This is a genomic window from Pseudomonas oleovorans subsp. oleovorans (assembly GCF_002197815.1).
GTDB classification, from domain to species: Bacteria; Pseudomonadota; Gammaproteobacteria; order Pseudomonadales; family Pseudomonadaceae; genus Aquipseudomonas; species Aquipseudomonas oleovorans.
The window spans coordinates 57672-168136 of record NZ_NIUB01000004.1; the positions used below are offsets into that span (position 1 = coordinate 57672).

At 63.6% G+C, this 110465-nt stretch carries 110 protein-coding genes, 6 pseudogenes, 1 CRISPR repeat array and 2 riboswitches (2 of these 119 cut by a window edge); of the genes and pseudogenes, 59 read left to right on the top strand and 57 right to left on the bottom strand.

The window, feature by feature from the left end:
* The 4 genes from PSOLE_RS03135 to PSOLE_RS03150 all read right to left on the bottom strand — a co-directional run.
* Positions 1-2393, bottom strand: partial view of a LuxR C-terminal-related transcriptional regulator gene (locus tag PSOLE_RS03135; protein ID WP_074855263.1) — the 5' portion only. It extends 349 nt beyond the left edge of the window; the window shows 2393 of its 2742 coding nt (coding positions 1-2393); its start codon is at positions 2391-2393; its stop codon lies off the left edge, out of view.
* A gap of 319 nt (positions 2394-2712) precedes the next feature.
* On the bottom strand, positions 2713-4080 hold the full coding sequence (locus tag PSOLE_RS03140) for a DUF1329 domain-containing protein (RefSeq protein WP_074855336.1): 1368 nt from the start codon (positions 4078-4080) through the stop codon (positions 2713-2715).
* A 32-nt stretch (positions 4081-4112) separates the two neighbouring features.
* Positions 4113-6092 (bottom strand): DUF1302 domain-containing protein, encoded by a 1980-nt coding sequence (locus PSOLE_RS03145; RefSeq protein ID WP_074855264.1) that lies wholly within the window; start codon positions 6090-6092, stop codon positions 4113-4115.
* 217 nt (positions 6093-6309) lie between these two features.
* Positions 6310-7992: a fatty acid--CoA ligase gene (locus PSOLE_RS03150; protein ID WP_074855265.1), complete on the bottom strand. Its 1683-nt coding sequence runs from the start codon at positions 7990-7992 to the stop codon at positions 6310-6312.
* Between the two features lie 190 nt (positions 7993-8182).
* Here PSOLE_RS03150 and PSOLE_RS03155 point away from each other — a divergent pair, with 190 nt between their 5' ends.
* A complete protein-coding gene (locus PSOLE_RS03155) occupies positions 8183-9358 on the top strand; it encodes a thiolase family protein (RefSeq protein WP_074855266.1) in 1176 nt (391 codons plus the stop codon).
* Between the two features lie 67 nt (positions 9359-9425).
* Here the strand turns inward: PSOLE_RS03155 and PSOLE_RS03160 are convergent, their stop codons facing one another.
* Positions 9426-10055 carry a LysE family translocator gene (locus PSOLE_RS03160; protein ID WP_021489368.1) on the bottom strand — a complete coding sequence of 210 codons (630 nt, stop codon included), beginning with the start codon at positions 10053-10055 and terminating at the stop codon, positions 9426-9428.
* A gap of 79 nt (positions 10056-10134) precedes the next feature.
* Between PSOLE_RS03160 and PSOLE_RS03165 the strand changes: the two genes are divergently transcribed.
* From PSOLE_RS03165 to PSOLE_RS03180, 4 genes are all read left to right on the top strand, one after another.
* A complete protein-coding gene (locus PSOLE_RS03165; protein ID WP_021489369.1) occupies positions 10135-11100 on the top strand; it encodes a 2-hydroxyacid dehydrogenase in 966 nt (321 codons plus the stop codon).
* A gap of 117 nt (positions 11101-11217) precedes the next feature.
* On the top strand, positions 11218-12213 hold the full coding sequence (locus tag PSOLE_RS03170) for a class I SAM-dependent methyltransferase (protein WP_074855267.1): 996 nt from the start codon (positions 11218-11220) through the stop codon (positions 12211-12213).
* A 37-nt stretch (positions 12214-12250) separates the two neighbouring features.
* Positions 12251-12371, top strand: a riboswitch (yybP-ykoY riboswitch).
* Between the two features lie 94 nt (positions 12372-12465).
* On the top strand, positions 12466-13047 hold the full coding sequence (locus tag PSOLE_RS03175) for a TMEM165/GDT1 family protein (RefSeq protein WP_088339292.1): 582 nt from the start codon (positions 12466-12468) through the stop codon (positions 13045-13047).
* 111 nt (positions 13048-13158) lie between these two features.
* Positions 13159-13602 carry a ketosteroid isomerase-related protein gene (locus PSOLE_RS03180; protein ID WP_074855268.1) on the top strand — a complete coding sequence of 148 codons (444 nt, stop codon included), beginning with the start codon at positions 13159-13161 and terminating at the stop codon, positions 13600-13602.
* 53 nt (positions 13603-13655) lie between these two features.
* On the opposite strand, the gene PSOLE_RS03185 is transcribed toward PSOLE_RS03180, so the two are convergent.
* Positions 13656-14477 carry a M48 family metallopeptidase gene (locus tag PSOLE_RS03185; RefSeq protein ID WP_074855269.1) on the bottom strand — a complete coding sequence of 274 codons (822 nt, stop codon included), beginning with the start codon at positions 14475-14477 and terminating at the stop codon, positions 13656-13658.
* A 194-nt stretch (positions 14478-14671) separates the two neighbouring features.
* Here PSOLE_RS03185 and PSOLE_RS03190 point away from each other — a divergent pair, with 194 nt between their 5' ends.
* Positions 14672-16798 carry a methyl-accepting chemotaxis protein gene (locus tag PSOLE_RS03190; RefSeq protein ID WP_074855270.1) on the top strand — a complete coding sequence of 709 codons (2127 nt, stop codon included), beginning with the start codon at positions 14672-14674 and terminating at the stop codon, positions 16796-16798.
* A 65-nt stretch (positions 16799-16863) separates the two neighbouring features.
* On the opposite strand, the gene PSOLE_RS03195 is transcribed toward PSOLE_RS03190, so the two are convergent.
* From PSOLE_RS03195 to PSOLE_RS03205, 3 genes are read right to left on the bottom strand one after another with little or no spacing between them, the layout of a single operon-like run.
* A complete protein-coding gene (locus tag PSOLE_RS03195) occupies positions 16864-17481 on the bottom strand; it encodes an SOS response-associated peptidase (RefSeq protein WP_074855271.1) in 618 nt (205 codons plus the stop codon).
* Positions 17482-17508: 27 nt separating this feature from the next.
* Positions 17509-17769 (bottom strand): putative signal transducing protein, encoded by a 261-nt coding sequence (locus PSOLE_RS03200; protein ID WP_004424519.1) that lies wholly within the window; start codon positions 17767-17769, stop codon positions 17509-17511.
* Complete coding sequence (locus PSOLE_RS03205) at positions 17769-17951, bottom strand: CPXCG motif-containing cysteine-rich protein (protein WP_074855272.1); 183 nt, start codon at positions 17949-17951, stop codon at positions 17769-17771. Before PSOLE_RS03205 ends, PSOLE_RS03200 begins: the two co-directional genes overlap by 1 nt.
* A gap of 98 nt (positions 17952-18049) precedes the next feature.
* Between PSOLE_RS03205 and PSOLE_RS03210 the strand changes: the two genes are divergently transcribed.
* Positions 18050-19213 (top strand): 1-acyl-sn-glycerol-3-phosphate acyltransferase, encoded by a 1164-nt coding sequence (locus tag PSOLE_RS03210; protein WP_074855273.1) that lies wholly within the window; start codon positions 18050-18052, stop codon positions 19211-19213.
* A 232-nt stretch (positions 19214-19445) separates the two neighbouring features.
* On the opposite strand, the gene PSOLE_RS03215 is transcribed toward PSOLE_RS03210, so the two are convergent.
* A complete protein-coding gene (locus PSOLE_RS03215; protein ID WP_074855274.1) occupies positions 19446-19721 on the bottom strand; it encodes a hypothetical protein in 276 nt (91 codons plus the stop codon).
* Between the two features lie 274 nt (positions 19722-19995).
* Between PSOLE_RS03215 and PSOLE_RS03220 the strand changes: the two genes are divergently transcribed.
* Positions 19996-20202 (top strand): hypothetical protein, encoded by a 207-nt coding sequence (locus PSOLE_RS03220; RefSeq protein WP_004424534.1) that lies wholly within the window; start codon positions 19996-19998, stop codon positions 20200-20202.
* A gap of 62 nt (positions 20203-20264) precedes the next feature.
* Here PSOLE_RS03220 and PSOLE_RS03225 read toward each other — a convergent pair whose 3' ends face one another.
* A complete protein-coding gene (locus PSOLE_RS03225) occupies positions 20265-20849 on the bottom strand; it encodes a YajG family lipoprotein (RefSeq protein ID WP_017675392.1) in 585 nt (194 codons plus the stop codon).
* 860 nt (positions 20850-21709) lie between these two features.
* Here PSOLE_RS03225 and mqo point away from each other — a divergent pair.
* Entirely contained in the window at positions 21710-23209 is a 1500-nt protein-coding gene (gene mqo, locus PSOLE_RS03235) for a malate dehydrogenase (quinone) (protein ID WP_004424538.1), read from the top strand.
* A 210-nt stretch (positions 23210-23419) separates the two neighbouring features.
* Here mqo and PSOLE_RS03240 read toward each other — a convergent pair whose 3' ends face one another.
* From PSOLE_RS03240 to rplU, 5 genes are all read right to left on the bottom strand, one after another.
* On the bottom strand, positions 23420-23881 hold the full coding sequence (locus PSOLE_RS03240; protein WP_004424540.1) for a CreA family protein: 462 nt from the start codon (positions 23879-23881) through the stop codon (positions 23420-23422).
* 9 nt (positions 23882-23890) lie between these two features.
* A complete protein-coding gene (gene proB, locus PSOLE_RS03245) occupies positions 23891-25009 on the bottom strand; it encodes a glutamate 5-kinase (RefSeq protein WP_074855275.1) in 1119 nt (372 codons plus the stop codon).
* A gap of 181 nt (positions 25010-25190) precedes the next feature.
* Complete coding sequence (gene cgtA, locus PSOLE_RS03250; RefSeq protein ID WP_074855276.1) at positions 25191-26411, bottom strand: Obg family GTPase CgtA; 1221 nt, start codon at positions 26409-26411, stop codon at positions 25191-25193.
* Between the two features lie 140 nt (positions 26412-26551).
* Complete coding sequence (gene rpmA / locus PSOLE_RS03255) at positions 26552-26809, bottom strand: 50S ribosomal protein L27 (protein ID WP_061240940.1); 258 nt, start codon at positions 26807-26809, stop codon at positions 26552-26554.
* A 36-nt stretch (positions 26810-26845) separates the two neighbouring features.
* Entirely contained in the window at positions 26846-27157 is a 312-nt protein-coding gene (gene rplU, locus PSOLE_RS03260) for a 50S ribosomal protein L21 (protein ID WP_021445340.1), read from the bottom strand.
* Positions 27158-27403: 246 nt separating this feature from the next.
* On the opposite strand from rplU, the gene PSOLE_RS03265 reads away from it, so the two are divergent.
* Positions 27404-28372 carry a polyprenyl synthetase family protein gene (locus tag PSOLE_RS03265; RefSeq protein WP_074855277.1) on the top strand — a complete coding sequence of 323 codons (969 nt, stop codon included), beginning with the start codon at positions 27404-27406 and terminating at the stop codon, positions 28370-28372.
* Positions 28373-28519: 147 nt separating this feature from the next.
* On the opposite strand, the gene PSOLE_RS03270 is transcribed toward PSOLE_RS03265, so the two are convergent.
* Complete coding sequence (locus tag PSOLE_RS03270) at positions 28520-29278, bottom strand: SDR family oxidoreductase (protein ID WP_074855278.1); 759 nt, start codon at positions 29276-29278, stop codon at positions 28520-28522.
* Positions 29279-29387: 109 nt separating this feature from the next.
* Between PSOLE_RS03270 and PSOLE_RS03275 the strand changes: the two genes are divergently transcribed.
* The 6 genes from PSOLE_RS03275 to PSOLE_RS03300 all read left to right on the top strand — a co-directional run bounded on the left by PSOLE_RS03275 (position 29388) and on the right by PSOLE_RS03300 (position 34534).
* Positions 29388-30122 (top strand): HugZ family pyridoxamine 5'-phosphate oxidase, encoded by a 735-nt coding sequence (locus PSOLE_RS03275; protein ID WP_074855279.1) that lies wholly within the window; start codon positions 29388-29390, stop codon positions 30120-30122.
* A 67-nt stretch (positions 30123-30189) separates the two neighbouring features.
* Entirely contained in the window at positions 30190-30639 is a 450-nt protein-coding gene (locus PSOLE_RS03280) for an FxsA family protein (protein ID WP_074855280.1), read from the top strand.
* A 322-nt stretch (positions 30640-30961) separates the two neighbouring features.
* The gene (locus tag PSOLE_RS03285; RefSeq protein WP_021700385.1) at positions 30962-31255 is read left to right on the top strand and encodes a co-chaperone GroES; all 294 of its coding nucleotides are present in this window, start codon (positions 30962-30964) and stop codon (positions 31253-31255) included.
* A 49-nt stretch (positions 31256-31304) separates the two neighbouring features.
* Positions 31305-32951, top strand: a complete 1647-nt coding sequence (groL, locus tag PSOLE_RS03290; protein ID WP_074855281.1) for a chaperonin GroEL — start codon at positions 31305-31307, stop codon at positions 32949-32951.
* Positions 32952-33233: 282 nt separating this feature from the next.
* Complete coding sequence (locus PSOLE_RS03295) at positions 33234-33938, top strand: lipopolysaccharide kinase InaA family protein (protein ID WP_074855282.1); 705 nt, start codon at positions 33234-33236, stop codon at positions 33936-33938.
* 359 nt (positions 33939-34297) lie between these two features.
* On the top strand, positions 34298-34534 hold the full coding sequence (locus tag PSOLE_RS03300) for a hypothetical protein (protein WP_074855283.1): 237 nt from the start codon (positions 34298-34300) through the stop codon (positions 34532-34534).
* Between the two features lie 355 nt (positions 34535-34889).
* Here the strand turns inward: PSOLE_RS03300 and PSOLE_RS03305 are convergent.
* Positions 34890-35716: pseudogene (locus PSOLE_RS03305) on the bottom strand (arylamine N-acetyltransferase family protein).
* Between the two features lie 176 nt (positions 35717-35892).
* On the opposite strand from PSOLE_RS03305, the gene PSOLE_RS03310 reads away from it, so the two are divergent.
* Positions 35893-36099 carry a hypothetical protein gene (locus PSOLE_RS03310; protein WP_169713308.1) on the top strand — a complete coding sequence of 69 codons (207 nt, stop codon included), beginning with the start codon at positions 35893-35895 and terminating at the stop codon, positions 36097-36099.
* Positions 36100-36201: 102 nt separating this feature from the next.
* Here the strand turns inward: PSOLE_RS03310 and PSOLE_RS03315 are convergent, their stop codons facing one another.
* Positions 36202-37698 (bottom strand): CoA-acylating methylmalonate-semialdehyde dehydrogenase, encoded by a 1497-nt coding sequence (locus PSOLE_RS03315; RefSeq protein WP_074855284.1) that lies wholly within the window; start codon positions 37696-37698, stop codon positions 36202-36204.
* A gap of 107 nt (positions 37699-37805) precedes the next feature.
* The gene (locus PSOLE_RS03320) at positions 37806-39152 is read right to left on the bottom strand and encodes an aspartate aminotransferase family protein (protein ID WP_074855285.1); all 1347 of its coding nucleotides are present in this window, start codon (positions 39150-39152) and stop codon (positions 37806-37808) included.
* Positions 39153-39314: 162 nt separating this feature from the next.
* On the opposite strand from PSOLE_RS03320, the gene PSOLE_RS03325 reads away from it, so the two are divergent.
* From PSOLE_RS03325 to PSOLE_RS03390, 14 genes are all read left to right on the top strand, one after another.
* The gene (locus PSOLE_RS03325; protein ID WP_074855286.1) at positions 39315-40232 is read left to right on the top strand and encodes a LysR family transcriptional regulator; all 918 of its coding nucleotides are present in this window, start codon (positions 39315-39317) and stop codon (positions 40230-40232) included.
* A 150-nt stretch (positions 40233-40382) separates the two neighbouring features.
* Positions 40383-41048: a TetR/AcrR family transcriptional regulator gene (locus PSOLE_RS03330; RefSeq protein WP_074855287.1), complete on the top strand. Its 666-nt coding sequence runs from the start codon at positions 40383-40385 to the stop codon at positions 41046-41048.
* Between the two features lie 54 nt (positions 41049-41102).
* Positions 41103-42983: a PhoX family protein gene (locus PSOLE_RS03335; protein ID WP_074855288.1), complete on the top strand. Its 1881-nt coding sequence runs from the start codon at positions 41103-41105 to the stop codon at positions 42981-42983.
* Between the two features lie 71 nt (positions 42984-43054).
* Positions 43055-43639, top strand: coding sequence for an IMPACT family protein (locus PSOLE_RS03340; RefSeq protein ID WP_004424572.1), 585 nt, complete (start codon positions 43055-43057; stop codon positions 43637-43639).
* A complete protein-coding gene (locus PSOLE_RS03345) occupies positions 43636-44202 on the top strand; it encodes a DUF922 domain-containing protein (protein ID WP_004424573.1) in 567 nt (188 codons plus the stop codon). The genes PSOLE_RS03340 and PSOLE_RS03345 overlap by 4 nt, the downstream gene beginning before the upstream one ends.
* Positions 44203-44367: 165 nt before the next feature.
* On the top strand, positions 44368-45057 hold the full coding sequence (locus PSOLE_RS03350) for an SDR family oxidoreductase (RefSeq protein ID WP_074855289.1): 690 nt from the start codon (positions 44368-44370) through the stop codon (positions 45055-45057).
* 314 nt (positions 45058-45371) lie between these two features.
* Complete coding sequence (locus tag PSOLE_RS03355; RefSeq protein WP_074855290.1) at positions 45372-46919, top strand: ABC transporter ATP-binding protein; 1548 nt, start codon at positions 45372-45374, stop codon at positions 46917-46919.
* 11 nt (positions 46920-46930) lie between these two features.
* Positions 46931-48028, top strand: coding sequence for an ABC transporter permease (locus PSOLE_RS03360; protein WP_074855291.1), 1098 nt, complete (start codon positions 46931-46933; stop codon positions 48026-48028).
* A 111-nt stretch (positions 48029-48139) separates the two neighbouring features.
* Positions 48140-49066 (top strand): ABC transporter permease, encoded by a 927-nt coding sequence (locus PSOLE_RS03365; RefSeq protein WP_074855292.1) that lies wholly within the window; start codon positions 48140-48142, stop codon positions 49064-49066.
* 136 nt (positions 49067-49202) lie between these two features.
* Positions 49203-49652 (top strand): REP-associated tyrosine transposase, encoded by a 450-nt coding sequence (locus tag PSOLE_RS03370; protein ID WP_074855293.1) that lies wholly within the window; start codon positions 49203-49205, stop codon positions 49650-49652.
* A gap of 214 nt (positions 49653-49866) precedes the next feature.
* A complete protein-coding gene (locus PSOLE_RS03375; RefSeq protein WP_074855294.1) occupies positions 49867-51222 on the top strand; it encodes an 8-oxoguanine deaminase in 1356 nt (451 codons plus the stop codon).
* 409 nt (positions 51223-51631) lie between these two features.
* Positions 51632-52714 (top strand): BMP family ABC transporter substrate-binding protein, encoded by a 1083-nt coding sequence (locus tag PSOLE_RS03380; RefSeq protein WP_074855295.1) that lies wholly within the window; start codon positions 51632-51634, stop codon positions 52712-52714.
* Between the two features lie 186 nt (positions 52715-52900).
* Positions 52901-53866 (top strand): 2-oxoglutarate and iron-dependent oxygenase domain-containing protein, encoded by a 966-nt coding sequence (locus tag PSOLE_RS03385; RefSeq protein WP_039965028.1) that lies wholly within the window; start codon positions 52901-52903, stop codon positions 53864-53866.
* A 295-nt stretch (positions 53867-54161) separates the two neighbouring features.
* Positions 54162-55109 (top strand): adenosine deaminase, encoded by a 948-nt coding sequence (locus tag PSOLE_RS03390; RefSeq protein ID WP_004424585.1) that lies wholly within the window; start codon positions 54162-54164, stop codon positions 55107-55109.
* Positions 55110-55185: 76 nt separating this feature from the next.
* Here PSOLE_RS03390 and PSOLE_RS03395 read toward each other — a convergent pair whose 3' ends face one another.
* The 9 genes and pseudogenes from PSOLE_RS03395 to PSOLE_RS03430 all read right to left on the bottom strand — a co-directional run bounded on the left by PSOLE_RS03395 (position 55186) and on the right by PSOLE_RS03430 (position 60304).
* Positions 55186-55722 (bottom strand): cytochrome b/b6 domain-containing protein, encoded by a 537-nt coding sequence (locus PSOLE_RS03395; RefSeq protein WP_074855296.1) that lies wholly within the window; start codon positions 55720-55722, stop codon positions 55186-55188.
* Positions 55722-55988: a PepSY domain-containing protein gene (locus PSOLE_RS03400; protein ID WP_039965030.1), complete on the bottom strand. Its 267-nt coding sequence runs from the start codon at positions 55986-55988 to the stop codon at positions 55722-55724. Before PSOLE_RS03400 ends, PSOLE_RS03395 begins: the two co-directional genes overlap by 1 nt.
* A gap of 244 nt (positions 55989-56232) precedes the next feature.
* Positions 56233-56463 carry a TonB-dependent receptor gene (locus tag PSOLE_RS23565; protein ID WP_039965033.1) on the bottom strand — a complete coding sequence of 77 codons (231 nt, stop codon included), beginning with the start codon at positions 56461-56463 and terminating at the stop codon, positions 56233-56235.
* A gap of 2 nt (positions 56464-56465) precedes the next feature.
* Positions 56466-56930, bottom strand: a pseudogene (locus PSOLE_RS03405) (TonB-dependent receptor plug domain-containing protein); the annotation flags it as partial.
* Between the two features lie 62 nt (positions 56931-56992).
* Positions 56993-57370 (bottom strand): DUF2946 domain-containing protein, encoded by a 378-nt coding sequence (locus PSOLE_RS03410; RefSeq protein ID WP_306109607.1) that lies wholly within the window; start codon positions 57368-57370, stop codon positions 56993-56995.
* A complete protein-coding gene (locus PSOLE_RS03415) occupies positions 57367-57861 on the bottom strand; it encodes a copper chaperone PCu(A)C (RefSeq protein ID WP_004424590.1) in 495 nt (164 codons plus the stop codon). Before PSOLE_RS03415 ends, PSOLE_RS03410 begins: the two co-directional genes overlap by 4 nt.
* Before the next feature lie 74 nt (positions 57862-57935).
* A pseudogene (locus tag PSOLE_RS03420) lies at positions 57936-58806 on the bottom strand (PepSY-associated TM helix domain-containing protein).
* Positions 58807-58887: 81 nt separating this feature from the next.
* Complete coding sequence (locus PSOLE_RS03425; protein ID WP_074855297.1) at positions 58888-59283, bottom strand: DUF2946 domain-containing protein; 396 nt, start codon at positions 59281-59283, stop codon at positions 58888-58890.
* A 106-nt stretch (positions 59284-59389) separates the two neighbouring features.
* Positions 59390-60304: a LysR family transcriptional regulator gene (locus tag PSOLE_RS03430; protein WP_004424597.1), complete on the bottom strand. Its 915-nt coding sequence runs from the start codon at positions 60302-60304 to the stop codon at positions 59390-59392.
* A 106-nt stretch (positions 60305-60410) separates the two neighbouring features.
* Here PSOLE_RS03430 and PSOLE_RS03435 point away from each other — a divergent pair, with 106 nt between their 5' ends.
* The 3 genes from PSOLE_RS03435 to PSOLE_RS03445 all read left to right on the top strand — a co-directional run bounded on the left by PSOLE_RS03435 (position 60411) and on the right by PSOLE_RS03445 (position 62201).
* Entirely contained in the window at positions 60411-60704 is a 294-nt protein-coding gene (locus tag PSOLE_RS03435) for a putative quinol monooxygenase (protein WP_004424599.1), read from the top strand.
* A gap of 22 nt (positions 60705-60726) precedes the next feature.
* Positions 60727-61758, top strand: a complete 1032-nt coding sequence (locus tag PSOLE_RS03440; RefSeq protein WP_004424601.1) for a zinc-binding alcohol dehydrogenase family protein — start codon at positions 60727-60729, stop codon at positions 61756-61758.
* Between the two features lie 260 nt (positions 61759-62018).
* Positions 62019-62201, top strand: a complete 183-nt coding sequence (locus tag PSOLE_RS03445) for a hypothetical protein (protein WP_004424604.1) — start codon at positions 62019-62021, stop codon at positions 62199-62201.
* 81 nt (positions 62202-62282) lie between these two features.
* Here the strand turns inward: PSOLE_RS03445 and PSOLE_RS03450 are convergent, their stop codons facing one another.
* Positions 62283-62930, bottom strand: coding sequence for a TetR family transcriptional regulator (locus PSOLE_RS03450; protein ID WP_074855298.1), 648 nt, complete (start codon positions 62928-62930; stop codon positions 62283-62285).
* Positions 62931-63111: 181 nt separating this feature from the next.
* On the opposite strand from PSOLE_RS03450, the gene PSOLE_RS03455 reads away from it, so the two are divergent.
* Genes PSOLE_RS03455 through adeC form a run of 3 tightly spaced genes read left to right on the top strand, consistent with a single transcriptional unit; the run spans position 63112 to position 68848 of the window.
* The gene (locus tag PSOLE_RS03455; RefSeq protein ID WP_074855299.1) at positions 63112-64260 is read left to right on the top strand and encodes an efflux RND transporter periplasmic adaptor subunit; all 1149 of its coding nucleotides are present in this window, start codon (positions 63112-63114) and stop codon (positions 64258-64260) included.
* A 14-nt stretch (positions 64261-64274) separates the two neighbouring features.
* Positions 64275-67418, top strand: a complete 3144-nt coding sequence (locus PSOLE_RS03460) for an efflux RND transporter permease subunit (RefSeq protein ID WP_074855300.1) — start codon at positions 64275-64277, stop codon at positions 67416-67418.
* Entirely contained in the window at positions 67415-68848 is a 1434-nt protein-coding gene (adeC, locus tag PSOLE_RS03465; RefSeq protein WP_074855301.1) for an AdeC/AdeK/OprM family multidrug efflux complex outer membrane factor, read from the top strand. Before PSOLE_RS03460 ends, adeC begins: the two co-directional genes overlap by 4 nt.
* A gap of 182 nt (positions 68849-69030) precedes the next feature.
* Here the strand turns inward: adeC and PSOLE_RS03470 are convergent, their stop codons facing one another.
* The 4 genes from PSOLE_RS03470 to PSOLE_RS03485 all read right to left on the bottom strand — a co-directional run bounded on the left by PSOLE_RS03470 (position 69031) and on the right by PSOLE_RS03485 (position 72791).
* The gene (locus tag PSOLE_RS03470; protein WP_004424617.1) at positions 69031-69624 is read right to left on the bottom strand and encodes an HAD family hydrolase; all 594 of its coding nucleotides are present in this window, start codon (positions 69622-69624) and stop codon (positions 69031-69033) included.
* Positions 69621-70490 (bottom strand): acyl-CoA thioesterase II, encoded by an 870-nt coding sequence (gene tesB / locus PSOLE_RS03475; RefSeq protein WP_004424620.1) that lies wholly within the window; start codon positions 70488-70490, stop codon positions 69621-69623. Before tesB ends, PSOLE_RS03470 begins: the two co-directional genes overlap by 4 nt.
* Positions 70491-70644: 154 nt before the next feature.
* Positions 70645-72234 (bottom strand): SagB/ThcOx family dehydrogenase, encoded by a 1590-nt coding sequence (locus tag PSOLE_RS03480; RefSeq protein WP_074855302.1) that lies wholly within the window; start codon positions 72232-72234, stop codon positions 70645-70647.
* Positions 72231-72791, bottom strand: coding sequence for a GNAT family N-acetyltransferase (locus tag PSOLE_RS03485; protein ID WP_074855303.1), 561 nt, complete (start codon positions 72789-72791; stop codon positions 72231-72233). Before PSOLE_RS03485 ends, PSOLE_RS03480 begins: the two co-directional genes overlap by 4 nt.
* Before the next feature lie 101 nt (positions 72792-72892).
* Here PSOLE_RS03485 and PSOLE_RS24900 point away from each other — a divergent pair, with 101 nt between their 5' ends.
* From PSOLE_RS24900 to PSOLE_RS03500, 4 genes are all read left to right on the top strand, one after another.
* On the top strand, positions 72893-73015 hold the full coding sequence (locus tag PSOLE_RS24900) for a hypothetical protein (RefSeq protein ID WP_255311551.1): 123 nt from the start codon (positions 72893-72895) through the stop codon (positions 73013-73015).
* 1 nt (position 73016) lies between these two features.
* A complete protein-coding gene (gene trhA, locus PSOLE_RS03490; RefSeq protein ID WP_074855304.1) occupies positions 73017-73634 on the top strand; it encodes a PAQR family membrane homeostasis protein TrhA in 618 nt (205 codons plus the stop codon).
* Positions 73635-73830: 196 nt separating this feature from the next.
* A complete protein-coding gene (locus PSOLE_RS03495) occupies positions 73831-74913 on the top strand; it encodes an L-dopachrome tautomerase-related protein (RefSeq protein ID WP_074855305.1) in 1083 nt (360 codons plus the stop codon).
* A gap of 194 nt (positions 74914-75107) precedes the next feature.
* The gene (locus PSOLE_RS03500) at positions 75108-76028 is read left to right on the top strand and encodes a histone deacetylase family protein (RefSeq protein WP_074855306.1); all 921 of its coding nucleotides are present in this window, start codon (positions 75108-75110) and stop codon (positions 76026-76028) included.
* A gap of 203 nt (positions 76029-76231) precedes the next feature.
* On the opposite strand, the gene PSOLE_RS03505 is transcribed toward PSOLE_RS03500, so the two are convergent.
* Positions 76232-77365, bottom strand: coding sequence for an aminotransferase class V-fold PLP-dependent enzyme (locus tag PSOLE_RS03505; protein WP_074855307.1), 1134 nt, complete (start codon positions 77363-77365; stop codon positions 76232-76234).
* A 113-nt stretch (positions 77366-77478) separates the two neighbouring features.
* Here PSOLE_RS03505 and PSOLE_RS03510 point away from each other — a divergent pair, with 113 nt between their 5' ends.
* The 3 genes and pseudogenes from PSOLE_RS03510 to PSOLE_RS03520 all read left to right on the top strand — a co-directional run.
* The gene (locus tag PSOLE_RS03510) at positions 77479-78717 is read left to right on the top strand and encodes a TIGR03862 family flavoprotein (protein WP_074855308.1); all 1239 of its coding nucleotides are present in this window, start codon (positions 77479-77481) and stop codon (positions 78715-78717) included.
* Between the two features lie 18 nt (positions 78718-78735).
* A pseudogene (locus tag PSOLE_RS03515) lies at positions 78736-79070 on the top strand (response regulator); the annotation flags it as partial.
* A gap of 4 nt (positions 79071-79074) precedes the next feature.
* Positions 79075-79317 (top strand): annotated as a pseudogene (locus tag PSOLE_RS03520) (PAS domain-containing protein); the annotation flags it as partial.
* Positions 79318-79456: 139 nt separating this feature from the next.
* On the opposite strand, the gene PSOLE_RS03525 reads toward PSOLE_RS03520, so the two are convergent.
* From PSOLE_RS03525 to PSOLE_RS03535, 3 genes are all read right to left on the bottom strand, one after another.
* Positions 79457-80806, bottom strand: a complete 1350-nt coding sequence (locus PSOLE_RS03525; RefSeq protein WP_074855309.1) for a DEAD/DEAH box helicase — start codon at positions 80804-80806, stop codon at positions 79457-79459.
* A gap of 143 nt (positions 80807-80949) precedes the next feature.
* Positions 80950-81549: a 3'-5' exonuclease gene (locus tag PSOLE_RS03530; protein ID WP_004424645.1), complete on the bottom strand. Its 600-nt coding sequence runs from the start codon at positions 81547-81549 to the stop codon at positions 80950-80952.
* A gap of 130 nt (positions 81550-81679) precedes the next feature.
* The gene (locus tag PSOLE_RS03535) at positions 81680-82159 is read right to left on the bottom strand and encodes a LabA-like NYN domain-containing protein (RefSeq protein WP_004424647.1); all 480 of its coding nucleotides are present in this window, start codon (positions 82157-82159) and stop codon (positions 81680-81682) included.
* A 101-nt stretch (positions 82160-82260) separates the two neighbouring features.
* Between PSOLE_RS03535 and PSOLE_RS03540 the strand changes: the two genes are divergently transcribed.
* From PSOLE_RS03540 to PSOLE_RS03550, 3 genes are all read left to right on the top strand, one after another.
* Entirely contained in the window at positions 82261-82746 is a 486-nt protein-coding gene (locus PSOLE_RS03540) for a YbaK/EbsC family protein (protein WP_039965044.1), read from the top strand.
* A gap of 63 nt (positions 82747-82809) precedes the next feature.
* Positions 82810-83478, top strand: coding sequence for a YciC family protein (locus PSOLE_RS03545; protein WP_004424651.1), 669 nt, complete (start codon positions 82810-82812; stop codon positions 83476-83478).
* A 31-nt stretch (positions 83479-83509) separates the two neighbouring features.
* Positions 83510-83890, top strand: coding sequence for a VOC family protein (locus PSOLE_RS03550; RefSeq protein ID WP_244597213.1), 381 nt, complete (start codon positions 83510-83512; stop codon positions 83888-83890).
* Positions 83891-83955: 65 nt separating this feature from the next.
* Here the strand turns inward: PSOLE_RS03550 and PSOLE_RS03560 are convergent, their stop codons facing one another.
* Together PSOLE_RS03560 and PSOLE_RS03565 are read right to left on the bottom strand one after the other, a co-directional pair.
* A complete protein-coding gene (locus tag PSOLE_RS03560; protein WP_004424655.1) occupies positions 83956-84801 on the bottom strand; it encodes an SDR family oxidoreductase in 846 nt (281 codons plus the stop codon).
* A gap of 32 nt (positions 84802-84833) precedes the next feature.
* Positions 84834-85073: a CDGSH iron-sulfur domain-containing protein gene (locus tag PSOLE_RS03565; RefSeq protein ID WP_004424658.1), complete on the bottom strand. Its 240-nt coding sequence runs from the start codon at positions 85071-85073 to the stop codon at positions 84834-84836.
* Positions 85074-85163: 90 nt separating this feature from the next.
* Between PSOLE_RS03565 and PSOLE_RS03570 the strand changes: the two genes are divergently transcribed.
* Both PSOLE_RS03570 and PSOLE_RS03575 read left to right on the top strand, forming a co-directional pair.
* The gene (locus PSOLE_RS03570) at positions 85164-86255 is read left to right on the top strand and encodes an endonuclease/exonuclease/phosphatase family protein (RefSeq protein ID WP_074855310.1); all 1092 of its coding nucleotides are present in this window, start codon (positions 85164-85166) and stop codon (positions 86253-86255) included.
* Positions 86256-86351: 96 nt separating this feature from the next.
* Complete coding sequence (locus PSOLE_RS03575) at positions 86352-87086, top strand: substrate-binding periplasmic protein (protein ID WP_074855311.1); 735 nt, start codon at positions 86352-86354, stop codon at positions 87084-87086.
* A 4-nt stretch (positions 87087-87090) separates the two neighbouring features.
* Here PSOLE_RS03575 and PSOLE_RS03580 read toward each other — a convergent pair whose 3' ends face one another.
* Complete coding sequence (locus PSOLE_RS03580) at positions 87091-87897, bottom strand: TlpA disulfide reductase family protein (protein ID WP_074855312.1); 807 nt, start codon at positions 87895-87897, stop codon at positions 87091-87093.
* Positions 87898-87904: 7 nt separating this feature from the next.
* A complete protein-coding gene (gene hrpB / locus PSOLE_RS03585; protein WP_074855313.1) occupies positions 87905-90439 on the bottom strand; it encodes an ATP-dependent helicase HrpB in 2535 nt (844 codons plus the stop codon).
* A gap of 128 nt (positions 90440-90567) precedes the next feature.
* Between hrpB and PSOLE_RS03590 the strand changes: the two genes are divergently transcribed.
* The 5 genes from PSOLE_RS03590 (at position 90568) to PSOLE_RS03610 (ending at position 93488) form a co-directional block, all read left to right on the top strand.
* Complete coding sequence (locus PSOLE_RS03590) at positions 90568-90987, top strand: polyribonucleotide nucleotidyltransferase (RefSeq protein ID WP_074855314.1); 420 nt, start codon at positions 90568-90570, stop codon at positions 90985-90987.
* A gap of 4 nt (positions 90988-90991) precedes the next feature.
* Positions 90992-91873: a cation diffusion facilitator family transporter gene (locus PSOLE_RS03595; RefSeq protein ID WP_074855315.1), complete on the top strand. Its 882-nt coding sequence runs from the start codon at positions 90992-90994 to the stop codon at positions 91871-91873.
* A gap of 350 nt (positions 91874-92223) precedes the next feature.
* Positions 92224-92703 carry an Lrp/AsnC family transcriptional regulator gene (locus tag PSOLE_RS03600; RefSeq protein ID WP_004424680.1) on the top strand — a complete coding sequence of 160 codons (480 nt, stop codon included), beginning with the start codon at positions 92224-92226 and terminating at the stop codon, positions 92701-92703.
* Positions 92704-92793: 90 nt separating this feature from the next.
* Positions 92794-93012, top strand: a complete 219-nt coding sequence (locus PSOLE_RS03605) for a DUF2788 domain-containing protein (protein ID WP_037051671.1) — start codon at positions 92794-92796, stop codon at positions 93010-93012.
* A gap of 83 nt (positions 93013-93095) precedes the next feature.
* On the top strand, positions 93096-93488 hold the full coding sequence (locus PSOLE_RS03610; RefSeq protein ID WP_074855316.1) for a globin: 393 nt from the start codon (positions 93096-93098) through the stop codon (positions 93486-93488).
* 208 nt (positions 93489-93696) lie between these two features.
* Here PSOLE_RS03610 and PSOLE_RS03615 read toward each other — a convergent pair whose 3' ends face one another.
* The gene (locus PSOLE_RS03615) at positions 93697-94317 is read right to left on the bottom strand and encodes a pseudouridine synthase (RefSeq protein WP_004424692.1); all 621 of its coding nucleotides are present in this window, start codon (positions 94315-94317) and stop codon (positions 93697-93699) included.
* Positions 94318-94439: 122 nt separating this feature from the next.
* Between PSOLE_RS03615 and ahr the strand changes: the two genes are divergently transcribed.
* Together ahr and PSOLE_RS03625 are read left to right on the top strand one after the other, a co-directional pair.
* Positions 94440-95471 carry an NADPH-dependent aldehyde reductase Ahr gene (ahr, locus tag PSOLE_RS03620; RefSeq protein ID WP_074855317.1) on the top strand — a complete coding sequence of 344 codons (1032 nt, stop codon included), beginning with the start codon at positions 94440-94442 and terminating at the stop codon, positions 95469-95471.
* Positions 95472-95683: 212 nt separating this feature from the next.
* On the top strand, positions 95684-96127 hold the full coding sequence (locus PSOLE_RS03625) for an acetyltransferase (RefSeq protein ID WP_074855318.1): 444 nt from the start codon (positions 95684-95686) through the stop codon (positions 96125-96127).
* A gap of 171 nt (positions 96128-96298) precedes the next feature.
* On the opposite strand, the gene PSOLE_RS03630 is transcribed toward PSOLE_RS03625, so the two are convergent.
* Positions 96299-96733, bottom strand: a complete 435-nt coding sequence (locus PSOLE_RS03630) for an aminotransferase-like domain-containing protein (protein ID WP_249044919.1) — start codon at positions 96731-96733, stop codon at positions 96299-96301.
* Positions 96734-96799: 66 nt separating this feature from the next.
* On the opposite strand from PSOLE_RS03630, the pseudogene PSOLE_RS03635 reads away from it, so the two are divergent.
* Positions 96800-96991, top strand: a pseudogene (locus tag PSOLE_RS03635) (threonine dehydratase); the annotation flags it as partial.
* Between the two features lies 1 nt (position 96992).
* Here the strand turns inward: PSOLE_RS03635 and amn are convergent.
* The 12 genes from amn to PSOLE_RS03695 form a co-directional block, all read right to left on the bottom strand.
* The gene (amn, locus tag PSOLE_RS03640) at positions 96993-98465 is read right to left on the bottom strand and encodes an AMP nucleosidase (RefSeq protein ID WP_055987226.1); all 1473 of its coding nucleotides are present in this window, start codon (positions 98463-98465) and stop codon (positions 96993-96995) included.
* A 97-nt stretch (positions 98466-98562) separates the two neighbouring features.
* Positions 98563-99246 carry an energy-coupling factor ABC transporter permease gene (locus PSOLE_RS03645; protein ID WP_004424707.1) on the bottom strand — a complete coding sequence of 228 codons (684 nt, stop codon included), beginning with the start codon at positions 99244-99246 and terminating at the stop codon, positions 98563-98565.
* A 52-nt stretch (positions 99247-99298) separates the two neighbouring features.
* Positions 99299-99501: riboswitch (cobalamin riboswitch) on the bottom strand.
* Between the two features lie 42 nt (positions 99502-99543).
* Positions 99544-101580: a CRISPR direct-repeat array (repeat unit 29 nt; unit sequence CGGTTCATCCCCGCTGGCGCGGGGAACAC).
* A gap of 66 nt (positions 101581-101646) precedes the next feature.
* Positions 101647-101946 carry a type I-E CRISPR-associated endoribonuclease Cas2e gene (cas2e, locus tag PSOLE_RS03650; protein WP_074855319.1) on the bottom strand — a complete coding sequence of 100 codons (300 nt, stop codon included), beginning with the start codon at positions 101944-101946 and terminating at the stop codon, positions 101647-101649.
* Entirely contained in the window at positions 101946-102872 is a 927-nt protein-coding gene (cas1e, locus tag PSOLE_RS03655) for a type I-E CRISPR-associated endonuclease Cas1e (protein ID WP_211098116.1), read from the bottom strand. The genes cas2e and cas1e overlap by 1 nt, the downstream gene beginning before the upstream one ends.
* Positions 102873-102874: 2 nt before the next feature.
* On the bottom strand, positions 102875-103696 hold the full coding sequence (locus tag PSOLE_RS03660) for a KilA-N domain-containing protein (protein WP_074855338.1): 822 nt from the start codon (positions 103694-103696) through the stop codon (positions 102875-102877).
* A 25-nt stretch (positions 103697-103721) separates the two neighbouring features.
* Positions 103722-104336, bottom strand: coding sequence for a type I-E CRISPR-associated protein Cas6/Cse3/CasE (gene cas6e, locus PSOLE_RS03665; RefSeq protein WP_074855320.1), 615 nt, complete (start codon positions 104334-104336; stop codon positions 103722-103724).
* Complete coding sequence (gene cas5e / locus PSOLE_RS03670) at positions 104311-104973, bottom strand: type I-E CRISPR-associated protein Cas5/CasD (RefSeq protein ID WP_004424717.1); 663 nt, start codon at positions 104971-104973, stop codon at positions 104311-104313. The genes cas6e and cas5e overlap by 26 nt, the downstream gene beginning before the upstream one ends.
* A gap of 2 nt (positions 104974-104975) precedes the next feature.
* Entirely contained in the window at positions 104976-106118 is a 1143-nt protein-coding gene (gene cas7e, locus PSOLE_RS03675; protein ID WP_004424719.1) for a type I-E CRISPR-associated protein Cas7/Cse4/CasC, read from the bottom strand.
* Positions 106119-106128: 10 nt separating this feature from the next.
* Positions 106129-106671: a type I-E CRISPR-associated protein Cse2/CasB gene (gene casB, locus PSOLE_RS03680; protein ID WP_004424722.1), complete on the bottom strand. Its 543-nt coding sequence runs from the start codon at positions 106669-106671 to the stop codon at positions 106129-106131.
* Positions 106668-108203 (bottom strand): type I-E CRISPR-associated protein Cse1/CasA, encoded by a 1536-nt coding sequence (gene casA, locus PSOLE_RS03685; RefSeq protein WP_004424723.1) that lies wholly within the window; start codon positions 108201-108203, stop codon positions 106668-106670. Before casA ends, casB begins: the two co-directional genes overlap by 4 nt.
* A 109-nt stretch (positions 108204-108312) precedes the next feature.
* Positions 108313-108738, bottom strand: coding sequence for a type II toxin-antitoxin system VapC family toxin (locus tag PSOLE_RS03690; RefSeq protein ID WP_004424726.1), 426 nt, complete (start codon positions 108736-108738; stop codon positions 108313-108315).
* Positions 108738-108989, bottom strand: coding sequence for a type II toxin-antitoxin system Phd/YefM family antitoxin (locus PSOLE_RS03695; RefSeq protein WP_004424728.1), 252 nt, complete (start codon positions 108987-108989; stop codon positions 108738-108740). The genes PSOLE_RS03690 and PSOLE_RS03695 overlap by 1 nt, the downstream gene beginning before the upstream one ends.
* A 265-nt stretch (positions 108990-109254) precedes the next feature.
* Between PSOLE_RS03695 and PSOLE_RS03700 the strand changes: the two genes are divergently transcribed.
* Entirely contained in the window at positions 109255-109545 is a 291-nt protein-coding gene (locus PSOLE_RS03700) for a CopG family ribbon-helix-helix protein (RefSeq protein WP_004424730.1), read from the top strand.
* Positions 109542-109823: a type II toxin-antitoxin system RelE/ParE family toxin gene (locus tag PSOLE_RS03705; protein ID WP_074855321.1), complete on the top strand. Its 282-nt coding sequence runs from the start codon at positions 109542-109544 to the stop codon at positions 109821-109823. Before PSOLE_RS03700 ends, PSOLE_RS03705 begins: the two co-directional genes overlap by 4 nt.
* 2 nt (positions 109824-109825) lie before the next feature.
* Here PSOLE_RS03705 and PSOLE_RS03710 read toward each other — a convergent pair whose 3' ends face one another.
* Positions 109826-110465 carry the 3' end of a CRISPR-associated helicase/endonuclease Cas3 gene (locus PSOLE_RS03710; RefSeq protein WP_074855322.1) on the bottom strand. Its footprint extends 2018 nt past the window's final position, so 640 of the gene's 2658 nt are visible here — the last part of the coding sequence; its start codon lies beyond the right edge, outside the window; it ends in the stop codon at positions 109826-109828.

Genomic DNA, 110465 nt, shown 5'->3' on the forward strand with positions numbered 1-110465 from the left:
AGCAGCGCACCGCCCTGAGCGAGATCCAGGCAACTGTCGAGCTGCTGCTGCGCCTCCCGCTCTCGCCCGGTCTGCTTCAGTAACTGGGCGAGCTGCGCCTGCGCCGCCAGACCGACCAAATGACCACCCAGCCCCTGTGCACGCTGCTGCAACGCACGCAGACGGCGCTCCGCATGCTCCAGCTCGCCCTGTAAGCGCTCCAGAGCCGCCTGCTGCAGATCGATATGCAACGCCAGCTGCGGGTGAAACTCCGGCGCCAGTGCTCCCCCCTGATCACCATAGGTTTCCGCCAACTGAGGCAGCCAGGCGGCAGCCAACTCCACCTGCCCTTGCCGCAGCCACAGCTCACACTTGATCAGCGTGATCATCGCCAGGTAATAGATCGCCGGCACATCCCAGACATGCATCAAGCGTTCGGCCTCACCCAGCAGAGCAAACGCCTCGGCTGGCCGTCCATCACGCCCTTCCAGGCTGGCCAGCACACAATAGCCAATCAACGCACCGACGTCGCGGCAAGCCCTGGCTTCGGCAATCCCCACTCGTAAGCGCTCCACGGCCTGAGGCTGCAGACGCAGACTGAGCAGATAGCCCTCATAAATCGTCAACCGCGCCCGCACCGAGTAACTACGCTGTGCCGGCAAACGCTGCACCAGCAGCAATCCCTGGTGCACCTCCTCCTGCGCGCGCAGCACCTCACCACGGGCCTGCAGCACGCGGGCGCGCTCGTAGTGGGCAAGCGCCTCGAGCAGAGGGTTGTCAATACGCTGCGCCAGCTCCAGGGCGTCGCGGTTCAGCCCACGCGCACGCCACAGATCGCCACGCACCATGGCCAGGTTGGACAACGCCGACAGGCACATGAAGTGCGGGCCATAACGCTCCGCCGGTAAACCGGCCAAGGCCTCGCTGCATTGCAGCTCGGCACGCGCACCATCGCCGCGGCCACGGGCGATGACCCCATCGAGCGCCTGCCACTGCGCCAGCAGGCTGCGCTGGGCGGCAGGCTCGGCAGCCGGCAGGAAGCGCGCCAACTGATCAAGCAGCTCTTGTGCGGCATCCAGCCGACAGGCCAATGCCAGCGCCCAACCATAGAGCATGATCAGCCGCGGTGTGCTGGCCAGCAAATCGTCCGGCAGATTGGTTTTCCAGCGCAGCAGCATGGCGATGTTCTGTTCCGCCAGCATCTGCTCCTCGGACAGGTTCTGCACCAGGCTGGCGGCCACGTCGGCCTGCCCCGCCAGCAGTGCCTGCTCGATGGCGGCATCCAGCATGCCTTGCGCAGCGAACCAGCGACAGGCACGCAGGTGGGCGCTACCGTGCGAACGACTCAATCCATCGGCAGAGCGCGCATTGAGCAAGTCGGAGAACAGGTGGTGATAGCGAAACCAGTGCCCCTGCTCGTCGAGCGGCACCAGAAACACCTGATTGGCCTGCAGATGACGGATGATCGCGGCGCTGTCATGGCTGTCACGAACCGCATCGCACAGCTCAGCGCAGAAGCGCTCCATGCAGGCGGTTTCATAAAGGAACTGTTGCACCTCGGCGGGCTGCCGCTCGATGACTTCCTCGAGCAGGTATTCACGGATCAGCCCTTCACCGCCGTGCAGTTGAAGCACCTCGCCAACTTCCGCCAGTTCCTCGACAGCCAACAGCCAGAGGCGTAAACCAGCGATCCATCCCTCGCTGCGCTGCAGAATCCCGCTGACCTGCTGCTGCTCGAGGCGCGCGCCCTGACTTGCCAACAGCGCGTCGAGCTCGGCAGCCGTCAGACGCAGATCCTGCTCGTTGAGCTCCAGCAACTGTCGCGACAGACGCAGGCGCGCCAGGTGCCAGTCAGGCCGCTGACGGCTGGTGACCAACAGCAGCACACCAGGAGGTAAATGGTTGAGGAAGAATTGCAGACAACGATCCAGCACCGGCCCCTGCGCCAGATGGTAGTCGTCCAGCACCAGCAACAGCGGTTGACCATCATCGAGTTGCTGGGTCAGCTCATCGAGTAAACCGTCAAGCCACTGCTCGAATGCGAAGGGTTGGTGGCGCTGGCGCATCTTCAGCAGCCCGAGCGCTTCCTCGCCGAGGCCAGGGTAGAGCTGCTGCAGCCCGTTCAGGAGACGCTCGAGAAAGCGCCCCGGATCATGATCGCGCTCGCTCAGCCCGAGCCAGAGGCTGTGCCAGTGATCGGGTAGTCGTTCGCAGAACTCGATGGCCAGCGAGCTTTTGCCAAAGCCTGCTGGCGCACTGACCAGCAGCAATCGCCCTTGCAGACCCTTCTCAAGACGCTCGCACAGTCTGGGCCGCGGCATATGTCCTGCCGGCAGCGGCGGACGATAAAAACGCGCTTCCACCGGCGTGGCCGGCGCGCAGGGAAAACCTGGCGAGCGGGAGAGATCTGTCATCGGCCTATTCTTGGAAGTCTTCTATGTGCATCGGCGGGCTCGATCTGGACCCAGCCTAGCGACTTGCAATGGCCATTTGAAGCGCCCGCTACAGTCCGTAACGAAAAAGCCGGCGCAAGGCCTAATGCTGATCAGATAAGTTCGTCACCACCCCCTCCTACTTGCAGTAGAGGGGGCGCTTTTCGTAGGAGCCAGCTTGCTGGCGATGCTTTTTATGGCGGATCGCCGGCAAGCCGGCTCCTACAAAGATCGAGTGCAACGGCTTAACTGACTGGCATTAGGCGCAAGGCCGGCTTCATCGTGTTGCCTGAGGCAGGTTTTAGCGCACGCCCGCCTGGCGCAGCGCCGCCGGGGTGTAGTCGCTGCCAGAGGCCTTGTAGTTGAAGTCGTAGGCTTGTTTCTCCTCGTTCTTCATACCCAGGGCCAGGTAGCGACCGGACAGCAGGTCGTACAGGGTTTCCACGGTGTACCACGGCACTTGCTTGTCGTAGTAGTACTGGGCATGGGCCTCAGCTACGCGCCACAGGGTGCCACGACCGTCGTAGTGGTCGATCAGAGCGGCTTGCCAGGTGTCCTCATCGATGTAGAAGTCACGCTTGGCGTAGATGTGACGCTCGCCCGATTTCAGGGTCGCGGTCACGTGCCATACACGGTGTAGCTCGTAACGGGTCAGATCCTGGTTGATGTGGCCAGCCTTGACGATTTCGGAGTACTTCAGGCTGGGCGAATCGAGCTTGTAGGCGTTGTAGGGGATATAGATCTCCTTCTTGCCTTCCAGTTTCCAGTCGTAACGATCCGGCGCACCGTTGTACATGTCGAGGTTGTCCGAGGTACGCAGGCCGTCAGCTGCGGTGCCCGGGCCATCGTAGGACACCTGCGGCGCACGGCGCACGCGACGTTGACCGGCGTTGTACAGCCACGCCAGACGCGGCTCTTTCACCTGATCGAGCGTCTCGTGTACCAACAGTACGTTACCAGCCAGACGCGAAGGCGCAGTCACCCGCTGTTTGAAGTAGAACAGCACGTTGCTGGACTTGCTCGAGTCGTAATCAGTCAACGCATCGCGAAAGACGAACTCTTCCTGGAAGTAGACCAGCGAGAACGAACCGTTGGCCTGGGGAGTGGCCTGGGTCACCAGTCGACGCACGCTGCCGCCACGGTAGCGGGTAATGTGGTTCCAGATGACCTCCAGACCATTCTGTGGGATCGGGAAGGGGTTGGCGGTCTGGAAGTTCTCCAGGCCGTTACCACCCTGCACCATTTTGGTGTTAACCGCGTTCTGCTTGGTCGCCTCGAGCACTGCGGCCGGCAGGCTGGCCGAACGGTGAGTCGGATAGACCGGCATCCTGTAGCTTTCCGGGTAGCGCTTGAACATGGCCAACTGGCCAGGGGTCAGCTTGTCCTTGTATTGGTCGACGTTCTGCGCGGTGATGGTGAACAGCGGCTGCTCGTTGGCGAACGGATCGGCCAAAAAGCCACGCGGATCGACCGCACCGGCGTTGGCCGGCAGGCCGCCAGTCCAGGCCGGGATCGAGCCATCGGCATTGCCTGCCATCTCGGCGCCTACCGGAGTCAGGGTGTTGCCCAGCTTCGCAGCCTCGTCAGGCGACACTGCCGCCATCACGCTGGTCGCCAGCAGAGACAGGGTCAGGACACCGCTTTGCCACAGTTTTTTTGTTGTTTTCATTTGCATCATAATTCCTCGAAATTCCTGGCCGCTTAGAAATTCACGCCGAAGCTGAGAGCGACGAAGTCGCGGTCGACCAACGTGTTGTAACGACCATCAAAGAAGTTGGTGTAGGACAGGCTGGCGGTATAGGTGTTCTGGTAGTCGGCATCCAGGCCCAGGCTGACGGCCTTGGCGCCTTCGTTGAACAGGCCGTTGGGGCCATAGCCGTCGACATCATGGGAAAACGCTACGCTGGGACGCAGGTTGGCCCCGAGGAAAGCGTTGGAGTAGTCGAGCATCGCCCGTGCACGATAGCCCCAGGAATTGGCGGTGACATAACCGTGATCCCCATAGCGAGCCATCGAGGTTTCATTGGGGTCCACAGCGCTGCCGGTGATGCCATAGATCGGATCGCGGCCGTAGCGATTCTTGCTCTTGCTTTCCAATCCACCGACATGGGTGAAGCCGACCTCACCCACCAGAGTCAGACGGCTGGCCCCCAGCACCTGATCGATGAAGTGGGTAAAGGTGGTCTGGATCTGGGTGATTTCCTTACGGTTGTAGCCTTTCTGGATAGCGCCCGGAGCCGACGCCCCAGTCGCGGCCTGGGCCGGAGCCAGGGTCATCTGCTGGGTGTTGAGCTGAACCGGGGCATTCGGCCGATAGCTGATCTCGCCCTGCCAGGCGGTGCCGGTAGGCAGAGTAGTGGAGAAGCTCAGACCATAGAGCCTGATGTCCTCCGGATAATCCATGAAGTAGCTACCGTTGCCGACCGCCACCGCTGCAGCCGCCAAGAGTTGGGATTGAGCGCCCAATGTGGGGTTGTAGCCAGCGCCAGCTCCTGCTCCCAGGTTCGGGTTACCGTCGCCACCGGCCCCCCAGTAATTTCCCGAGTTGAACCAGTTGAGCCCACCACCGGCCATACTCGCACCCAGGGTGTTATAGATGCCCTGCCAGGCACCCACGATATTCGCCAGCGCCGCTGCATCGGCATTCTTCACGCTCAGGAAGGGCGTGCGGCTGTGGTAGTTCATGAAGTAGGCACCATACTCGGTATTGTCGCCCTGCCAGCGCAGAGCCAGGCCCCACTGCCCGTCATCGCGGGCCGTGTTGTCCTTACCACGACGAACCAGCATGCCTTCCTGGGTATAAGCCAAACCGGCATCCGCAGTGCTGGTGGGAGCCATGGCTCCTCCCAATGCAGAAGCATTCAACGCATCAACCCCCTCCAGCAAGCCAACCAGTTGACTGTTGAGAATGTTGTAATTGTCGTTGCAGCCGTTGGCAACCACATCGGCCGTGGAGAAGAAGGTGCCGCAGTTATCGACAACCGTCTGTTTCCAGCTCAGCTGATAGAAGGTCTCCATAGACAGCTGATCTGTGATGCTCTGTGCCACATAGAACATATTGACTGGGATCAGGCCTTCCTTGACTTCGGCGCCAGGACGGCGGAAGGCGGCGGCATCGACCGGGTTGATCGAGTTGATACTGTTCTGGATAAAGGTACTCTCACCCCAGCTGACCACCTGCTTGCCCAGGCGTACCGAACCAGGCTGATCGCCAATGCTGTAGTTGTGATAGACAAAGGTGTCGAGCCACTCGTAGCCAGAGGACTTGGCTCCCTGTTTACGCCCCTTGTCCTCGATATCCTTGAATGGACGACCTTCGTCTTTCAGTTCGAAGTCATACCAATACTTGCCGCGTACGAATACGCCAGTGTCACCGTACTTCAGCTCAAGGTCATGGATACCCTTGAAAATCTTGGAGAAAGTTTCACCACGTTTGAAGTTCAGCCGGCCATCGTCGCCGGTCTGGGTGTAGCCCGTGCCGCCATTGGCCTCACCAATGAAACGCTTATCCCGTTCGGCAGTCGACCAACTGGCCCCCACCGACAGCGACGAGTCGAACTGCCCTTCGATCTCACCGATATTGAAAGTGACGCCGAATGCCGGAGCGGCAAGGGTGGAAGCGAGGCTGACGGCCAGCGGCAGTTTTGCCAGGCGCCAGTAGGGTTTTGTTTTTGTTGTCATCGACGCTACTCCATGTGTTTTTTGTTATGGATGCTTTGACTATAGCCAGCGGGTGGTACTGCTTGATCCCTCGAAAGTGTGATTTGCAGCCCCCTGGCTCTCTGGCTCGCAGGTTTCAGGCCCTGCCCCTAGCCAAGCATGGACGGGAAACAGCAATTAGCAAGCCAAACGCTTGTTTGACTGAGCGGTCACTTTCACCGCCCAGTCAATTCGCACCTCACAGCGTGGACAGGAACGTGCTACCCGCCTCCTGCCACTGGGCGATTTCGACGCGAATGCGCTTCTTGTCCAGTTTGCCGACGCTGGTCTTGGGAATTTCGGTAACAAGCGCGATTTGCGTGGGAATCGCCCACTTGTTGATGTGACCTTGCTCGACGAAAGGCTTGAGGTGCTCCTTTAGCCCCTTGGCATCCAAACTCTGCGCGTCACGCAACACCACCAAGGCGAATGGCCGTTCACCCCACTGCGGATCGGGCACGCCCACCACCGCCACTTCACGTACCGCCGGGTGACGACTGATCAGGTCCTCCAGCTCCAGCGAGGAAATCCACTCACCGCCAGTCTTGATCACATCCTTGATTCGGTCGCGGATTTCGATGAAACCCATACCGTCGATGGTCGCCACATCACCGGTGTGCAGCCAACCATGTGCCCAAAGCTCCTCGCCCTTCTCAGGCTCACGGAAATAGCCCTGGGTCAGCCAGGGCGCGCGCAGCACCAGCTCGCCCTGGGACTCACCGTCGCTCGGCAGCAATTTGCCGTCGGCATCCATGATTGCGGCTTCCACCAGCGGCACCGGAATACCAGCCTTGATTCGATAGGTGGTGCGCTCGTCCTCGCTACCGGCGCGCAGCTCTTCATTGAGGTAAGCGCAGGAAATCAGCGGGCAGGTCTCGGACATGCCATAGGCCGCTGTCAGCTGGATGCCGCGCGCCTTGGCCGCCTCGTAGAGGGAGCGATTGAGCGCGCTACCACCGATGATCATCTTCATGCCGCCGAAATCATGGCCCTGCGCACCTGGCGCGCTCAGCAGCATCTGCAGAATGGTCGGCACGCAGTGGGAGAAGGTGACCTTTTCTTCCTTGATCAGGCGGCAAAGCATGTCCGGCTCGTAGCGGCCGGGATATACCTGCTTGACCCCGAGCATGGTGGCCACGTACGGCACGCCCCAGGCATGCACGTGGAACATCGGCGTGATCGGCATGTAGACATCGTCGTTGCCCATCAGGCGGATGCTGTCCAGGCCGCCCATGGTGGTCGCCATGGACATGGTGTGCAGCACCAGTTGCCGATGAGTGAAGTACACGCCCTTGGGGTTACCAGTGGTGCCAGTGGTATAGAAGGTCGTAGCCACCGAGTTCTCATCGAAATCGGCGAAGTCATAGTGCGGGCTGGCCGCAGCCAGCAGGCTCTCGTACTCGCCAACGAGGTTCGGCAGGTCGGCGTTCTTGTCTTCGCCATCGGTCAGCAGCAGGGTTTTCTCCACCGTGGTCAGTTGACCGGCAATACCGTTGTACAGCGGCACGAACTCACTGTTGACCAGCACGAAACGGTCTTCGGCATGGTTCATGGTGTAGAGAATCTGATCCGGCGACAGGCGGATGTTGATGGTGTGCAGCACCGCGCCGAGCATGGGAATGGCGAACATGCACTCCAGATAGCGGTGGCTGTCCCAGTCCATGACAGCCACGGTATCACCGGCCTTGACCCCCGCCTGGCTAAGCACGTTGGCCAGGCGCGCGACACGCTCGGTGAAGGTGGCGTAGCTGTAACGCAGCTTGTCGCGATAAACGATTTCACGGGTCTTCTCGTAACGACTACCGGAGAGCAGCAGGCGCTTGATCAGCAGCGGATAGGCGTGGGCGTTGTTGGCGGGAGGGATAAGTCGAGTCTGCAGCATGAAGTCACCTTGAGGCACGCGAGGAATAGGTATGCAACGACTCTAGAGCGGCTCATGCACAGCTAAATCAGCCCAAAGAATGATTTGCCATGTGACCCTATGGCCATTTTTGGTCACAGGTTAGAATCAATCCAGCTAGTCAGTCCTGAAACAGGCTTCATCGCCCCATACTTTCGTTCGAGGTAACACCATGTCCGATATCGTCATCGTCAGCGGCGCCCGTACTCCCATGGGCGGTTTTCAAGGCAGCCTGGCCAGCGTGCCAGCTGTCGAGCTGGGCGCTGCTGCCATTCGCGAGGCAGTCAAGCGTGCCGGTATCGAGCCAGCCGACGTGCAGGAAGTGATCATGGGCTGCGTGCTGCCCGCCGGCCTCAAACAAGGCCCGGCCCGCCAGGCGTCGCTCAATGCCGGACTGCCCTCTGCCACCGGTTGCACCACCATCAACAAGCTGTGCGGCTCGGGCATGAAGGCGGTGATGATGGCCTTCGACTCGCTGAAGGCCGGCAGCAACCAGGTAATGATCGCTGGCGGCATGGAAAGCATGTCCAACGCGCCCTATGTGCTGGAAAAGGCCCGCACCGGCCTGCGCATGGGCCATGGCGAGATCAAGGACCACATGTTCCTCGACGGCCTGGAAGACGCGCGCACTGGCCGCCTGATGGGCTCCTTCGCCCAGGAAACGGCCGACCAGTACGGCATCAGCCGCGAGGAAATGGACGCCTATGCCATCGAATCGCTGCGCCGCGCGCAAGCGGCGATCAAGGACGGCTCGCTGGACGCGGAGATCGTTCCGGTCACCGTCACCTCGCGCAAGGGTGAAGTGGTGGTCAAGGATGATGAACAGCCGCTGACGGCCAACCTGGACAAGATTCCTGCGCTCAAACCCGCCTTCAAGAAGGACGGCACCATCACCGCCGCCAACGCCAGTTCTATTTCCGACGGCGCCAGCGCACTACTATTGATGACTGCTGATGAAGCCGCCAAGCGCGGTCTCAAGCCGCTGGCCAAGGTGGTTGCCCATGCGACCCAGAGTCAGGACCCGAGCGAGTTCACCCTGGCCCCCATCGGCGCCATGGGCAACCTGCTGAAGAAGACCGGCTGGAGCAAGGATGAGATCGATCTGTTCGAGATCAACGAAGCCTTCGCCATGGTGACCATGCTCGCCATGCGCGAGCACGGCCTGGATCACGCCAAGGTCAACGTCTTCGGCGGTGCTTGCGCCCAGGGCCATCCGGTCGGCTCCACCGGCTCGCGGATCATCCTCACCCTGATCAACGCCCTGCAGAAGAAAGGCGGCAAACGCGGCGTCGCCTCGCTGTGTATCGGCGGCGGCGAAGCCACAGCAGTCGCCATCGAACTGCTGTAAACCAGCCCATCACCAAAGAGCCCCGCAACTGCGGGGCTCTCGTTTAGCAGGCGTTGAGGACGACCAGCTAGCGCATCTCGCTCAGCGCCAGCTTCACACCGATCCCGACCAACACTGCGCCCATCAGCCGATCGAACCAGTGCCCCATGCGGGCAAAGCCGGCGCGCACGCGCTGCTGGCTGAACAGCCAGGCCACCAGGCAGAACCAGAACGCGGTGGCCAGCGCCAGATAAAGGCCGTAACCGGCCTGCACCGCCACTGGCGTATGCGGGTTGATCACCACGGTGAACAGCGACAGGAAGAACAGCGTCGCCTTGGGATTCAAGCCATTGGTGATGAACCCCGTGACGAAGGCGCCACGACCGCTGCGCTCGCCGGCTGCCAGATTCAGCTCGGCACTGGCCGGGTCGGCAGGACGCGCGCGCAGCGCCTTGATGCCGATATACAGCAGGTAGGCTGCCGCCAGCCATTTCAGCGCGTTGAACAGGACGATCGACTGCGACACGATCAGGCCGATACCGAGCAACGAATAAGTGACGTGGACCAGAATCCCGGTGCCCACTCCGAAGGCGGTGAACAGTCCCGCGCGGCGACCGTAGCCGACGCTCTCGCGCACAACGATGGCGAAATCAGGCCCGGGGCTGGCCACCGCCAGCAGGTGAATCAGGGCAACGGTGAGAAATTCAGTCCAGTACATGGTGGCTCCGCATCGACGCTGAAGGTCTGGTAGGCTCGCCAATCTACTCTTGCGACCCTCCTGCGAAAAGGTACAGCTGATGAGCAACAGCCCACGCGCCGTCTTCCTCGACCACGCCTCCCTCGACCTTGGCGACCTCGACATGCAACCGCTGCATCAGGCCTTCGCCGAGCTGACCCTGCACGCGCACACGCGTCCGGATCAGGTCGCCGAACGCCTGCAAGGTGCCCAGGTCGCCATCAGCAACAAGGTGCCGCTGGACGCCGCCACCTTCGCTGCCTGCCCAGAGTTGAAACTGGTTCTGGTAACCGCTACCGGCACCAACAACATCGACCTGAAAGCCGCCAGTGCCCATGGCGTGACCGTGTGCAACTGCCAGGGCTACGGCACCCCGTCCGTGGCACAGCACACCCTGATGTTGCTGCTGGCCCTGGCCACGCGCCTGCCCGACTACCAGCGCGACATCGCTGCCGGTCGTTGGCAACAAGCCAGTCAGTTCTGCCTGCTCGATCACCCCATCGTCGAACTCGAAGGCAAGACTCTGGGCATGCTCGGCCATGGCGAACTGGGCGGCGCCGTTGCACGCCTGGCCGAAGCCTTCGGCATGCGCGTGCTGCTTGGCCAACTGCCCGGCCGCCCCGCGCGCGCCGATCGCCTGCCGCTGCACGAACTGCTGCCGCAAGTCGATGCGCTGACCCTGCACTGCCCACTCAACGAGCAGACCCGCAACATGATCGGCGCCGAGGAGCTGGCCCTGATGAAACCGCGCGCATTCCTGATCAACACCGCGCGTGGCGGCCTGGTCGACGAACAGGCCTTGGCCGATGCCCTGCGCCGTGGCCATCTGGGCGGCGCCGCAACCGACGTGCTGCTGCAGGAACCTCCGAAGGACGGCAACCCGCTACTGGCCGCCGACATTCCCCGCCTGATCGTCACCCCGCACAGCGCCTGGGGCAGCCAGGAAGCGCGCCAGCGCATCGTTGGCCAGGTCGTGGAAAACGCCGCTGGTTTCTTCGCCGGTGCGCCACTGCGAGTCGTCGGGTAAGCTGCGCAGCTTTCTTGTAGGAGCGTGCGTCGCGAGCGAACACGGTCAACAGCAAAATCTTCGCGAGCAGAGCTCGCTCCTACACCACGCGCCGTAAACAGATTCTCAGGAAATACCATGGACCCGCGAAGCGAAGTTCTCCTGCGCCAGGCCGAGCTGTTCAGTGGCGAGCTGTTACTGGCCGGCCTGCCGGCTGACGACCTGCTTGGCGCCCTGCCGCAAGCACGTGGCTGGAACTGGCATGCGGGCGATCAGGCACTGCTCACCGCACGCTTTGCCGGTCGCAGCCACTTCGACACACGCCTGCCGGAAGGCGACTACCGCGCCGCTGTGCTGTTTCTGCCCAAGTCACGCGAACTGAGCGACTACCTGCTGCAAGCGCTGGCCTCGCGCCTGGCAGGCAAAGCGCTGTACCTGGTCGGTGAAAAACGTGGCGGTATCGAACGCGCGGCGAAACAGCTGGCCGCCTATGGCAAGCCGCGCAAGCTCGACAGCGCGCGACATTGCCAACTCTGGTGCGTCGAGGTGGATCAAGCGCCAGCAGTACCCGACCTTCATGCCCTGGCACAGGGCTACCCATTGCAGTTGGCCGACGGCGCACTGGAGATCGTTACCCTGCCCGGTGTGTTCGCCCATGGCCGCCTGGATCGCGGCAGCGCATTGCTGCTGGAGCATCTGGATGACCTGCCCAGCGGCCACCTGCTGGACTTCGGTTGCGGCGCCGGCGTACTCGGCGCCGCACTCAAAAAACGTTACCCAGACAGCGAGCTGAGCCTGCTGGATGTCGACGCCTTCGCCCTGGAAAGCAGCCGGCTGACCCTGGCACGTAACGGCCTGTCAGCCAACCTGATCGCCGGCACCGGAATCGAATCGGCGCCAGAGGGGCTCAGCGCCATCGTCAGCAACCCGCCGTTCCATCAGGGCGTGCATACCGACTACCAAGCCAGCGAGAACCTGCTGAGCCAGGCGGCTCGCCACTTGATAAAAGGTGGAGAGCTGCGCCTGGTGGCCAACAGTTTCCTCAAATACCCGCAACTGATCGAGCGTCATCTCGGCCCCTGCCGCACCCTGGCAGACGCCGATGGATTCCGCATCTACAGCGCCCGACGCTGAATTGGGGTTGCTCCCAACGCGGCGCTTGGGCACAATTGCGCCCGTCCTAGGGGAGTAGTCTCCCGCGAGCGCCCTGCTCGCCCGGTATACGTCAACACACTTGCTCCGCAGAGCATGGCGTATACGACCCAAGGCCTACATAGAGAGGCCTGCGGTTTGACAAGACCTATGACACGCACAACCTATACCCGGGGCGGGAAGGTCGTTCGTGTCATAAGCCGTGTCGACCCGCCCCCTGTAGGAAACCTGATGCTGGAATCGCTGTTCGTCCCCACCCTGATCGTTGCCCTCGCCGAAATCGGTGACAAGACCCAGTTGCTCGCCCTGCTGCTGGCTGCCCGTTTTCGCAAACCCTGGCCGATCATCTGGGGCATAGTCGTCGCCACCCTGGCCAACCACTTCGCCGCTGGCGCCGTCGGCAACTGGGTCGCCGGTTTCTTCTCCCCCGCCACTCTCAGCTGGATTCTCGCTGCCAGCTTCGTCGCCGTGGCGGCCTGGACCCTGGTACCGGACAAACTCGACGACGACGAAGCATCCGGCCTGAAGAAATACGGCCCCTTCCTCACCACGCTGATTGCCTTCTTCCTCGCCGAGATGGGCGACAAGACCCAAGTCGCCACCGTGATGCTGGCCGCGCAGTACCCGCACTTCATTCTGGTGGTGGTCGGCACCACACTGGGCATGTTGATCGCCAACGTACCGGTGGTGCTGGCGGGCAATTTCGCAGCCGAACGCCTGCCGCTGACCCTGATCCGCCGCCTGGCCGCCTGCGCCTTCGCCGCGCTGGCAATCTATGCCGGCTACCAGGCGCTGAAGCTGAGCGGCCTGATCTGACGAACCACTGACGTCAACGAGCCGGCATTTCGGCCAATCCCAGCCCCCTCCTCCCTGCTGCTAAAGTGCGTGCCACGTCACATGGAGACGGCCTGCAGCCGGGAGGACAGCATGTCATTGGATGATCGCAAGAAGCTGGTGTGCCAGCACATCGACCTGGCCTGGAACAAGGGGCGCCTGGCGCTGGCTGAACAACTGCACAGCCGCGATTTCCTCTACAAGAGCTCCTTCATTGGCAGGCCGCTTGGCAGCGCCGGCTTCGTGCAGATGGTGCAGGACTTCCGCCTTGCAATGCCGAACCTGCAGGTGGTGATCGAGGAGTGCATCGCCGAAGGCTACAAGGTGGTGACCTGGAGCACCCTGATCGGCACCATCCAGAAACCCGCACTGGGCTACCCGCCCAGCGACAAGCTGCTGAGCATCTCGGCCATGGCGTTCTGGACGCTCACCTCCGGCAACGAAATCCAGGAAATCTGCACCATGCTCAACATGGAAAGCTTCCGCGCTCAATTGGGTCTGCAAACCCGTCCACTTGCCGAAACCGCCCTGCCCTGAAACGCAAACGGCGCGCCGTGAACAATCACGCCGCGCCGTTTCCTGGCCCGAAATTAACGCCCGGCCTTGGCCTGCTCGTACAGCGGCATGACCTTGGGGATCGCCGCCTGCAGTGAGGCGATACGGCTGCTGGACGACGGGTGGGTACTCATGAACTCGGGCGGTGCACCACCACCGGCGGCCTCCATCTTCTGCCACAGGCTGATGGCTGCATTGGGGTCATAGCCTGCACGAGCTGCCAGCTCCAGGCCAATCAGGTCGGCCTCGTTCTCGTTACTGCGGCTGTTGGGCAAGGTCAGGCTGTACTGCACCACGGCATCGGCCAGAGCCATGCTCGTCTCGCCCAACCCCAGCAGGGCGCTGGCCCCCTGCCTGGCGACCTGAATACCATACGCCTTGGACATCGCTTCACGGCTGTGCTCACGCAGTGCATGCGCCATCTCGTGGCCCATGATCGCGGCGATCTCGTCATCGGTCAGCTTCAGCTTCTCGATGATGCCACTGTAGAAAATGATCTTGCCGCCCGGCCCACAGTTGGCATTGAGCTCCGGGCTCTTGATCAGGTTGACCTCCCACTGCCAGTTGGCGGCATCCGGGCGAAAACGCGGTGCCTGCGGAATCAGTCGCCCGGCAATGGTCTGCAGACGCTTGGCATTGGCACTGGTCTTGTCCAGCACACCCTTGCTCGATGCTTCGCTCAACGTCTGCTGATAGGACTGCGCGTACATCTGGTTGACCTGCTCGGCCGACAGCATGCTGAACATGTACTGCTTGCGCTCCACGCCCACCGCACCGCCGCTGGTGGTGTTGACGGCCTGACAACCGGCCAGCACCAGTGCTGCAGCCAGGCCACTCAGGTAAAAAGCCTTACTCATCGAGCCATCTCCTGGAATCGGAATCACTATGCTAGGCCTCGCCCCCGGTCCGGGCAACCACAGCGGTTGCGCATCTCTGGCACGCTTTTTCCCGCTGAAAGCGTCATCGACCATGCCGTTTGCGCCAAGCGATTAAAGTTACGCTGCGCCCTTGCCGCTATCCCTTGGTGGACACATTGAGCCGGGGAGCCCCCATGAAGTTCCGATCCATCCAGTTTTCCGTTGCCTTTCTCGCCGGAGCGAGCGTACTGGCCGTGGTGGTTGCGCTGGTACTCTACGCCCTGTTCGCCAATGGGCGAACCCAGCAGGTGGTGCAAGAAAACACCCGCGGCCTGCTGCAGCAGGTCATCGAACAGCGCCTGGTAGCGCTCGCCGAGGCCCAGGTCGGTCGGTTGCAGCGGCAGTTCGAGGCGCCCATGACCCTGGCCAAGTCCGTGGCCACGCTGAACGCGCGAATGGCTCCGGGCAATGAAAGGCTGCAGCTGAGCCGCGAGGAGCTGTCCTCGCTGCTGGTCAGCTATCTGCAGGACAACCCCGACTTGCTGGACTTCTTCATCGGCTGGGAGCCCAACGCCTTCGACCAGGACGACGCAAACTACGCCGGACGCGAGGCCGAGGGCTACGACCAGACCGGACGTTTCATGCCCTGGTGGTACCGCGAGGGCGGCGCCTTCAAGGTACTGCCGCTGACCGCCGAACAGATGGAGAGCGAGAAGCGCCTGCCGACCGGCGTGCGCGAGGGCGAGTACTACCTGTGCCCGAAACAGAGCAAGCAGCCCTGCGTCATCGATCCGGCCGCCTATGATTTCGGTGGCAAGCAGGTACTGGTGTCCTCCTTCAACGCGCCCATCGTGGTCGACGGGCGCTTCCTCGGCGCGGTGGGCAACGACCTGGCGCTGGATTTCATCCAGGGCCTGCTGGAGCAGGTCAAGGGCGAACTATATGGCGGGGCCGGCGAACTGGCGCTGGTGGCCGCCAACGGCACCCTGATTGCCGCAACCCAGGACGCCGCGCTGATCAGCCAACCGGCTTCGCGGGTGCTGCCGGAGGACCTGCTGCAGGCGCTCAAAGGCGGCGACAACCACCCCATCGTGCGTCACAACGAGGCCCAGCAGCTGTTCGAGCTACTCTACCCCTTCCAGGTCGCCGGCACCTCGACGCGCTGGACCCTGGCCATCGCCCTGCCCACCTCGGCGGTGTTCGCCGAACTGCAGCAGTTGCAGTCCGACCTCGCCGCACAGGCGCACGAGGACACCCTCGGCATGGCCCTGGTGGGTCTGCTGATTGCCGGCCTCGGGCTGCTGGTGGTCTGGCTGGTCGGCTACGGCATCGCCCGCCCGCTGCGGCAGATGGTCGGCATGCTCGACAATATTGCCAAGGGCGAAGGCGACCTCACCGTACGCCTGCAGGTCGATCGCAAGGACGAACTGGGGCAGATCGCAGCGGGCTTCAACGCCTTCCTGGCCAAACTGCAAAGCATGATCGCCGCCGTGGTCACGTCGGTGCAGCAGGTCAGCGACTCCTCGGAGCACACGGCGGACATCGCCATTCGCACCAACCAGGGCGTGCAGAAGCAACTGGCCGAGATCGAGCTGGTCGCCACCGCCGTGCACGAAATGACCGCCACCGCCCAGGACGTCGCGCGCAACGCCACCCATGCCGCCGAAGCCGCCAACCACGCCGACCAGGCGGCCAATCAGGGCAAGCAGGTGGTGCAGGAAACCTCGGCGGCCATCGCCGCACTGGCCAGCGAGATCGGCCGCGCCGTGGGCGTGGTACAGAACCTGGCCAAGGACAGCGAGAACATCAACGCCATCCTCGTCGCCATACGCGGCATTGCCGAGCAGACCAACCTGCTCGCCCTCAATGCCGCCATCGAGGCAGCCCGCGCCGGCGAGCAAGGCCGTGGTTTCGCCGTGGTTGCTGACGAGGTACGCAACCTGGCGCAGAAGACCCAGCAAGCCACCGAAGAAATCCAGAACATGATCCAGCAACTGCAGCAGGGCACCCGCGAAGTGGTCAAGGTGATGGAGCAGAGCCAGAGCAAGACCGACGACAGCGTGGAGCACGCCAACCAGGCCGCTCAATCGCTGGAGTCCATCACCCAGGCGGTGTCGGTGATCAATGACATGAACACGCAGATCGCCAGCGCCGCCGAGGAGCAGAGCGCCGTGGCCGAGGACATCAACCGTAACGTCACCAATATCGGCCTGGTCGCCAACGAGGTGGCCAGCGGTGCCGACGAAGCCAGCCAGGCCAGCGCCCAACTGACCAAGCTGGCCGAACAGCAACGCAGGCTGATCAACCAGTTCAAGGTGTAAGGGACTTCATCAGGTAGGGTGCGCCGCGTGTTCAGCCGGGGCGGCCCTCGACACCCTGCGCAGGCTCAAGCCGGAGTGAGGCACTCCGGCGCATCCAACTGCGGATCGTTGACCAGCGTTGCCAGCGCGCGCTCACGCAGCGCCATCTGCGGCTTGAGCAGTAGCGCTGCCAGTTGCTCGGGCGGCGTGTCATTACTCAACCACAACGCCTGTTCGTGCTCGACGAGAATCAAGGGCCGCCGCAGCGTGGCAGCTTCCTGAGTGATCAGCGCTACGCTCAGGTACTCCTGCCCGCCCACCGGATAAAGCTCCCACAACGCCGCGAAATACATCAGCGGCTCACCGCTGCTCATCCAGTAAGGCCGCTTGCGCGCGCCCCCGCGCCATTCATAGAAACCGTTGGCCGGCAACAGCGCGCGACGCTGGCGAAAGGGCTCACGGAACATCGGCTGCTCGGCCAGGGTTTCGGCGCGGGCATGAGCCGGGGTCTTGGACAGATCCTTGAGCCAGGCCGGCGTCAGCCCCCAACGCGCCGCGGCCACTTGCGGCCCTTGCTCGCCAGCACGCAACATCAGCACCTGACCGTTGGGCGCCAGGTTCCAGTGCGGCTTCTGGTCAGCGGGAAAGCCGGGCAACGCCGCAAAAGCGGGCGACCAGCGGAACAGGGCATAACGTCCACACATGAAACGACTCGACAGGCAGGGGGCGCGTCAACAGAGCAACACGCCCTGAAAGGACTCTGGCTCATCGCCAGGCACAGGTTGCGCCGCATTGTACTCAGCGATCAGCGTACGCGCCCGTTCGGCGTACGGCTCAGCGACGACCAAACCGAGCAGGCCGCATGCCGGCAACTCCCCCACCGCACCGACCAGATGCTGACCGAGCAGGTGCGCCTCGACGCCCTCACTGGCCAGCATGTCCACCAGCATCTGTCCTTCCAGCAGGCTTTCCGGCTCGTAGATTCGTTGCATCAGTCGTTCTCCCCGCGAACGTCCAATTCCCACACGGTGCCGTCCGTACGCAGCTCGAACTCGATCGGCCGGTAGCATACCGGACAGTCCTCGATATAAACCTGATCACCGCCGGAAAGATCCAGCACGGCCTCGGCCGGCTCCCCCCAGTAAGGGCAATAATACGACTCGCTTTCCAGCATCGCGGCCTCCTTGTGACTTGGCGTTATAATCGCCGGTCTACTGCTCACCCTGTTTAAGCAGCCCCCTTTCAACCTTAGCCGTTCTAGAACAAGAGAGCATGATGGGCGCATTCGATGCCATCCGACCCTATGCCGATGCAGAAGTGCGTCCCGTACTGGCGCGCCTGCTCGCCGACCCGGCGTTTCTCGGCGCCCTCACCCGTTTTCGCTTCCCGCGCCTGGCCGGGCCACTCGGTTGGCTGCTCAAGCCGCTGATCGCCGCGCGGCTGCGCAGCGAGTTCGCCAGCATCGATTCGGTTTCCAAGCTGCAGGAAAAGATCGAACCCTATATTGATCGCACCATCGAGCATGCCACTGACGGCATCAGCTACTCCGGCCTGGAACACCTGCAACCGGGCAAGCCCTACCTGTACCTGGCCAACCATCGCGATATCGTCATGGACCCGGCCTTCGTCAACTACGCCGTCTATCACGCCGGCCTGCAGACGCCGCGTATCGCCATCGGCGACAACCTGCTGCAGCGCCCCTTCGTCAGCGACCTGATGCGCCTGAACAAGAGCTTCATCGTGCACCGCTCGATCAGCGGGCGCCGCGAGAAGCTGGCGGCCTATCAATTGCTCTCGGCCTATATCAACCACTCGATTCGCGAAGATGGCGAGTCGATCTGGATCGCCCAGGCCGAGGGCCGCGCCAAGGACGGTGACGACCGTACCGACTCAGCCATCCTCAAGATGTTCCACATGAGCCGCAAGGACGAGCCGTTCGCCGAGGTCATCGACTCGCTGAACCTGATCCCGGTCTCGATCAGCTACGAGTACGATCCCTGCGACCTGGCCAAGGCCCGCGAACTCTGCGTGCGCGCCGCCACGGGCAGCTATACCAAGGCGCCGGGCGAAGACGACGCCAGTATCGCCCTGGGCATCACCGGTTACAAAGGGCGCGTGCATCTGCACTTCAGTCCGCCTGTCGCGGGTCTGGAGGACACCAAGCAGCTTGCTCAGGAGATAGATCGTCACATTCTCGGCCAGTATCGCCTGTTCCCCGTGCACTACCTGGCCTACGCCATGTGGGAAGGGCGCGAGGCCGAGCTGAACGTGCCGGCAGCGAGCGAAGTATTCGATGCCGCGGAACTGGCCAAGGCCGAAGCGCAGTGGAACAAGCGCCTGGCCGCCTGCAGCGCCGAGGAGAAACCGTTCCTGATCCTGCAGTACGCCAATCCGGTGCGCAATCAGTACCGGATCAAGGCGGGTCTGCCTCTGTAAGAACCCCGCGCTACAAACGAAAACGGCAGCCATCAGGCTAATGCTGATCAGATAAGTTCGTCACCACCCCCTCCTACTTGCAGTAGAGGGGGCGCTTTTCGTAGGAGCCAGCTTGCTGGCGATGCTTTTTATGGCGGACCGCCGGCAAGCCGGCTCCTACAAAGATCGAGTGCAACGGCTTAACTGACTGGCATTAGCCATCAGGCTGACGTTTTCGTTTATCGCTCAAGCATCAAAGCCGCGTGCTGAGCCAGGACAGCAGCAGGGCTGCGCCCAGGCAGATGGCCCCGAAACGGTAGAAGAAGCGGTTGATGCGCACAGTGCGCTCATCCTGTGCTTCGCTATCGTCCAGCTCACCCTGAGCCAGCACGCGCGCCATACCGCGCTGCTCACGCAAGCGGGTCATCAGACACAGCCAGGCTCCCGCCAACGCGAAGAACAATGCCAACGAATTCACCGCTCCGGCCGGATGGGCGAGGAACAGCGACCACAACATCTGCAGCGACATGCAACACCTCGAGAACAGCATGGTGCAGCAACCCCGCCACTGCACCAGAATGGGGATTTCGGCCGAGAAACGGTGCGTCTCGACCCTCGAAAAGTCATCGCGCAGTGTACTGAACTAGCGCATTTATAAGGTTCGTTCCCGACGAACGCGGCCCGCTATCCCGAAATCGTCTGAAAACTGTCCTATGCCTGGCCTAGGGTTTGTATCTCCAACAGTGACCATGCAGTCACGACTATTGCTGAAGCCAAACCCCAACGTCCCTGGAGGACCTGCCATGCTTAATTCACAACCGCTGGATCGCGATTACCTGATCGACTCGCTGGATGAAGTGGACGCCGTGGTCGACGAACTATCCTTCAACGTACAGGACCAGCATTGGCTGGTGTACTGCGCCCTTGGCGGCCACGAGCATTACGACCTACCGGACATCGACAACCGCACCGGCATGAGCCTGCCGGAGTTCTACGCCGAAGCGGCATGAAACCCCAGGACAAATGAAAACGCCCCGCAATGCGGGGGCGTTGTTGTTTGCGGCGCTACAAATTACTGGAGCAGCACCTGGCCAATGGTCGGGTCCTTGAAGGCGCGGGTCAGCGCATCGCTAAGCACTTCACCCACCAGCTTGGTATTGGTCTGCTGGTTCGGGGCGGTGCCGAAACGCTGATTCAGCGAGGCACCGTAACGACCGGTGTAGCGACGGCTACCGCCCTGCACGTCAGCGCGAATGGAAGCGGAGATATCGGCCTCGGTGACGTACATGCCTTCTTTCGGCGACTGGTACTTCAGCTCCGCCAGGGTGATGGTCAGCTGTGGCGCGTTGTAGGCATTGGCCGACGGGGTGAAGCCGAGCAGACGCACGGCAGCCTCGGCCTCGGCCTGTAGCTTGGGCAGTACGTGCTCGCTGCTCACGCTGATCGTACTGGTTTCTGGATACAGGCCACCGCGGGTACCAAGCACCGGCGAAGGACGGCCATCGACTACGCGCACCACCACCGGTTGGCCCTGACCCACGGGAGTCAGAGAGCTGGTGAGCTTGGGTTGCGGGGTGAGTTGCTGAGGGCTGAGGGCGCAACCGGCCAGAGTCAGGCTGGCGGCAGCAAGCAAGGCGATCAACACACGGTGCAGCATGCTCATCTCTCCGAGTGAGGTAAAAGTGGCCGGCAGTATACCCAGCGCGGCCTGAGGCCGACAGTGGTGCAGCATAGGACCGTCAGCACAGCGTTGCGGTTCCTGTCATCAGCCTGTCACCACGCCCTGGCATAAAGGCACCCGTCATCACGCTGGAGCCTTCACCATGCTGTTGCGCCGCCTGTTCAGCCGCGCTCGCCCGATGCGCCATTTTGCCCTGATCGATGGTCAGGGAATTTGCCGCGCCCTATGACAGATGCAGGAACACCCGAGCCAAGCTGGCTGGGTGGAAGTTCGCGAGCCGAGCATCTCCTGGCTGGGCTCCCCCTTGCCCGCCAATGCCCAGATCACCCCGGTCGTCACACACGCACCAGCCGCTCGCCCGTTGGCGGCCTGACCGGCGGAAGAATAAAAGTCACGCCGGGGCGATCAATTTCCCCTCATTCACCGTTATAATCGCGCCCCGATTATAAGGACGTCTCCTGATCGGGCCGCACGACCTCGCCGATGCAATGTCATCGCCCCGCCCCAGAGAGTCGCCCACTTCGAGCTGCCGCTTCCGGCCAGCCGCTTTCAGCCCATATGCAGAGCCGATCGCAGCCATGCATTGCATGATTTGCACGGGCAAAAGCGCGCCGAGGCAGTCGAGCTTTTGAGGTTCACCGCTCCAAAAGAGCGTGAAAAAACGGTTTTTACAAACTTCACAAGAGTGTGGCGAACAGATGAACAGTTTTGCGTCCGCAAATCCCAGCCTTAACCCTCACCACCGAACGACGTGGCATCACGCCTGAGTCTGCCGGTATCGCCCTGAAAGGCCGAACGGCCGTCCATCTGGTGCAGTTTTTCTTGGAGAGAGGTTAATGGCGCATAACGATTACCAAAGCGTAGATGTGGTGCTGGTTGGCGCCGGCATCATGAGCGCGACCTTGGGCGTATTGCTCAAGGAACTCAATCCCGGCCTCACGCTGGAAGTGGTAGAGCAGCGCGAGTCCGGCGCAGTGGAAAGCTCCAACCCCTGGAACAACGCCGGCACCGGTCACGCCGCGCTGTGCGAGCTGAACTACACCCCGGAAGGTGTTGACGGCAGTATCGACATCAAGAAGTCGGTCAGCATCAACGCCCAGTTCGAAGAGTCCAAGCAGTTCTGGGCCTACCTGATCGAGAAAGGTGCGATCAACGCGCCGAAGACCTTCATCAACCCGGTGCCGCACATGAGCTTCGTGCGCGGCAACAGTGGTATTGCCTTCCTCAAGAAGCGCTTCGAGGCCCTGCGTCAACATCACGCCTTCGCCGAGATGGAATACACCGAGGATCGCGCCACCATCGCCGAATGGGCGCCGCTGCTGATTCCGGGCCGTGATGCCAACGAGCCGCTGGCGATGACCCGCGTGCAGGCCGGTACCGACGTCAACTTCGGCGCGGTCACCGAGCAGATGCTCGCCTACCTGACCACCCAGCCTGACGCCAAGGTCACCTGCAACCAGAAGGTCACCGACCTCAAGCGCGACGGTGAAGGCTGGCTGGTGGACATCAAGGACACCCGCTCCGGCGCCACGCGCCAGCTCAAGAGCAAGTTCGTCTTCCTTGGCGCTGGCGGCGGCGCACTGCCGTTGCTGCAGCTGTCCGGCATCCCCGAAGGCAAAGGCTTCGGCGGCTTCCCGGTGAGCGGCCAGTGGCTGCGTTGCGACAACCCTGAGATCGTCAAGCAGCACCAGGCCAAGGTCTACAGCCAGGCTGCCGTCGGCTCACCACCGATGTCGGTACCGCACCTCGATACCCGCGTGGTCGATGGCAAGAAATCCCTGCTGTTCGGCCCCTACGCCGGCTTCACCACCAAGTTCCTCAAGTACGGTTCGTTCCTCGACCTGCCGCTGTCGGTACGCCCCAACAACCTCGGCCCGATGCTGGCGGTGGCGCGCGACAACATGGACCTGACCCGCTACCTGATCAAGGAAGTGATGCAGTCCGAAACGCAGCGCCTGGAAACCCTACGCGGCTTCTACCCGAAGGCCAAGGCCGAGGACTGGCGTCTGGAAGTGGCCGGCCAGCGCGTGCAGATCATCAAGAAGGATCCGAAGAAAGGCGGCGTGCTGCAATTCGGTACCGAACTGGTGGCAGCAGCCGACGGCACCATCGCCGCATTGCTCGGCGCCTCGCCGGGTGCTTCGGTGACTGTGTCGATCATGCTCGACCTGATTCGCCGCTGCTTCCCCGAACAGGCCAAGAGCGACGACTGGCGCAGCAAACTGGACCAGATCTTCCCGGCCATGGCCGATGTTCTGTCCAGCGACGCCGCGCGCTACCACGAAGTGCAGACGCAATCGAATCAGCGCCTGCAGCTCGACATCCCCAGCGCCTGATTGGCAGCAGCACGTTGAACCGCCAAGGATGGCGGCAACCCAAACCGCCCCTCAAGGTAATGCCTGCCAGGCAAGTGTCGACGCATCGAATCTGTAGGAGCGGCGCCCCGCCGCGAACAAGGGCGGCGCGCTTCTGAAAAGCTTCGCCCCGAGGCGGGGCTCCTACGCAAGACAGCGCGGTAACCTTACCTGCTTTCGGGGCGTTTTTTATTACTGCTGCCCCCAGGGCAGGATCGGAATGGCCGTCACCGCATTCTGCGGGCTACCCTCGATCACCCGGTCGCTGTAGACCAGATACACCAGGGTGTTGCGCTTGCTGTCGAAGAAACGCACCACCTGCATGGTCTTGAACACCAGCGAAGTGCGCTCCTTGAACACCTCCTCGCCGTCTTTGAGCGTGCCTTTGAATGCAATGGGACCGACCTGGCGGCAGGCGATGGAGGCCTCGGCCCGATCCTCGGCCAGGCCCAGACCACCCTTCACCCCACCGGTCTTGGCACGCGACAGGTAGCAGGTCACGCCCGACACCTTGGGGTCATCGAAGGCCTCGACGACGATCTTGTCGTTCGGCCCGACCCATTTGAACACCGTCGACACTTCACCGATGGTTTCGGCCAGCGCCAGACCGGGCAGCATCAGCAGGCTCAGCACATATCCCTTGAACAGACGCATACATGCTCCTTAGACGAGAATCAAATTGTCGCGATGCACCAGCTCCGGCTCATCGACATAGCCCAGCAGCTTCTCGATGGCGTCCGACGGCTGGCCGATGATCTTCTGTGCTTCCAGCGCGCTGTAGTTGACCAGGCCACGGGCGACCTCACGGCCGTCAGGCGATACGCAGACCACCATTTCGCCACGCCGGAAGCTACCCTGCACCGCCTTCACGCCGACCGGCAGCAGGCTCTTGCGATCCTGACTCAGCGCCTTCACTGCACCAGCGTCCAGCACCAGGGTACCGCGGGTCTGCAGGTGGCCGGCCAGCCATTGTTTGCGGGCCGCCAGCAGGCCACGCTCGGGGGCCAGCAAAGTACCCAGGCGCTCGCCGGCCTTGAGACGAGCCAAGACCTGCTCGATGGCACCGCCGACGATCACCGTATGCGCACCGGAACGCGCCGCCAGGCGCGAAGCGCGCAGCTTGGTCTGCATGCCGCCACGCCCCAACGCACCACCAACGCCACCGGCCACGGCATCCAGCGCCGGATCATCGGCACGCGCTTCGAAAATCAGCTCGGCATCCGGATTGTGCCGCGGATCGGCGGTGTACATGCCGTCGCGATCGGTGAGGATTACCAGTAAATCGGCCTCCACCAGGTTGGCCACCAGCGCTGCCAAGGTATCGTTGTCGCCGAAGCGGATTTCATCGGTGACCACGGTGTCGTTCTCGTTGATCACCGGGATCACATCGAGATTCACCAGCGTGCGCAAGGTGCTGCGTGCATTGAGGTAGCGCTTGCGGTCGGACAGGTCGTCATGGGTCAGGAGGATCTGTGCGGTGCGCATGCCATGCTCGGCGAAGCTCGACTCCCAAGCCTGCACCAGGGCCATCTGGCCAATCGCAGCAGCGGCCTGCAGTTCGTGCATCGCGCTAGGTCGGCTGGTCCAGCCCAGGCGGCTCATGCCGGCCGCCACCGCACCGGAAGACACCAGCACCAGCTCGACGCCCTGCTCACGCAGCGCCACCATCTGCTTGACCCATACCGCCATGGCCGCACGATCCAGGCCACGCCCGTCAGCGGTCAGCAGCGCACTGCCGATCTTCACCACCCAGCGCCGCGCGCCGGTCACCTTGTCACGCATGATCTTCCAACCTTAGCCAGAACGCCCACTTAGGAAACCCTGAAAAAGCCTCAGCGTCACTCCCGCGAAGGCGGGAGTCCAGGTGCTGCGATGTTTCTGGATTCCCGCTTACGCGGGAATGACGACTGCTTCAGAGCATCCCTTACAAAAACGCCGCAATTAAGCGGCGTTGGAAATTTGCTTAATCCCGGACGTAAATGATTTCCGGGCCGTCGTCGTCTTCTTCGTCGAAGAAATCATCGTCTTCGTCGATATCATCGACACTGCGCACACCGGATTTACGCAGCGCACGCTGGTCGTCCAGCGCCTGCAGACGGGCACGCGCCTCGTCTTCGATACGCTGATCCAACTCGGCCAGCTCCTCGGCGAAGACCGGGTCCTCGGCGATGCGCTCGACGCGCACTTCCAGGTAATGCATGATGTCGCGGCTGATGCGCTCGGTACCGTCGCGGCTGATGGCCGAAACCACGTAAACCGGGCCCTGCCAGTTCAGGCGAGCCACGATATCGGCCTTGCGTGCCTCGCGCTCGTCCTCGGGCACCTGGTCCATCTTGTTCAGCACCAGCCAGCGATCACGCTCGGCCAGTGCCGGGCTGAAGCGTGCCAGCTCGTCGATGATCACCTGCGCCGACTCGGCCGGGTCGCTCTCGTCCAGCGGCGCCATGTCCACCAGATGCAACAGCAGACGCGTACGCGCCAGGTGCTTGAGGAAGCGAATGCCCAGACCGGCACCCTCGGAAGCGCCTTCGATCAGACCGGGGATGTCGGCGACGACGAAGCTCTTGAAGCGATCAACGCTGACCACGCCCAGGTTCGGCACCAGGGTGGTGAAGGGGTAATCGGCGACCTTCGGCTTGGCCGCGGAAACCGCGCGGATGAAAGTGCTCTTGCCGGCATTGGGCAGACCGAGCAGACCGACGTCAGCCAGCACCTTCAGCTCCAGCTTGAGATCGCGCGACTCGCCCGGCTTGCCCGGCGTGGTCTGACGCGGCGCACGGTTGGTGCTGGACTTGAAGCGGGTGTTACCCAGGCCATGCCAGCCGCCCTGGGCGACCATCAGGCGCTGACCCGGCTTGACCAGATCACCGATCACTTCCTGGGTGGCCACGTCGATCACCGTGGTGCCGACCGGTACCGGCAGAATCAGATCCTCGCCCTTGGCCCCGGTGCAATCGGTGCTGCCGCCTTTCTCGCCATTCTGCGCGTGGAATTTGCGCGTATAGCGGTAGTCGATCAGGGTGTTGAGGTTGGCGTCGGCTTCGAGGAATACCGAGCCGCCGTCACCGCCGTCACCGCCGTTGGGGCCGCCCTTCTCGATGAACTTCTCACGACGGAAGCTCATCATGCCGTTACCGCCGTCACCGGCCTTTACAAAAATCGAAACTTCGTCGACGAATTTCATGGATATGCCTCCCGCTTCATCTGCGGGCTGGGGGAACGCTTGCCGGATCATCCAGAACTAGCGGATCGGGCAAGCGAACCAAAGATACATAAACAAAAAAGCCCCGTCCTACGGACAGGGCTTTTCCAGCGCGTAGGCGATTAGGCCTGAACGACGCTCACGTAGCGACGGCCGAAAGCGCCCTTCACTTCGAACTTGACCACGCCTTCGACTTTAGCGAAGAGGGTGTGATCCTTGCCCATGCCCACGCCGAAACCCGGGTGGAACTCGGTGCCGCGCTGACGAACGATGATGTTACCGGCCTTGATGACCTGACCACCGTACATTTTCACGCCAAGGCGTTTACTTTCGGAATCGCGGCCGTTACGGGTAGAACCGCCAGCTTTTTTGTGTGCCATGAGTCAATACTCCTATAAAGGATCGGGGCCGACGAATCAGGCCTGGATACCGGTGATTTTGATCTCAGTGAACCACTGACGGTGGCCCTGACGCTTCATGTGGTGCTTACGACGGCGGAACTTGATGATACGCACTTTGTCGTGACGGCCTTGCGACACGACTTCGGCAACCACTTTAGCGCCGTCTACGACCGGAGCGCCGATTTTAACGTCGTCGCCGTTGCCGATCAGCAGAACGCGATCGAAAGTCACGGCTTCGCCAGTGGCGACTTCGAGCTTCTCGATCTTGAGGAATTCGCCTTCGGTGACTTTGTATTGCTTGCCACCAGTAACAATTACTGCGTACATGGTAAATCTCCGTTGATCCTGCTCACCCAGCGCTTTAGAAAAGTCGTTATTGGCTGGCATGGCTGCTTGGGGCCGGAAGTGACACCCTTGCAATTGCGTAAGGCAGGGAAATGCCCAGGGGGAAGTTCAGGGTGCGCGATTGTACGCAAGCGCCGAACGCCGCGCAAGGGCCGCAAGTGCTCGCCTTGACAGCCCCCACCCCGCCACCTAGCATGCCGCGCAACCTCAAAGGAGCACCAGTCGCCGATGCAACCCCAGGCTTTCTACCGCGTGGTAGCGGACGATTTCACCGCCGTCGATGGCATCATTCGCCAACAGGTGGTTTCCCGCGTGCCGCTGGTGGAAAAGATCGGCGACTATATCATCTCCGCTGGCGGCAAGCGCCTGCGCCCATTGCTGGTACTGCTCAGCGGGCGTGCATTGGGTTACCAGGCCGATGACCTGCGCCTACTGGCCGCCACCATCGAATTTCTGCACACCGCCACCCTGCTGCATGACGACGTGGTCGACATGTCCGACATGCGCCGTGGCCGCAGCACCGCCAATGCACAATGGGGCAACGCACCGAGCGTGCTGGTGGGCGACTTCCTATATTCACGCTCGTTCGAAATGATGGTCGAGCTCGGCTCCATGCCGGTGATGAAGATTCTCTCTCACGCCACCCGCGTGATCGCCGAAGGCGAAGTGCTGCAACTGTCCAAGGTACGCGACGCCAGCACCACGGAAGAGACCTACATGGAAGTCATCCGCGGCAAGACCGCGATGCTATTCGAGGCCTCGACCCACAGTGCCGCCGCCCTGGCCGGCGCCAACGAGGTGCAGCGCGAAGCCCTGCGCACCTTCGGTGATCATCTGGGCATCGCTTTCCAGCTGGTCGATGACCTGCTCGACTACAAGGGCGATGCAGCCGAACTGGGCAAGAACGTCGGTGACGACCTGGCCGAAGGCAAACCGACCCTGCCGCTGATCTACACCATGCGTGAAGGCACCGAGGAACAGGCCGCCCTAGTACGCCGCGCGATTCAGAAAGGCGGCATCGAAGACCTGGAAAGCATCCGCGTCGCCGTGGATGCCGCCGGCGCTCTGGAATACACCGCTCAGCTCGCTCGCGACTACGCCGAACGTGCCATTGCCTGCCTGGACGTGCTGCCGGCTGGTGAGTATCGCGACGCGCTGATCGAGCTGAGCCGTTTCGCCGTCGCCCGCACGCACTAAGAAGTAGCCCGGATGCAATCCGGGAAAGGCCCACCACCTGGTATCCGCCCCGGATTACATCCGGGCTACGGGTTCGCGATACCCCGCGCTGGCACAAACGAAAACGCCCCGAACCAGTCGGGGCGTTTTTCGTTCAGGCCTGGTGGATTACAGACGCAGGCCGCCGTCTAGCTCCAGAATGCGACCCGTGTAGTAGTCGTTTTCCAGAATGTAGGCCACCGAATGGGCGATCTCGGCCGGCTTGCCCATGCGCTTGAGCGGAATGCCCGAGGTCATTTTCTCCAGCGCTTCCGGCTTCATGCTGGCGGTCATCTCGGTTTCGATGAAGCCCGGCGCCACGCCCGCGACGCGAATGCCGTAACGCGCCAGCTCCTTGGCCCAGACCACGGTGTCGGCAGCCACGCCCGCCTTGGCGGCGGAGTAGTTGGCCTGCCCCATATTGCCCGCGCGGGAAATGGAGGAAATGTTGACGATCGCGCCCTCGTTCTTCAGCTCGATCATCTTCGCCGCCACTTCACGGGTACAGAGGAACACGCCGGTCAGGTTGACGTCGATCACCGCCTGCCACTGCGCCAGGCTCATCTTGGTCATCTCGCCATCTTTCACGCGGATGGTCAGGCCATCACGCAGGATGCCAGCATTGTTGATCAGGCCGTTGATGGCGCCGAAGTCATCGGCCACCTGGGCAACCATATGGGTCACCTGCTCTTCATCGGCGACGTTGCACAGGTAGGCACGGGCGTCACCACCAGCGGCCTTGCAGGCAGCCACGGCTTCGTCGAGTTTTTCCTGGTTCAGATCCACCAGCGCCAGCTTGGCGCCCTTGGCCGCCAGGTACTCACCCATGGCGCGACCCAGTCCCTGGCAACCGCCAGTGATGATGATGACTTTGTCTTTCAGTTGCATCGCTTTATCCCCTCAAGGTGCAGCATTTAGCGACCCCGCCGATGCCCGCTAGCCGCTATGCTAGGGCGTCTGTCCGTTTCTGACGGATTCTTTGCGAGGAGTCATTAAGGTGAGCGTGAAAGCCGGCAAGCATGCACGAGAATTGCTGCTCAAGGAATACCGTGGCGTGCTCAGCACCCACTCCAAGGCCATGCCGGGTTTCCCTTTCGGATCGGTGGTGCCCTACTGCCTGGACGCCGAGGGCCGGCCGCTGATCCTGATCAGCCGCATCGCCCAGCACACCCATAACCTCGGACAGGACGCCAAATGTTCGCTATTGGTCGGCGAGCGTGGCGCAGAGGATGTGCAGGCGGTCGGCCGCCTCACTTTGCTCGCCGAAGCACGACAGTTGCATGACGAGAGCGAAATCGAAGCGGCCGCACAGCGTTATTACCGCTTTTTCCCCCAGTCGCGCGACTACCATCGGGCGCATGATTTCGATTTCTGGCGGTTGGAGCCGGTGCGCTGGCGTTTCATCGGCGGCTTCGGCGCCATTCACTGGCTCGACCAGGTGACCCTGGCCAACCCCTTCGCGACAGACGGTAGCGAAGCGAGCATGGTCGAGCACATGAATGAAGATCACGCCAAGGCCATCGCCCATTACGTCGAACTGGCCGGCCTGCCGCAACACGAGCCCGCGCAGATGGCCGGTGTCGACAGTGAAGGCTTTCATCTGCGCATCGGCCAGAGCCTGTACTGGCTGCCCTTTCCCGCACCCTGCAGCAATCCCGGCGCCGTGCGCCAGGCGCTGGTGCAACTGGCCAGAGCCGAGAGCTGGCCGACCAATGGCGCGCCTTCAGCTTGAATTAAGCGCGAAACGCCATACTTAACCCCTACGGGAAGCCTGTCTTCCGCCAAGGACTCTTCGACCCATGCGCGCGTTTCTGTTCCTCTTTCTGCTCTTTCCCATCATCGAGCTGGCCCTGCTGATCAAGGTTGGCAGCGCCATTGGCGTGCTGCCCACGCTGTTGCTGGTGATTGGCACCGCCATCCTCGGCAGCGTGCTGCTGCGCGTCGCCGGAGTCGCCACCGCCTGGCGCGTCCGCGAAAAGCTCGCACGCGGCGAGCTGCCCGAGCAGGAAATGCTCGAAGGCCTGCTGATTGCCGTCGGTGGTGGCCTGCTGCTGCTGCCAGGCTTCATCAGCGACATCTTCGGCGTGCTCTGCCTGTTCCCCTTCACCCGCCGCCTGCTGGTCGGCAAGATTCGGCGCCGCGCCCAGGAACAAGCCATGCGCCAGCGTGCCTTCTTCGACGACCAGGCCGCCCGCAGCGGCAAGACCAACCCCAACGTGCTCGAAGGCGAGTACGAACGCCGCGACTGATCCCTACAGCACCTGTAGGAGCCGGCTTGCCGGCGATCCCTCCCTGGCTGATCGCCGGCAAGCCGGCTCCTACGCAAAGTCGTCAGGCTGCGGTGCTTACCACGAGCGCCGCCCCCCTCTGCAACGCAAAAATTTTCACCCCCGCCCCTTGAAATACCCTTGCCCGCCCACATGTAACTGTCACCGCAAGGTACCTGCCCACTGAGGCAGTCCAACTTTCGCGGTACGCCCAGCGTGCCGCACCCGGCCTCGCCGGATTTTACAAACCCGCCGACCACACAGAGTCGGCAAGTTGGCCATCAATTGTTAGGAGAGATCGACAATGAAGCTTCGTCCTCTGCATGACCGCGTCGTGATCCGTCGCAGCGAAGAAGAGACCAAAACCGCAGGTGGCATCGTGCTGCCGGGTTCGGCCGCCGAGAAGCCGAACCAGGGTGAAGTCGTTGCCGTCGGTACCGGTAAGGTTCTGGATAACGGCGAAGTCCGTCCGCTGGCCGTCAAGGTTGGTGACAAGGTGGTATTCGGCCCCTACTCCGGCAGCAACACCGTCAAGGTCGACGGCGAAGACCTGCTGGTCATGGGCGAGCACGAAATCCTCGCTGTCATCGAAGCCTGATTCCCACGAATCTCCGTTTAAACCTTCAAGAATTTGAGGACTGATCAAAATGGCTGCTAAAGAAGTCAAGTTTGGCGATTCCGCCCGCAAGAAAATGCTCGTAGGCGTCAACGTACTGGCCGACGCCGTTAAAGCCACCCTCGGCCCGAAAGGTCGTAACGTGGTTCTGGCCAAATCCTTCGGCGCTCCGACCATCACCAAAGACGGTGTTTCGGTTGCCAAGGAAATCGAACTGAAAGACGCCTTCGAAAACATGGGCGCCCAGCTGGTCAAGGACGTAGCATCCAAGGCCAACGACGCTGCCGGTGACGGCACCACCACCGCTACCGTTCTGGCTCAAGCCATCGTCAACGAAGGTCTGAAGTCCGTCGCTGCCGGCATGAACCCGATGGATCTGAAGCGCGGCATCGACAAGGCCACCGCGGCCATCGTCGCCCAGCTGAAAGACCTGGCCAAGCCGTGCGCCGACTCCAAGGCCATCGCTCAGGTCGGCACCATCTCCGCCAACTCCGACAACTCCATCGGTGACATCATCGCCGAAGCCATGGACAAGGTCGGCAAAGAAGGCGTGATCACCGTTGAAGAAGGCTCGGGCCTGGAAAACGAACTGTCCGTCGTAGAAGGCATGCAGTTCGACCGCGGCTACCTGTCGCCGTACTTCATCAACAAGCCGGACACCATGGTTGCCGAGCTGGACAGCCCGCTGCTGCTGCTGGTCGACAAGAAGATCAGCAACATCCGCGAACTGCTGCCGGTTCTGGAAGCCGTTGCCAAGGCTGGCCGTCCGCTGCTGATCGTTGCTGAAGACGTCGAAGGCGAAGCCCTGGCTACCCTGGTCGTCAACAACATGCGCGGCATCGTCAAGGTCGCTGCCGTCAAGGCTCCGGGCTTCGGCGACCGCCGCAAGGCCATGCTGCAGGACATCGCCATCCTGACCGGCGGCACCGTGATCTCCGAAGAAGTTGGCCTGTCCCTGGAAAGCGCCACTCTGGAGCACCTGGGTAACGCCAAGCGTGTCGTGCTGAACAAGGACAACACCACCATCATCGATGGTGCTGGTGCCCAGGTCGACATCGAAGCCCGCGTTGCGCAGATCCGCAAGCAGATCGAAGAAACCTCTTCCGACTACGACAAAGAGAAGCTGCAAGAGCGTCTGGCCAAGCTGGCCGGCGGTGTTGCCGTGATCAAGGTTGGCGCTGCCACCGAAGTCGAGATGAAAGAGAAGAAAGCCCGCGTTGAAGACGCCCTGCACGCTACCCGCGCAGCAGTGGAAGAAGGCGTGGTACCTGGCGGTGGCGTAGCCCTGGTGCGCGCTCTGCAGGCCATCGACGGCCTGAAAGGCGACAACGAAGACCAGAACGTCGGTATCGCGCTGCTGCGTCGCGCTGTTGAAGCGCCGCTGCGTCAGATCGTCTCCAACGCCGGCGGCGAGCCGAGCGTCGTGGTCGACAAGGTCAAGCAGGGTTCGGGCAACTTCGGCTTCAACGCCGCGACCGACACCTACGGCGACATGATCGAGATGGGTATTCTCGACCCGGCCAAGGTGACCCGTTCGGCCCTGCAAGCTGCAGCCTCCATCGGTGGCCTGATGATCACCACCGAGGCCATGGTGGCCGACGCGGCTGACGACAAAGGCCCGGCCATGCCTGACATGGGCGGCATGGGCGGTATGGGTGGCATGGGCGGCATGATGTAAGCCGACCGGCTCCCTCGCAGCACCAAGAACCCCGCGCTTGTCGCGGGGTTTTTTTTGGCCTGCCATCCATGGCGGCCACCCTGCGGGCCGTCGCTACGCGACGTTATAAATTTCTCCTGGAAATTTTTTATGCCCGATGAAAAGCGCTACAGGCCGAAAATCCGATGACATTACCGATGGACTCGGGAACGTTGTTTGCTTATGTTTTGTTACAACCCTGAACGACGTAGTCCCCGCTCACGAGACGAGTGCTGCGCAAACCTCCAATAGAAGAACAAAAATATGGCCTTTTGCAGTACGCGCGAGATTCCTCAGCAGGTATTCCAATACTGGTGGCAACAGCAAGGTGATTGGGTCGAAGAGCCCAATGCTCGCCGCGGCGGCAAAAGTGGCGTGCAGCGCCTGCTGGATGAAACCGGCGTGCTCTACGCCAAGAAACAGATCGGCCATATCTACCGCAGCCTGCTGCACCCACAGGGACGCCCGACCGTACTGCGCGAACGCAGTGCATTGCTGGCCCTGGACGCACTCGGCGTGCCCGTTCCCAAGCTGATCTACTGCGGCGTTGAACGCGACCCACAACAGGGCTGGCGGGGCCTGCTGGTGACCGCCGAGCTCGAAGGCTTCATGGACATCCAAAGCTGGTACGCCAAAGGCGGCCGCGAAGCCTGTGGCGAAACCGTACACACCGAGCTGCTGCAACTTGTTGGCGCGACTCTGGCGCGCATGCACCTGGGGCGCTGGCAGCACGGTTGCTTGTATGCCAAACATGTCTTCGTTAACCTTGCCGGCGAAACGCCGCAGGTTGCCCTGCTGGATCTGGAGAAAAGCCGTCGCCGCCTGACACGCGTCCAAGCCGCTCAGCACGACCTGCCTCAACTGCGACGCCACAGCCCTTGGTCCGACGCCGACTGGCAGCAACTGCTACAGGGCTATCGCCAGATCTTCGCCGATGGTGCCAAAGGCCTCGGCACGGCTATTGCCTAAACAAACGACTGCCGGCCCAGGGCCGGTAGTGTTTTTTCCGCAACACCTCGTTCCATCCCCATCACCCCCACCAGGAAGTGGCTCTACCTTGCACCTTTGCGCTGGGTAGCAAACAGAGCTGCAGGCGACTGCAACTGCCAGGGCCGGCTGTTACAGGGGGGCCTTAACGGGCACCTAAGGTTACGTCGATATGTTACCCGCAGCATTGTTGAACCAACCGACAAGGCCTGTGTCCCAGTACAGCCCCGGCTGGTGCCAGCTACGCGCTAAGACCGTTCGTCGCATGAGACGACGACAAGGCAATGGGTGATCTAGGTTTAGCGAACAGCGTTTGGCAGCGCTTTCAAGGGGTTAGCAAAATGAAATTAGAAATAGCACGAGGTTTGTTCTTGGGCCTCGCCCTCAGCGTAACGGCAATCGCCGCCGCAGCCTGGCAGGAGCCCGGCCCACGTGTGCTGGAAGCGCAAGCCTGCACCGCCGCAGAGCCCTGCCCCACCGAGCCTTTGCGCAAGCAAGTGCAGCCCGCCGCCAAACCCGATGCCAACCTGCTGGTGCTGATGTTCGGCCTCAGTGGCGCAATGAAGGGCGAGCACTAAGCCATACCCACGGTCACACCTTCGCCAAGCGGGCTGACCTGCAGCAGCAGGTGGCCCGTCAGGCGCTGCCTCTTGGCGCTCATACCCGTGCAGCTCGATCACCCGCTCTGCTCCTCGATACTTCCAGTACTCGCTCATGCCTCTGGCCCCACAGCCCCCCTGAAAATGCCCGCATAATGGCGTTTTAGCAGGCTGGCGCTTCAGCAGGCGAAGCAGTTCTTCGCTATTTCCGCTTACGCCCCGCAAGCGGGAGAGGGGAACTGATCGCTGTTCCGTCAGCAATCTCGGTTGGCTGAAAGATTTTCGCGGCTGAAGCCCCTCCTACAAGAACGCGGCGATACCAGCGACCTTGCCTTCACGCCCCCGCTATCAACCGCTCGATGATCTGCCGTCGCTCAGGATGCTCCGGCACCCGAATGCCAAACTCCTCGCGCAGAACCCTGAGCACCTCATCGACACTCTGCAGTTGCACCCGCTCACTCGCCTGCCCCAGGCGGTGGATGGCGAAGCTGCCGTTGTTCAGCGTTTTGCGCAGGCCTGGCCCGGTGCGTGCGGCGATCATCTGGCCGAGAAAGGGCGATTCCGGGTGGGTGCACACGTACCAGTTGCCCACCACGTAATCGATATCCGCCACCTGCTGCAGATCGAACAGGTACATCGCCCGCCAGCTGTCCGCCACCAGTGCGCGCAAGGTGTAGGTGTCATCCACCAGCGTCAAACGATAAGGCTCATGCGGCGTGGCCTGCTCGGCCTCACTGTCGAGCAGCAAGGGACCGGTGGGCACCATGCGGCCGAAGCCGACGTCGGTGATGTAGCAAACGCCCCCAGGGTCACCAGCACCAGCATATGGGTACGCGCTGGCAGGGCATCTTCCGGCCCGCCCATGACCACGCGGCCGGTCAGCCCGCGCGCGTCGAAGCCCAATTCCTGCAACAGCAGCAGGTACAGACGGTTGAGTTCGAAGCAGTAACCGCCACGGCCCTGGCGCAGCAGCTTGTCCTGGACCGCGGCGGGTTCGACCTCCACCGGCACGCGCAGCATGCTCGCCAGGGTTTCGAAGGGGAACTCGGCAGTGTGCCGCTCTTGCAGCTCGCGCAGGGTGTCGAGGGTCGGTGGCGGCGCCGACGAGTAACCCAGGCGCCCGAGGTACATGTGTAAATCCAGCATGAATGGCTCGGTCATCGTGCATCTCCCTTTTCTACCTGCCGGCTGTATTACCAGAGGACGTGGACAGACGATATGCAACGAGCGGCATGGCGTGCTCGAATCAGCGCTTTCGCTTTGCGGCAGCCGGCACACACAAACCGGCACAAATGCGCCAATCTATCGCTCACCGCACGAGCTTGCCCGAGGACTCCATGATGCACCTGCGCCATTGCTGCACCCTTTCCCTGTTAATCACCCTGGGCGGCTGCGGCGCCGGTGAGACGGCCGCTACGGCGACGCTCCAGGCTGAGCAGGCCAAACAGGCCCAACAGCAGATGGAGCAGCTCAAGCAGCAGATCGACCAGGCCAATGCGGCGAACACTCGGCGTCTGCAGGAGGCCATCGACCAGGCGCAGTGAACGGCGTCTCCAGCGGAGCGCTGCTTGCAACGAGCAACCTGCTGCCTGACAACAAAAAGGCCGATCTCTTGATCGGCCTTTTCATTCAAAGCAGCAGCTCACTCAGCCATTGCTGGGGAAGGCGAACTGCGCCGCTTCGTGGCTCTTGCGCGCCGGCCAGCGCTGGGTGATGGCCTTCTTGCGGGTGTAGAAGCGCACGCCATCCGGGCCGTAGGCATGCAGGTCGCCGAACAGCGAGCGCTTCCAGCCGCCGAAGCTGTGGTAAGCCACCGGTACCGGCAGCGGCACGTTGACGCCGACCATTCCCACTTCGATCTCGTCGCAGAACAGGCGCGCCGCTTCACCGTCACGGGTGAAGATGCAGGTGCCGTTGCCGTACTCGTGATCGTTGATCAGTTGCATGGCTTCTTCCAGGCTGCCGACGCGAACGATGCACAGCACCGGGCCGAAGATCTCGTCGGTGTAGATGGTCATGTCCGGGGTCACTCGGTCGAACAGGGTGCCGCCGACGAAGTAGCCGTTCTCGTTACCCGGCACCACCAGACCACGACCATCGACCACCAGCTTGGCGCCCTGCGCCACACCGGCGTCGATGTAGCCCTTGACCTTGTCGCGCGCTGCAGCGGTGACCAGCGGGCCCATGTCGAGGCCGCAAGAGGTACCGGCACCGATCTTCAGCGCCTGGATCTGCGGGACGATCTTCTCGACCAGCGCATCGGCGATCTGGTCGCCCACGCACACGGCCACGGAGATGGCCATGCAGCGCTCACCGCAGGAGCCGTAGGCCGCGCCCATCAGTGCGCTGACGGCGTTGTCCAGGTCGGCATCGGGCATCAGCACGGCGTGGTTCTTGGCGCCGCCCAGGGCCTGCACGCGTTTGCCACGCTTGGTGCCTTCGCTGTAGATGTATTCGGCGATCGGCGTCGAACCGACAAAGCTCAGGGCCTTGACCTCAGGCGCTTCGATCAGCGCGTCGACCGCGTCCTTGTCGCCGTTGACCACGTTCAGCACGCCCTTGGGCAGGCCGGCCTGGTTCAGCAGTTCGGCGATGAACAGGGTGGAGCTCGGGTCGCGCTCGGACGGCTTCAAGATGAAGCAGTTACCGCAGACGATGGCCAGCGGGTACATCCACAGCGGCACCATGGCCGGGAAGTTGAACGGGGTAATTCCTGCCACGACGCCAATGGGTTGCAGGTCGGTCCAGGCGTCGATGTTCGGGCCGACGTTGCGGCTGTATTCGCCCTTGAGAATGTCCGGGGCGGCGCAGGCGAACTCGACGTTCTCGATGCCGCGCTTGAGTTCACCGACGGCGTCTTCGAGGGTCTTGCCGTGCTCGGCGCTGATCAGTGCGGCGATTTCGTTCTCGTTCTGCTCCAGCAACTGCCTGAAGCGGAACATGATCTGCGCGCGCTTGGCCGGCGGTGTGTTGCGCCAGGCCGGGAAGGCAGCCTTGGCGGCGTCGATGGCCAGTTGCATGGTGGCGCGATCAGCCAGGCCGACGGCGCTGGTGGAGTCGCCGGTGGACGGGTTGTACACCGGGGCGCTGCGACCGTTGCCGGCAACGCGCTCGCCGTTGATCAGGTGAGGGATATGGCTCATGGGAAAGCTCCTAGACGTAATTACTGTGGGTAGGAGCCGGCTTGCCGGCGATCCGTTTTACAACATCGCCCGCAAGCGGGCTCCTACAGAAAGGGGTGCGCTCGCTCTTAATCCAGCTTGTTCAGCACGTCGCCGACGGCGTTGAAGACGCGGTCGAGATCTTCCATCTTGGCATTGAAGGTCGGGCCGAACTGCAGGGTGTCGCCACCGAAGCGTACGTAGAAACCGGCCTTCCACAGGGCCATGCCGGCCTCGAACGGACGGATCACCGCGTCACCGTCACGCGGGGCGATCTGCAGGGCGCCAGCCAGGCCGCAGTTGCGAATATCGATGATGTGCTTGGTACCCTTCAGGCCATGCAGCGCGGCCTCGAACTTCGGCGCCAACTCGGCGGACTGCTGGATCAGGTTCTCGCGCTTGAGCAACTCCAGCGTCGCCAGACCAGCGGCGCAGGCCACCGGGTGCGCCGAGTAGGTGTAGCCGTGGGTGAACTCGATCATGTGCTCCGGCGACGGCTGCTGCATGAAGGTGTTGTAGATCTCGCTGCTGGTGATCACCGCACCCAGCGGGATGGCGCCGTTGGTGATCTGCTTGGCGACGTTCATCAGGTCTGGGGTCACGCCGAAGAACTCCGCGCCGCTCCACTTGCCCATGCGGCCGAAGCCGGTGATGACTTCGTCGAAGATCAGCAGGATATTGTGCTGGGTGCAGATTTCGCGCAGGCGCTGCAGGTAGCCCACCGGCGGCACGAGGGCGCCAGCGGAGCCGGACATCGGCTCGACGATCACCGCGGCGATGTTGGAAGCGTCGTGCAGCTCGATCAGCTTGAGCAGTTCATTGGCCAGTTCCACGCCGCCAGTTTCGGCCATGCCCTTGGTGAAGGCCATGCCCGGCTGCAGGGTGTGCGGCAGGTGGTCGGCGTCCATCAGTTGGCCGTACATCTTACGGTTGCCACCGATGCCGCCCAACGCGGTGCCGGCGATGTTGACGCCGTGGTAGCCACGGGCACGACCGATGAAACGAGTCTTGGAGGCCTGGCCTTTGAGGCGCCAGTAGGCCTTGGCCATCTTCACCGCGGTGTCGGCGCACTCGGAGCCGGAGCCGGTGAAGAACACGTGGTTGAGGTCGCCCGGCATCAGGTCGGCGACCTGCTCGGCCAGTTTGAACGACAGCGCATGGCCGAACTGGAAGCCCGGCGAATAGTCGAGGGTACCGAGTTGCTTGGCCACGGCCTCCTGGATTTCCTTGCGCGAGTGGCCGGCGCCGCAGGTCCACAGGCCGGACAGGCTGTCGTAGATCTTGCGGCCCTGATCATCGACCAGCCAACTGCCTTCAGCACCCACGATCAGACGCGGGTCGCGCTGGAAGTTGCGGTTGGCGGAGAACGGCATCCAGTGCGCATCCAGCTTGAGCTGGCTGGCCAGGGACGGGGTTGCAGTCTGCGGCATGTTCATTGGGAGCCTCACTCGGGCAGGCAATCGGGTGTAGGAGCCCGCTTGCGGGCGATGATCGCCGGCAAGCCGGCTCCTACAGGGTAGTTGCCAGCAAAGGTGCCACGGGCATAGAGTCAGTAAAACAATGCTCTTCTTATCTTCAGTTCAAGGCTTACTAAACTAATGAGCAGCCGCCGTCCCGATCCGCTGGCCCAGGTCAGCGACTTTGAAATCCGCCTGCTCAAACTGTTTCGCAGCGTGGTCGAATGCGGCGGCTTCTCTGCCGCAGAAAGCGCGCTGGGCATCGGTCGCTCGGCCATCAGCCAGCAGATGAGCGACCTCGAACAACGCCTTGGCCTGCGCCTGTGCCAGCGTGGCCGCGCCGGCTTCGCCCTGACCGAGGAAGGCCGCGAGGTGTACCAGAGCACGCTGCAGTTGCTGGCGGCGCTGGAGAGCTTTCGCACCGAGGTCAACGGCCTGCACCAGCACCTGCGCGGCGAGCTGAACATCGGCCTGACCGACAACCTGGTGACCATCCCGCACATGCGCATTACCAATGCCCTGGCGCGCCTCAAGGTACAGGGGCCGGACGTGCGCATCCATATCCGCATGACGCCACCCTCGGAAGTGGAACAGGGCGTGCTCGACGGTCGCCTGCATATCGGCGTGGTGCCGCAGGTCGGCGCCCTCTCCGGCCTCGAATACCAGGCGCTCTACGACGAGCGCTCGCTGCTCTACTGCGCGGTCGGCCACCCGCTGTTCTACGTCGATGATCTGCAGCTCGAGGACGAAAGACTCAACGCCCAGGAGGCGATCGCCCCGACCTTTCGCGTGCCGCCCGAGGTACAGAGCCATTACCAGGCGCTGAACTGCACGGCCAGCGCCTCGGACCGCGAGGGCATGGCCTTTCTCATCCTCACCGGACGTTACATCGGCTACCTGCCGGATCATTACGCCCAGGCATGGGTGCAGCAGGGGCGCTTGCGCGCGCTCAAGGCCAGCAGCCGCTACTACGACATCAACCTGGCAGCGGTCACGCGCAAAGGACGGCGTGCCCATCTGGTACTGGAGAGTTTTCTCGAAGCACTGGCCGATGGCTGAGTGCCAGATGCCGGAAAAGCCCCCACACAGCCGCCTCTCGGGGCAATTGAGCCCTGCCCCAGCGTTTTTCCACGTAGCGCACTTGTCACCCAGGCAATGCTGGGGTATCAGTGCAGGCGCGCCGCTCCCCGATCAGCATGGAATTGCTCTATGACCTTCGAAGTACCCGCCCATCACACCAGCGACAAACCTGCCGGGCGCATTCGCCAGAAGAATGAAGAAGCCATCATCAAGGCCGCCGAGGAAGAGTTCGCCCGCCATGGTTTCAAGGGCACCAGCATGAACACCATCGCGCAGAACGTCGGCCTGCCCAAGGCCAACCTGCACTACTACTTCAACAATAAGCTGGGCCTGTACCTGGCGGTGCTGAGCAATATCCTCGAACTGTGGGACAGCACCTTCAACACCCTGAGCGTCGATGATGATCCGGCCGAGGCGCTGGAGCGCTACATCCGCGCCAAGATGGAGTTTTCCCGGCGCCAGCCGAAGGCTTCGCGCATCTTCGCCATGGAAGTGATCAGCGGCGGCGACTGCCTGTCGCAGTATTTCAACCAGCACTACCTGGACTGGTTCCGTGGCCGCGCTGCCGTGTTCGAGGCCTGGATCGCCGCCGGCAAGATGGATCCGGTCGACCCCATGCACCTGATCTTCCTGCTCTGGGGCAGCACCCAGCACTACGCCGACTTCGCCTCGCAAATCTGCCGCGTCAAGCAGTGTTCACGCCTGACCAAGCAGGACTTCGAGGAGGCCGCCGATCAACTGGTGCAGATCATCCTCAAGGGCTGCGGCCTGACGCCCGTCAACAAAGCTTCATAGATTCGTCACATCCGCGCACTAGGCTGCCCTCCATTTCTGGAGGAGACATGCCTGATGGACAACCACGATCTGACTGACCTGCAGCGCCTGGTACTTAGCCGCCGCCGCTTCATCGGCACCGGCGCCCTGGCCGGTGCTGCCCTGTTCCTGGCAGGCAGCCCGCTGGGCCGCACGGCACTGGCCAACGCCATCAGTGCCAGGCCGCTGCTGGGCTTCGACAACATTGCCGCCAGCACCGCAGACACCATCACCCTGCCGCCGGGCTATCGCTTCGACGTGCTGATCAGCTGGGGCCAGCCGCTGCACCAGGACTCCGCAGCCTATCGTGGCGACGGCAGCAACAGCGCCGAGGAGCAGCTTGGCCAGTTCGGCGAGAACAACGACGGCATGAGCTTCTTCCCCTGGCCGGGCGATGCCAACCGCGCGCTGATGGCGATCAACAACGAATACTGCAATTACCCTTACCTGCTGGCACACGGCAAGCCGCCGCAGTCACTGGCAGACGTGCGCAAGGCGCAGGCTGCCGTGGGTGTCACCGTCATCGAGGTCAAGCGCGATGCGGACGGCGCCTGGCAGTTCGTCCAGGGCTCGGCGTACAACCGCCGCATCCACGCCAACCTGCCCATGGAAATCAGCGGCCCGGCGCGCGGCCACGCGTCGATGAAGACCGCCGCTGATCCGGCCGGTATCGAAGTGCTCGGCACCTTCCAGAACTGCGCCAACGGCATGACGCCCTGGGGCACTTACCTGACCTGCGAAGAGAACTTCAGCGACTGCTTCGGCAGCACCGACGCCGCGCTGCAACTGACGCCTGCGCAAAAGCGCTACAGCGTCAAACTCGAAGGTGCCAGCGACAACCGCTGGCACCTGTTCGATGAGCGCTTCGATATCGCCCGCACCCCCAACGAGCTGAACCGCCACGGCTGGGTCACCGAAATCGATCCCTTCGATCCCGCGTCCAAGCCGATCAAGCGCACTGCGCTGGGCCGCTTCAAGCACGAGAACGCGGCCATCACCCTCAGCCGCGATGGCCGTGTGGTGGTGTACATGGGCGATGATGAGCGCGGTGAGTTCATCTACAAATTCATCAGCCGTGATCGCCTCGACAAGAACAACCCCAAGGCCAACCGTCACCTGCTCGATCATGGCGACCTGTACGTGGCCCAGCTGGATGCCGACGCGCAGCAGCCGCGTGGCTCCGGCCGCTGGATCAAACTGAGCTTCGGCCACAATGGCCTGACCCCAGAAAACGGCTTCAGCGACCAGGGCGATGTGCTGATTCGCGCCCGCGCTGCCGGCAGCCATGTGGGCGCAACCCGCATGGATCGCCCGGAATGGATCGCCGTCAGCCCGCAGGACGGCCAGGTCTACTGCACCCTGACCAACAATGTGCAGCGTGGCAGCGAAGGTCAGCCGGTGGACGGCGCCAACCCGCGCGCCAACAACCTCTACGGGCAGATTCTGCGCTGGCGCGAAGCGGCTGACGACGCCGCAGCCGAGCGTTTTGACTGGGATCTGTTCGTGGTCGCCGGCAACCCGGTGGTGCACCCCGACAGCGCCAACGCCGGGTCGACCAACGTCAATGCCGACAACATGTTCAACAGTCCGGACGGGCTGGCCTTCGACCAGGATGGCCGGTTGTGGATCCAGACAGACGGCAACTATGGCAATAGCGGCGACTTCGCCGGCATGGGCAACAACCAGATGCTCTGCGCCGACCCGGTCAGCGGCGAGATTCGTCGCTTCCTGGTCGGCCCGAAGGGCTGCGAGATTACCGGCGTGGCCTTCAGCCCCGATCACCGCGCGCTGTTCATCGGCGTGCAACATCCGGGTGAAGACGGCGACTCGAGCTTCCCCGACCATCAGCCGGGCATGCGCCCGCGCTCCTCGGTGGTGGTGGTTCGCCGTGACGACGGCGGCGTGATCGGCGCCTGAACCCGCGCTGCATGAAATGACGCCCGCCAGGCTTATACTGGCGGGCGTTTTCGTTTGCAGACCCGCGTGCCATGCCCACTACCCTGCTCGGCCCTTGCGAGTACCGCGAGGAAATCCGCAAGAGTCGCTTCCTCGCCCTCGCCGCGCCAGTCAACAGCGCAGCCGAGGCGCAAGCCTTCATCGACAGCCACAGCGACCTGGCCGCCTCGCACAACTGCTGGGCGTGGAAGGCCGGCAACCAGTACCGCTTCAACGACGACGGCGAACCGGGCGGCACGGCTGGCAGGCCGATCCTCGCCGCCATCGAGGGGCAGGACTGCGATCAGGTGGTGGTGCTGGTGATTCGCTGGTACGGCGGCATTCAGCTTGGCACCGGTGGGCTGGCCCGCGCCTACGGCGGCAGCGCGGCGAAATGCCTGCAAGCCGGCGAGCGCCGTGAACTGGTGCTGCGGCAGCCCTTCACCTGTCATTTGCAGTTCGCCGAACTGCCGCTGTTCAAAGCGCGTCTGAACGAGTTGGACAGCCTGATCGAGAGCGAGGATTACGACGCCACCGGCGCACGTCTGCACTTGGCCGTCGCGCCGGCAGAGCACGCCGCGCTGGAACGCTTGCTGGGCGATATCAGCCGTGGCCGCGAGAGTCTGAAAGCGCCATGAAACGAACGACCGCAGCCCTGCTGCCGCTGCTGTGGCTCGCCCTGTCGGCCCACGCCGAAGTGCAGGAGCGTTTGCAGGAACAGTACTACGACCTGCAGGTAGCGTCCGGCGAGTCCCTCAGCCGCACCATCAACCAGGCCTCGCCGATTCGCCAGAACGGCCAGATCTACCACGCCTACACACGCTGGCAGGTGCAATGGAATTTCTGGTGGCGCGAGCAACGCGACGGTCGCTGCCAGATCGATCTCACCCGCACCCAGTTGAACGCCACCATCACCCTGCCCCGCCTCGGTGGCGGCGACGCACAGCAGCGCCAGCGTTTCGAACAGTACCTGGGCGCACTGCGCGAACATGAGCTGGGCCATTACCGCATCGGCCAGGCAGCAGCCGCCGAGATAGACGCGGCGCTGCTGGCGACACCTGAATACCCCAGTTGCACCGAGCTGCAACAGCAGGCCAACCGGCGCGCCAATGCCGTGCTGCAACGGCATCTCGAACATGAACGCCGTTACGACCGCGAAACCGGCCATGGCCGCAGCCAAGGCGCCAGGTTGACGGAATAACACTGCAGCAAAAATGTAGGAGCGGCGCCCCGCCGCGAATCGTGGCTGGACGCACTCGAAAAGCTTCGCCCCGAGGCGGGCCTCCTACAGGGGATTGCCGTGCCAGGCTTATCGGATCGACATTCGCTATGCTGATCCTCTTTCTCATCCGCCATGGAGCCTGATATGACTGCGCCCCGATCCATTCTGATCATCGGTGCCTCACGTGGCCTCGGCCTTGGCCTGACCCGTGAATTCGCCGCCCAGGGCTGGGCCGTGACCGCCACCGTGCGCAGCGCAGCGCAACAAGCCCAAGCCCCTCTGCAAGAACTCGGCGTACGCGTGGAGCAACTGGAGATGACTGATCCGAACAGCCTCGAGCAGTTGGCCAACCGCCTGAATGATCAGCAGTTCGACGTCATCTTCGTCAACGCCGGGGTCGCCGGCCCCGAGCACCACAGCACCGCACAGGCCAGCGCCGAGGAAATGGGTCAGCTGTTCCTGACCAACGCCGTCGCCCCACTGCGCGTGGCCGAGCGCCTGCTGCCGAACCTGGCCGCCGAACATGGGCTGATTGTGTTCATGAGCTCGATCCTCGGCAGCATCGAGGCGGGTGCCGGGCTGGGCATGCCGCTTTACGGCGCCAGCAAGGCTGCGCTCAACCACCTCGTGCAGTGCTTCGTGCGCACTCAGGACAATCCGCAGCTCGGCGTGCTGCTGATGCACCCAGGCTGGGTACGCACCGATATGGGCGGCGCCGACGCCCCGCTGGATATCGACAGCAGTTGCAAGGGCATGGTCGAACAGGTCAGCGTTGCCGTCGGCCGGCCAGGCCTGAGTTATCAGGACTTCGAAGGCAATCCTTTGCCCTGGTAAAAGCGCTCAAACCGGGCCGCTCGCAGAAGCTAGCCCTGGTAGCCGCAAGTAGTGATTTCTGTTGCCCCCGGATTACATCCGAGCAACGGTCGCGGCTAAAGCCCCTCCCACAAGAGCAGCAGCTGTTTGTGGGAGGGGCTTTAGCCGCGCACGCGCGAATACGGTGCATTGTGCGCAGCATACGGAGAGACGCGCACCAATGGCAGGCATTGCAGTGCGCTCGGCCATAGGCGAGAGCCCATAAAATGGATTTTCTGACTCACTGGCCAAGTTTTTGCTTTAGCCCCGCTCAGTCATGTTCATGAGCGCTTCCCATGTCCGCCCCACCCGCTTCCCCACGCCTGCAGCTGACCGCCATCAGCAAGCAATACCCCGGCTGTCTGGCCAACGACCGTATCGACCTGACCATCGCCCCCGGTGAGATCCGCGCCCTGCTCGGCGAGAACGGTGCCGGCAAGAGCACGCTGATGAAGATCATCTACGGCGTCACTCAGCCCAGCAGCGGCGAGATTCGCTGGCAGGGCGAACGGCTGGCGATGCGCGACCCGGCCATGGCGCGCGGCCTGGGCATCGGCATGGTGTTCCAGCATTTCTCGCTGTTCGAGACCCTGACCGTCGCCGAGAACATCGCCCTGGCCATGGGCGCGGGCGCCGGTACACCGAAGCAGCTGGAGCCGAAAATTCGCGAGGTGTCGCAGCGCTACGGCATGGCGCTGGAACCGACCCGCCTGGTCCACAGCCTGTCCATCGGCGAACGCCAGCGCGTGGAAATCGTCCGCTGCCTGATGCAGGACATCAAGCTGCTGATCCTCGATGAACCCACCTCGGTGCTCACTCCGCAGGAGGCCGACGAACTGTTCGTCACCCTGCGCCGCCTGGCCGCCGAGGGCTGCAGCATTCTGTTTATCAGCCACAAGCTCGGCGAGGTACGCGCGCTATGCCAGAGCGCCACGGTGCTGCGCGGCGGGCGGGTGTCCGGCCATTGCGTGCCGGCAGAATGCAGCGACCTGGAGTTGGCGCGACTGATGGTCGGTGATGCCGAGGGGCTGGAAAGCAGCTACCCGAAAGTCAGCGGCGGCCTGCCACGGCTGCGCGTCGATGACCTCAGTTGGCACAACCCCGACCCGTTCGGCTGCTCGCTCGAACGCCTTCGCCTGGAGGTGCGCAGCGGCGAGGTCGTCGGCATCGCCGGGGTCGCCGGCAATGGCCAGGACGAGTTGCTCGCTCTGCTCAGCGGCGAAACCCGACTGCCACGCGGTGAGCGCGAGCGGGTGAGCATCGATGCCGCGCCAGTGGCCAATCTGCACCCGGATGCGCGGCGCCAGCTGGGCCTGGCCTTCGTACCCGCCGAACGCCTCGGCCATGGCGCCGTGCCGGAGATGAGCCTGGTGGACAACGCCCTGCTCACCGCCTTCGGCCAGGGCCTGGTCAAGGGCGGCTTGGTGCAGCGCGGCAAGGTACGGGCGCTGGCGGACGAGATCATCCGCCGCTTCGCGGTGAAGACGCCGGGTGCCGACACCGCCGCGCGCAGCCTGTCCGGCGGCAATCTGCAGAAATTCATCCTCGGCCGCGAGATTCTGCAAAACCCGAAACTGCTGGTGGCCGCGCACCCGACCTGGGGCGTGGACGTTGGCGCCGCTGCGGCCATCCACCGCGCGCTGATCGCCCTGCGCGATGCCGGCGCGGCGATTCTGGTGATCTCCGAAGACCTCGACGAGCTGTTCCAGATCAGCGACCGCATCGGTGCGCTGTGCAGCGGGCGGCTGTCGCCGCTGGCCGAGACAGCGCAGGTGTCCACCCTAGAAGTCGGCCGCTGGATGGCCGGTGAGTTCGATCAACCCGCCGCTGCTGCGGCCTGCTGACGGAGCCCGTCATGCTGTTATCCCTGGAACCGCGCGGCCAGGAGTCGCGCCCCATGCTCTGGCTGTCGCCGCTGCTGGCCGCCGTACTGACGCTGGTGAGCGGCATGCTGCTGTTCACTCTGCTCGGCCATGACCCGCTGGAAACCCTGCACACCCTGCTGATCGCCCCGGTCAGCGACTGGTACGGCGTGTCCGAACTGCTGGTCAAGGCACTGCCGATCCTGCTCTGCGCACTGGGCCTGGCGGTCGCCTACCAGGCGCGCATCTGGAATATCGGCGCCGAAGGCCAACTGCTGATCGGCGCGCTGGCCGGCAGCGCCATGGCGCTGCAACTGATCGACTGGGAAAGCCGCTGGGCACTGGCCTGGGTGGTGCTGGCCGGCACCGCTGCCGGTGCGGCCTGGGCCGGGCTAACCGCCTGGCTGCGCACGCAGTTCAACGCCAACGAAATCCTCACCAGCATCATGCTCAACTACATCGCGCTGAACCTGCTGTTGTTCTTCGTGCATGGCCCGCTGAAGGACCCGGCCGGTTTCAACTTCCCCGAGTCGGCGATGTTCGGCGATGCCAGCCGCCTGCCACTGGTCAGCGAGGACGGTCGCCTGCATGGCGGCCTGTACCTGGCGCTGCTGACTCTGGTAGCGGTGTGGGTGCTGCTGCACAAGAGCTTTCTCGGCTTCCAGATCAAGGTGCTCGGCCTGGACAAGCGCGCCGCCGGCTTCGTCGGCTTTCGCGAGAAACGCCTGGTGTGGTTCGCCCTGCTGGTCAGCGGCGCCCTGGCCGGCATGGCCGGCGTCGGCGAAGTGGCCGGGCCGATTGGCCAGTTGGTGCCGCAGGTGTCGCCCGGCTACGGCTATGCGGCGATCACCGTGGCCTTTCTCGGCCGCCTCAATCCGCTCGGCATCGTCGCCGCCAGCCTGCTGATGGCGCTGCTCTACCTGGGCGGCGAGAACGCGCAGATGAATCTCAACCTGCCGCAGGCGATCACCCAGCTGTTTCAGGGAATGATGCTGTTCTACCTGCTGGCCTGCGACGTGCTGATCCTCTACCGGCCACGGCTGAAGTGGAAATGGGCACGGCGCGAGACCCTCGCCGAGGCGACCACCTGACCGTGGGAGGGGCTTTAGCCGCGACGTTTTCAATCGAACGGCTGTCGCGGCTAAAGCCCCTCCCACCACAAGACACACTCTTTTTTATCTGCTGCATCCGAGGCTTCACGTATGGATCTCGATCTGTTGACCAATATCTTCTACGCCATGGTGCGTACCGGCACGCCGCTGCTGCTGGTGGCCCTGGGCGAGCTGGTGTGCGAGAAGAGCGGCGTGCTCAACCTCGGCCAGGAAGGCATGATGCTGTTCGGCGCGGTGATCGGCTTTATCGTCGCCTTCAGCACCGGCAGCCTGTGGCTCGGCGTGTTGCTGGCGATGGCTGCCGGCATGCTGCTGTCACTGCTGTTCGCCGCCGTGGCGCTGGGCTTCAATGCCAATCAGGTGGCCACCGGCCTGGCCCTGACCATCTTCGGCGTCGGCCTGTCCACCTTCGTCGGCGCCGCCTGGGTCGGCAAGCCGCTGTCCGGCTTCGAGCCCATCGTCATTCCGCTGCTGTCCGACATCCCGCTGATCGGGCGCATGCTGTTCGCTCAGGACGTGCTGATCTACCTGTCCTTCGCCCTGTTCGCGCTGGTGGCCTGGGTGCTGCTGAAAAGCCGTATCGGCCTGATCATCCAGGCCGTTGGCGAAAACCCGGACGCAGCCAGCGCCATGGGCCTGCCGGTGCTGCGCGTGCGCACCCTGGCAGTATTGTTCGGCGGCGCCATGGCCGGCCTGGCCGGTGGCTACCTGTCGCTGGCGTACACACCTATGTGGGCGGAAAACATGACCGCCGGGCGCGGCTGGATCGCCCTGGCGCTGGTGGTGTTTGCCAGTTGGCGCGTCCTGCGCGTGCTGCTCGGCGCCTACCTGTTCGGCCTGGCCAGCATCCTCCATCTGGTGGCGCAGGGCATCGGCCTGTCGATCCCGTCGAACCTGCTGGCCATGCTGCCTTATGTGGCCACCATCGTGGTGCTGGTGCTGCTCTCGCGTGATGCGATCAAGACCCGGCTGTATGCGCCGGTATCGCTGGGCCAGCCTTGGCAGCCGGGGCATTGATGAGGAGAAGTCGCGGCTAAAGCCCCTCCCACAAAAGCCGATCCCACAGACTGCACTGGTGCTGTGGGAGGGGCTTTAGCCGCGACAAGGCTTTTATCGGCTATACCTTTGTCACACCCACCCGGGAGGCAAAGGAATGCCCCACTCAGCTCGCTTGCGCGCCGGTCGCTTCTCGGAGCCGCAGCGTATCTACCTACTCACCGCAACGACAGAAGGCCGTGAAACACTGTTCACGGACTTCGCGATTGGCCGCCTGGTCGTTGCCGAACTCAAAGCTGCGCAGCAGGACGGCCTAGCCGAATCGCTGGCTTGGGTACTCATGCCCGATCACCTGCACTGGCTGATTGCACTGCAGCAAGGCTCGATCAGCGACCTGATGCGGCGCATCAAGGGACGCAGCGCCAAGCACATCAACCAGCTAACCAAGCGCCAGGGAAAACTCTGGCAGGATGGCTTTCATGACCGGGCATTACGTCGTGAAGAAGATGTACTGCCGGCAGCACGGTATATCGTCGCCAACCCTCTAAGAGCGGGCTTGGTCAGCCGGGTGGGCGATTACCCGCTGTGGGATTCGGTCTGGCTCTGACCTCAGAAGAGTCGCGGCTAAAGCCCCTCCCACAAAAGCCGCTCCCACAGACAAATGCCATTCTTGTGGGAGGGGCTTCAGCCGCGACAGGCTTGTTGCCCCTGACTCCAGAGTCAGCTATCTTCGCCGCACGTCATTTCTGGCGCACCTGGATCAGCAGACAGGGTCAACACTGAGCTGGCTTACCTGACATCAACCTCAGAGGAGCCTGCTCATGGCAGCTACCCGTATCTGGATCAAGAACCCCCTTGCTATATTCACCGCCAACGACCTGGACGCTTCCGGCGGCCTGGTGATCGAGGATGGCCGCATCACCGAAGTGCTCAGTGCCGGCCAGCAACCTGCCGCGCCCTGCCAGCAAGTGTTCGACGCCCGCGAGCACGTGGTTCTGCCAGGCCTGATCAATACCCACCATCACTTCTACCAGACCCTCACCCGCGCCTGGGCGCCGGTGGTCAACCAGCCGCTGTTCCCCTGGCTGAAGACGCTCTACCCGGTCTCGGCACGCCTCACTCCCGAGAAGCTCGCCCTGGCCAGCAAGGTGGCGCTGGCCGAACTGCTGCTGTCCGGCTGCAGCACCGCGGCCGATCACCATTACCTGTTCCCCGGCGGCCTGGAGAACGCCATCGACGTGCAGGTCGAAGCGGTACGCGAACTGGGCATGCGCGCCATGCTCACCCGCGGTTCGATGAGCCTGGGCGAAGCCGACGGTGGCCTGCCGCCGCAGCAAACGGTGCAGCAGGGTGAGGTGATCCTGGCTGACAGCCAGCGCCTGATCGGCCAGTACCACGAGCGCGGCGACGGGGCGCAGATCCAGATCGCCCTGGCGCCCTGCTCGCCCTTCTCGGTGACTCAGGAAATCATGCGCCAGAGCGCCGAGCTGGCCGAGGAGCTGGACGTGCGCCTGCATACCCACCTGGCCGAAACCCTCGACGAGGAGGACTTCTGTCTGCAGCGCTTCGGCCTGCGCACCGTGGATTACCTGGACAGCGTCGGCTGGCTCGGCCCGCGCACCTGGTTGGCCCATGGCATCCATTTCAACCCCGACGAGATCACCCGCCTGGGCGCTGCCGGCACCGGCATCTGTCATTGCCCCAGCTCCAACATGCGCCTGGCTTCGGGCATCTGCCCCAGCGTCGAGCTGGAAGCCGCCGGCGCGCCGCTGGGCCTGGGCGTCGATGGCTCCGCCTCCAACGATACTTCGAACATGATCCTCGAAGCGCGCCAGGCGCTGTACATCCAGCGCCTGCGCTACGGCGCCGAGCAGATCACCCCGCAACGCGTACTCGGCTGGGCAAGCAAGGGCTCGGCGAAACTGCTGGGGCGCAGCGATATCGGCGAGCTGGCGGTGGGCAAGCAGGCCGACCTGGCGCTGTTCAAGCTCGACGAGCTGCGTTTCTCCGGCAGCCACGATCCGCTCTCCGCGCTGCTGTTGTGCGGTGCAGATCGTACCGATCGGGTGATGATCGGCGGCAATTGGCGGGTCATCGATGGGCAGATCGAAGGGCTGGATGTGGCGCAGTTGATCGCTGATCACCGGCAGGCGGCGAAGCAGCTGGTAAGCGGTTGATCGCGACCAATCAGCCGTAGGAGCGAGCTCTGCTCGCGAAGGCCTATACACCGAACGCTTCGCGAGCAGAGCTCGCTCCTACATGGTGGCTCGCAAGACCAGTCATTCTTTGCCCACCACAAGGCAGCTGCACAGGCTAGGTCGCGGCTAAAGCCCCTCCCACAAGAACAGCGCCAACCTGTGGGAGGGGCATCAGCCGCGACCGTCGTTTCATCGGTGCAAGGGTGAGAGCGACGCACCACAAAATCCCATACGCGCCTGCCGCGCACCAATACCGCCCCCACTCCTGAGCAGGCGCACAGGCAGAACGCCGTCGCCTCGCCTATCTGTCCTTTTGGTCAGCTTTTTGCAGTCAGGGGATCAGCCAACCAACGGCCCCCCCAACACCAAGACTGGAGCTGTACCCACCATGCACAAGAAGAGCAAGAAACCGCTGCTGCGCACCCTCGTCGCCGCCCTGGGCTTTGGCGCCATGCTCAGCGCCTCCGCCGCCGACCCGCTGAAGGTCGGCTTCGTCTACATCGGCCCCATCGGCGACCACGGCTGGACCTACCAGCACGAACAGGGCCGGCAAATGCTGATCAAGGAAATGGGCGACAAGGTCACCACCAGCTTCGTCGAGAACGTACCGGAAGGCGCCGACGCCGAGCGGGTGATCCGCAACATGGCCAAGAGCGGCTTCGACCTGATCTTCACCACCTCCTTCGGCTACATGAATCCCACCATCAAGGTGGCCAAGCAATTCCCCAAGGTGACCTTCGAACACGCCACCGGCTACAAGCAGGACAAGAACGTCGGCACCTACCTGTCGCGCTCCTATGAGGGTCGCTACGTTGGCGGCTTCCTCGCGGCGAAGATGACCAAGACCAAGAAAGTCGGCTACATCGCCTCCTTCCCGATCCCCGAGGTGATCCGCGACATCAACGCCATCCAGCTGGCGCTGGACAAGTACAATCCGGGCACCGAGATCAAGGTGGTGTGGGTCAACACCTGGTTCGATCCGGGCAAGGAGTCCGACGCCGCCAACGCGCTGATCGACCAGGGCGTGGACGTGATGTTCCAGCACACCGACAGCCCGGCGCCGATCCAGACCGCCGAGCGCCGTGGCATCTACTCCGTCGGCTACGCCTCGGATATGGCGCACTTCGGGCCGAAGGCCGTGCTCACCTCCATCGTCAACGACTGGGGCCCGCACTACGTCAAATCCACCCAGGCGGTGATCGACGGCACCTGGCAGCCGCAGGACTTCTGGGGCGGCCTGGCCGAGGACACCATCGAGCTGCCGATCAGCGACCTGGTGCCGGCCGATGTGAAGAGCGAGGCCGAGCAGATCATCGCCGACATTCGCAGCGGCGCGTTCCACCCCTTCACCGGCCCGATCAAGGATCAGAGTGGCGCGGTGCGCATCGCCGAAGGCGCAAGCGCGACCAATGCCGAGCTGGCCTCGATGAACTACTACGTGGAAAACGTGAAGGCCGAAATGCCGAAGTAAACGATTGGCGGGTTGCACCCGCCCTACAGTGCGACGGTGCATGTAGGGCGGGTGCAACCCGCCACCGAGCAACCACCGATGCCGTCCCTGCAAAAGCAGAACCGCATCAAGGGGATCTCACCCGATCCCCCTTTCCGCTGCCCTGGGTACGAGAAGACTCGCAGCAACGCCCACCCGAGGCTCAACATGAACGCATTACCCATCATCGACATCGCCCCGCTCTACGCCGACGACGCTTCGGCCTGGCCTGCCGTCGCCGAGCAGATCGATCGCGCCTGCCGCGACTGGGGCTTCTTCTACATCGTCGGTCACCCTATCGGCGTCGAGCGCATCGACGCCCTGCTCAGTGCGGCGAAGACCTTCTTCGCACTGCCCGCCGAAGAGAAACTCAGGATCGATATCACCCAGACCACCCACCATCGTGGCTACGGCGCCATCGCCACCGAGCAGCTCGACCCGAGCAAGCCGAGCGACCTCAAGGAAACCTTCGACATGGGTTTTCACATGCCCGCCGATCACCCCGAGGTGCTGGCAGGCAAACCCTTGCGCGGGCCGAACCGTCACCCGGATATGCCCGGCTGGGCCGAGCTGATGGAACAGCATTACGCCGACATGCAGGACCTGGCCAAGACCCTGCTGCGCGCCATGGCCATGGCGCTGGACATCGAGCACGACTTCTTCGAGGCGCGCTTCCATGAGCCGATCAGCGTGCTGCGCATGATCCATTATCCGCCGCGCCACACCGCCACCAGCGCCGAGCAACAGGGCGCTGGCGCGCACACCGATTACGGCTGCATCACCCTGCTCTACCAGGACGATGCCGGCGGCCTGCAGGTGCGTGCACGCGATGGCGAGTGGATCGACGCACCACCGATTGCCGGCAGCTTCGTGGTCAACATCGGCGACATGATGGCGCGCTGGAGCAACAACCGTTACACCTCGACGCCACATCGCGTGATCAGCCCGCTGGGAGTGGATCGCTACTCGATGCCGTTCTTCGCCGAACCGCATCCCGACACGCTGATCGACTGCCTGCCGAACTGCTCCAGCGCGGATGACCCAGCCAAGTACACGCCGGTGACCAGCGCCGAGTACCTGCTGTCGCGCTTCGCCGATACCTATGCCTATCGGCGTGAGGAAGCGCAGGGCTGATGATGGCTCCCACGCTCCGGCGTGGGAACGATAAGAGCGAAGCGATCGCCGTGAGGAGCTACCCAGTTGACAGCCGTTCTGTAGGAGCCCGCTTGCGGGCGATAAGAGCTCGGACAAATTGATCGCCCGCAAGCGGGCTCCTACAGGCAGAGCGGACCGGGATATAAGTTCCAGTTGCCGCTTGCGGGAGGAGAAAAGAAAAGCCGTACCCCCTGAGCGCCCCCATCGACGCAGCACAGTCCTGTCCCACCGGTTAAACTTTGCCCATTACAAAGCCTGACAACGAGAACCGACCATGCCCGAATGGCTGAACGCCCTGCCCAAGGCCGAACTGCACCTGCACCTGGAAGGCTCGCTGGAGCCCGAGCTGCTGTTCGCCCTGGCCGAACGCAACCAGATCGCCCTGCCCTGGGCCGATGTCGAGACCCTGCGTGCGGCCTATGCCTTCAATAACCTGCAGGAGTTTCTCGACCTGTATTACGCCGGTGCCAACGTGCTGCGCACCGAGCAGGATTTCTACGACCTGACCTGGGCCTACCTGCAACGCTGCAAGGCGCAGAACGTCATCCATGTCGAACCTTTCTTCGACCCGCAGACCCACACCGACCGTGGCATTCCCTTCGAGGTAGTGCTGCGCGGCATCCAGCAGGCGCTGCTCGACGGCGAGAAACAGCTGGGCATCAGCCACGGTCTGATCCTCAGCTTCCTGCGTCACCTGCCCGAGGAGGAAGCGTTCAAGACCCTGGAGCAGGCCATGCCGTTCCGTGGCGCCTTCATCGGCGTCGGCCTCGACAGTTCGGAGAAGGGCTTCCCGCCCCGGCTGTTCGAGCGGGTGTTCGCCAAGGCGCGTAGCGAAGGCCTGCATGCCGTCGCGCATGCCGGTGAGGAAGGCCCGCCCGAGTACATCTGGGAAGCGCTGGACCTGCTCAAGATCAAGCGTATCGACCATGGCGTGCGTGCCATCGAAGACGAGCGGCTGATGCAGCGCATCATCGACGAACAGATTCCGCTGACCGTCTGCCCGCTGTCCAACATCAAACTCTGTGTGTTCGAGCACATGGGCCAGCACAACATCCTCGAGATGCTCGAGCGCGGTGTGAAGGTGACGGTGAACTCCGATGACCCTGCCTACTTCGGCGGCTACGTCGGCGAGAACTTCGCCGCTCTGCACGAACACCTGGGCATGACCGAGGCACAGGCCAAACGCCTGGCACAGAACAGCCTGGACGCGCGCCTGGCCTGAGCAAGGCTCATCGCGGCTAAAGCCCCTCCCACGGAGCGCGGGTACTGTGGGAGGGGCTTCAGCCGCGACTGTAGTATCAGTGTTCCGAGAGCTTGCGCCGCTTGCCAGTCACCATCGACAACGGCAGGTTCTCGCGCAGCCGATAGCTCTCGAACAAGGCGGCGGCGATATGCAAGCCGACCACTGCCATGAGGCCGTTGGCACAGAATTTGTGGATTTGCAGCGGCAGATCCGCGCCCCAGAAATAATCGACCTCCTCCATCAGAAAGCCGGTCACACCCTGGCCGAGCATCAGCGTCATCATCAGGAGCATCACCAGCGCGCCCAACGGCGAGTGCCCGAGACGGTGATACGGCTGCCCGCCAATCAATGCACGCAGATGCGCACCGAGGCGTGCCGGGGTCGGCCAGAAATCCGCCCAGCGCGCCGCCGGCGTGCCGACGAAACCCCATACCAGGCGGATCGCCAGCCAGGCCACGGCGTAATAGCCGAGCCAGCGATGCCAGTCTTCACCCTCTTCGGTGAAGAAGTAGTTGGCCAGGAAAGCGCCGGCCAGGGACCAGTGGAACAAGCGCACCACTGGGTCCCACAGGCGCACGGTCGCGGCGCTCATCAGCCTTCTACGTTGCTCTTGACCGGCTTGCCGCTGACCGGATCGAAGTAAATCTCGACCTTCTTACCGTCCTTGTCGAAGCCGTAGATTTCGTAGCAGTTGCCACCGGTAACCTTGAACTTGTTGATCTCGTAGCCCTGGGCCTTGAGGTCGGCCTGGAACTTGTCCTGATCCTGCCACTGCGACTTGTCGGCAGTGGTGCATTGCGTGGCAGCGAAGGTCAGCGGGCTGGCCAGAGCCAGAGACAGCAGAAGCAGTTTGCGCATGGTGTAGTCCTCTTCGGTGCAGGGGAAAGTAGGTCTGCGAGGACCACTCTCGCGCCTGAACCTTAAGGCTCTATTAGCCCACGCAAAATCGTAGCCCGATGCAATCCGGGAAAGGTGGCTACCGTGCCCGGCCAAACGTAGGAGCCCGCTTGCGGGCGATCCGCATTGTGCAAGCGCCAATCGCCCGCAAGCGCGGCTCCTACGAGAGGATCGCTACGCTTCGTAGCTCCGGGCTAGCGAAGGCTCAGAAGTCGAAATCGACCTTGGCCCACAAGGTGCGGCCCGGCTCGTCGATGCGGGTGTCGGCCGGGAAGCCGAAGCCAGCATCACCAGCCAGGTTGAGGTGCTCGGCGTAGTTCTTGTCGAGCAGGTTATCCACACCGGCGCTGAGCTTGACCTGTTGGCTGACGCGGTAGGCGCCATTGAGCGAGAGCACGCCGAAGCCGGCGCTGTCGGCGAAGTCCTGCCCCACCACGTTGCCGCGCCCGGCCCCCAGATCACGGTTTGCGGGCCCTTGGTAACGGTCAGCCGATCAAAGGTTTCTGGCGAGATGTAGGAACTGGGTGCATCCATCCGCCCCGGACAGGCGCCGATCATCTGCCCGCCATCGGTGAGCAGCAGCAGGCGCGAGCCAAACAGGCCGCGCAACACCGGGTCACTGTTGCTGCCACCGCTGCGAATCGCGGAGAAACCGGGAATGGTCTTGAGGTAGTCGGCCGCATCGCTGGCCGGCACCGGCTGGCGTGGTTCCTTGGCGTCGGCCACCACAGTCAGCGGCGAGCTTTGCTGGATTGCCGTGATCACACTGGGTGGCAGTTCGTGCACAGGCTCCTCGGCAGCCTGCAGGGCAGTCACGGAACACAGGCCGCAGGCTACGGCCAGAACGGTCAGGGGAAAACGAGTGCGCACGGACGCGGCGCCCGAAACGAAGGAAACGGACATGCGGATACCTGAAAAGTCGATTGCCGAAGGGGCCTGGTAACGGCCTCATGGGAGTGGTGACTTCAGGTACGCATCGGCGGTGCGCGTGACAGCGCATGAGGAAAGTTGGCGCCCAGCAGCGGTCGCTCAGGCAACCTCAGGGAGGTATCGCGAGATAACTCCAAGCGGCTCGCTAGCACCGAGCCATCGTCGGCCAGCACCGGACAATGCGAGAGCAGCGAGCAGTAGCCGCAGGCATCCACCTGCAACACTGGGCTGGAGCTGCTCGTTGGGGCCGGCACGCTGCCCGCCCCGTCATGACAGCCAAGCTCGTTCAGCCAGCGCCAGTCAGCTGGCTCGGCACACAGTTGCGACGCCAGTGGCGCCAGCATGATGAGGACGAACGCCAGCAGCCCAAGCTGGGCGGCGAGCGTGCGCCTGCGTGCCGTGAACAGTATCAGTGCTGGTGCTTGCCTGCATCATGACCGGCAGCATGATCATGGCCTGCCGGCGCATCTTTCTGCACGGCGACCTCGACCTCGACAGCACCGGCTTTCTCGAAGTTGAGGGTCAGCGGGAAGCGCTCACCATCCTTGGCCTGCTGCTTCAGGTTGAACAGCATGACGTGATAGCCCATGGGCTCGAACTTCACCTCGCCACCAGCGGGGATGGCCACGTCCTGCACCTGCTGCATCTTCATCACGCCATCGGCATGCACATGCTCGTGCAACTCGGCCTTGCCGGCCACCGGGGTGCTGACACTGAGCAGACGATCGGCTTCGCTGCCCTTGTTGTGGATGACGAAATAAGCGGCAGCAGTCGGCGCCACCGGCGGCATCTCGCGCGACCAGGGGTGGTCGATATGCAGTTGGCCTGCATCGTACTCGTGGGCCTGCACCAACAGCGTCGGCAGCAGCAGGGTGAGGCCGAGCAGGGTTTTCTTCAGGGTCATGGGGTGTTGCCTCCTGGTTTGGAATCGAATCATGGGTCGAGCGTACAACGTCTTGCGACGATCAAACTGTTCACTCATGCCAGCGGCCGGGTCGATGGCCGCAGTTGGCGAAAGCGCGAGAGTAACCAGTCAAGAACGAAGACCAGCAGTAGCGAAGCGCCGACCAGCGGGAAGATCACACCGAGCACGATCATCACGCCGATGGCGGTCTTCCAGCGCGGCAGATCGTGGCGCAGCGGCGGCACACCGAAGCGTCCGGCCGGGCGGCGTTTCCACCACAGCACCAGGCCGCTGACGTAGCTGAAGATGATCAGCAGGCAGACCGCCGCCATCAGCAGTTGGTTGGCCAGGCCGAACAACTTGCCTTAGGCGCCCCCCTGCGCTCAGACGTGGCCACAACACACCCGCCCCGCCGCTGCCGCGCGGCCACCACAGGTACAGGCCGGATACCACCAGCACGATGCCCCAGCCCGCGGCCAGTTCGATCAGACGGTCACCAACGGTGCCGATCAGCAGATCACCGTGCAGCTTGCGCACCACCGTCTGCAGATTCCACAGAGCGTCCTGGGTGCCGAGAACGCTGTCGTTGTAGGGATCGACGAACAGGTTCAGCTCCTGGCCGTCCCGGTTGATCACGAACTGCGCACTGCGATCCTGTGCAGCGGGTGGCAGGTATTTGCTGACCACTGCCTGCGGATAGGCTTCGCGGACGATAGCCAGTTGCTGATCGGCACTGAGGCGCTGCTCGGCGACCGACACCTGCATCAGGTCGGCATACATCCAGGTATCGAGCTGCGGTTTGAACAGGTAGATGATCCCGGTGATCGACAGCAGGATCATGAACGGGATAACGAACAACCCGGCATAGAAATGCCAGCGCCAGGCCAGGTTGTAGAAAGGCGGGGCCGCACGAGCAGGCGCGGTGCAATCGGGGGAAGACGCCATGAAGCTTTCTCCAGCCCACCGCGGTCGTCGACGCGCGGTCAGGCATTCGCATGATAGGGACGCCCGGAACGGGCGGATGGATCAGGCGAAGAAAGGAGAAGCGCGGGGATTGGCCGGAGGCCAACGATAACGGGTGATGCGCGGCAGATGCAGCGCGGATGCCGACCAACTGCGCTCGGCAGCCAGCAACCCGAGCAGGCCGAGCAGGCCGAAGAAGGCAGCGAGAATGATCGCGCTGAACAGGCTGGCCAGCGCACAGTTGGAACCGGTGGCCGGGTTCGGCGCGACGATGCCGGAACCGTCGAGGTCGGCGCCCGCGCCGAAGTTGCCATCGAACGAGCAGTACTGGCCATCCAGACCACTGAGCTGCATGCCGGCCATCTGGCCGTGGCTGATCGCGCAGACGAATGCACTGAACAGGATGCTGAAGTACAGCACCCAGGCGGTCAGTGAGCGGTCTTGGCGGGCCAGTTTCATGGGGCGCGACTCTAAACAGAGGATGGCAGCGCGACACTGCGGTGCGTTGCCGCAGGCACTGCATACGAGAGTCTAGCAGGGCTTGCTGGCTTTATCGCATCAAGTGCTAACGCCATGGCGCAGCGTCCAGCAAACGCTGGCAGCGCAGTTGCACGAATTCGCGCAGCAGATGCACCGCCTTGCTCAGCTGAGCACGGTGCGCGCACACCAGATACAGGGGCGTCGGCTCGCCCAGCCAGTTCGGCAGCAGCACCTGCAGGCGCCCTTCGCACACGTCTTCGGCGACATCCAGCCAGGACTTGTACACCACACCCCGCCCGGCCACGGCCCAGCGCCGGGTGACATCGGCATCGTCGCAGACGCGGTCACCCGCGACATTCATCAGTACCTCGCGCTTGCCATCCTGAAAGTGCCAGCGATCATAAGCACGGCCATGCAACATATAGAGCAGGCAGTTGTGCTGATGCAGCTCCTCTACGCTGCGCGGCGAACCGTGCCGGGCGAGATAGGAAGGTGAAGCGCAGAGCACCCGACGATTCTCCGGTGCCACCGGCAGCGCCACCAGGCTGGAATCCTCCGGTGCGCCGTAACGCAGGGCGATGTCCACCGGCTCACGGAACAGGTCGGCCACCCGGTCGGCCAGCAGCAGACGCAGCTGCAGTTGCGGATGCTCGTCCTGGAACGCGTCGAGCCAGGGCAACAACGTATTGCGCCCCAGATCCGACGGCGCCGACAGCTGCAATACGCCGCAAATCCCCTCCTGGCTGCCGACCAGTTGCTGGCGCCCTTCCTCGAGGCTCTGCAACGCCAGCCGGGCATGCACCAGATACAGCTCGCCCTCGGGCGTCAGGCGCAGGCTGCGCGTCGAACGCGCCAGCAGGCGCACCTGCAGCTGCTGCTCCAGACGCTTGAGGGCGGCGCTGGCCACAGCTGGCGAAACATCCAGCAGCCGCGCCGCAGCGGACAGGCTGCCGGTTTCGGCGGTACGCACGAAGAGTTGCAGGTCGTCGAAACGCAGCATGGCCATTCACTTTCAAAAAAATGATGAAAGAGACTCTATTACCAGCCTATTTTTCTTGCCACACAAATAAACGAACATGGTTCCAATACCTCCACCGGAGCCAACCATGACCACCGCTCTCACACTGATCGCCACCATCAATGCCCTGCCAGGACATGCCGAGGCAGTGGCCGCGGGCCTGCAACGTCTGGTCACGGCCACTTGCGCCGAGCCAGGCTGCCTGCAGTACGCACTGCACCGCAACAAGGAGAACTCGCACCAGTTCGTGATGATCGAACAATGGCGCGACGCCGAGGCACTGGACCAGCACCGCGCAGCGCCTCACTTTGTACATTTCACCAACACATTCGGCGAGCGGCTTGCGGGCATCGATCTGCTCCCCCTGCAACCCCTTACCTGATTTCTCACAGAGGAGCATTTCCATGAAAGCCGTCGCTTACTACCAACCCCTGCCTGCCGAGCATCCCGAAGCGCTGCAGGACGTGCAGTTGGCCGATCCCACTCCGGGCCCGCACGATCTGCTGGTCGAGGTTCGAGCCATCTCGGTCAACCCGGTCGACACCAAGATCCGCCATGGCGTTATCCGCCTTGGCGATGCGCCGGACAACGGTGCCGCCAAGGTGCTCGGTTGGGATGCAGCCGGAACCGTCAAGGCGGTAGGCAGTGAGGTCAGCCTGTTCAAGCCGGGCGACAAGGTTTTCTACGCCGGCGCCATCGACCGTGCCGGCGCCAACAGCGAACTGCACCTGGTCGATGAACGCATCGTTGGCCATATGCCGGGCAGCCTGTCGTTCGCCGAAGCTGCAGCCTTGCCGCTGACCGCCATCACCGCCTGGGAACTGCTGTTCGAACGTCTGCAGGTTGCCGAAAGCTCGGCCGATCAAGGCCAGAGCCTGCTGATCGTCGGCGCCGCCGGTGGCGTCGGTTCGATTCTCACCCAACTGGCGCGCCACCTGACCGGCCTGACCGTGATCGGCACTGCCTCGCGCCCGGAAACCCAGGCCTGGGTCCGTGATCTGGGCGCACATCATGTGATCGATCACAGCAAGCCGCTGAGCGAGGAACTGGCGCGCATTGGCATCGGCCAGGTCACCCATGTCGCCAGCCTGACCCAGACCGACCAGCACTACGCGCAACTGGTCGAGTGCCTGGCGCCGCAGGGGCGTCTGGCGCTAATCGACGACCCGCTGCAACCGCTGGACGTGATGCAACTCAAGCTCAAGAGCCTGTCGCTGCACTGGGAGCTGATGTTCACCCGTTCGCTGTACCAGACCGCAGACATGATCGAGCAGCATCGTCTGCTGGAGCGGGTCTCCGATCTGGTCGACGCCGGCGTGCTCAAGACCACTCTCGGTGAGCATTTCGGCACCATCAATGCCGCCAACCTGCGCCGCGCCCATGCGTTGCTGGAGAGTGGCAAGGCCAAGGGCAAGATCGTACTCGAAGGGTTCTGAGGCGCGATGGTGTGGTGGGCTGAAGCGGATTGCCGCCCGGCCCATCCGACAAACCACGGCACTCCCTTAAGGTGGGCGTAGGGTGGGCTTCAGCCCACCAGCTCTTGCATCCCACCCCCGCCATCACGCTGCTTATCGCAAAGCGTTCTTAACGCTGGTCGACCCTTTGACCCACGTCAGAATAAGGTCATGCAAGCGGACTATCCTGACTATCCCCAAGTAGCGTCGACGACTCGTCGCAGCTCAAGGAGGTGGTCAGCATGAAGATTGTCGTCCAACCGCAGAATCAGGGCGGCGAATGCCTGTGGCAGGTGCGCCTGGATCAGCATTGCGTGAGTTTTCGCAGCGAAGAAGAGGCGCACCAGTTCGTTGCCAAACTCGAAGCGCGGCTGCGCGCGCCGCATAACCTGCCCGACTGGCCCTTGCAGCGTCAGGCGAGCTGAACCTCAGCCCTGATTGCAATGACGCAGGATGTGCTGTGCGCACCGAAAAAACGGGCTAGCCCTCGGTGCGCTCGGCGCCCCCTACCTCGCCAGGTCGCCCGTCATCAGGCGCAACGCCGGACTGCGCAGCATGTCCAGCACGGTATCGACCAGCGCTGGCGCCTGCTGCGCGAGGTCGAAGTTGGGCAACAGCAACCAGTTGGACTCGATACCTTCCATATAGGCATGCAGACAGACGGCCGCCCGCGCACAGTCCAGGTCGCTCGGTAACTGGCCCTTGTTGACCGCGTTGCTCAGCGCCTTGGCGATACGCTGATCGCATTCCAGGCTCAGCGCCTGCATGCGCTCGCGCAGACCGAGCAGCTCACCGGTGTATTCACACTTGTAGCGCAGGATGTCGTGGGTGCGGTGAGTCTGTGGCTCGCAGGCCGGACGCGTCAGTGCCGTGATCAGCAATTCACGCATGCAACCCAGCGGGTCCGGTTCGTCCTCGCTCTCGCTGGCACGCGCCAGTTCCTCGAGCGGCAGGCGCAGGCGTTCGAGCATCGCCTGAAACAGGTCTATCTTGTTCTCGAAATGCCAATAGATGGCGCCGCGACTGACGCCGGCTTCTTTCGCCACTTCGGCCAGCGACGCACGGGAAACGCCCTGGGCATGGAACACCCGCTCAGCAGCATCGAGTATTTGCACCCGCGTCGCCTGCGCTTCCTCTTTGGTTCTTCTGGCCATCTGTCACCTACTGTCGCATTGCCGTAACCCTTCGGTAAGGAAGGACGGGCGAGAGTATGAAGGCAGCTTTAGGCATTTACAAACATTCACGCATGTAAGTATATTCCTGCATCGATTTTCCCCCTGCCTTCGCCCCCTTCGCGCCCCTTGGGCCATGATTCGATAAAAACGAGGTTCTCAGATGCACTCGAAGCCAGCCTTCGCTGTCTTGGTTTCCGCCATCGCCGTGGCAATGCTCAGTCTCACCGGCTGCCAGGAATCCAGCGCCCCACAGACCCAGCAAACCCCGCAAGTCGGGGTAGTCACGCTCGAAGCCAAACCCTTCGCACTGACCAGTGAAGTGCCGGGGCGCACCAGCGCCTATCGCATCGCCGAGGTGCGCCCACAGGTCAACGGCATCATTCAGAAGCGCCTGTTCACCGAAGGCAGCGAGGTCAAGGCGGGCCAGCAGCTGTACCAGATCGACCCGGCCACCTACCAAGCCGCGTTCAAGAGCGCGCAGGCCACGCAACTGTCCGCCAAGTCCCTGGCTGATCGCTACAAGCTGCTGGTTGCCGACAAGGCCGTCAGCCAGCAGGCCTATGACGAAGCCCGCGCTGCCGCTCTGCAGGCCGAGGCCGCACTGGAACAGGCACGCATCGACCTGCGCTACACCAAGGTGATGGCGCCGATCAGCGGTCGCATCGGCCGTTCCGCAGTGACCGAAGGCGCGCTGGTCAGCAACGGTCAAGCCAACGCCATGGCCACCATCCAGCAACTCGACCCGATCTACGTCGACGTCACCCAGTCGAGCAAGGAACTGCTGCGCCTACGCCGCGACCTGGCCGAAGGACGTTTGCAGAAGGCCAGCGACAGCGCCGCCAAGGTCGCGCTGAAACTGGAGGACGGCAGCCGCTACGCGCATGAAGGCACGCTGGAATTCTCCGAGGTCGCAGTGGACGAAAGTACCGGTTCGGTGACTCTGCGCGCGGTATTCCCCAACCCTGATCACCTGCTGCTGCCGGGCATGTTCGTGCATGCCGAGCTGGTCTCCGGGGTCAAGCAGAACGCCATTCTCGCCCCGCAGCAAGGTGTCACCCGCAACCAGCGCGGCGAACCCACGGCGATGGTGGTGGGTGCAGACAACAAGGTTGAACTGCGCGTGCTCAAGGCTGATCGCACCGCCGGCAGCGCCTGGCTGGTCGAGGAAGGCCTGAACGCAGGCGACCGCCTGATCACCGAGGGCCTGCAGTTCGTACAGCCCGGCGCCGAGGTCAAGGCCGTGCCGGCGACGAACGTCAAGACCGAACAGCCTGCCCAAGACGCCGAACCAGCCAACGGCCAGGACTAACGGAGAAGTACTGAATGTCCAGATTCTTTATCGACCGGCCGATCTTCGCCTGGGTGATCGCCTTGGTGATCATGCTGGCGGGTGGCCTGTCCATCCTCAAGCTGCCGATCAACCAGTATCCAAGCATCGCGCCGCCCGCCGTTTCCATCCAGGTCAGCTACCCGGGCGCCTCCGCGCAGACGGTGCAGGACACCGTGGTGCAGGTGATCGAGCAGCAGCTCAACGGTATCGACGGCCTGCGCTATGTCAGCTCGGCCAGCAACTCCGACGGCAGCATGGAGATCATCGTTACCTTCGAACAGGGGGTGAACCCGGATATCGCCCAGGTTCAGGTGCAGAACAAGCTGCAACTGGCGACACCGTTGCTACCGCAGGAAGTCCAGCAACAGGGCATCCGTGTGACCAAGTCGGTGAGCAACTTCCTCATGATCATCGGCGTGGTGTCGAAAGACGGCAGCATGACCCGTGAAGACCTGTCGGACTACATCGTCTCCAACCTGCAGGACCCGATTTCGCGGACCAAGGGCGTCGGTGATTTCCAGGTGTTCGGCGCGCAGTACGCCATGCGCATCTGGCTCGACCCGACCAAGCTCAACAGCTTCCAGCTGACCCCGGTTGACGTGCGCAGCGCCATCCAGGCGCAGAACGTGCAGATTTCCTCCGGCCAGTTCGGCGGGCTGCCGGCGTCGCCGGGCAATCAGCTCAACGCCACCATCATCGGCAAGACCCGCCTGCAGACCCCGGAAGAGTTCCGCAAGATTCTGCTCAAGGTGCAGGCCGATGGCTCCCAGGTGCGCCTGGGTGATGTCGCCAAGGTCGAGCTGGGCGGTGAAAACTACGCCATCAACGCGCAGTTCAATGGCCTGCCGGCCTCCGGTCTGGCGATTCGCCTGGCCACCGGTGCCAACGCCCTGGACACGGCCAAGGCAGTGCGTGAAACCATCGCCAATCTCGAGCCGTTCTTCCCGGCCGGCATGGAAGTGGTCTTCCCCTACGACACCACACCGGTGATCTCGGCTTCCATCGAAGGGGTCGTACAGACCCTGTTCGAGGCCATCGTGCTGGTGTTCCTGGTGATGTTCCTGTTCCTGCAGAACCTGCGCGCCACAATCATCCCGACCATGGCGGTGCCGGTGGTACTACTCGGGACCTTCGGCATACTTGCCGCGTTCGGTTTCTCCATCAATACCCTGACCATGTTCGCCATGGTCCTGGCCATCGGCCTGCTGGTGGACGACGCCATCGTGGTGGTGGAGAACGTCGAGCGGGTGATGCGCGAGGAAGGCCTGTCACCCAAGGAAGCGACCAAGAAATCCATGGGGCAGATTCAGGGCGCGCTGGTGGGTATCGGCCTGGTGCTGTCGGCGGTGTTCCTGCCGATGGCCTTCTTCGGCGGCTCCACCGGGGTCATCTACCGGCAATTCTCCATCACCATCGTCTCGGCCATGGCCCTGTCGGTGCTGGTGGCGCTGATCTTCACGCCGGCGCTGTGCGCTACCCTGCTCAAACCCATCGACAGCGACCACCACGAGGCCAAGCGCGGCTTCTTCGGCTGGTTCAACCGTACCTTCGACCGCGGCAGCAATGCCTATCAGCGCGGCGTGGCGGGCATGCTCAAGCGCAAGACACCGTACCTGATTCTGTACCTGGTGATCGTCGCGATCATGGCCTGGATGTTCACCCGCATTCCCACCGCCTTCCTCCCCGAGGAAGACCAGGGCGTGCTCTTCGCCCAGGTGCAGACGCCGTCCGGCTCCAGTGCCGAGCGCACCCAGGTGGTGGTCGACGAGATGCGCCAGTACCTGCTGGAAGAGGAAGCCAGCACGGTTCAATCGGTGTTCACCGTCACCGGCTTCAACTTCGCCGGCCGCGGTCAGAGCTCCGGTTTGGCCTTCATCATGCTCAAGCCCTGGGGTGAACGTCCCGGCGCCGAGAATGGCGTAGCCGCACTGGCGCAACGGGCGCAGATGCACTTCTTCAGCTTCCGCGATGCCCTGGTATTCGCCTTTGCCCCGCCGGCGGTGATGGAGATGGGTAACGCCACTGGCTTCAACTTCTTCCTGCAGGATCAGGCGGGTGTTGGCCACCAGGTGATGAACGAGGCACGTGACAAGTTCCTGCAACTGGCCAACCAGCACCCGGTACTCGACAGCGTGCGCGCCAACGGCCTGCGTGACGAAGCGCAGTACCAGCTGCTGATCGACGACGAGCGCGCCCGCGCCCTCGGCCTCTCGCTGGCGGACATCAACAGCACCCTGTCGATCGCCTGGGGTGCCAGTTACGTCAACGACTTCATCGACCGCGGTCGAGTGAAGAAGGTCTACCTGCAGGGCGTGGCCGACGCACGTATGGCCCCGGAAGACCTGAACAAGTGGTACGTGCGCAACGACCAGGGCCGCATGGTGCCGTTCAGCGCCTTCGCCAGTGGCGAGTGGACTTACGGCCCGCCTAAGCTGGCGCGCTATAACGGCGTGTCGGCGGTGGAAATCCTCGGTGCGCCGGCGCCCGGCTACAGCACCGGTGATGCCATGGCTGCCGTCGAGGAAATCGCCTCGCAGTTGCCACAGGGCGTCGGCTACTCCTGGACCGGTCTGTCCTACGAGGAACGCCTGGCCGGCTCGCAGACCACGGCATTGTTCGTGATCTCGGCCATCGTCGTGTTCCTGTGCCTGGCAGCGCTGTACGAGAGCTGGTCGATCCCGTTCTCGGTGATGCTGGTGGTGCCGCTGGGGATCATCGGCGCGCTGGCCTTCACCGAGCTGCGCGGGCTGTCCAACGACGTGTTCTTCAAGGTCGGCCTGCTCACCACCATCGGCCTGTCGGCGCGTAACGCGATCCTTATCGTCGAGTTTGCCAAGGCGCAGTACGAACAGGGCATGACCTTCGCTGAAGCCGCCATCGAAGCCTGCCGCATGCGTCTGCGCCCGATCATCATGACCTCGCTGGCGTTCATCCTCGGCTGTCTGCCGCTTGCCATCGCCAGTGGCGCCGGCGCGGGCAGCAAGCACGCCATCGGTACTGGGGTGATCGGCGGCATGCTCAGCGCGATGGTGCTGGCGATCTTCTGGATTCCGCTGTTCTACGTCGTGGTCTGCTCGATTTTCGAGAAGAAGCGCCCCGAGCCGGCCAATGAAAAAGAGAAGGAGGCACTGCAATGAGGCAGTCCCTGTTGTCCCTCGCCGTGGCCGCCGCTCTGCTCAGCGGCTGCAGCCTGATTCCCGACTATCAGCGCCCTGACGCTCCGGTGGCCGCCGACTGGCCGCAAGGCGAAGCCTATGGCAGCGCCACCAGTGAAGGCAGCCGTGCAGCAGCAGACCTGCAATGGCGCGAATTCTTCCGCGACCCGGCACTGCAACAACTGGTGCAGGTGGCACTGGAAAACAACCGCGACCTGCGCGTCGCCGCGCTGAACGTCGAGGCCTACCGCGCGCTGTACCGCATCCAGCGTGCCGACCTGCTGCCTTCGGTTTCCGCCGACGGCGCCGGCACTCGCCAGCGCCTGCCGGCCGATCTGAGCCAGACCGGTGAAGCCCGCACCAGCGGTCAGTACAGCGCGACCCTGGGCGTCAACGCCTGGGAGCTGGACTTCTTCGGTCGTATCCGCAGCCTCAGTGAGCAGGCCCTGCAGCAGTACCTGGCCACCGAACAGGCCCAGCGCAGCACGCAGATCAGCCTGGTCGCCAGCGTCGCCAACGCCTACCTGCAATGGCAGGCGGATCAGGCGCTGCTGCAACTGACACGGGACACCCTAAAGACCTTCGAGGAAAGCTACCAGCTGACCCAGCGCAGCTTCGACGTCGGTGTCGCCGATGCCCTGGCCCTGAGCCAGGCACGCAGCTCGGTGGACAGCGCGCGGGTCAGCCTGGCGCAGTACCAGCGCCAGGTCGCTCAGGATCGCAACGCCCTGACCCAACTGCTTGGCACCAGCCTGCCCGCCGACATGCCACAGGGCCTGGCATTGAACGCCGAACTGCTGGAGCAGGTTCCCGCCGGCTTGCCCGCCGACCTGCTCCAGCGTCGCCCTGACCTGCTGCAGGCCGAGTACCAGCTCAAGGCCGCCAACGCCAACATCGGCGCGGCGCGCGCGGCGTTCTTCCCCAGCATCAGCCTGACGGCCAATGCCGGCACCGCCAGCAGCCAGTTGTCCGGCCTGTTCGACGGCGGCTCGGGTACCTGGCTGTTCCAGCCGCAGATCAGCCTGCCGATCTTCAACGCCGGTCGCCTGCGCGCCAACCTCGACTATGCCGAGCTGCAGAGCGATATCCGCGTCGCCGAGTACGAGAAAGCCATCCAGGTGGCCTTCCAGGAAGTCGCCGACCGCCTTGCCGCGCGCACCACCTACCGTCAGCAACTGGATGCCCAGCGCGCCCTGCTGGAAACCACCGAAACCTACTACGAACTGGCCGAGCGCCGTTACCGCACCGGCGTGGACAGCTACCTGACCCTGCTCGACGCCCAGCGTCAGCTGTTCAGCGTGCGCCAGCAACTGATCGCCGACCGCCTGGCCCAGCTCAGCAGCGAAGTGGAACTGTACAAGGCCTTAGGTGGTGGCTGGAGCAATACGGGGAGCAACGCCCCACAAGGTTGACCGCGCGTAACCCGCTTCAAGGACGACCTTATCCAACGCGCCGCCCCCGCAGTCTTTGCGGGGGCGTTTTTTACGAGTCCTGACGGGACTGGGTTCCATACCGTAGCCCCGGATGAAATCCGGGGACCGTTGGCGCTGCCTGGGTGTCGGCGCGGCATGGACAGCATGGCGCTGTTCTGCGCTCAGCTCAGCTCGGCCAGCAGCTGTGCGCAATCCTGCGCGTGCAGCCCTGTCAGCTCCGGCCAGAGGTTGTCCGGCAGGTTGACCAGTACGCTGCGCGCACCGGCGGCCTGGGCGCACTCCAGGTCGAAGCGGTAGTCGCCGACCATTACCAGCTCACGCGGCGTAACGCTCCAGCGCTCGGCCAGGTGCAGCAGCCCACCCGGATGCGGTTTGGGTGGAGCCTCGTCGCGGCCAAGAATGTCCGCCCTGGCAAAGCAGTCATCCAGGCCGATGGCCTGCAACGTCAGCAACGCCAGCGAGTGAGCATTGCGCGTGAGGATGCCGAGCTGGCAGCCACGCTCGCACAGGGTGCGCACCAGCTCGATGGCGCCCGGCGCCGGGCGCGAGGCCACCGCCAGTTCGCGCTCGTGCTCGAGCAGCCAGGCATGCTTGGCCGCGGCCTCCTCTGCCGGTAGCGCCGCCAGGTGATGAAGGATGTCCTCCTCCTGGGGAATGCCCAGCGCCCGCTTGATCGCCGGGAAATCATGCACGGCCAGGGTCAGGGTGCCGTCCATGTCGAACACCCAGTGACGTGCTTCGCGCAATCTATTCACTTCCAGTCCTCGCGCACGCGGGTCAGGCCTTCCTGCGCGGCCGAGGCCACCAGCTCGCCCTGGCGGTTATAGATGCTGGCACGGGAGAAACCACGGGCGTTGCCGGCCCAGGGGCTGTCCATGGCGTAGAGCAGCCAGTCATCCATACGCAGGTTGCGGTGGAACCACAGCGAATGGTCGAGGCTGGCCACCTGCATGAATTTCTGGAACACCGACACGCCATGCGGCTGCATCGAGGTGGTCAGCAGGTTGAAGTCACTGGCGTAGGCCAGCAGGTACTTGTGCAGTTGCGGGTCGTCCGGGAGCTCGCCGGCAGCGCGGAACCACACGTACTTGACCGGTTCACAGGGCTGCGGGGCAAAGGGGTTGATCAGCGTCACCGGGCGGATCTCGATCGGCTTGTCGCTGATCAATCGCTCACGCATGCGCTCGGGAATCATCGGCGCCACCATGCGTGCCAGCTCGGTTTCCGACTTCAGGCCCTCGGGGCCGGGAACGTCCGGCATCGGGCTCTGGTGGTGAAAACCTTCCTCCTCGTACTGGAACGAGGCACTACAGAAGAAGATGGGATGGCCCTTCTGTACCGCCACCACGCGGCGGGTGCTGAAACTGCCACCATCGCGGGTGCGCTCGACCTGATAGACCACCGGCAAACTGGCATCGCCGGGACGCAAGAAATAACCGTGCATGGAGTGCACGTGGCGCGCCTCCTCGACCGTCTGGCTGGCGGCGGAAATGCATTGGCCAAGCACCTGGCCGCCGAACAGTTGACGAAAACCGAGATCCTGGCTGCGGCCACGGAACAGGTTTTCCTCGATCTGTTCCAGGCTCAGCAGCGCGACCAGATCGTCGAGTACCTGGGTCATGGAGTGTCTCCTCGTGCAGGGGTAACAGACCGTTGAAAAACTATCTGCGTTGGCAATACTGCGTTAAAAACGCCCTCAAAATGCTCATTTAGTATACTAAACTGCGCTTTTTCGGCCGTTTTTGCCTTGTCTTGCCTGCCTCGCCTACGTTTTTTCAACGGTCTGGGAATCGCGGTTGGGAATAGGCCGACAGGGACGTCAGGCGTTCATCCCATACAGCGCGGCCAAGGGTGAAATGGTAAAGACTTTGCCAGCCGCTGTCGGCATCGCCGAGCAATTCCCGCAAAGCGTCGTCGAAATAACAACCGATGCCAGTACCCGAAAGCCCGGCCGCCTCGGCTTCCAGATAGAGCACCTGACCAATCTGGCCACATTCCCAGTAGAGCCGTGGATAACGCCAGGCGCCATCTGCCACGGCGCCCTCCACCCGTGCCAGCATGGCCAAGGCCACACAGCCGTCGGCGGCAATGTCCTGGCCGCAGCTGAGAAACCCCGCCAGGCCACGCGCATCGCCTTCGAGCAGGCGATACAGTGGCAGCTCCTCGTCCACCCGCTGCCACAGGTAATCCTCGCGTAGCGGCTGCACGCCGCTGCCCGTGCGATCCAGCCAGTACAGACCCGGCGCCAGGCCCTGCACACGATGGACGAACAGCAGCAGGTCGATCTCGCTCGGCTCACCGCTGACGGCGAACGGCACCGGCGATTGCACCGGCATCAGTCGGCGCAGCCAGGCCAGCAGCAGTGCAGCCTGAATACCGCTGCGGCCGTCCATGCTTTGCGCACTGCGCCGGCGATGCAGGATAGGCCTCAAGGGCAGGCCGGGGTTGTCATTGCGAACACCAGCAGCATCTACGCTCCAGGCGGCGCGAGGACGTGCCGGTGCACGGCATAGCCCATGTATGCGCCGCAGCTCGGGCCAGTGGCGATAGTCGCGTGACAGACGATTGGGCACACCGGCCCGCTCAAGCTGCGCCAGCCCGGTCAGCAGGGGCTCGGGCAGCGCAAACTCCATCGTCTGCGCCGGGCCGATCCACAGCAGACAGTCGCCGTGTTCGGCCTCATGAAAGCCCGCATCATCCAGCCCCAGCAGGCCGTCCAGACGCACTTCGGCCACGCCATGCAGCATGCGCACCTGCCAGCCCTGCACGCTGGCGGCGATGGCCAACGCCGCCAGGGCATGGCCGAGATCGTGCTGACAGTAGCGGTAGGCGCGCTCGCCGTACTTCCAGGCTTCGCGCCAGGCAATGCTACTCAGGCCGAGGAGAAAACCGCCGGGCGGCAGGCTGTTGGCGAGTCGCTGGCCGAACGGCGGCGGCAGCTCGCTGCGCACCTCCAGGCCATGGACATCCGGCGCGTAGTGCGCCAGCACACCGCCCTCATCCACGACACCCGGCGGCAGCAGCAGATAGGCTTCAGTCGGGTGCAGGTTGCCGGATGACGGGTTGACCCGCAGCGCCCAGCGACTGCCGCCAGCCTCCTTCCAGGCGGAAATGGCCAGGCTGTCGTACAGCAGTTGCGAGACGCTGGCTCGATTCAGTGGCGCGGGCGGCGCCTGCGGTCCGGCGAATGCAACATCGTAGGCCGGCCCCTCTTCCAGCGGGCGGTGGTACAGCTCGATCAGCCGGGCACCGTCGTAGCGACGAAACGGTGCCGGCTGAGTCGCCCAATCCAACTGCCCCGGCCCCGGTGCGAAGCGCTCGGGGGCGTGTTTGCTGAGCTGGTGATAGGCGAGCACGTCCGTCATCGCTGCGCCTCCCACTGCTCGCGGCTTATGCGGTAGAGCACGTGCGGCTGCAAGGGATGACCGGACGGTACGCGCGGATGGAGAAAATCGCCGCTATCGTCGCGCTGCATACCGATGCTACGCATCACCGCCTGCGACGGCAGGTTGGCCGGCACGGTGAAGCTCAATACCTCGTCCAACCCAAGCTGCTCGAAGGCCACGGCCAGTGAAGCGCGCGCCGCCTCGCTGGCATAGCCCTGGCGCCAATGGGCGCGCGCCAGGCGCCAGCCGATCTCCACAGCCGGCACGAACGGCGCATCGAAGCCGACGTGCGCCAGGCCGGTGACTCCGATCAGTTCGCCACTGTCGCGCCGCTCCAGCGCCCAGAAGCCAAAGCCGTGCTCAGCGAAATGCGCCCGGATGCGCGCCAGCAGTTGTGCGCTCTGCTCCGCGTCCAGAGGCGACGGGAAATGGCGCATCACCTCGGCATCGGCATTGAGTGCGGTCAGCGCCGGCAGATCAGTGTCGCGCCAGGCGCGCAGCAACAGCCGCTCGGTGGAAGTTTCGATCAGGGGCATGGCGGTTGTCTCGATTGGCTGCGACCATAAAGCGTCGACTCGATGAGCCCTTATTGTATGCCGCATACAGCCCGCCCTTCGCGGCCAGGCATCGTTTCCCCATGAAGAAATTCCGCCTGCTGCACGATCACCTGGTCGACAGCGACCTGACTGGCGAGCTGTCATACGAGAACCCGCGCAGAAAATATCTGGCAAAGCCAGGCATAAAGGACGACGACAGATAGCATGTACCACGGAGAAAAATTCAACGCCTGGAGCCACCTGATCGGCGCCGTTCTGGCGGCCATCGGTGCGGTATGGCTGCTGGTACTGGCCAGCTCCACGGGCGACCTGTGGAAGATTGTCGCAGTGGCCATCTACGGTGTCACCCTGCTATTGCTGTACAGCATCTCCACCCTCTACCACAGCATGCGCGGCCCGGCGAAACGGGTGATGCAAAAACTCGATCACCTGTCGATCTACCTGCTGATTGCCGGCAGTTACACCCCTTTCTGCCTGATCACCCTGCGTGGTCCCTGGGGCTTGACCTTGTTCGGCATCGTATGGGGCCTTGCGGTGATCGGCATGCTGCAGGAAATCAAACCCCGCTCCGAAGCACGTGTGCTGTCGTTGATCATCTACGCGGTGATGGGCTGGATTGTGCTGGTGGCGGTAAAGCCCCTGATCGCCGCCCTGGGCATGACCGGCTTCAAATGGCTGGCGGCCGGTGGCGTGCTCTACACCGTGGGCATCATCTTCTTCGCCTACGACAGCCGCTTTCGTCATTGGCATGGCATCTGGCACCTGTTCGTCATGGCCGGCAGCCTGCTGCACTTCGTGGCGATTCTGTTCTACGTGCTGTGACGACTTTCTTGCGCCGATTGAAAGACGTTCAACCTGGGCGGTCTGTTTCGCGTGTGGTGATAAAGCCAAACTGTGCCCCACTGCCTACCTGACGCAGGGCGAATCTCCGCCGTCGTTGATCACCGAGGCAGCCGCGACAGCGGATAACGCATTTTTAGCCTATTCGCCCTTCCCAGCGCACAACAGGAAACCTGTAATGACATCTCTTTCTCGCCCCATCCGCCGTGCAGCCAGCGCCACCCTGCTGGCTCTGTCCTTGCCGTTTTTCAACTCGGCCCTTGCTGCCAAGGTCGGCGACCTGGAAGTGGTCGCCGAACTGCCGATCCGCCCCGGCAACGTCGCCCCCAGCGCGGACAACCGGGTGTTTGCCACGGTCCATCCCTTCGGCGAGCCTACTACCGCTCAACTGATCGAAATCACCGGCCGCGACAGCTACAAGCCGTGGCCCACCAGCACGGTGCAACGCGGCACTGCCGCCGCCAACGATGCGCAGATCGATACGCCGCTGGGTATCGCCATCGATGGCAAGAACCGCCTGTGGATAACCGACATGGGCCTGAACCTGGGCAAAACCCGTCTGTGGGGCTTCGATGTTGCGACTGGCAGTGAGCTGTATCGTATCGAACTGCCTGCCGATATCGCGCCCAAAGACAGCTTCATCCAGGACCTGGCCGTCGACGACAAAGAGGGCTGGATCTACCTGGCGGACATTGCCAACCCCGGCCTGATCGCCGTGGAAATCAGCAGCGGCAAGACGCGGCGCTTCAGCGGCCATGCCGCGCTGCAAGCAGAGCCCGACGCCAGGATGGTCATCGGCGGCGCGCCGATCCAGTTCCAGGGCAAACCCGCCAACGTGGCGGTCAATCCAATCACCCTGTCGGCCGACCATGCCACCCTGTACTTCGGCGCCATGAACGGCAAGACCTGGTACTCGTTGCCCAGCAAGCTGCTGCGTGACGGCGCCAGCGACGAGCAAATCGCGGCGGCCATCCAGCGAGTCGGCGCCAAGCCCGTTTCCGACGGCGCCGGCACCGACGCCAAGGGACGGCATTTTTTCACCAATCTCAACGACAATGGCATCGACCTGCTCGATACCGACGGCGCGCTCAAGCCGCTGGTACGCGACGCCCGACTGGACTGGCCGGACAGCGTGCATGTGGGCCACGACGGCTGGCTGTATATCTCGGTCAATCAGCTGTACAAAACCCCGGCCTTCACCGGTGGCACCGACAGCGGCAAACCGCCTTATCGCGTGATGCGCGTGTGGCCGGGAGAATAAGCGACCCCACTATCCGTGCTCTGACGGTTTGATCGCCGATTGCACCACTTGAGTCGTTGCCCACCAGGCCACGCCCACAGCGCTGGCACTAGCCAGTACTGTGGGCCAGGCTCGGAGAAGGTTTCGATCAGGGGCGTGGCGATTGTCTCGATTGGCTGCGACCATAGCGCGTCGATTCGATGAGCACGCACTGCATGCCACTACCGTTGGTCTACCACGAGGATTACAGCCCGCCCTTCCCGGCCGGGCATCGTTTCCCCATGGAGAAATTCCGTCTGCTGCGCGATCACCTGGTCGACAGCGGCCTGACCACCGATGCCGAGCTACAGCGTCCCGAGTTGTGCCCGGCGGAGATCCTCGCCCTGGTGCATTGCCCGGACTATATCGCCCGCTACATGGCTGGCGAGCTTTCCTACGAGGACCAGCGCCGCCTTGGCCTGCCCTGGAGCGATGCCCTGGCACGACGTACCGTGCGCGCCGTGGGCGGCTCGCTGCTGACCGCCGAACTGGCCCTGCGTCATGGCCTGGCCTGCCACCTGGCTGGCGGCACGCACCATGCGCATTACGACTTTCCGTCAGGATTCTGCATCTTCAACGACCTCGCGGTGATCGCCCGCTATCTGCTCGAAGCTGGACGCGTGCACCGGGTGCTGATTTTCGATTGCGACGTGCATCAGGGCGACGGCACCGCGCGGCTGCTGGAAGACGAACCGGACGCCGTTACCGTGTCGCTGCATTGCGAGCAGAACTTCCCGGCACGCAAGGCGCAGAGCGACTGGGATATCCCCCTACCGCGCGGCATGGGCGACGAGGACTACCTAAAGGTGGTGGACGACATCCTCAACTACCTGCTGCCGATCTACCAACCGGACCTGGTGCTCTACGATGCGGGTGTCGACGTGCACAAGGACGATGCCCTGGGCTACCTGCAACTCACTGACGCGGGCCTTGCCGCCCGTGACGAAGCCGTGCTGCAGCATTGCCTGGGCCGCGATATCCCGGTACTCGGGGTGATTGGCGGCGGCTACTCCAAGGACCACGCCGCCCTCGCCCGCCGCCACGGTATCCTGCATCACAGCGCGGCGAGGGTTTGGGCTGCGCGCGGGTTGGGCTAGACACTCGTAGGGCGGGTGAAACCCGCCAATTCGCAGGTGGCGGGTTGCTCCCGCCTCCAGAAGGCATCCCCCTCCGCGACAGCATCTCCCCTCACAGAGCAACCACGGTATGGCAGCGCGAGGATTGGACTAGCCCTGTAGGGCGGGTGAAACCCGCCAATTCGCCAGTGGCGGGTTGCACCCGCCCTACGTGATCCTGACGATCAGCCGGCCAGCACCTTGTCCAACGCCTGCTCCAGGGTCGCCACGGTACGCTCGATATTGCCCAGCTTGTCCAGCCCGAACAGGCCCAGGCGGAAGGTCTGGAAGTCCGCCGGTTCGTCGCACTGCAGCGGCACGCCGGCGGCGATCTGCAGGCCGACGGCGGCGAACTTGGCGCCGGTCTTGATCTGCGCATCGTCGGTGTAACAGACCACCACGCCCGGCGCCTCGAAGCCCTTGGCGGCGACGCTCTTGAAGCCGCGCGCGGCCAGCAGTGCGCGCACCCTATCACCGAGTTCCTGCTGTTGCTCGCGCACCTTGGCGAAGCCGATGGCCTTGGCCTCCAGCATGGCGTCGCGGAAACGCGCCAGGGCATCGCTGGGCATGGTGGCGTGGTAGGCGTGGCCGCCCTGCTCGTAGGCCTGCATGATCTGCAGCCATTTCTTCAGGTCGCAGGCGAAGCTGGTGCTCTGCGTCGCTTCGACGCGCGCCTGGGCGGCTTCGCTGAGCATCACCAGCGCGCAACACGGCGAGGCGCTCCAGCCCTTCTGCGGGGCGCTGATCAGCACGTCGATGCCGCAGGCCTGCATGTCCACCCAGAGGGTGCCGGAGGCGATGCAGTCGAGCACGAACAGGCCGCCGACCGCATGCACCGCATCGCTCACCGCGCGCAGGTAATCGTCCGGCAGGATCATGCCCGACGAGGTTTCCACGTGCGGGGCGAACACCACCTGCGGTTTCTCGGCGGCGATGCTCGCCAGCACCTCGTCCAGCGGCGCCGGAGCGAAGGCGGCTTGCGGGCCTTCGGCGACTGGGCGCGCCTTGAGCACATGGGCTTCGGCGGGAATCCGGCCCATCTCGAAGATCTGCGTCCAGCGGTAGCTGAACCAGCCGTTGCGGATCACCAGGCACGTCTGCTCGGTCGCCAACTGCCGCGCCACCGCCTCCATGCCGTAGGTGCCGCTGCCGGGCACGACTGCCACGGCGTGGGCGTTGTAGACCTGCTTCAGGGTGGACGAAATATCGCGCATCACGCCCTGGAACGACTGCGACATATGGTTCAGCGAGCGGTCGGTGTAGACCACCGAATATTCGAGCAGGCCATCGGGATCGATATCGGGGCAGATCTGGGACATAACGGGCTCCAGCCAAAAAGGTTCGGACAGAACCTGCCCCAACCCAGGGCAAATGACAAGGCCGTAATGCACTCGGGTAGAATGCGCAGCCTTTCTCGGATCGTTCCGCCACCATGACCACACACACGTCACCCAACGCTCATCACGTCGCCATCATCGGCGGCGGCCCTGCCGGGCTGATGGCTGCCGAAGTGCTGGCGCAAGGCGGCGTGCGCGTGGAGCTGTTCGATGCCATGCCCTCAGTGGGGCGCAAATTCCTGCTGGCCGGCGTCGGCGGCATGAACATCACCCACTCAGAATCCAAGGACGCCTTCATCGGCCGTTATGGCGAGCGTCAGGCCGAGATCGCAGCGCTGCTGCGCGAATTCGACGCTGATGCCTTGCGCGAGTGGATTCATGGCCTGGGTATCGACACCTTCGTCGGCACCTCCGGCCGTGTGTTCCCCTGCGACATGAAGGCCGCGCCGCTGCTGCGCGCCTGGCTGCGCCGGCTGCGCGAGCTGGGCGTGATGATCCACACCCGCAGCCGCTGGCTGGGCTGGAACGCCGATGGCAGCCTGCGCATCGTCAGCGCGGACGGCGAGCGCGCCCTGGCCGCCGATGCCTGCCTGTTGGCCTTGGGTGGTGGCAGCTGGGCGCGACTGGGCTCCGACGGTGCCTGGGTGCCGCTGCTGCAGGCGCGCGGTATCGAGGTCGCGGCGTTGAAGCCGAGCAACTGCGGCTTCGAGGTCGAGGGCTGGAGCGATCATCTCAGGGAAAAATTCGCCGGGGCGCCACTGAAGAACGTCGCCTTGAGCCTGCCTGGCCAGGCGCCTCGCATCGGCGAGTTCGTGCTAACTGCAGGCGGCATCGAAGGCAGCCTGGTGTACGCCTTTTCCGCCGATATCCGCAGCGCCATCGAGGCCGACGGCCAGGCCGTGATTCACCTCGACCTGTTGCCGCGGATGCCATTGGTCAAGCTGCTGCAGGCGCTGGCCAAGCCACGCGGCAAGCACTCGATGGCCAAGCACCTGCATCGCCAGGCCGGGCTGGACGGCGTGAAGGCTGCCCTGCTGCGTGAACTGGCGCCGGCTGCCGCATTTGCCGAACCGGCTGCTCTGGCGTCCTGGATCAAGGCGCTGCCGATCACCCTGCTGCGCCCTCGGCCGCTAGATGAGGCGATCAGCAGCGCTGGCGGCGTGCCCTTCGCGGCGCTGGACGAAGGACTGATGCTCAGATCCCTGCCCGGCGTGTTCTGCGCCGGTGAAATGCTCGACTGGGAAGCGCCCACCGGCGGCTACCTGCTCACCGCCTGCTTCGCCAGCGGGCGGGTCGCGGCGCTGGGCCTACTCGACTGGTTGCATGCCGTGTAGTTGTAGGGTGGGCCGGGCGGCGAGCGCTTCAGCGCCATCTGCCAGGGTTTCATCGGCGAGACCATCGCCGGAGAGGCGCTGCTGCTGTTCCATGACTCGGAAGTGGACGACATGGCGTGCCTGCTCGGCTGGCAGCCGGAGAACAAAGCGCAAACCTCGGAGATGTTACTGGACCAGGCCAGCATGCCAGTCTCGACCAGCTGATCCAGGTCAACCGCCAGCGCTGGGGCAAAACCCTGGCCGTGGAGATCAGCTATAGCCTGGAAGGCCATGCCATCCACTTCGATCTGCTGTTGTTCACCGAAGATTCGATCAAACGCCTGACCAACAAGATCGACTACCTGATGGAGTGAGGCGATGCCCGCACAGATCGATATCAAGGAAGTTCACCGGCTGCTCGACATCGCGCAATGCATCGACGTCGGCGTGGTGGTGCTCGACCGCCAATACCGCCTCGAAGTGTGGAATGCCTTCATGGAGAACCATTCCGGGCTGGGGCCGGACCAGGTACAGGGGCGTTCGTTGTTCGAGCTGTTCCCGGACATTGACCGCCCCTGGCTGGAGCGCAAAGTGGAAAGCGTGGTGCAATTGGGCACCCGGCTACGGTTCTAGGTTTCCATGCGCCATGGCCGTCGCGGTTAAAGCCCCTCCCACGGAACATGTCCTGCCATGTGGGAGGGGCTTTAGCCGCGAGCGATCTGCCCCGGATTTCACCCGTGCTACAACTGAGTGCGCTGCCCTACTTCTTGCCGCCTTTGGGCTTGCTGCCGAAGCTCGGTACCTTGCGCACAGCCTTGGCCTTGGGCTTGGCGTCCTCTTCCTCGAACCAGCGGCCGAGGTGAATATTGCCCCTGCCGCCGCTCTTCGCGGTGCCCGCACCGGGGATCAGCTTCTGCTTGGGTTTCTTCGGTTTTTTCAGCACCTGGCCACCGACCGCCGTCAGCGGTACGCGGTGATCGGGGATGAAGTCCGGCTCATCGACACGCTTGATCAATTGCTGGGTCAGGTTCTCGATCGCCGCCAGTTGATCCACCTCGTCGGCGCAGACCAGGGAGATCGCCTCGCCCGTACTGCCGGCGCGGCCGGTACGACCGATACGGTGCACGTAGTCTTCGGCGTTGATCGGCAGGTCGAGGTTGACCACCAGCGGCAGGTCATCGATATCCAGGCCACGCGCGGCCACGTCGGTGGCCACCAGAATCTGCACCTCGCCAGCCTTGAAGCGTTCCAGTGCGCGCAGGCGGCTCGGCTGTGGCTTGTCGCCGTGAATCGAATCGGCTGACACGCCCATGGCCAGCAGCTCCTGTTCGAGCTGATCGACACCCTTGCGGGTCTTGGCGAACACCAGCACCTGGCCCCAGCGTTTTTCCTGCAGCAGGTGCAGGAGCAGCTCGCTCTTGCGCTTCTTGTCCACCGGGATCAGCCACTGTTTGACGCTCTTGGCCGCCGCATTGCGCGGACTGACCTCGACCGACAGCGGGTCGCGCAGCAGCTCGCCGGCCATCTGCCGGATGGCATCGGAAAAGGTGGCGGAGAACAGCAGGGTCTGGCGCTTTTTCGGCAGTGCACTGAACAGCTCGTCCAGCTCGCGGGCAAAACCCAGGTCGAGCATGCGGTCGGCCTCATCCAGCACCAGGGTCTGCAACTGGGAGAACTTCACCGCGTTCTGCCGATACAGGTCGAGCAGTCGCCCCGGCGTGGCCACCAGCACATCGACGCCCTTGCGCAGCTTCATCATCTGCGGGTTGATGCTGACCCCGCCGTACACCGCATAGCTGGTCAGCGGCAGGTGCTGGCCGTAGCTCAAAAGGCTCTGCAGCACCTGCTCGGCCAGCTCGCGGGTCGGCGTCAGCACCAGCGCGCGCACGCTGTTGCTGGCGACCTGCGGGCCTTCCAGGGTCAGGCGCTGCAGCAGCGGCAGGGCGAAACCAGCGGTCTTGCCGGTGCCGGTCTGCGCCGCGGCCATCAGATCACGACCCTTGAGCACGGCCGGGATGGCCTGGCTCTGTACCGGGGTCGGGGTCTGGTAGTCGAGATCAGCAAGGGTATGCAGCAACGGCTCGATCAAACCGAGAGAGGCGAAGGTCATGACGGGTAACCGCAGGAAGTAAAAGAACTGGCGCGTAGTTTACCCGTGCCAACCCGCTTGTAGGAGCCCGCTTGCGGGCGATTGGCAACGGATCGCCCGCAAGCGGGCTCCTACACAAGAAGCGGCGTACGATGTAAGCCGGGCTACGATGTGGCCAACAACGCCCGCACCTTGGCCGCCGACAGATTCTGCAACTGGCAGAGAAAGGCATGATCGGCCTGGTGCCGGCCATGGCGCTCGCGCAACAGGCCGAACAGGTGCAGTGTCAGGTTCGCTGCCATCTCGGCATCGGCCAGCGCACGGTGGGCGCGGCCGGTATCCGGCAGGCCGGCCCAGGCATTGAGGTTGCCCAGCTTGTGGCTTGGCGCCTCGGGCAGCAGACGGCGCGACAGCAGCAGCGAACAGGCGAAGGGCTGCGCACGACGCCGGCGTACCCGCGCCAGCTCGGCGTCCCAGAATTTCTGGTCGAAGGAAGCGTTATGCGCCAGCAACGGCCTTTCGCCGATGAAGTCGGCCACCTCGTTCATCACCTGCTCCGACGGCGGCGCCTTGCGCAGCATGGCGTTGCTGATACCGGTGAGCTGCTCGATGAATGGCGGCACCCAGGCGCCGCTATTCATCAGGCTCTGGTAGCGGTCGACGATGCGCCCGTCCTCGATGATCGCCACGCCGATTTCGGTGGCGCGCGCCTGAGCCGGCGACACGCCAGTGGTTTCGAAGTCGATGACGGCAATGGATTCCACGTAAAACCTCAGAACATGTGAAGAAGTCGTCGCGAGCGATGGCAGGTCGCGTTTCGCCTGCGCGCAGCAAGCGGAGTGTATTGAAATACATGAGCATGGCGAGCACAGCGGTGAACCTGCTGACAGCGTCTCAGTGATTGCGCAGCAACAATTCACCCTCGATGGGCACGTACAAACTGGCCGCGCGAATCAGCGACTGCGCCGTCAGCCCGGGCGCGCCATAGGCGATGGCCTCGACGCCACGACTGCGCACGCGCTCGAGCAGCAGGTCGAAGTCGCCGTCACCGGAGGCCAGGACGATCTCGTCGACGCGCTCGACGGCATCGAGCACGTCAATGGTGATGCCGACATCCCAGTCGCCCTTGGCCGAGCCGTCGCTGCGCTGGATGTAGGGTTTGAGCTTCACGGTGAAGCCCAGCTTGCGCAGGGTCTGCTGGAACTGCTGCTGTTTGGCGTCACCACGGTCAATGGCATAGGCGTACGCCTCGACGATTACGCCACGGCGGCTGACCTCGGCCCACAGCACGCTGTAGTCGAAGTGGCAGCCATAGACCTGGCGCACCGTGTAGTAGAGGTTCTGCACATCGGCGAATACGGCGATCTTCTTCACCGGGAGTCCTCGGGGGCGACGAAGGCACCAGTATGCCAGAGCTGGGCCGCGGATGCGGCCGGGGCTGGCCCGAGCGCGGCGCAGCCCCTATCCTTGGCGCCATGACGTTTCTACAACAGCTGTGCCAGCGTAACCTCGACCTGCTCCAGAGCCAGGGAATCAGCCACCGCCTGGTCGAGCATGAGCCGGTGCTGGATTACCCCACCGCCCATGCCGTGCGCCAACGTTTCGGCCTGCGCGGCGTGGAGAGCAAGAGTTTGTTCCTGCGCACCGGTGCTCAACGCTACGCCATGCTGATCAGCCTCGAAGGCGCCCGCGCCGACTGGGCCAGGCTCAAGACGCTGCTCGGCAGTCGCCCGCGCATCGCCAGCGACGAGGAACTGATCGAGCAAACCGGCTGCGTGCCGATGTGTGCCTGTCCGTTCGGCCATGACGCCGGCATCACCCTGCTGATCGACCGCGCGGTGCTGGCCTGCGACTTCCTGCTGTATTCACCCGGCCCACCCGAACTGACCCTGGAAGTGCCCGGCAGCGAACTGCCGCGTCTGCTCAAGGCGCAGCCCAACGCGCAGCTGGAGTACTCTTGAACCCATTCGACTGCCCCGGCGAACGGCCACAGCGCCCACGCCCTCACACGTGGTAACCTGCCGATGAAGCCTCTGTCCGTCCTGCGCGACGCCTGGTTTTTCTCCAGCCACAACCTGCTGGCCATTGCCCGCCTGACCCTGCCGCTGTTGCTGCTCGAAGCCATCGCCCAGACGATCCTCGCCGCCCAGCTCGGCGAAGGCGCCAACCCGGCCTATGGCGTGCTGCTCGGCATACTCTTCTACCCGCTGTATGCCGCACCGCTGATTCTCTTCCTGCATGCGCGCAGCATCGGCCAGACGCCCGGCAACGCGCAGCTGTTCGCGGCCGGGCTGCAACTGTGGCCGACCTTCGCCCTGATGACCGGATTGAGCACTCTGGCAATCATGCTCGGCCTGTCGCTGTTCATCGTGCCGGGCATCTGGATCATGATGCGCCTGGCCTTTTCCGAACTGATTCTGGTACTGCGCCAGGAGCCGCCGCTACGCGCGTTGCAGGCCAGCTTCACGTTGACCGAGGGGCGCTTCTGGCCGGTGTTCACCTGCCTGGCCAACGTGCTGGTGCCGTTGTGGCTGCTCGACTGGTGGACGCAGCCGAGCCAGAGCGACACCCTGCTATGGGTGCTGCATCAGACCGGCAACGGCTTCCTGCAGTTGTTCGCCATCGTGGTGCTGTTCCGCCTGTTCATGCTGCTCGAACCGCAGCAGGCGGCAAATGGTGAGAACAGTGACTAGGCTTGCTGTTTTCCCCGGCCCGGAGCGCGCCATGAGCGAAACGAACCCCAGCATCCTGTCCCACGTATCCATCGGCACCAATGACTTCGAGGCTACCAGCACCCTCTACGCCAAGGTGCTTGCCACCCTCTGTTGTCGGGAAATCATGCGCCATCCTGGGGCGGTGGCCTTCGGCCGCGATTACCCGGAGTTCTGGATGCAGACGCCAATCAATGGTCAGCCGGCGACCCTCGGCAACGGCAGTCACTTCGGCTTCGTCGCCCCGGACAAGGCCTCGGTGCATGCCTTTCACGAGGCAGCTTTGGCAGCCGGCGGCCAGGACGAAGGCCAGCAGATCGATATCCAGCCCCTGCAACTGACCGTTCTCGTCCTCCATGCGAAAGGGCGGCCAGAGGTCGGTCATCACCCGTAGGGATTCGCCTTCGCCAGCCCGGCACAGAGGCGTCAGAATCAACAGTGCGAGTAGCCAAAGACGCATCAATTGCGCCCCGAACGCTGTGGCCGCAACCCGGAAAGCCGCGGTAGCAACACCCGCTCGAACAACCTCGGGAAGAAGCGCGCCAGCACCCGGGCGCGCCAATCGACGTTGGACAACACCAGCAGCCGCCGACGCTTGAGTGCCCCATGATAGATGGCCTCGGCGACATCCTGCGGCGAGGCCACCTTGCCCATCGCCAAGGGCGGTTGGGCTGCCACCGAGCCGTCACCGACCAGAGCGTTCTTGCGCAGGTCGGTCGCGGTAAAACCTGGGCACACCAGCATCACGTTCACACCCGAGCCCTTGAGCTCAAAGCGCAGCGTCTCGAACAAGCCATGCAGCGCGTGCTTGCTGGCGTTGTAAGCGCTGCGATAGAGCAACGGCGCGATGCCCGATAGTGAGCTGAGCACGATGATCTGCCCGCCGCGGGCAATCAGGCTGGGCAGCGCTGCCTGGGTGCAGTAGAGCGCGCCGAAATAGTTGACCGCCATGACCCGTTGGAACACTTCCAGACTGGTCTCGGCGAAGGTGCTGCGATGAGTGATGCCGGCATTGTTGACCAACACATCGATACCGCCGAAACGCTCCACCGCCAGCGCCACCGCGCGCTGCACCGCCTCGGCGTCAGCCACGTCGCAGAGCAGCCCCAGCGCCTCGGCGTTGTGATGATCGGCCAGGTGCTGCACCAGGCTGTCCAGCGCTGCCTGCTGCAGATCGAGAATCACCAGGCGCGCACCAGCCTGGGCCAGGCGCATCGCCAAGGCGCGACCGATGCCGGCACAACCACCCGTGATGAGTACGACCTTGCGGTCGAACACCTTGTTGGCGAATACCTTGCGATACATGCGCTGCTCCCGCTGCCCTGGACTCGGCGACACTACAACCTGTTATGGCTGCCATCGCAACAGGGCGGCGTGGCTGTGTGCTTGCAGCCACAGAAAAATACCTGTTCGGCGCGCTCGGCATGGTACTTCAGTGGCGTCAGCCCGCTGCCCTTGTGGCTGCCATCGCAGAATGGCTGGCTGGCGCTGCGCCCACAACGGCACCAGAAATAATCCCGCCCGGCCTCCACATCCACCGCGTAGGGGCCACGCTGAGCGATCAGCGGCTGGTTCATCGCAACCTCCCGGCAGGATCGCGCATGCCTGGGCCGACAGGCCGCAGTCAGGTATCCTCGCCTCCTTCCAGCATAGTCGCCCGTTTCGCCATGTCCCTGCCTCGCCCGCTTCGCCTGCTCCTGCTCATTGTGTTGCCATTGCTCGCTGTGCTGATTGCGCTGGTGTACAGCCTGACCTGGCGCCCGCGGCCCCATGAAGAAGCTGCCGTGTCATGCAGCGGGCAGGTGGCGCAGCTGCAGCCCGGCCAGGCACTCAAGGTGATGACCTGGAACGTGCAGTACCTGGCCGGCAAGCGCTACGTGTTCTGGTACGACCTGCCCGGCGGCGATGGACCGGACGAGCGCCCGAGCAGCGCCGACCTGGCCGTCACCCTGGATGAAGTGGTGCGCGTGCTGCGCGACGAACAACCGGATGTCGTACTGCTGCAGGAGCTGCACGACAACGCCAAGGCCAGCGACTACCAGGATCAGCTGGCCCTGCTTCAGGCACGTCTGAGCGACCTTTACCCCTGCAGCACCGAGGCCTTCTACTGGAAGGCCGGTTTCGTTCCGCACCCGCGCATCCTCGGCAGCGTCGGCATGAAACTCGGCACCCTCAGTCGCTTCCAGATCGCCCGCGCCGAACGCCTGCAATTACCCATGCTCGATAGCGACCTGCTGAGCCGTCAGTTCCAGCTCAAGCGCGCCTTGCTGGTCAGCTACCTGCCGATTCGTGGCGGCGACGAACTGGTGGCGATCAACACCCATTTCGATGCCTTCGCCCAGGGCGCGGACACCATGCAGCGCCAGGTGGAGATGACCGACGGCCTGCTCCAGCAGCTGCAAACCAGCGACAAAACCTGGGTGCTGGGCGGCGACCTCAACCTGCTGCCACCCGGTCAGTTCCAGCATCTGCCGGAGGATCAACGTAGCTGGTACGCCGCCGACAGCGAATTACAGGACCTGGCCCGGCGCTACCCGATGATCCCCAGCCTACAACAGGCCAGCGGCGCACAGCAGGCGCAGTGGTACACCCACTATCCCAACGACCCGGCCGCCAGTGGCCCGGATCGCACCCTCGACTACCTGTTCTACAGCCCGCGCCTAACACCACTGGCCAGCCGGGTGCGGCAGCGCGATACCTTGGCGATCTCCGATCATTTACCGGTGATCGGTCGCTTTTTCCTGCCAACTCAGGAATAAACCGTGCAGAACTGGACAAATCCACCGCGACTTGTCCATGCTCGTTAGGCACCACTCGATAACAACGAAAAGACGGCGAAGAGCCGCGATAACCGGATGCCAAGACGCTTCTGCCTGATATTCATCGCCCTGCTATGGCTACACGCCGCTCATGCTGCCGAGGCCAGGCAACGCGTTCACGTGGGCTACTACGAGTTTCCGCCCTATTCCTATACCGACGCGCAAGGCCAGCCCAGCGGCTCAGGCCTGGAGCTGGCCGCTCGCCTGCTCGACGAAGCGGGATACCAGGCAGACTTTCGCTCCTACCCCGGCGCCCGCCTCTACAGCGGTCTGCTCGACGGCAGCATACATATCTGGGCCGGCGCCTCAGGCAAGCCGGAGCTGGTCGAGCACACCCTCGAAGGCAAGCACCTGCTGGGGGAGATCACCCTCAACCTGTATTTTCGCCACGACACACCTGCACCGCGCATTCCGGATGATCTGCAGGATCGTGGGGTGATCCTGATCACCGGCTACAGCTACTGGCAGGACGTCAATCAATGGCTGACAGATCCGGCGCGCAATATCACTCATCACCGTACCGCCAACCACACCTCGGCCCTGGAAATGCTCCAGCGCCGACGTGGCGACTACCTGCTGGACTACCAGGCGCCCGTTGAACAGGCCATGCGCACGCTGGGCATGGCTGAGCTGCCCTTCGTCGAAGTGCAACGTCTGCCACTGCGGCTGATCTATTCGCGCCACGCCCCGAATGCCGAGCGCCTGCGCGATGATCTGGATCGGGCCTATCAGCGCTTGCAGGATGCCGGCGAGGATCTGCAGCTGTACTGACCCTTCAATCGCCGCGCAGCCTGGCCAGCGCACGCTCCAGGCTGGCGTGCGACAGCTCGCCCAGGTGACTGCCGACCTGCCGGCCCTCGGCATCGTAGAACAGCGTGGTGGGTAACGCCCGCGAGCCCACCAACTGACCCAGCTGCACCTGCTCGTCGAGCAGCAGATTGTCCAGACTCAGTTGCCGCGCGGCGAGGAACTCACCCACCAGCGCAGCACTTTCCCCCTGATTGACGAACAGGATGGTGATAGCAGCCTCACGCTGCTGCGCCTGCATCAGCACCGGCATCTCACGTCGACATGGCGGGCACCAGGTGGCCCACAGGTTGACCACCAGCGGCCGGCCGGCGTAGTCACGCAGGTTCACCGGATTGCCTTGCATATCCCGCACCTGCAGATCAGGCAGTCGCGTGCCCTGCTCCAGCGCATGCAACAGCAGGTTGCCACCCAGCCACAGCGCCAGACCGACGCCCATCGCCACGCCCAACGGCCGGCGCAATTGTGCCTGGCGCCAGAGATACCAGGCTCCCAGCGCCAATCCTGCGAGCACACCCGGCCAGGCGATGAAGCCGCCATCACGGATATCCACCACCCGCCACGGCTCATCGCGGTAATACTCGGCATACACCAGCACAAACGCCAGGCGCGCCACCAGCAAGCCCAGCATCAGCATCCGAAACAACTGACTTTCCGGATTGCAGCCGTGGCGACGACCGATCAACCAGCCAACCAGTGTGGCCAGCAGCAGGCTGCCAAACAGCAGCACATGGGAAACACCAAGGGCCAAGGGCCCGACATCCAGGGTCAGCATCGACTTCTCATTTTCTCGGTTTGGCCCGCGCGGTGGGCTCGGCGATCAGCGGGTCGTCAGGCCAGTAGTGCTTGGGATACCGGCCCTTGAGGTCCTTCTTCACTTCCAGATAGGTGTTGGCCCAGAAGCTGGCCAGATCCTGGGTGACCTGCACCGGACGGCGTGCCGGGGACAGCAAATGCAGCTTGAGGCCCAGACGACCACCGGCGATGCGCGGCGTCGCGGCCAGGCCGAACAACTCCTGCAGGCGCACGGCGAGCACCGGCGGGTACTCCGTGTAGTCGATGGCGATGCGCGAGCCGGACGGCACGCTCAGCGCGCGCGGCGCCAGCTCGTCGAGGCGTTGTGGCAGTGGCCAGGGCAGCAGCGTCTGCAGGATCGAGGGCAGGTCGAGGCCTGCGAAGTGGCTGAGGCGGTTGACCTTGCTTAAGAATGGCGTCAGCCACTGCTCGAGGCTGGCCAGCAGGGCGGCATCGGACAGATCCGGCCATTCACTCTGCCCCTGTTGCTGGATGTCCAGCTCGCGCAACAACGCCACACGAGCCTGCCACTGGCGCAGCTCCGGCGTCCAGGGCAGCAGCTCCAACCCCTTGCGCCGTACCAGGCCGACCAGCGCGCGGCCGCGCGCCGCCTCGTCCAGCGCCGCCAGCGCCTGGCGTTCCAGCACCAGCTCGCCGACCTTGCGCTGGCGCTCGGCGCGCAGCACGCCTTCACGCTCGTCCCAGTCGAGCACGTCCAGCGTCGCGACCTGCTCGGCCAGTTCGCTGGCGAACAGCGCCGGGTCGAGATCGGCGGCGAGATAGATGCGCTCCTCGCGCTGCCCCTGACGACTGCCCAGGTCGGCCACCACCAGCCATTCGTGCTTCATCAGGGCATCGGTTTCGCCGAACTGCGCCGCGCGGCCATTGGCCAGGCGATAGTCGGCGCCACCGGCGCGGCGCTGCTGGGCGATACGGTCGGGGTAAGCGAAGGCCAGCAGGCAGCCGAGCCAGCGCGGATGCTCGGGGTCGCTCACGGCCTGGGTCACCGGCCGGTTCTTGAGCAGGCCCTGGAACTGCCTAGCCAGTTGCCGCGCGCGCTGCACGCCGCCTTGGGCAGAGCGAGTGGCGCGGCTTTCGCCACTGAGCAGGGCCAGGCGACCCTGCAGATCAGCGCCACCGCCGCGCAGAATATCGCGTTCCGACAGCAGCGCCGCCAGGTCGCAGGCCAGCGCACCGAGCCCCAGCGCCTGGCCACGCAGCAGCAGATGGGCGATACGCGGATGGCTCGGCAGCTCGGCCATGGCCTGGCCATGGGCATTGAGTGCACCACGCTCGTCCAGCGCGCCGAGGCGGTCGAGCAGATCCAACGCCTGGGCATAGGCTGCTGGCGGTGGCACATCGAGCCAGCTCAGCTCCTGCGGCGTCACGCCCCAGCGCAGCAGTTGCAGAGCCAGGCCGGCCAGATCGGCCTGCAGGATTTCCGCGCTGGAATAGGCGCTGAGCTGTTCGTGCTGCGCCTGCGACCACAAGCGGTAGCAGACGCCCGGCTCCAGGCGCCCGGCACGACCGGCACGTTGAGTGGCCGAAGCGCGGGAGATGCGCTGGGTGTCGAGGCGTGTCATGCCGCTGGCCGGGTCGAAGCGCGGCACCCGCGCCAGGCCGGCATCGATGACCACACGCACGCCGTCGATGGTCAGGCTGGTCTCGGCGATGTTGGTGGCCAGCACCACCTTGCGTTTGCCTGCCGGGGCCGGCTCGATGGCGGCACGCTGGGCAGCCAGGTCCAGTTCGCCGTGCAGCGGGCAGACCAGTACATCCGGCCGATTGCCCAGCGCCTCCTGCAACTGCTCGGCCACGCGGCGAATCTCGGCCTGGCCGGGCAGGAACACCAGCAGGCTGCCGGATTCATCAGCCAACGCCTGCTGCAGCGTCTGCAGCACGCGCGGTTCGATCCACTCGCCTGCCTGGAACGGCGCCCCCCAGCGGATATCCACCGGGAACATGCACCCTTCGCTGCGCAGCACCGGCGCATCACCAAGCAATGCCGACAGACGCTCGCCTTCGAGAGTGGCGGACATCAGCAGCACCTTGAGCGGCGCCTCGCCACTGTCTGCGCCGCGGAACATGGCGCGGCCATTGAGCGTCAGCGCCAGGGCCAGATCGGCATCGAGGCTGCGCTCGTGAAATTCATCGAAGATCACCAGGCCGACGCCATCCAGCGCCGGATCGTCCTGTAAGCGGCGGGCGAGGATGCCCTCGGTGACCACTTCGATGCGCGTGTTCGGCCCGACCTTGCTGTCCAGGCGAATGCGGTAGCCGACCGTCTCGCCAACCCGTTCACCCAGTTCGCTGGCCAGGCGCTCGGCGGCAGCACGAGCGGCCAGCCGGCGTGGTTCGAGCATGAGGATATTCTGCCCGGCCAGCCAAGGCGCATTCAGCAGTGCCAGCGGTACGCGGGTGGTCTTGCCGGCGCCGGGCGGCGCCTCCAGCACGGCTTCGTGACGGGCGGACAAGGCATCGCGCAGGGCGGGCAGCAGCGAATCGATAGGCAGGGTGTTCATCATTTCTCCACAGCAGGCCGGCGATTATAACGGCGAACCGCCTGCCAACTTGCGGGTCTGAAACAGCGCGCTGCAGTTTTGCAATCATCGCCTTGCTATAGTTGCGCCACGTTTTTATGGAGGTGCTCATGCGCACGAAATCCCGCGTTATCGTCGGCGTTGTCGCCGCTACCCTGCTCGCTCAACTGACCGCTTGCGGCTCGATCTTCTATCCGGATCGCCGTGGCCAGATCGAAGGTAAAATTGACCCGGTGATCGCCGGGGCCAACGCCATCGGTATCCTGTTCTACGTGATTCCTGGCCTGATCGCCTTCGCCATCGACTTCGCCACCGGCGCCATCTACCTGCCCGAAGGCCAGACCGCCCAGGTCGACCCGCAGCAGCTCAAGCAACTGATCGGCACCGACGGCAAGGTCGACCAGTACGCCCTGAAAACACTGATCGAGACCAGCACCGGCCATCAACTGCCACTCGACGATCCGCGTCTGATCCAGCACAGCGGTAGCGCCGAACAACTGGCCGCCTACGGTCTGCGTCCGGCAGCCTGACAGCATGCATACACCCCAGCACGCCAGGCTGATGCGCCTGGCCACCCGGGCAGCGCTGACGGTGGCGCTGACCCTGGTGCTGGCCAAGGCGATTGCCTGGTGGCTGAGTGGTTCGGTCAGCCTGCTGGCGGGTCTCACCGATTCGCTGCTCGACAGCGCCGCTTCGCTGATCAACCTGATCGCCGTGCACTTCGCCCTGCGCCCGGCCGATGAGGATCACCGCTACGGTCATGGCAAGGCCGAAGCGCTGGCCGGGCTCGGCCAGGCGCTGTTCATCGGCATCAGCGCCGTGCTCATCGGCCTGCAAGGCGTCGAGCGCCTGCAGTCGCCGCAACCGCTGGCAGCCGAGGGTATCGGCATCGCGGTGATGCTGCTGTCGCTGGCGCTGACCGTGGCCCTGCTGGCGTTCCAGCGCAAGGTGGTGCGGGAAACCGGCTCCACGGCCATCCATGCCGATTCGCTGCACTATCGCTCCGATATCCTCCTCAACAGCAGCATCCTGCTTGCCCTGCTGCTGACCCGCTTCGGCTGGCTGCAGATGGATGCACTCTTCGCCATCGGCATTGCCGTCTATATCTTCTGGAGCGCCCTGAGCATCGTGCGCGGCGCGATTGCCGTGCTGATGGACGAGGAACTGCCCAGCGAAACCACCCAGCACATGTACGCGCTGGCCACAGCCGTACCGGGCGTGCTCGGCGCCCACGACCTGCGCACGCGCATCTCCGGTACACGCTGGTTCGTCCAGCTGCACCTGGAACTGCCGGGGGAGATGAGCCTGTCGCAGGCCCACGCCCATTGCGTCGCCGTGGAAAAGGCCATTCATGATCACTATCCGCGTGCCGAGGTACTGGTACACGCCGACCCGCAAGAAGTGGTCCCGCACTGACCTGAGCGCCCCGACTTGCGGCCGTCGCAAATGCCAGGCAAGAAAAAGGGGCCTTGCGGCCCCCTCGGGAAATCTGTCCGGTGCTGGCGATGCTGTCGCCGCTTTCGTCGCCCGCCTGGTTGGGCAGTGCGGACCCGGGTGCCGAGGCGATCCGGTAAGGATCGTCGGCGCCGGCTCACCTGGTTGGGCGAGGCCGGTAGGACTTGTCGTCCGGGCCGTGAAACTGAGATAAAGCTTACGCCTGGCACGCCGAAATAAGATTGCTAATATTGCTTACAAATTCACCAATTGCGCAATTAAAACCCAACGAAGCACCATTTAGCACAATTCATTCTTTAGCCGGTTAGAAAATGGACAAACTCGACCGTTACGACCTGAATATTCTTGCCGAATTGCAGCGCAACGCTGCCCTGTCCAATCAGGAGCTGGCCGAACGCATCGGCCTGTCACCCTCGCCCTGCTCGCGTCGCGTCAAACAACTGGAAGACGACGGCTATATCACCGGCCAGGTGGCCCTGCTGGATCGCAAGAAGCTCGGCCTGAGCCTGACCGCCTACGTGCTGATCGGCATGGACCGGCACACGCCCGAGCGTTTCGAGCACTTTCAGGACGAAATCCGCAAGTGCCCCGAAGTGCTGGAGTGCTGCCTGGTAACCGGGATGGATGCCGACTACCAGCTCAAGGTGGTGGTGCCGGACATGGACCATTACCAGAAGCTGCTACTCGGCACCCTGACGCGCATCGACGGGGTTTCCAGCGTGCGTTCGAGCTTCGTGCTGCAGCAGATTCTGTCCAGCACGCAGTTGCCCTTACAGCATCTGCGCGACTGAAAGTCGCAGGGTGAACCCGATCATGCCGCGCACCAGGCCGGGGCGCGTATAATTTTCGCCCTGCGTTTTCCCTGCGAATCACGAGGCACCATGGAAACCGAACAATTCGAAGCCCTGATGATGTACGTCCTGGTGGGCGGCCTGATACTGTTCATGTTCTTCATCATCTGGGACCTGGCGAAGAAGTCCAAGGCCGGTCGCCTCGGCACCGCCATCCTGTTCCTCGGCCTGGGCCTGTGCCTGTTCGCCTTCCTCGCCAAGCCGATCATCACCTACATTATCGAGACCGCGCGCGGCATTCATGGTTGAATGACCGCAGTAGCCTGCTCTACATCTGACCGTCTCCAGGCCATCGTCTCGATGCGACCTGCCGCCTACTCAAGGAGTTACACATGAGCGCCGCCAATCTGGTGATGCAGAGCTATGGACGCTGCTGCGCCAGCCCGGATTTCTTTGACAGTTTCTACCGCCACTTCCTCGCCAGCTCGCCGCTGATTCGCGAGAAGTTCGTCGACACCGACATGAGTGCGCAGAAACAGCTGTTACGCCAGGGCATTCTCAACCTGGTCATGCACGCCCGTGGCATGCCCGATACCAAGCTGCGCGCCCTGGGTGAATCGCACTCGCGCCAGCGTCTGGACATCCGCCCCGAACTCTACGACCTGTGGCTCGACGCGCTGCTGCTGACCATCAGCGAACACGACAAGGAGTGCGACGCAGACGTGCGCCAGGCCTGGCGTGAAGTGCTGAACAAAGGTATCGCCGTGATCAAGGCGGGTTATTGATTCAGGTCAGGGTCGCCGGCCCGGCCTCTGCGACAAAACGTCCGCTGCCCTGAGCACGGGTGCGCGCAGCCCAGGCGGCCCCACGACATACTAGGTTCTGAAACAGTCGTCATTCCCGCGAAGGCGGGAACCTAGAAACTGGGCTCCCGCCTGCGCGGGAGTGACGGTATATGGATTTTCAGTGCTTCATCAGGCAAGCCGCGCGCCTCTACGGCAACTGCGCGGGCACCTCACGCCATTGCCCAGGCTGCAACCCGTCCAGCCGCCAGGGACCGATAGCCACGCGCACCAGGCGCAGGGTTGGCAGGCCAACTGCAGCGGTCATGCGCCGTACCTGACGGTTGCGCCCCTCGCGAATCACCAGCTCCAGCCAGCGCGTGGGCACGCTCTTGCGAAAACGCACCGGCGGATTTCTGTCCCACAGTTGCGGCTCGCCCAGCAGACGCGCTTCGGCTGGCAGGGTCGGGCCGTCATTGAGCGTCACGCCCGCGCGTAACTGCTGCAATTGTTCCTCGCTCGGCTCGCCTTCCACCTGCACCCAGTAGGTCTTCGCCAGCTTGTGCCTGGGGTCGGCGATACGCGCCTGCAAGCGGCCATCATTGGTCAACAGCAACAAACCCTCGCTGTCGCGATCCAGGCGCCCAGCCGGGTAGACACCGGGCACATCGACGAAATCCTTGAGCGTGGCGCGGCCCTGCTCGTCATTGAACTGGGTGAGCACGTCGAACGGTTTGTTCAGCAGCAGCAAGCGCGGCTGCGCAGGCGGCGCCTTGGCCACACGACGCGGGGCTGCGGGACGGCGACTGGCAGGAGGACGGGGGCGTGACATGCAACGATCTTCGCTCAGACAGGGCTGCGCAGTGTAACGCACGATAAACGCCACTGATGGTGCTTCCACGCCTGGCCAGAGAGACTAAGCTGCTGGTCTACCCCTGCACTCAGGAGCCACCGATGAGCAACAACGCCGAACACGCCACCTTCACCGGCTGGGCCGCCACCACGCCCGGGGCGCCATTGGAGCGTATGAGCTACGACCCCGGCCCGCTGGGCGCCGAAGACGTCGAGATCGCCGTGGAATACTGCGGTATCTGCCACTCCGACCAGTCGATGATCGACAACGAATGGGGCAACGCCCGCTATCCCTTCATCCCCGGCCATGAAGTGGTCGGCACCATCGTCCGCCTCGGCGAGCAGGCGCGTGGGCTCAAGCTCGGCCAGCGGGTTGGCATCGGCTGGTACAAGGGCAGCTGCATGCATTGCGGCTCCTGCATGGAAGGCTCGCACCAGCTGTGTCGCTCGGTGAAACCGACCATCGTCGGCAGCCACGGTGGTTTCGCCGACCGCCTGCGCTCGCACTGGGCCTGGGCCGTACCGCTGCCCGACGGCCTCGACCCAGCCCTGGTCGGCCCGCTGTTCTGCGCCGGTTCGACGGTATTCAGCCCGCTGCTGGAATTCGACATCAAGCCGACGGATCGCGTCGGCGTGGTCGGCATCGGCGGCCTCGGCCACCTGGCGCTGCGCTTTCTCAATGCCTGGGGCTGCGAGGTGATCGCCTTCACCTCGTCACTGAACAAGCAGGACGAAGCCAAACGCCTGGGCGCACACAATGTCGTGGCCTCCACCGACAGCGCGGCACTGAAGGCAATAGCCGGCACTCTGGATTTTCTGCTGGTGACGGCCAGCGCCGATCTAGACTGGCAGGCGCTGATCGCCACCCTGCGCGGCAAGGGCCGCCTGCACTTCGTCGGCATCGTGCCCAGCGCCATCCCGGTGCATGTGTTCAACCTGATCCCGCAGCAAAAGAGCCTGTCCGGCTCGCCGGTAGGCTCACCCTCGAGCATGGCAACCATGCTCGAATTCTGCGCCCGTCACCAGATCCTGCCGCAGGTCGAGCACTTCCCGATGAGCCAGGTGAACGCGGCCATCGACCATCTGCGCAGCGGCAAGGCACGCTACCGCGTGGTGCTCGACGCCAGCAAATGACAGCGCGGGCGAAAGCTGTCGGCGTAACGTGGGTGTAGGAGCCGGCTTGCCGGCGATCATAGGCCTGGAAGGATCGCCCGCAAGCGGGCTCCTACCTATCGCCTGGATGTTGCGCGCCAGAGATAAATCCGCACCTACAGGGTTGAGAGGCCTTGAGACACTCAACCGACGGGTATGCTCCATCCCCCGTTTGCCTGCCGATACCAATTAGCATGCTGATTCTCGACGCACCCACCGACACCGAACTGCCCACCCTGGTGGAAATCTGGGAGGCCGCCGTGCGTGCCACCCATCACTTCCTGCCGGAAAGCGACCTGCAGGTGATCAAGCCGTTGCTGCGCGAGCAGTATTTCCCGACCGTGCAATTGACCTGCGCCCGTGACGAGTCAGGGCGAATCCTGGGTTTTCTCGGTACCAGCGAAGGGATGGTGGAAATGCTCTTCGTCGACCCGGCCTGCCACGGCCAGGGCGTGGGCAAGCGACTGATGCGCCATGCCATCGACACGCTGGGCACCACTCGGGTCGACGTCAACGAACAGAACCCGCAGGCCGTGGGGTTCTACCAGCACCTGGGTTTCGTCGTGACCGACCGCTCGCGCCTGGATGGCGGCGGGCGGCCCTTCCCGATCCTGCATATGCAACTCGCAACCCCGTAGGGGGCTCAGGAGCGAAGCGAACAGCCCGCCGGACCATGCAAACGCAGGCACCGCACACGAGCCCAAAACGCTCTCGGCGACTCATTGCCAACTTCAGTGCTACCAACACGACAGCGTACTGCTTCCGAGCGGCCGGCGTCACGGTACGCCCTACCGTGCTACATATGGCACTCAACCGATAGGCCAAGCCGCCACGATCCCTTCCAACGCCCGCTTGAGTTCGACCCGGCTGGCTGCCGCCGCAAGGCTGATGCGCACGGCGCGCCCCGGATTGGCCTCGACCGCGAACACCTCGGCCGGCACCACCTCCACGCCATGCTGCCGGCAGGCCTCAGCCAAACCGGCCGGCGGCTCTCCATCGAGCCACAAATGCGGCGACACTGCCCTACCCTGCGGCATACGCGGCCCAAGCACGCGCGCGGCCAGCCGCCAACGCTGCTGCAGCTCCTCGATCTGCCAGGCCAGACGCTGTTCGGCGACGCCACTTTCGATCCATTCACAGGCCAGCGCCAGACTCAGTGGCGTCACCGCCCACCGCGTGACCTGGGCTTCGGGGTCGATACGTTCGAGCAACCGCGGCGCGCCGGCGATAAAGCCCAGGCGCAAGCCGGGCGCGACGCTCCTGGACAGGCTGCTGATCAGCAGGCAGCGCTCGGCAAGCGCGAGAAGAACGCGGAGATGCGCGCTTATCACGAGGACACCCACAACCTCGCCGAGGGCGCCGGCGCCGCGGCGTTGGCCGCCCTGATGCAGGAGCGTGAGCTCAATGCCGGCCAGCGCGTGGCCGTGGTGCTCAGCGGCGCCAACATCGACCGCGCAGCACTGGCCGAGCTGCTGCGTGACGAGGCGCCGGTCGCGGCCTGACTCAGCGGAACGGCGGCTCGTCGAAGCTGCGCAACTTGCGCGAGTGCAGCGAGTTGAGCTGGCTGCGCATCAACTCCAGCGCCGCGATACCGATATGCAGATGCTGGGTCACGGCGCGCTCGTAGAAAGCGCCGGCCGCGCCGGGCAGCTTGATCTCGCTGTGCAGGGGTTTGTCCGACACGCACAGCAGCGTGCCGTAGGGCACCCGCAGGCGATAGCCTTGGGCGGCGATGGTGCCGCTTTCCATGTCCACCGCCACCGCACGCGACAGGTTGATCAGCGGCCGCTCCTGGGCCCAGCGCAGCTCCCAATTGCGGTCGTCGTAGGTCAGCACGGTGCCGGTGCGCAGGCGCTTCTTCAGCTCGTCGCCCTCTTCACCGGTAACCAGCTTGGCGGCTTCCTGCAGCGCCTGCTGCACCTCGGCCAGCGCCGGCAGCGGGATATGCGGCGGCAGCACGCGGTCAAGAATGCCGTCGCGGCGCATATAGGCGTGGGCCAGCACGTAGTCGCCGATGGTCTGCGACTGACGCAGGCCACCGCAGTGGCCGATCATCAGCCAGCAGTGCGGACGCAGCACGGCCAGGTGGTCGGTGATGTTCTTGGCGTTGGACGGGCCGACGCCGATATTGACCAGGGTGATGCCGTGGCCGTCCTCGGCCTGCAGGTGGTAGGCCGGCATCTGGTAGCGGTGCCAGACCACATTCTCGATGATCGCCTGCATCTCACCTTCGGCCATGCCGCGCTCGATCACCACGTTGCCCGGCAGCACCATGCGGGTGAAACGCGAGTCGCCCACCAGCATGTCCAGGCCGTGGCGGATGAACTGGTCGACGTAGCGGTGATAGTTGGTCAACAGGATCCATGGCTGCACGTGGCGCCAGTCGCTGCCGGTGTAGTGCTGGATGCGCTTGAGCGAGAAGTCGGTACGCGCCGCGTCGAACAGTGCCAGCGGCAGCGGGTCGATGTTCTCCCAGTCGTACAGGCCATCGGCAGTGCCGTCGGTGGCAGCGGACAGGTCGGTGCTGGGGAATACGCGTGCCAGCTCGGCGGCGGTCACACCACTGCCGGCCAGTTCATCGCCGCCCTCGACCACGTATGGGTAAGGAATGTTCTGCTGGCTACGGCCAACTTCCACACGCAGGGTGAAGTCGTTCATCAGCGGGCGCAGCTGCTCCAGCAGGTATTTGCGGAAGGCCGCCGGCTGGGTCACGGTGATGGCATAGGTGCCCGGCACCTGCACCTTGGCATAGGCACGCACGGTGGTCGGCACCTCACCCTGGCACAGGTAGGTCAGGCGCAATTCGGGGTAGCGGAACAGGCAGTGCTCGCTGGCATCCGGGCGGATGCGCTCCTTGAGGTAGCGTTTGAGCGCGTGGCTCAGGGCGCCAGTGGCCTCCTGGTGCAACGCGGCGAGGCGATCAACCGCCTCTTCGGGAGTGTAGGCAATGATGAAATCATCTGAGCAGGCTTTCACTGTGCATCTTCCTGACTGAACGTACGCGCCTATCTTGCCTGCATACTCATGGCAAAACCTAGCGCGGCGACCGAATCAGCGGCCACCGCGCATTGCATCAGACCGCCGCCTGGTGCAGACGCACGTTGAACAGCGACCCCTGACTGAAACGCGCCAGCGCCTTGGCAGCGGCCAGCACGCCTAGGTCGACCAGCGGTTCGATCAGGATCACGCTCATGTAAGCCAGGCCGAAGCTGCCCACAGCGGCCAGGTTATCGCTGGTGAAGCCATGGCCGTAAAAGGCCCAGAAGCCGACCCAGGCAACAATGCCGCCCTGGTAGGCGGTCGACAGCGCCAACGCCTGCTTGTAGGACAGGTCGACGTAGGCGGTGCCCGGCGCAACGATACGCTTGGCCAACACACTGATGGCCCACAGCGGTACCAGCAGGGTGGTGACGTTCATGCCGTACTGCGGCAGATCGAACGGCGCGAACAACAAGCCCTGCAACAGCAAGCCAGCCGCCAGACCGATGGCTGCGGCACCAGCGCCGAACAGCAACAACAGGGTAGAACCAAGGATCAGGTGCACCTCGGAAACGCCCACCGCATGATGCGGAAACACCTCGAAGAAGCAGAACACCAGCGCGGTGGTCAGCAGGCTGCGCAGCGCCAGGGCGGCGACACCGCCGTTGTTGCGGACGCTGTCCAGGGCGAGTTTGGCGGTCAGGCCGAAAGCGGTGACGGCCGTTGCGTAGCTGAGCAGGATCTTGGCGCCTTCGACGACACCGGGTTCGATATGCATGCGAGTTCCTTTGCCGCGCCCACCGCGCGACGATTCGGATGAAGGATGGGCGAAACGCCCGTTATCGATGGCAGGTCTCCTGGCTCACGGCTTGGCACTTCGCCCGCCTTCCCGACCGGAGTCAGTGGCATGAGGGCATCGTTCGCCGCTTACAGTTGCGGGGGCAGCCAGGGCGTTGGCGAGATTCGCCGCACCCTATTCCCTTTTCATCCGCGTCATGTACGTGCACGCAGAACCATCGGCGGCAAGATTACTCGCCTGCCCGGCTAAAAAACAGCGTGCCGAGCACCCCCCTCCAAGCTCATCCCCGCTGGCGCGGGGAACACGACCTTCTTCTCTTCCTGGTCGGGTTTGGGGGCGGTTCATCCCCGCTGGCGCGGGGAACACCTCGACGCGGCGGCCTGCACATCGGCCAACGCCGGTTCATCCCCGCTGGCGCGGGGAACACCACATCTGATGTGGCCGACTATTGCACACCAGCGGTTCATCCCCGCTGGCGCGGGGAACACGTCGAGCCATGGCCTATGGTGGGAACGTCGCCCGGTTCATCCCCGCTGGCGCGGGGTACACTGCTCCACCTGCGTCTACTCCTGCAGGCCCGACGGTTCATCCCCGCTGGCGCGGGGAACACTCAATGTTTTTGCCGCTGAAGCCGGCAGCCGTCGGTTCATCCCCGCTGGCGCGGGGAACACGCCGAAGAAAGACAGCGTGAGATACACGAAGGCGGTTCATCCCCGCTGGCGCGGGGAACACGCAATGACACTCCCGCGCACTGTCCGGGAGTTCGGTTCATCCCCGCTGGCGCGGGGAACACTTCTCGACGTGGCGGGCGACCAGCAGGAAGCGCGGTTCATCCCCGCTGGCGCGGGGAACACCGCCACCAGTCCACCAGCACGCGGGCATTGACCGGTTCATCCCCGCTGGCGCGGGGAACACGCGTCATCTGAGTGCATGATTGCGTGACCGTCCGGTTCATCCCCGCTGGCGCGGGGAACACGTTGGGATGATCAGGGCGCTGTCGAGCATGTGCGGTTCATCCCCGCTGGCGCGGGGAACACTTCTACGCTAATCCACTCACTCATAAATCACCCGGTTCATCCCCGCTGGCGCGGGGAACACTTTTCCACCAAGTTTGTATGAAGCGCGATGGCCGGTTCATCCCCGCTGGCGCGGGGAACACATCTGGCGCGGCCTGTGCTGTGCTATCGGCGTCGGTTCATCCCCGCTGGCGCGGGGAACACGCATATCGGCAGGTACAGGGTAACGAAGATGCCGGTTCATCCCCGCTGGCGCGGGGAACACATTTGCAGTTGTCTCTGGGCAATCTCCAGATACGGTTCATCCCCGCTGGCGCGGGGAACACGAATTGGAGCCGGGAAGTCCAGCGATTCAGTTCGGTTCATCCCCGCTGGCGCGGGGAACACGCGTAATCCGGCCCGGCGCCGGCAACCAGCAGCGGTTCATCCCCGCTGGCGCGGGGAACACCAAGGATCGCCCGATGCAGAAGCGTGGCGCCCCGGTTCATCCCCGCTGGCGCGGGGAACACTCGTTCACCCGCGCCTGCCCGGCAGCAACAGCCGGTTCATCCCCGCTGGCGCGGGGAACACGAAGCCAACATCGACAAGGCCATCGTTGATGCCGGTTCATCCCCGCTGGCGCGGGGAACACGCCGTAGTACGGGCTGGCAATGTCTTTGATTACGGTTCATCCCCGCTGGCGCGGGGAACACTACAGGGAGAATATCGCCGCTCAGCCTATCCACGGTTCATCCCCGCTGGCGCGGGGAACACGCTAACGCCAGTTACTGGTGCCCATCCTATGACGGTTCATCCCCGCTGGCGCGGGGAACACGGTCTCTTCGATCATGATCTGAAGGCGAGTCCCGGTTCATCCCCGCTGGCGCGGGGAACACTGATCCCACGCCTCCACGTTCCAGCCGCACAGCGGTTCATCCCCGCTGGCGCGGGGAACACGTCGATGGCCTTGGCGCAACGGGCGAAGCTCACGGTTCATCCCCGCTGGCGCGGGGAACACGCCCAGGGCGGGCGAGGCGGGCGACAGGGGTTCATCCCCGCTGGCGCGGGGAACACGTAAAGGTGGTCGAGGCTGACCGCGACGAAGCCGGTTCATCCCCGCTGGCGCGGGGAACACTCCACCCCCAGCGTCTCGATGAACAGGCTGAACGGTTCATCCCCGCTGGCGCGGGGAACACTTTTTCGCACACGCGCGCGCACGCGCATAAACCGGTTCATCCCCGCTGGCGCGGGGAACACCAAGGTCAGTAAATCCGGGGCTTCTGGCTTGCCGGTTCATCCCCGCTGGCGCGGGGAACACTCTTAGCGTAACCAATTGTCCCCAGAGGGGAAAATTAGCCGCTAAAAATCTACCAACTTTTCCTTGTTAAAGATCAGGGTTTTCCAAGGGCTGAAAGGCGACCAGATTCAAGCCATCAAAGTCCACCGGCAAACGACGGTTCGGGCCTAGCGTCTGGAACTCGTAACCCGACTCGTGGTTGCTCGCCCAGGCCATAACAACGCTGCCATCTTCATGCCCCCGGCTCAGTTGTTCCCAGATCATTTCGCGGGTGCGCTTGGAGACATCACCGATATAGACGCCGGCACGCACCTCCAGCAGCCAGATAGCCATGCGTCCGCGCAAGCGCGGCGGTACGTTCTCGGTGACCACGACCAGAAAGCTCATTACTGCGCCCTGTGCCCGGCATCGCCGATACTTTCCGGGTTGGGGATAGCTGGTGGTACGGACTCCGGCGGTGCCTCGGGTGGCGAGATACCACCTGCGGACAGCACCTCTTCGATGGTGGGGATGATCTTCGCCAGGATCCTGCTGGAGCGAAACAGGTCGCGGCAGCCAAGACGCACTTCACGCTCGGGCTGGTACGGAGCCTTGGCGGCGATGCGAAAGGCCAGCGGCACCACGGTCTCGAACTTGAACAGGTCAGCAATATCGTAGACGAAGGACAACGGCTTGCCGGTGTGGATAAAACCCACCGCCGGCGCATAGCCTGCCGCCAGCACAGCGGCTTCGGTGATGCCATACAGGCAGGAGGTGGCCGCCGACAGGCAACGGTTGGGTATGTCCGCGGCATCCCATTCGTTACGGTCATAATTGCGCGAGCGCCAGTCGACACCGTACTGCTTGGCCAACAGCTTGTAGGTTTCACGCACGCGCGCGCCCTCGATGCCACGCAACTGCTCGACACTGCGCCGAGCCGGGGCAGGCTCCTGAAAACGCAACTCGTACATCTTGCGCACCACTTTCAGCCGCAGTTCGTCATCCAGCGCCAGCTTGGCCTGGTAGAGCAAGCGATCCGCCCGCGCCCCGCCCGGTTGACCGCTGGCATACAGGCGCACGCCGGACTCACCCACCCACACCAGCAAGGTGCCGACCGTCGAGGCCAGATGCACGGCGGCATGCGACACCCGCGTACCCGGTTCGAGCATGATGCAGGCCACCGAACCGACCGGGATGTGCATGCGCACGCCAGTCTTGTCGATGACCACGAAGGCGCCGTCCTGTACGTCGATCTGCCCGTACTGGACGAAGATCATCGACACCCGATCCTTCATCGGCAGGGGCTTCAGCGGAGGGAGCAGGCTACCGGCCATGTTCAGACGCCCTCATCAAGCAAGGGCTGCCGAGTAGCTTCGACCAGTACGCGCATTTGCCGAATAGCCAGTTCGTTCAATTTCTGCAGGCGCTCGGACTGTGGCAGCCCTTCACTGATGAAGTGCGCGTTCATCGACTCCAAGTTGGCCAGACAGACCAATTGATGGATGTCGGCATGATCGCGCAGATTGCCTTTCAGCCCTGGGTTGGCATCACGCCATTGTCGAGCGGTGACGCCGAACAATGCCACGTTCAACAGGTCGGCCTCACTGGCATAAACGAAGCTGATCTGCTGTGCGCTCAAGGTTTCGGGAATCAGATTCTCGCGAATGGCATCGGTATGGATCAGGTAGTTGACCTTGGCCAGGTTGCGGCGAATATCCCAACCCAACTGCTGAAACTCTTGCTCCTTGAGCCGCTGAAACTCCTTGATCAGGTAGAGCTTGAACTCCACCGAAATCCAACTGGCAAACTCGAAGGCAATATCCTTCTGGGCAAAGGTGCCGCCGTAACGCCCAGCCTTGGAGACCAAGCCGATGGCGCAGGTTCGCTCGATCCACTGTTTTGGGGTCAGGGTGAAGCTATTAAGCCCTGCCTGCTTTTTAAACCCATCGAATTCGATGGGTTTAAAATCTGGGTTATTGAGTTGCTCCCAGATCCCCAGAAACTCTACGGTATTACGGTTTCGCAACCAGTTACCGATCAGAATGTCCGTACGATCAGGGCTCTTGTATCGCGCGATATCCGTTATGGAGATGTACTCAACCCCATCCTTGATATGCGTATTGATGTCCTGCTCCAGTACCTGCAGCTTGGCTTTCATGCTGCCCTCCATATCTGCTCCAGCATCAGCCGCGCCCCACGCTGAGCAGCCCACAACCGAATGCCTTGCCCGGGCCGATGCCTTGTTCAAGCGCGCGGCTGAAAGCGGCCAACTCACGCACCTGCAAGCGCCCCTCAAAGCACACCCGTTGCAAGCTGATGCGGCTTTCGCCCTTGCGGCTTGCCAGCACATCACTGGCCGTGACCAGGGCCGCCTCGACCGCGAAACCGTGACGCTCGCCCTGACGACTCAACCAGGCAAGCTGCTCCTGCTCGCCCACCAGACCATAGCGTTTGCCCTGGCGCGTCACGGTTGGATTGGCCAGCAGACGAAAGCGATAGCGCGCCCCACTCTCGGTCCAGGTCTGGAGGTCAAGTGGCTTGCTTTCGATCTCGCGCTGCAGGTAATTAGGCAGCACCTGCAACGCCGACCAGTCGCCAGCCTGCGCCGATTGCACCAGCACCACCGGGCTGGCCCAGGCATTGCTGCCCGCTTCCAAACGCCAGAGAAAACGCGTCGGAGCACTCTGCTCATCAGCCACGAAGGCACGTGCCAACGTACGGTGCATCTCGTAGGCATCGGACAAATCACGCCGCGCCTGCGTGCTGCGCGGGTCAAGCGTCAGTCTGGTCAGGTACATGCAGCACTCCCGATTTGACGAAACGTGGGCCGAAACGACGCTCGGCAAAAGGTGCGACCGGCTGATCCAGGCGGATGACGCCTTCCTGATCATCTTCGAGCAGGTAACGCAGGGTTGGCTGCGAGTCGTCTCGGCGCGCACTGCTTAGCCGTGGGTATTGCGCCAGCGCTGTCTCCAGCGGCAAGGGCGACAAACCATCGGGCAACCAGACAGGCATGCCCGGCACGAAGCTCTTGCGCCCCAGCGCCAGCGGCCAATGCGGCGCACGCAAGGCGGCATGAATGCGTGCGAGCAAAGCCTCATCCTTGCCCTCCAGGCCCACCAGAAAGGCAGCATCGGATAGGTAATAGCGCGGACTGACCACGGTACGGCGCATGTCCGACTTGCCGGTGGCGATCAGCACGCCGGTAGCGGTCTGGTAGTCGCGCATCGGCACGCCTTCATGGTCGACACGCACGCCCATACGCAGGGCAGCCAGGTCATCCACCGGCTCCTGGCGATCACGCCCCAGGGCAGCACAAACCAGCCCGAGCACGCCCGACTTGGAAGGCTCCAGCTGGGTATCGCGCTCATCGAAACGGCTGGTGGTGCCCCAGGATTGCATCGGCCCCTGCAAACGCAGCAACAGGGTGGCCATGCTCAGCCCTCCAGTTGCGCGGCGACCTGCATGCGTACCCAGGTCGCCAGCTCACCGAGGTTTTGCACAGCAAAGCCCTTCTGCTGCGGCCAGGCCTCACTCAGGTCGAGGTAGGCCCACTGGTCGCGAGCGTCGGCATAGACCGCCGCCAGCTTACCCTCGTGCCTGGCCAGTTCGCCAACCGACAGGCTGGTCAACGAAGCTTCATGGCGCGGGACAATCGGTTTCTCGAAGGCGTTGGCCAAGTTCAGCGGGCCGGCATGGCGCAGGCAGACGCCGACGAAACTCGGCAGGTTGTGCGCGGCGAAGGTGTTCTGCTTGCCCGTCGGGATGGCGCGCACCACGGCCTGGGTAAACGCCTCCAGGGCGGACAGGGTCAGCTCGCGATCCTGCTGCAGGTTACCGAGCAGCTTGCCGGCATCGACTACCGCATAGCGGTACAAGGTGGCGGAGTTGAACTCCACCTGGCCGATCATTCCGGCGCCGGTTTCGTCCGGCCCGCCCTTGTCGTCGACGGCGGTGAAGTAGTCGAACTCACGTTCCACACGATGCGTGCTGATGGCATGGGCGACCTGGCAGGCAGCGTCCTGGTTGACCTCCGGCATATCGGCGAGCATGCGCCCGAACAGCGCCACGTCCACTGCCTTGCCACCGTCGAGCAGAGCCTTGGCTTTCTTCACCACATCCGCCGGGGCGCTGGCCTTTGCTTCCTTCTTGCCCTTCTTCTCGCCACCAGCCGGAGCACCGGCGAGTTCGTCCCAGTGTTGCTCAATGAGGTTGGCGAAACCGGCAATTTCGGCCTCGCCGAGAAAAAGCAGGTATTCGGTCTTGCCGTCATCCTTGAGCTTGAGGCCGGCAGCGGCCAGGGCGACTTCGATCTTGCCTTCGGCTTCGAGCGGGTCGCGCTCAGCCAGACGCTCCAGCAACAGTGCCTTGAGCTTCTTGGTACGCACGCCGCGATGCTCCGGGGCGACCAGTTCATGCTCCTGGGCAGCCAGGCGAATGGCGCGCTTGAAGCACTGGCTGCTGACCCGCGCGCGGCGATGGCCACCGAACAGGGCATCCTTGGGCGCGCCAGTGTCGTCACGGTTGAGGTTGGATGGCGCGAAGTTCTGGATCAGGTGAAATTCAACAAACAGACTCATGATATCCCTCTCAGTCGTTGACAGCTTGTTCGGTGGGTTCGGCAGCAGGCGCCGCCAAGGCGCGATAGAAGTCGCGCGCCCAGCGCTGGCGCACGTTGTCGCGGCGCTCGGCATCGATATAGGGGTTGAGCCAGACGCTCAGGTCGCGCAGCAGCACACCGTAGTCCAGCGCTCGGTCATCGGCGGCCAGCAAGCTGATGATCTGGCGCAGGTACACCGCCAGGTTTTCCGCATCGGCGCCAAGCAAGGCGATGAAGCGCAGCTCGATACTGGCGCTTTCACGCTTGCGCATCAGTTCGCCAAGGCTGGCAGCCAGGCTTCGTGCACCGTGATGAGGATGAGCGGCGTATAGGCCCGCAGTCAGGTACAGCGCCAGGCGCGAAGCATCCTGAGCGTGCCGCTCGACCGCGACGAAACGCTCCACATACGGATAAGCCGGCGGATAGCTGCCTGGCTCAAAACTCAGGCTGCGACGCAGGGTGGCCATGGCGCCCCGGTCATGTTCCTGCAAGCGCTGCAAATGGGCGATAAAGTTCTGCGCGAACTCACTCATGCGCGAACCTCCTTGTCGGGTGTGGGAGTCTCCCGCAGCGGGGCGAGCAGCCCCAGCAGGCGTGGATGATGACGTGCCTCGGCACGCAGGGCTTTGGCGCCTCGGCCCAAGCCGGCCAGCACGGCCTTCCAGGCATCACGGGCGGCGTCATGCAGGCTTTGCCGCCAGAGCGCTTCGGCCTCGTCCAGCTCGTCGTTACCCAACAGCGCCATGACCCGACTAAGCTGACGCTCGGCGCTGGCGAAGTACAAAGCACCCACTGGGCCGGCATCGATCAGGCTACGGGCACGCGCCCAGGTGTCCTTGCTGCCGGGGTCGGGCAGGGTTTCGGCGAGCATGCCGGTGGCCAGCTTGCGCAATGCGGTGAACAACTCTTCGGCATCGCGCACATAGCGGCGCAGCTCGTTGGCATGATCGGCTGAAGCCAGCAGTTTGGCTGGTAGCGCGATGCGCTCGGAGCGCCAGCGCAGCAGCTTGGCCTGATCACTGGCCAAGCCGGCGATCAGCAACGGCTGCACACCATTGCCCAGGTAGAACTGCAGATTGGCCGCCCACTCCAGCACCGCAGCAGGCTGCGAAGCCTTGCCTTCAGCGTCCGGCAGGAGCGTCGGCAGATCACGCCACAGGGCACGGCCTTCGCTGAAACTCAGACGCACCATGCTATTGCTGCCGGCCCGATAGCTGGCCATGGGATCGGGAGCCTGCACGTCATCGCCCAGTGCCAAACCAGCGGCGAAGCGAATCCACTGCACCCGCCCCTGCTCGTCCGGCAACAGCAGTACCGCCCGAGTCTGCCGGGTGTAGCGATCATTGGGGCCAGTCGCCACCTCAGGGTCGCCACGCAACTGGGCAATGCTCGGCGTGTTGCGTTCCCAGGCGGGCAGGTCTTCATGCCCTGTTTGAGTCGGTGGGTGCAGGGCCAGGCACAGGCTTTGTGCCAGGGATGCTCCTAGCGGCATGACGGCGGCAGTATTTACAAGCGGTCCAGCCTTTTCCGAGCTTTTTAGTTTCTTTCCAGGAAAGAAGCCACCCGGAACAAATTGGAAATAGCCAAGCAAATCTCTCAGCAAAGGTGCGGGGTACTCGGGCTCTCTGTTATAGACCCCCTGATTGAACATCTCCGAACCGTAAAACTGAGCGAGGCGTATTGAGTATCCAGGGAACTTCGCCTGCGTTTCCGGCTCATCGGCCAGCGCCGCCACTTGCATGAAGGGGTACTGCGGATGGAAGAGCCAGAAGCGCTCGCGCCAACGCTGTAGATAGTCGCGAATGGCCGACAGCGGCAGCCCGTCCTGATACCAGCGTAGGCGCTCGGCATCCGTCCAGCGCCCTTGCGCCTGGCTGATGGCGCGGTGGGTGATCGCCAGCAACAGCCTGTATTGGGCGATCAGGCTTGGCGGTGAGGTTTCCGCCAGGGCGCTGATCTCGCCGGCCTGCTCGAAGAGCGCCAGCAAGCCCAGCTCACGCACCTGCCCATCATGCATCCGTACCGCCAGCCATGGCTCGTCGAGCAGATTGAAAGCTTCATCCATGCCCCACCCCCATTCCCTGTTGTCTGCGTGATTCCATATCCCTCTCCCTGAATCCGACAGATCTGCAGTAAAGCAGACAAAATGCCACTACGGCATGAGTCAAATCAACTTAGCCAGCAAACTCCCAAGGGTTGATCAGTGCCACGCCTGTGGGCAGAAAGTCCGCCACGTTGCGTGTGGCGACCGTCATGCCATGCACCAATGCCGTGGCCACGATCAAGGCATCGCGTTCGGCGCGTGGGTCGGGGACATGCAATTGCGCGCAACGCTGCGCCACGGCGGCGTCGACCGGCAGGATGCGTCCGGCGAAGCCGGGTAGTACATGGCTATCGAGCCAGGAGCGCAGCAGGCGGCCCTGCTGCGGGTCGCGTCGTTCCACTAGCAGCACGCCGGTTTCCAGCTCCAGCACGGTGATCGCGGAAATGAACAACTGCCCCGGCAGCAGGCGCTGAGCCCAGGCCACTAGGCGCGGGTCGGCCTTGGCACTCTTGGCCTTGCGCAGTTCGGACACGACATTAGTGTCGAGGACGAACATCAGCTCAAATCCGCCGGGCGCGACAAACCTTGCGCACGCGGCGCCTCGAACTCGATGTCCTCGACTGTCGGCATGGCCAGCAGATCGATGATGCTGCCGGGGCCGCCGGTCAGACGCTGGTATTCCTCGATGCTCAGCAGCACATGAGCCGGTTTGCCACGATCCGTGATAAAGACCGGCCCATGTTTGGCAGCACGCTTGGCACCACTGGCGTCCTGATTGAACTCGCGACTGGTAAGGATGGTTTGCATGGCGCACTCCATACATGTAGAAACGTAGCTACATCATACGTCTGATGATCATTTGGGCAAGCTACCGACTGTGCCCCGCAGATACACCCAGCCAGCTCATCATCCAAAAGCACCGTAAAACGTACAGCTGCTGGCAGCCAGTGCTACCACGAAATTAATCAGGTCAGGCAAAAGACCTATTTAATGCCACTCATCTATGCCCACGTCCGAGTCAATAAGCGCGTGCTACGATGCACCAACCCTGTAACACATCGAGGTGCTCAGCATGAGTGAAGCCACCTTTACCTTTCGCGTAGACGACGCACTGAAAAGCGAATTTGCCCAGGCAGCCAAGGCCCGCGACCGTACCGGCGCGCAGTTGCTGCGCGACTTCATGCGCGACTTCGTCCGGCAGCAGCAAGAGGCCGCCGAGCACGATGTCTGGCTGCGCCGCCAGGTACAGATGGGGCTGGATTCGGCCAATGCCGGTGAGTTGCTCAGCAGCGAAGAGGTCGAAGCCGAAGCCGCCGCATGGCGCGCTGAAATGCGCCGCAAGCTGGACAGCGCCGCGTCGTGAAACTGGCCTGGACGCGTCTTGCGCTGAACGACCGCCAAGCCATCCGCAGTTATATCGCTCAGGACAATCCCATTGCCACCCTGGCGCTGGATGAATTGTTCACGGAGAAGGCCAGCCGCCTGGCCGATCATCCCGGCTTGGGGCGACCAGGCCGGGTAAGCGGCACTCGCGAACTGGTTGTGCATCAGCACTATCTGATGATCTACGACCTGGTCAATGACCAAGTACGGATACTCCGCGTGTTGCATACGGCCCGCCAGTGGCCAAGTGCAGACTGAACTTAGCTCGTGCGCTGATAGACCAGCCCCAGCTCATCATCCAGACGCACCGTCAAACGCCCGAGCTGCAGGCAGCCATCGGTCAGGAGCAGCGGCTTGAGATGACGCAGCAACGGATGCTCGCTGAACGACCGCCGCGCCTCCAACACCTGCGCATGCTTGACCAATGCTGTGCGTGAGGTTTTCAACTGGCGGGCATGGAGCTGTTTGGCCAGCGCGTTGGACAGCGGCTGATCGGGGTCGAAGGCCTCGCCACTTGGCGTAAGGCTCCAGCCACCGGGCACCTGATGCACGGGAATCAAGGTCACGGAGTCGTCGCCCAGGCGGGTGTAGTTGGGCAGCCCTAAACCTTCCTCGCCCTCTTCATAACCGCGATTCTTCTGGGTGTAGGCGTTCTGCGGTTCGGCCTCGGGATCGATGGCGACATTGAGTGCCATCATGCGCTCGGTCTGCCGTTTGCCCAAGTGACTGCCGTAGGCCTCATCCTCGATAAAAGCACGATCTGCCTCGGCCAGATCCGCCGGTAAATCCTCGCTGTCATACACTGCCTGCACCAGACGATCGATGTCCTGCGGTAGGTGCAATGCCTGCTCGCGCGACAGCAATGCCCAGGTGCGCCCAAGAATGTAGGGCTCGTAGACA

Excerpts from the sequence above, each read along its gene's own strand:
- PSOLE_RS24900 (WP_255311551.1), top strand. The coding sequence starts at position 72,893 with ATGAAGAAATTCCGCCTGCTGCACGATCACCTGGTCGACAGCGACCTG.
- PSOLE_RS03185 (WP_074855269.1), bottom strand. The coding sequence starts at position 14,477 with ATGAGTAAGGCTTTTTACCTGAGTGGCCTGGCTGCAGCACTGGTGCTG.
- cas5e (WP_004424717.1), bottom strand. The coding sequence starts at position 104,973 with ATGGCCACCCTGTTGCTGCGTTTGCAGGGGCCGATGCAATCCTGGGGC.
- PSOLE_RS03370 (WP_074855293.1), top strand. The coding sequence starts at position 49,203 with ATGCCCCACTCAGCTCGCTTGCGCGCCGGTCGCTTCTCGGAGCCGCAG.
- PSOLE_RS03280 (WP_074855280.1), top strand. The coding sequence starts at position 30,190 with ATGCGCGCGTTTCTGTTCCTCTTTCTGCTCTTTCCCATCATCGAGCTG.
- PSOLE_RS03385 (WP_039965028.1), top strand. The coding sequence starts at position 52,901 with ATGAACGCATTACCCATCATCGACATCGCCCCGCTCTACGCCGACGAC.
- cgtA (WP_074855276.1), bottom strand. The coding sequence starts at position 26,411 with ATGAAATTCGTCGACGAAGTTTCGATTTTTGTAAAGGCCGGTGACGGC.
- PSOLE_RS03495 (WP_074855305.1), top strand. The coding sequence starts at position 73,831 with ATGACATCTCTTTCTCGCCCCATCCGCCGTGCAGCCAGCGCCACCCTG.
- PSOLE_RS03695 (WP_004424728.1), bottom strand. The coding sequence starts at position 108,989 with ATGCAAACCATCCTTACCAGTCGCGAGTTCAATCAGGACGCCAGTGGT.
- PSOLE_RS03345 (WP_004424573.1), top strand. The coding sequence starts at position 43,636 with ATGAAACGAACGACCGCAGCCCTGCTGCCGCTGCTGTGGCTCGCCCTG.
- PSOLE_RS03340 (WP_004424572.1), top strand. The coding sequence starts at position 43,055 with ATGCCCACTACCCTGCTCGGCCCTTGCGAGTACCGCGAGGAAATCCGC.
- PSOLE_RS03310 (WP_169713308.1), top strand. The coding sequence starts at position 35,893 with ATGATGCACCTGCGCCATTGCTGCACCCTTTCCCTGTTAATCACCCTG.
- PSOLE_RS03570 (WP_074855310.1), top strand. The coding sequence starts at position 85,164 with ATGTCCCTGCCTCGCCCGCTTCGCCTGCTCCTGCTCATTGTGTTGCCA.
- PSOLE_RS03700 (WP_004424730.1), top strand. The coding sequence starts at position 109,255 with ATGAGTGAAGCCACCTTTACCTTTCGCGTAGACGACGCACTGAAAAGC.
- PSOLE_RS03600 (WP_004424680.1), top strand. The coding sequence starts at position 92,224 with ATGGACAAACTCGACCGTTACGACCTGAATATTCTTGCCGAATTGCAG.
- PSOLE_RS03415 (WP_004424590.1), bottom strand. The coding sequence starts at position 57,861 with ATGACCCTGAAGAAAACCCTGCTCGGCCTCACCCTGCTGCTGCCGACG.
- PSOLE_RS03150 (WP_074855265.1), bottom strand. The coding sequence starts at position 7,992 with ATGCTGCAGACTCGACTTATCCCTCCCGCCAACAACGCCCACGCCTAT.
- PSOLE_RS03285 (WP_021700385.1), top strand. The coding sequence starts at position 30,962 with ATGAAGCTTCGTCCTCTGCATGACCGCGTCGTGATCCGTCGCAGCGAA.
- PSOLE_RS03485 (WP_074855303.1), bottom strand. The coding sequence starts at position 72,791 with ATGCCCCTGATCGAAACTTCCACCGAGCGGCTGTTGCTGCGCGCCTGG.
- cas2e (WP_074855319.1), bottom strand. The coding sequence starts at position 101,946 with ATGAGCTTTCTGGTCGTGGTCACCGAGAACGTACCGCCGCGCTTGCGC.
- PSOLE_RS03460 (WP_074855300.1), top strand. The coding sequence starts at position 64,275 with ATGTCCAGATTCTTTATCGACCGGCCGATCTTCGCCTGGGTGATCGCC.
- casA (WP_004424723.1), bottom strand. The coding sequence starts at position 108,203 with ATGGATGAAGCTTTCAATCTGCTCGACGAGCCATGGCTGGCGGTACGG.
- cas7e (WP_004424719.1), bottom strand. The coding sequence starts at position 106,118 with ATGAGTCTGTTTGTTGAATTTCACCTGATCCAGAACTTCGCGCCATCC.
- PSOLE_RS03320 (WP_074855285.1), bottom strand. The coding sequence starts at position 39,152 with ATGAACATGCCGCAGACTGCAACCCCGTCCCTGGCCAGCCAGCTCAAG.
- cas1e (WP_211098116.1), bottom strand. The coding sequence starts at position 102,872 with ATGGCCGGTAGCCTGCTCCCTCCGCTGAAGCCCCTGCCGATGAAGGAT.
- PSOLE_RS03360 (WP_074855291.1), top strand. The coding sequence starts at position 46,931 with ATGCTGTTATCCCTGGAACCGCGCGGCCAGGAGTCGCGCCCCATGCTC.
- PSOLE_RS03190 (WP_074855270.1), top strand. The coding sequence starts at position 14,672 with ATGAAGTTCCGATCCATCCAGTTTTCCGTTGCCTTTCTCGCCGGAGCG.
- PSOLE_RS03355 (WP_074855290.1), top strand. The coding sequence starts at position 45,372 with ATGTCCGCCCCACCCGCTTCCCCACGCCTGCAGCTGACCGCCATCAGC.
- PSOLE_RS03140 (WP_074855336.1), bottom strand. The coding sequence starts at position 4,080 with ATGAAAACAACAAAAAAACTGTGGCAAAGCGGTGTCCTGACCCTGTCT.
- PSOLE_RS03195 (WP_074855271.1), bottom strand. The coding sequence starts at position 17,481 with ATGTGTGGACGTTATGCCCTGTTCCGCTGGTCGCCCGCTTTTGCGGCG.
- adeC (WP_074855301.1), top strand. The coding sequence starts at position 67,415 with ATGAGGCAGTCCCTGTTGTCCCTCGCCGTGGCCGCCGCTCTGCTCAGC.
- PSOLE_RS03500 (WP_074855306.1), top strand. The coding sequence starts at position 75,108 with ATGCCACTACCGTTGGTCTACCACGAGGATTACAGCCCGCCCTTCCCG.
- casB (WP_004424722.1), bottom strand. The coding sequence starts at position 106,671 with ATGAGTGAGTTCGCGCAGAACTTTATCGCCCATTTGCAGCGCTTGCAG.
- groL (WP_074855281.1), top strand. The coding sequence starts at position 31,305 with ATGGCTGCTAAAGAAGTCAAGTTTGGCGATTCCGCCCGCAAGAAAATG.
- PSOLE_RS03160 (WP_021489368.1), bottom strand. The coding sequence starts at position 10,055 with ATGTACTGGACTGAATTTCTCACCGTTGCCCTGATTCACCTGCTGGCG.
- PSOLE_RS03525 (WP_074855309.1), bottom strand. The coding sequence starts at position 80,806 with ATGACCTTCGCCTCTCTCGGTTTGATCGAGCCGTTGCTGCATACCCTT.
- PSOLE_RS03450 (WP_074855298.1), bottom strand. The coding sequence starts at position 62,930 with ATGGCCAGAAGAACCAAAGAGGAAGCGCAGGCGACGCGGGTGCAAATA.
- PSOLE_RS03375 (WP_074855294.1), top strand. The coding sequence starts at position 49,867 with ATGGCAGCTACCCGTATCTGGATCAAGAACCCCCTTGCTATATTCACC.
- PSOLE_RS03270 (WP_074855278.1), bottom strand. The coding sequence starts at position 29,278 with ATGCAACTGAAAGACAAAGTCATCATCATCACTGGCGGTTGCCAGGGA.
- PSOLE_RS03595 (WP_074855315.1), top strand. The coding sequence starts at position 90,992 with ATGCATACACCCCAGCACGCCAGGCTGATGCGCCTGGCCACCCGGGCA.
- PSOLE_RS03545 (WP_004424651.1), top strand. The coding sequence starts at position 82,810 with ATGAAGCCTCTGTCCGTCCTGCGCGACGCCTGGTTTTTCTCCAGCCAC.
- PSOLE_RS03180 (WP_074855268.1), top strand. The coding sequence starts at position 13,159 with ATGTCATTGGATGATCGCAAGAAGCTGGTGTGCCAGCACATCGACCTG.
- PSOLE_RS03590 (WP_074855314.1), top strand. The coding sequence starts at position 90,568 with ATGCGCACGAAATCCCGCGTTATCGTCGGCGTTGTCGCCGCTACCCTG.
- PSOLE_RS03610 (WP_074855316.1), top strand. The coding sequence starts at position 93,096 with ATGAGCGCCGCCAATCTGGTGATGCAGAGCTATGGACGCTGCTGCGCC.
- PSOLE_RS03445 (WP_004424604.1), top strand. The coding sequence starts at position 62,019 with ATGAAGATTGTCGTCCAACCGCAGAATCAGGGCGGCGAATGCCTGTGG.
- PSOLE_RS03145 (WP_074855264.1), bottom strand. The coding sequence starts at position 6,092 with ATGACAACAAAAACAAAACCCTACTGGCGCCTGGCAAAACTGCCGCTG.
- PSOLE_RS03365 (WP_074855292.1), top strand. The coding sequence starts at position 48,140 with ATGGATCTCGATCTGTTGACCAATATCTTCTACGCCATGGTGCGTACC.
- cas6e (WP_074855320.1), bottom strand. The coding sequence starts at position 104,336 with ATGTACCTGACCAGACTGACGCTTGACCCGCGCAGCACGCAGGCGCGG.
- PSOLE_RS03300 (WP_074855283.1), top strand. The coding sequence starts at position 34,298 with ATGAAATTAGAAATAGCACGAGGTTTGTTCTTGGGCCTCGCCCTCAGC.
- PSOLE_RS03575 (WP_074855311.1), top strand. The coding sequence starts at position 86,352 with ATGCCAAGACGCTTCTGCCTGATATTCATCGCCCTGCTATGGCTACAC.
- PSOLE_RS03645 (WP_004424707.1), bottom strand. The coding sequence starts at position 99,246 with ATGCATATCGAACCCGGTGTCGTCGAAGGCGCCAAGATCCTGCTCAGC.
- PSOLE_RS03480 (WP_074855302.1), bottom strand. The coding sequence starts at position 72,234 with ATGACGGACGTGCTCGCCTATCACCAGCTCAGCAAACACGCCCCCGAG.
- PSOLE_RS03315 (WP_074855284.1), bottom strand. The coding sequence starts at position 37,698 with ATGAGCCATATCCCTCACCTGATCAACGGCGAGCGCGTTGCCGGCAAC.
- PSOLE_RS03265 (WP_074855277.1), top strand. The coding sequence starts at position 27,404 with ATGCAACCCCAGGCTTTCTACCGCGTGGTAGCGGACGATTTCACCGCC.
- tesB (WP_004424620.1), bottom strand. The coding sequence starts at position 70,490 with ATGACCCAGGTACTCGACGATCTGGTCGCGCTGCTGAGCCTGGAACAG.
- rplU (WP_021445340.1), bottom strand. The coding sequence starts at position 27,157 with ATGTACGCAGTAATTGTTACTGGTGGCAAGCAATACAAAGTCACCGAA.
- PSOLE_RS03560 (WP_004424655.1), bottom strand. The coding sequence starts at position 84,801 with ATGTATCGCAAGGTATTCGCCAACAAGGTGTTCGACCGCAAGGTCGTA.
- mqo (WP_004424538.1), top strand. The coding sequence starts at position 21,710 with ATGGCGCATAACGATTACCAAAGCGTAGATGTGGTGCTGGTTGGCGCC.
- PSOLE_RS03660 (WP_074855338.1), bottom strand. The coding sequence starts at position 103,696 with ATGAAAGCCAAGCTGCAGGTACTGGAGCAGGACATCAATACGCATATC.
- PSOLE_RS03350 (WP_074855289.1), top strand. The coding sequence starts at position 44,368 with ATGACTGCGCCCCGATCCATTCTGATCATCGGTGCCTCACGTGGCCTC.
- PSOLE_RS03565 (WP_004424658.1), bottom strand. The coding sequence starts at position 85,073 with ATGAACCAGCCGCTGATCGCTCAGCGTGGCCCCTACGCGGTGGATGTG.
- PSOLE_RS03170 (WP_074855267.1), top strand. The coding sequence starts at position 11,218 with ATGGACCCGCGAAGCGAAGTTCTCCTGCGCCAGGCCGAGCTGTTCAGT.
- PSOLE_RS03395 (WP_074855296.1), bottom strand. The coding sequence starts at position 55,722 with ATGAGCGCCGCGACCGTGCGCCTGTGGGACCCAGTGGTGCGCTTGTTC.
- PSOLE_RS03400 (WP_039965030.1), bottom strand. The coding sequence starts at position 55,988 with ATGCGCAAACTGCTTCTGCTGTCTCTGGCTCTGGCCAGCCCGCTGACC.
- PSOLE_RS03510 (WP_074855308.1), top strand. The coding sequence starts at position 77,479 with ATGACCACACACACGTCACCCAACGCTCATCACGTCGCCATCATCGGC.
- PSOLE_RS03325 (WP_074855286.1), top strand. The coding sequence starts at position 39,315 with ATGAGCAGCCGCCGTCCCGATCCGCTGGCCCAGGTCAGCGACTTTGAA.
- PSOLE_RS03295 (WP_074855282.1), top strand. The coding sequence starts at position 33,234 with ATGGCCTTTTGCAGTACGCGCGAGATTCCTCAGCAGGTATTCCAATAC.
- ahr (WP_074855317.1), top strand. The coding sequence starts at position 94,440 with ATGAGCAACAACGCCGAACACGCCACCTTCACCGGCTGGGCCGCCACC.
- PSOLE_RS03220 (WP_004424534.1), top strand. The coding sequence starts at position 19,996 with ATGCTTAATTCACAACCGCTGGATCGCGATTACCTGATCGACTCGCTG.
- PSOLE_RS03240 (WP_004424540.1), bottom strand. The coding sequence starts at position 23,881 with ATGCGTCTGTTCAAGGGATATGTGCTGAGCCTGCTGATGCTGCCCGGT.
- PSOLE_RS03435 (WP_004424599.1), top strand. The coding sequence starts at position 60,411 with ATGACCACCGCTCTCACACTGATCGCCACCATCAATGCCCTGCCAGGA.
- PSOLE_RS03335 (WP_074855288.1), top strand. The coding sequence starts at position 41,103 with ATGGACAACCACGATCTGACTGACCTGCAGCGCCTGGTACTTAGCCGC.
- PSOLE_RS03615 (WP_004424692.1), bottom strand. The coding sequence starts at position 94,317 with ATGTCACGCCCCCGTCCTCCTGCCAGTCGCCGTCCCGCAGCCCCGCGT.
- PSOLE_RS03390 (WP_004424585.1), top strand. The coding sequence starts at position 54,162 with ATGCCCGAATGGCTGAACGCCCTGCCCAAGGCCGAACTGCACCTGCAC.
- PSOLE_RS03505 (WP_074855307.1), bottom strand. The coding sequence starts at position 77,365 with ATGTCCCAGATCTGCCCCGATATCGATCCCGATGGCCTGCTCGAATAT.
- PSOLE_RS03625 (WP_074855318.1), top strand. The coding sequence starts at position 95,684 with ATGCTGATTCTCGACGCACCCACCGACACCGAACTGCCCACCCTGGTG.
- hrpB (WP_074855313.1), bottom strand. The coding sequence starts at position 90,439 with ATGAACACCCTGCCTATCGATTCGCTGCTGCCCGCCCTGCGCGATGCC.
- PSOLE_RS03540 (WP_039965044.1), top strand. The coding sequence starts at position 82,261 with ATGACGTTTCTACAACAGCTGTGCCAGCGTAACCTCGACCTGCTCCAG.
- PSOLE_RS03155 (WP_074855266.1), top strand. The coding sequence starts at position 8,183 with ATGTCCGATATCGTCATCGTCAGCGGCGCCCGTACTCCCATGGGCGGT.
- PSOLE_RS03605 (WP_037051671.1), top strand. The coding sequence starts at position 92,794 with ATGGAAACCGAACAATTCGAAGCCCTGATGATGTACGTCCTGGTGGGC.
- PSOLE_RS03430 (WP_004424597.1), bottom strand. The coding sequence starts at position 60,304 with ATGCTGCGTTTCGACGACCTGCAACTCTTCGTGCGTACCGCCGAAACC.
- PSOLE_RS03690 (WP_004424726.1), bottom strand. The coding sequence starts at position 108,738 with ATGTTCGTCCTCGACACTAATGTCGTGTCCGAACTGCGCAAGGCCAAG.
- PSOLE_RS03455 (WP_074855299.1), top strand. The coding sequence starts at position 63,112 with ATGCACTCGAAGCCAGCCTTCGCTGTCTTGGTTTCCGCCATCGCCGTG.
- PSOLE_RS03225 (WP_017675392.1), bottom strand. The coding sequence starts at position 20,849 with ATGCTGCACCGTGTGTTGATCGCCTTGCTTGCTGCCGCCAGCCTGACT.
- PSOLE_RS03215 (WP_074855274.1), bottom strand. The coding sequence starts at position 19,721 with ATGTCGCTGCAGATGTTGTGGTCGCTGTTCCTCGCCCATCCGGCCGGA.
- PSOLE_RS03210 (WP_074855273.1), top strand. The coding sequence starts at position 18,050 with ATGATGGGCGCATTCGATGCCATCCGACCCTATGCCGATGCAGAAGTG.
- PSOLE_RS03330 (WP_074855287.1), top strand. The coding sequence starts at position 40,383 with ATGACCTTCGAAGTACCCGCCCATCACACCAGCGACAAACCTGCCGGG.
- PSOLE_RS03440 (WP_004424601.1), top strand. The coding sequence starts at position 60,727 with ATGAAAGCCGTCGCTTACTACCAACCCCTGCCTGCCGAGCATCCCGAA.
- proB (WP_074855275.1), bottom strand. The coding sequence starts at position 25,009 with ATGCGTGACAAGGTGACCGGCGCGCGGCGCTGGGTGGTGAAGATCGGC.
- PSOLE_RS03580 (WP_074855312.1), bottom strand. The coding sequence starts at position 87,897 with ATGCTGACCCTGGATGTCGGGCCCTTGGCCCTTGGTGTTTCCCATGTG.
- PSOLE_RS03200 (WP_004424519.1), bottom strand. The coding sequence starts at position 17,769 with ATGCAACGAATCTACGAGCCGGAAAGCCTGCTGGAAGGACAGATGCTG.
- PSOLE_RS03165 (WP_021489369.1), top strand. The coding sequence starts at position 10,135 with ATGAGCAACAGCCCACGCGCCGTCTTCCTCGACCACGCCTCCCTCGAC.
- PSOLE_RS03380 (WP_074855295.1), top strand. The coding sequence starts at position 51,632 with ATGCACAAGAAGAGCAAGAAACCGCTGCTGCGCACCCTCGTCGCCGCC.
- PSOLE_RS03425 (WP_074855297.1), bottom strand. The coding sequence starts at position 59,283 with ATGAAACTGGCCCGCCAAGACCGCTCACTGACCGCCTGGGTGCTGTAC.
- trhA (WP_074855304.1), top strand. The coding sequence starts at position 73,017 with ATGTACCACGGAGAAAAATTCAACGCCTGGAGCCACCTGATCGGCGCC.
- rpmA (WP_061240940.1), bottom strand. The coding sequence starts at position 26,809 with ATGGCACACAAAAAAGCTGGCGGTTCTACCCGTAACGGCCGCGATTCC.
- PSOLE_RS03205 (WP_074855272.1), bottom strand. The coding sequence starts at position 17,951 with ATGCTGGAAAGCGAGTCGTATTATTGCCCTTACTGGGGGGAGCCGGCC.
- PSOLE_RS03550 (WP_244597213.1), top strand. The coding sequence starts at position 83,510 with ATGAGCGAAACGAACCCCAGCATCCTGTCCCACGTATCCATCGGCACC.